This window comes from Rhodospirillales bacterium (assembly GCA_016699855.1).
In the GTDB taxonomy this organism is placed as follows: domain Bacteria; phylum Pseudomonadota; class Alphaproteobacteria; order Reyranellales; family Reyranellaceae.
Window position 1 is genome coordinate 1 of sequence record CP064988.1, and the last position, 114084, is coordinate 114084.

Genomic DNA, 114084 nt, shown 5'->3' on the forward strand with positions numbered 1-114084 from the left:
GGCGCCAAGCGCTGTGACATGGACAGGATCGACGAGCGCGACGACGCGCGCAAGCGGAACGACGGGCTGGCCGCGCTCGAGGGCGAGGTGCGCCGCGATCTCGAGCGGCTCAATCTCCCCGCCGCGGATTGGACGCGGCCGGGCGGGCCGGCGGTGGGCGATCCGACGTCCTCGTCGTCGGCGCCGGCATGTGCGGCCAGACCGCGGCGTTCGGGCTCCTCCGCGACGGCGTCCGAAAGCTGCGCCTCGTCGACCGCGCGCCGCCCGGCCTCGAGGGACCGTGGGGCACCTACGCGCGGATGGAGACGCTGCGCTCGCCGAAGCACCTCACCGGCCCCGACCTTGGCATCCCGTCGCTGACCTTCCGCGCTTGGTACGAGGCGCTGCACGGCGCCGACGGCTGGGCGTCGCTCTACAAGGTCTGGCGCCTGGACTGGCTTCGCTATCTTGTCTGGGTACGGCGAATGGTCGGCCTCACCGTCGAGAGCGGCGTCGAAATGCTGTCCCTGACCGTCGAGGGCGGCGCGCCGCGCGTCGAGCTTCGTACGCCCGCCGGCGTCGAGACGGTCCGGCCGCGGAAGGTCGTGCTCGCGCTCGGCCGCGACGGCAGCGGCGCCTCTCGCTGGCCGCGCTTCGCGTCGTTCGAGCCGGAATCGCCGCACGCGCGTGGACGCGTGTTCCATACGTCCGACGACATCGATTTCACGGCGTTGCGCGGCAAGCGGATCGGCGTGCTGGGCGCCGGCGCCTCCGCGTTCGACAACGCCGGCTGCGCCTTGGAAGCCGGCGCGGCTGAAGTAACGATGTTCGCGCGCCGGCCTGCCCTGCCGCAGGTCAACAAATCCAAAGCCGCCTCGTTCCCGGGCTTCCAGCGCGGCTACGCCGGCCTGCCGGACGACCTGCGCTGGCGCTTCACCACCTATTTGTTCGACGAGCAGTCGCCGCCGCCGCACGAATCGGTGCTCCGGTGCGATCGACACGACGGATTCTCCCTGCGGCTCGGCGAGACGTGGAGCGATCTTTCCATCGATCCCGACGGCGTGCGCGCGACCACGTCCGCCGGCGCGCGCCGTTTCGACGCGGTGATCATCGCGACCGGCTTCGACGTCGACGTGGCGGAGCGGCCCGAGCTGGAGTCGCTGCGCGAGCACGTCACGCTCTGGGCGCACCGTCGGCCGCCCGCCGAGGTCGCCGCCTATCCCGACGTGGCACGCTTCCCGTATCTCGGCCCGGCCTTCGAGTTCCTGCCGCGCGAACCCGGCGCCTGTCCCGGCCTGTCCGACATCCACGTGTTCAACTGGGGCAGCTACGTCAGCCTCGGCGCGCTGGCCGGCGACATCCCCGGCCTCGGTGTCGGCGCCACGCGGCTGGCCGACGCCATCGTCCGCGACCTGTTCGTCGCCGACGCGGAGGCCCATTGGCGCCGGTTGGTCGACCATGAGGATCCCGAGCTGGCCCCGACCCGCTACTTCGTGCCGCGCGAGCGGCGCTGACTGCGGCCCCCTGCGGTTGACAGCCGCCCCCGCGGCGCGGTCACCATGCGGCCGCGTTCCAACCAGCGTTCCGAGCCATGTCCACGCCGATCCCGTACTTCGACTGGGCCGCGCACCACGCCGGCCGGCGTCCCCACAGCCCGGCCATCCACGACCTGCACACCGGGCGGCGGCTGACCTACGCCCAGCTCGACCAGCGCGCCCGACGCCTCGCCGCGGCATTGCGGGCGATGGGCGCCGGCAGGGGCGAGCGGGTCGCGATCCTGTCGCCGAACGGGCCGGAGTTCTTCGAACTGCAGTTCGCCTGCGGCAAGAGCGGCGCGATCATGCTGCCGCTGAACTGGCGGCTGACGGTGCCCGAACTGGAGTACATCCTCGGCGATTCGTCGCCGAAGGTTCTGATCCACGATTCCGCCTTCGCGCCGCAGGCGCGCGAGCTGAAGGCGCGCTGCGGCATCGCGCATCTTCTGGAGGTCGACATCGACCGCGCCGACTCGACGTACGAGCGCGCGTTGCTGGCGGCCGAGGACCGGTCCGCGACCGCGGCGCTGTCCCACGACGACGTCGCGATGGTGATGTACACGTCGGGCACGACCGGCCATCCCAAGGGCGCGATCATCACGCACGGGATGAATTTCTGGAACTGCGTGAACCTCGGCATCCCCGCCTCGATCTCGCCCGCGACCCGGCAGCTCGTGATCCTGCCGCTGTTCCATACCGGCGGCCTGAACTGCTACGCCAACCCGGTGCTGCACGCCGGCGGCGCGATCCTGATCATGCGCGCGTTCGACCCCGGGCAGGCGCTGGACCATGTCTCCGATCCGGCGCTGGGCATCACGCACTTTTTCGGCGTGCCGGCGCCCTACCAGTTCATGATGCAGCACCCGAAATTCCAGGGCGCCGACCTGTCGCGGCTGCGGATCGCCGGCGTCGGCGGCGCACCCTGCGCGCTGGCCATCCTGGAGGGCTGGGCGGCGCGCGGCGTGCCGCTGGTCCAAGGCTGGGGCATGACCGAGACCAGCCCGGCCGGCACGATGCTCGACGCCGCGGACGCGGTGCGCAAGGTCGGCTCGGCCGGCAAGGCGCTGATGCATACCGCCATCCGCATCGTCGACGATCAGGGCGCCGACGTGCCCAAGGGCGCCATCGGCGAGCTGTGGACCAAAGGCCCGCACATCACGCCGGGCTACTGGAACAATCCCGACGCGACCGCCAAGGCGTTCGCCGACGGCTGGCTGCACACCGGCGACGCGGCGCGCGAGGACGAGGACGGCTTCATCTTCATCGTCGACCGCTGGAAGGACATGTACATCTCCGGCGGCGAGAACGTGTATCCGGCCGAGGTGGAGAACGTGCTGTTCCAGCTGCCGCAGGTGGCCGACGCCGCGATCATCGGCGTGCCCAACGAGCGCTGGGGCGAGGTCGGCAAGGCGGTGATCGTCGCGAAGGCCGGCGAGGCCTTGACCGAGGGCGAGGTGATCGCCCACTGCCTCGAGCGGCTGGCGAAGTTCAAGGTGCCGCAATCCGTGGAGTTCGTCGACGCCCTGCCGCGCAACGCCACCGGCAAGGTGCTCAAGCGCGAGCTGCGGCTGAGATACGTCGGCGCCGGCAAGCCCGCGATCAGCTGAGCGGCGCGCCCCGGCGGGCGCCGCCTCGGCCCGCTATCCGCCCGCCTTCCGGAACACCTCGACGCCGAGATAGGGCGTCAGCTCCTCGACCGTGTCGCGGCCGGCGGGCTGCAGGTCGATCCATAGCGCGGCATCGGCCAAGGCGCGCTCGTATGCGTCCGCCGGCACGTACCAGAACTCCGCCGACAGGCGTTCGACGAGATGATCGAACGCCTCACCATAGGCGACCCGGGTCGACCACCGCAGATCGGTGGCGTCGAACGGCACCGGCGCGCACCCGTTCCCGACGAAGCACGCGGCGATGTCGTGCCGATCCTGCGTTCCGAGAAACCGCCCTTTGAAGCCCATGGCGTCGAGCCTGTCGGCGAAACGGCGCCGGACGCGGTTGCCGAAGGCGCCACGCTCGCCGATGTGCACGACGCAGCCGCCCGGCCGCACCACGCGCACCAGCTCGGCGATCGCGAGCCGCCACTGGCGCACGTGCAGGAACAGTTTCGAGACGACGACCGCGTCGACGCTTCCGTCGACCTCGGCGAGCGCGGTGACATCGCCCACCCGGTAGGCCGCGCGCCATTCCGGGCGGCACTTCGCGCGCGCCACCTCCAGCATCGCGGCGGAGATGTCGACACCGCGCACGCGGTAGCCCATCGCGGCGAGCGGCACGGAGACCTGTCCCGTGCCACACCCGGCATCGAGCACGGTTCCGGAGTCCGGCAGCAGGCCCCGCTCGCGCAGCCGCCGGTAACACGCCACGAGACTCTCCTCCGGCAACCGCCGGGTCGCGTCGTAGCGCGCGGCCACGCGCGAGTAGTCCGTGCTCGCCGGCGCCGGTGATTCCATCATGTCCGGCATGTCAGGCCGCCATCACCAGCCGGTGGACCGACGGCGAGAAGCCGAAACCGACGTAGAAGCGCTGGGCGTCGCGGTTGAAGTCGTGCACCGCGACCTCGATGTGCGTGGCGCGGCGCGCGCGCGCCCATTCCACGGCGGCGGACAGCAGCCGACGTCCGACGCGGCGGTTCCGCAGCTCCCCTCGCACGACGATGTCGTCGATCTCGAACACGCGGCGCGGCGCGGCGCCGGCGAAATCCCAGGGCGCGCGCGACTTGACCACGACGAGACCGGCGAGGCCCTCCATCGTCTGGGCGACGAGGATGGTCGAGGCCGGATCGGAGATCAGCCCGTCGACCAGCTCGCGCGAGCGCGGCGGCCCGGTGAAGGGCTGGAAATGGTCCGGCCGCGCCTCGCGATGGAGCGCGTCGAGCTCGTCGAACAGCGCGCACATGGCGGCGTGGTCCCGCACCGTGGCGGCGCGGATGCGCAGCGCCACGGGATCGGTGCTGACCACAAGCCGGGGGCGGCCCTCGGGCGCGCCGGCGTCGCGCGGCGTCGGATCTTGCGTGGAAGTTGTCTGCATATCGTCCTCCATCGGGCCGTACCGGCGGCCGGAGGACGTTCAAAAACACGAAAGCCGCCGGACCGCGGCGGCTTCGTTCAGGTCATGACCCTACGCGCCGCCCTATGTGAGGGTGGTAAAATACCAATAGTTGCGGGCGCATCTGGCGATCATGGGCGCAATTTTATCGATCCGGTCGATCCACGTCAATGCCGTCGCCCTTGGAACCCCGAGACTTACTTATGCACGCCGCAGTGTATGGGAGGACGCCATGACGAGGATCGCGACACCGCAGCTCACCCACATGGCGCTCTACGCCCGCGACTGCCGCCGGCTCGCGACGTTCTACGCTGAAGTCGTCGGTCTGGTCGTGTCCGACGAAGGGTACAGCGAACGCGCACGCGCCGATTTCGTGTTCATGACGGCCGATCCGGAGAAACACCATCAGTTCGTCGTCGTGTCGGGCCGGGGGCCCGACGCCCCGACCACTGTCAACCAGGTCTCGTTCATCGTCGACTCGCTCGCCGCCGTGCGCGCCGTCCACGACCGCGCCAGGGACGCCGGCGCCAAGGGAATCCGGCCGGTCAGCCACGGCAATGCCCTGTCGGTCTACTTCGAGGATCCAGAGGGCAACACGGTCGAGATCTACTGCGATACCCCGTGGTACGTCCCGCAGCCGTTCGGCGTGCCGATCGACCTGTCCGAAACGGACCACGCGATCATGGCGCGGACGGAGGCGCTGTGCCGCGCGACCCCGGTTTCAAGACCCGCGCCGCGTGGATCGAGGAGTTGTCGGGACGCATCAAGGCCCGGCTCGCGGCGCGCTGATCCGCGGTCGTCAGCGGAACGCGAACTCGCGGTAGCCCTCGGCCGCCACCTTGTCGACGATCCGGCGGTACTGCACGGCGCCGCCGTAGTAGCCGAGCGTGCGGCGAACGTCCCGCCCCTCCACGTTGCGGTTGATGCCGGTCTGCCAGGAGTTGACGTGGCTGAACAGCAGTCCGGAGGCGGCGTCCTCCACTTGGCGGGCCCATTCCTCGACCGCCTCCGGTCGCGGCTCGACGCGCGTCAGACCGTGCGCGCGCATGTGCCGGATCAGGCCGGTCACCCAGTCGACGATCTCCTCGATGTTGCGGGGGATGTTGCCCCTGGCGGTATGCGGCCCCAGCACCATCAGCAGATTGGGAAACCCCTCCGGCTGCACGCCCAGAAGCGTGCGTGGCGTGCCGACCCAGTCGTCCTTCAAGCGCCGCCCGTTGGGGCCCCGGATGTCGATGCGGTCGTAGGGTCCGGTGACGCCGTCGAATCCGGTGGCGTAGATCAGCAGGTCGAACGCGAAGGATTCCGCGGAGGTCTTGATGCCCTCGGGAGTGATGCGCTCGATCGGTGTCTCGTTGATGTCGACGAGGCGGACGTTGTCCTGGTTGTAGACCTCGAAGTAATTGGTCTCGAGCGGCAGGCGCCGCGTGCCGAAGCCGTGGTTCTTGGGAATCAGCTTCTCGGCGACCGCCGGATCCTTCACGCGCTGGCGGATCTTCCGGGCCATGAAGGCGCTGGCGAGGTCGTTGGCCTTCGGATCGACCAGCACGTCCTGGAAATTGCCGACCCAGATGCCGAAACCCGGCTCCGAGTAAAGCTTCTCCCAGAACGCCTCCCGCTCCTCCGCCGACACCTCCAACGCCTTGCGCGGATCGGTGTTGTGGATGAAGCAGGTGCTGGTCTGGCGGCAACGCTCGAAGATCTCGTCGTAGCTGGCTTTGATCCGCTTCTGCTCCTCGTCCGTGATGCGCCTGTTGTGCAGCGGCGCCGCCCAGTTGGGCGTGCGCTGGAACACGGTCAGGTGCCCGACATCCTTCGCGATGGTCTGGATCGTCTGGATGGCCGTGGCGCCGGTGCCGATGATGCCGACGCGCTTGCCGCGGAGATCCACGCCGTCGTGCGGCCAGCGCGCGGTGTGGTAGGCCGGCCCGCGGAAGTCGTCGCGCCCGGGGATGTTCGGCAGCGTGTGCGCCGAGAGCGGACCGAGCGCGGTCACGAGCAGGCGGGATCGCGCCGTGCGGCCGTCCTCGAAGGTGATCGTCCACGTCGTCGTCGCGTCGTCGAAGCGCGCGGCCACCACGCGGCTGTTGAACGTGATGTCCCGGCGCAGGTCGAATTTGTCGGCGACGAAGTTCAGATAGCGCAGCGTGTCGGGTTGGGCCGAGAAATGCTCGGGCCAATCCCACTCCTGAAGCAGCTCCTTCGAGAAGGAGTAGCCGTAGGACCAGCTCTCGGAATCGAAGCGCGCGCCGGGGTAGCGGTTCCAGTACCAGGTGCCGCCCACGTCGGAGCCGGCCTCGTACACCTGGACCCGCATGCCCAGCTCGCGGAGCCGGTGGAGCTGGTACAGGCCGGCGACGCCGGCGCCGATGATGATGGCGTCGGGGTCGGTGGCTCGATCCTCCTTCAAGGCGCTCACGATCCCGCTCCCCGCCGCGTCCAACCGACCGTCCGTAGGGCCGGCGTCGCCCGGCGTCCCTACTCGGCCGCCTTCGCCATCGACTGCTTGAGGCCAGGCATCGTGAAGCCCAGCGCGTCGAGCTTGGCGACGACCGCCTTGCCGTCGGCGTCCGGCGTCTCGACCATCGGCGGCCGCACGGTGCGCCACGCCGGGTCGGCCCCGTAGTGGGCCGTGACGTACTTGAGCGCCGGGATCATCACGTAGGTCGCCATGACGCCGCGCACGTCGTTGATCTTCTTCTGCAGCGCGTCGGCCTCGGCGGTGCCGACCTTGGCGTAGGTCTCGGCGATCGGGCCCGGGTTGATGTTGGCGGTGGCGCTGATGCAGCCCGCGCCGCCCGATTTCACGTTGTCGACCAGCGGCTTCTCGTTGCCCGAGAACACGTCGAAACCGTCCTTGGCGAAGGCGTCGATCATGCTCTTGGTGTGCGGCCAGTCGTCGGAGCTGTCCTTCATGCCGGCGACCTGGTCCGGATATGCCTTCAGGAGCCGCTCGACCAGCTTGTGCGTGATCGGAACCTGGGCGACCGGCGGGATGTGGTAGAGGTAGATCCGCAGCTTGGCGTCGCCGACGCGCTGGATGACCTCCGAGAAGTGCCGGAACAGGCCCTCGTCGCTGACGCCCTTGTAGTAGAATGGCGGCAGCATCAGGACGCCGGAGACACCATGCCTGGTGGCGTGCGCGGTGACCTTCGCCGTCTCGGTGATCGAGCAGGCGCCGGTGCCGGGCATCATGCGGGCGGGATCGACGCCGCCGGCGACCAGCGCGTCGAGCAGCGCCATGCGCTCGTCGGCCGACATCGAGTTGGCCTCGCTATTGGTGCCGAACACCGCCAGCCCGCAATTCTGGCTGTTCAGCCATTTGCAGTGCGCCACGAAGCGCGGCACGTCCGGGCTGAGGTCGGCCTTGAACGGCGTGACGACGGGCGACAGGACGCCCTTGATGCGCGGCTGGGCCATGGAAGCTCCTAACGAAGGGTCGCAGGCTGGATTGCCACGCCGGACGGGCGCCGTCCAGAGCGCTTGCGGTCCGGACGGACAGGCGACACGATCCGACGCGAATCCGGTCGTTTCGAGCGCCGCCGCGCTCCCGAACGGTCGCCTTCCGCGGGCGCGTACCCCACCGCGGTGGAGCGTTGTCGCCATCGAAGGAGACGGCCGTGGCTCAGAAACTCAGCTTGTCCGGGCATCCGATCCTGCCGGACGACGGCGTCGCGGGCACGCTGGTCGGCCGGGTCTGGCGCCCGGCGCACGGTGCGACGCCGGCCGGGCCGAGCGTCGTGGCCATCCGTGCGGAGGGCGTCTTCGACATCTCCCGCGCCGTGCCGACGATCGCCGATCTGCTGGCGCATACCGATTCGGCCGGGCTCGTGGCCGGCGCCGCCGGCGAGCGCGTCGGCTCGCTCGACGAGATCGTCGCCAACACCACGGCGGACCGGCCCTCGCCCGCCCTGCCCACGCTGCTCGCGCCGGTCGACCTCCAAGCCGTGAAGGCGGCCGGCGTGACCTTCGCCGTCAGCCTGCTTGAGCGTCTGATCGAGGAGCAGGCCAAGGGCGACCCGGCGCGCGCGGCGGCCGTCCGCGCCGATCTGGGCACGGCGATCGGGGGCGATATCGCGCGCGTCAAACCGGGTTCGGCCGACGCGGAGAAGCTCAAGCAGGCGTTGATCGCCAAGGGCATGTGGTCGCAGTACCTCGAGGTCGGCATCGGTCCGCACGCCGAGATCTTCACCAAGGCGCCGCCGATGGCCTCCGTTGGCTACGGCGCCGAGGTCGGCCTGCGCGACGACGCGGAATGGACCAACCCCGAACCCGAGGTGGTGCTCGTTGTCGCGCCGGACGGCCGCATCGTCGGCGCAACGCTCGGCAACGACGTCAATCTGCGCGACATCGAAGGCCGTAGCGCCCTGCTCCTGGGCAAGGCGAAGGACAACAACGGATCCTCGGCCATCGGGCCTTTCATCCGCCTGTTCGACGCCACCTACTCGCTCGACGACGTGCGCCGGGCCGAGGTCTCGCTGGAGATCACCGGCACCGACCAGTTCCGCCTCACCGGACGCAGCGATCTCACCCAGATCAGTCGGGATCCCGCCGAACTGGTGGCGCAGACCATCGGCGCCAACCATCAGTACCCCGACGGCGTCGTGCTCTACACCGGCACGCTGTTCGCGCCGACCCAGCAGCGCGGGTCCGGCGGCAAGGGCTTCACACACGAGATCGGCGACATCGTGGTGATCCGCTCGCCCAAGCTCGGCGCGCTGGTCAACCGGGTGAACCTCTGCAAGGACATTCCGCCGTGGACGTTCGGCGCCCGCGACCTGATGCGCAACCTCGCGGCCCGTGGCCTGCTGTGACATGCATCCCGTAGCCGCGGCGCTCGAGCGCGAACCGCTGCGCAACATCGTGCTGTTGAAGCATCTCGAGGCGTTTCCCGACCACACCACGGCGCACCGCGTCGAACGCGACGGACGGGCCGCGACGCTGGTGCTGCTGGAGGTCGCGGCGAGCGCCTACGACCGGCGGACCTACCCGTCGGCGCGCCACGCCGCGCTCATCTCCAGCGACCACCCCGATCTCACGCGCGCCCTGCTGGGCGCGATCCCGCGGGGCGATGGCGTGGTGTTCAAGCTGACCAGCGATGCCGACCGCGCCGCCGTCGACGCGGAATTCTCCCCGCTCCGGCGCACCACCGCCGTCCTCTCCTTCACCGCGGCTTCCCCCTACGCGCCGGACGCCCGGGCGCGCGTGACCACGGAACCGACGGAGGCGATGTACGCCATCTTCGAATCGCAGAAGCACGACCGGGACTGGCTCGAACCCCTCCTCCGTTCCGGCCGCGCATTCACCTGCGCGATCGAACGGAACGGGCGGCCACTGGCCGCGTGCTTCGCCTTCGAGAACCACCGCACGGTCTGGGAGATCGGCGGCGTTTTCACGCCACCGGAGGGGCGTGGACGGGGATACGCCGCCGGCGTGGTCCGGACGGCGCTCGCCGAGCTGGGTGCCCGCGGTCTGATCCCGCGCTACCAGGTGCACGACGACAACCTGCCCTCGATCCGCCTCGCCGAGTCCATCGGCCTCGGACGGTTCCTTGAGATCACGCACTTCCAGCACACGCCCGAGGGAGGCGCCCGATGACGTCCGAACTCTGGCGGCTGCCAGCCGACGCCCTGCGCGGCATGATCGTGCGCAAGGAGGTCTCGCCGGTCGAGGTGACGGCGGCGGTTCTCGCCCGCGCCGATGTCGCGCAGGCGAAGCTGAACTGTTTCGTGACGCTGTGCCATGAGGAGGCGATGCGCGCGGCCCGCGCGGCCGAGGCGGCGGTCATGCGGGGCGGCGCGTTACCGCCGCTGCTCGGGGTGCCCTACCACGTCAAGGACCTGGTCAACACCGCCGGCGTGCGGACGACCTACGGATCGCTGCTGCACGAGCACAACGTGCCGGCCGAGGACGCCGTGGCGGCCGCGCGGATGAAGGCGGCCGGCGGCATCCTGATCGGCAAGACCACGACGCCGGAGTTCGGACACAAGTCGCTGACCGACGGCCCTGCGTTCGGCCGCACCGCCAACGCCTGGGACCGGACGCGCACCGCCGGCGGCTCCAGCGGCGGCGCGGCGGCCGCGATCGCCGCCGGTGCGGCGCCCATCGGCATCGCCACCGACGGCGGCGGCTCGACGCGCGTCCCGGCGGCGTGCAACGGGCTGGTCGGCCTCAAGCAGAGCAACGGCGTGATACCGCACAGCCAGGTCGCGGACGCCTTCGGCAACCACACCTACGTGACGCCCCTCAGCCGCACGGTCATGGATACCGCGCTGATGCTCCAGGCGATGGCCGGCGAGGACGCCAGCGACCCCTGGTCGATCGGCGTGCCGGTGCCGGACTTCGTCGCGGCCGCGCGGCCCGAAGGCGATCTGCGCGGCCGCCGCGTGCTGTGGTCGATGACGCTCGGCAACGAGGTCGTGGCGCGCGACGTCCGCGTGGCGGTCGAACGCTCATTGCGTGTCCTCGAATCGCTGGGCGCGACGCTGGAGGAACTGCGCGAAGCGCCGCCGTCGATGTACGAGGCATGGCAGGTCATCAACCACGGCACGTGGCGGGCGCGCTTCGCCGACATGGTGGCGCGCCATGGCAACGAGATGACGCCGTCGCTGGTGCGCCAGGTGCAGCAGGCGGCCGACTGGACGGCGGAGGACTACCAGAAGGCGATGTTCACCCGCGCCGCGCTGTTCCGCTGGTTCCAGGGCAAGCTCGCGGCGTTCGACCACATCGTCACCCCGACCCTGTCGCGCACCGCCCTGCCGATCGAGCAGGACCTGTTCGATCCGATCGAGATCGACGGAAGCGTCGTCGGCGAGCTGCGCACCAGCCTGTTCCCCTACACGATGCCCTTCAACATCACCGGCCATCCCGCGATCAGCCTGCCCTGCGGCTTCGCCACCGACGGATTGCCCATCGGGCTCCACGTCGTCGGCCGCTTCCGCGACGAGCCCTCCCTCCTGCGGACGGCCGCGTTGTACGAGCGCGCCGACAGCCATCTCGACCGCTGGCCCGATCTCTGACCCGATGATCCCCGATCTGGAGACGCCGCGCCTGCGGCTGCGCGCGCTGACGCTGGACGACGCCGCCGCGACGCAGCTTCTGTTTCCGCATTGGGAGGTCGTGCGCCATCTCAACGCCCGCGTGCCATGGCCCTATCCCGACGACGGCGCGCTGAACTTCTACCTCGACGTCGAGCTGCCGGCGATGGCGCGGGGCGAGCACTGGACGTGGGCCATCCGGCTCAAAGATGGAGCTGACCACCACATCGGCGTCATCGGGCTGATGGCCGGCGAGAACGACAACCGGGCCTTCTGGCTGGCGCTGCCGTGGCATGGACAGGGATTGATGACCGAGGCCTGCGGACCGGTCACCGAATTCTGGTTCGGCGCGCTGGGCTTCGAGCGGCTGCGCATCCCCAAAGCCGTCGCCAACACGGCGTCGCGCCGCGTCTCCGTGAAGCAGGGCATGCGCGTGGTCGCGACCGAGGACCGCGACTTCGTCGAAGGCCGTCTACCGGCCGAGATCTGGGAGCTGACGCGCGGCGATTGGAACGCCGGCCGACGGGCCTAGGCCGGACGGTCGCCGGCCAGCGTGATGCGGTGGAGGACGCGCTTGAAGCCGTGATAGTCGTTGATCGGATTGTGCATGGCGCAGCGGTTGTCCCAGAACGCCAGCGACCCGGGCCGCCAGACGAACCGGCAGGTGAATTCCGGCCTGATCTGGTGGTGAAACAGGAAATCGAGCAGACCGTGGCTCTCCCTCTCCGTCCACCCTTCGAAGCGGACGGTGTGGCCGACGTTGAGGAACAGCGCCTTTCGCCCGGTTTCGGGGTGCGTGCGCACGACGGGATGCGCGGCCTCGAGCGTCTTCTGCGTCTCGCCGGCCGCCTTCAGCCGGTCCTCGCGCGTTTTGGAGGCGTCGGCTTTGAGCGACGAACTGATGCCGACGAGGCCATCGAGCATCGCCCGCATGCCCTGGGAGAGCGTCTCGTAGGCGAGGTATTGGTTGGCGAACTCCGTGTCGCCGCCGTGCGGTGGAATCTCCCGGGCCAGCAGCATGCTCGCCATCGGCGGCCGCTCCAGATAGGTCGTGTCGGAGTGCCAGACGCCGCCGAAGTTCGTCCGCTCGTGTTCCAGTTTCACCACGGGCGTGATCACCGGGCATTCCGGCAGCCCCTTGAGCTGCGGATACTCGACCGGCTCGCCGAACCGCCGCGCGAACGCCAGCTGGCGTTGCGGCGTCATCTCCTGGTCGCGGAAGAACACCACGAGGTGGTCGAGCCAGGCCTGGCGCAGCTCCGCGACCACGTCGTCGGCCAGATCGGCCGCGAGGTCGACGCCGTGGATCTCGGCGCCGAGCGCTCCGGCGACCGGCCGCACGTCGATATGACGGTAATTGCGTCGGATCGACTGGCTCATGATCGCTCTCCGGAGGCGCCGTCGCGGGCCCAAGGCGGTAGTTTCTTGTCGAGGAACGCGCGCATGCCTTGATGTGTGTCAGGGCGCCGCAGCAGCGCGACCAGCTCGTGCGCGGCGGCGTCCAGCACCTCGGAATCGCCAGCGACGGCGCAGGCGCGCGCGATGCGCTTCACGGCGGCCACGGCGGGCGGGGAATTGCGGCGCAAGTCGTCGAGCACGCCGGCCAGCGCCGCCTCCGCCTCCATGGCGCTCGCGCATAGATGCCGCCCGATCCCCAGCCGGTATGCCTCGCGCGCGTCGACCACCCGCCCGGTCACGGCCAGATCGCGCAACGGGCCGGCGCCGATGCGGCGGGCGATGAACGGCAGCACCTGCGAGGGGATGAATCCGGCGCGCGGCTCCGGCACGCCGAACCGGGCGGTCTCGCGCAGGATCACGACGTCGGAGCAGCACGCCATGCCGAACCCGCCGCCGACCGCCGGACCATCGACGATGGAGATCACCGGCACCGCCAGCGCGTCCAACTCCATCAACGTGCGGCCGAAACCGCGGTAGGGCTCGTAGAGCGGATCCGGGTCACCCGCCGCCGGCGCCGCCGGCAGATCCCGCATCGCCCCGATGTCACCGCCGGCGCAGAACGCGCCGCCGCTTCCGCGCAGCACCAGCGCCCGCACCGCGCCCGACGTCCGCACGCGCCCGAGCGCATCGGCGATCTCGCCCATCATGGCGTGGGTCAGCGCGTTGCGACGTTCCGGCCTGTTGAACGTGATCGACGCCACGTCGCCGTCCAGCGAGAAAAGAATAGAGTCGTAGCGCGGCGCTCCGGACATGGGCAGAGTATATAGCCGAGACTTCGAATCACGGGTACCCGTCCGCCGCATGACCGCCATCGCCGCCGCCCCGCGTTTCCGCCGCGCCGTCGCGGTCCTCGGCCTGCTCGCCGTCTGCGGCGTGGTGCGACCGGCCGCCGCGCAGGCGCCGTCGACCCCCGCGGCCGGCCCCCAACGCATCCACGGCATCTACATGAACGGCTGCATCGCCGGTGCCCAGCCGCTGCCCCTGGAAGGGCCTGGCTACGAGGTCATCCGCGTCAGCCGCAACCGCTACTGGGGCCACGCGCGCGCGGTGGAGTTCGTGCGCGAATTCGGCCGCGCGATCGACCGGCTCGGCCTGTCGCACGTCTATATCGGCGACATCTCGCAGCCGCGCGGCGGACGCATGAGCTTCGGCCATGCCAGCCATCAGGTCGGCCTCGACATCGACATCTGGTTCGAACAGTCCAAGCGGCCCCGCATACCGGTGGCGAAGCGCGAGGAGCCCGTCCTGCGGTCCCTCGTGCTGAAGGGCGAGGCCGGTATCGACGACGCCGTCTGGCAGCCAGCCCACGCCATCCTGCTGCGGACCGCAGCGCAGGCGCCGGAAGTCGACCGGATATTCGTCAATAAGTGGATCAAGCACCGCCTGTGCGAGACCACGACAGGCGACCGCGCGTGGCTGCGCAAGATCGTGCCGTGGTACTACCACGACGCCCATTTCCACGTCCGTCTGCACTGCCCGCCGGGCGACCGCGGCTGCGTCGCGCAGGCGCCGGTGCCTTCCGGCGACGGCTGCGGCAAGGCGCTGGCGGACTGGTTCGCCCTGCCCGATCCGAGCACGCTGCCGCAGGGACCGGCCATTCGACCGCCGAAGCCGCCAGCGGCGTGCGAAACGGTCCTGGCGGGGCCTTAGTCGGACGCCCGCCGTCAGCCGACGATCGCCTGCGGCGCCCGAGCGCGGGTTCGATCGCGGCGCGCTGGGCCGCCGACGCCGGCGGAATCGGAGCGCGCGGAACCCCGGCGTCGATCCCTTGGAGCGACTGGGCGAAACGCGCGCACGCCGGCAGATTGTCGCCGACGGCGCCGTTCCACACCGGCAGCAGCGCGCGGTGCGACGCGCGCGCCCGGGCGTGGTCGCCGGCCCTCACGGCGTCCCACAAGCGCCACGCAGGCCCCGGGCGCGGCGGTGAGGATCGCCGCGACCGGCCCATGGGCACCGAGCGCGAACACCGAGTACAGCAGGTCGTCGACGGCGCTGAAGATCAGCCGGTCGGGCGGCGCGTCGATCATCAGGTCGGCGAAGAGCTTGAGGTCGCCGCCACTCTGCTTGACCCCGGCGACGCCGGGAACCTCGCGGAAGATGCGGCACCAGAGCGCCGGCGACAGGTATGTCCACGGCACGGCGTTGTCGATGATGATCGGCACGCCGGTGTCTCGGCCGCCACGACGGGGAAATGCTCGACCATCGCGTCGTCGGTCGGCCGGATCAGGTAGTGCACCGGAGTCACCTGGAGCGCCACCGCTTTCATGTCGCGCAGCGCCTCGCCGCGGATGACGCCGCGCGCGTGCTCTCGACGATGATGCCGCCGACCACCGGCACCCGCCCGGCCGCCTAGACCTTGGCCGCGATCAGGTCGCGGCACTCGGCACCCTCCGGCGCGTGACCGTCGCCGGCGGCTACCAGCCGATCGATCTGCGCCTTGACCTTCGACAACTCGATGTCGCCCGCCGTGGTGAACGGCGTCGTGGTTGGCGCGATGATCCCCCGCAGGGTCATCGCGCTTCCGTCCCTCGTTCCTGGATGCGGAGTCTAGAGCAGATTCCCGTTAATCGCAGCCGTAGCCTGCATGGGCGAAGAAGTTTTGACAGTCCTGCGGCTTGAAGCTCCGTAGAGCGTCCGCGGTGGCGGCCTCGAGGGTGTCGATGGTCCTGGCCGCGAGCTTGCGGACGTGCGCCTTGAGCTTGGCGAAGGCGTTCTCGATGGGGTTGAGATCCGGGGAGTAGGGCGGCAGGTAGAGCGGCGTCGCGCCGCTGGCCTCGATGGCCTGCCTGACGCCGGAGACCTTGTGGGCGGCGAGGTTGTCCATCACGACGATGTCGCCCGGGCGCAGGGCCGGGGCCAGCATCCGCTCGCACCATGCCCGGAAGGCGTCGCCGTCCATCGGCCCGTCGAGGACCATCGGGGCGAGGAAGCCGGCCAGCGTCAGCCCGCCGACGAAGGTCACGGTCTTCCAGTGTCCGTGGGGGATGGCGGCGCGGCAGCGCCGGCCTCTGGGCGCCCAGCCGCGCAGGCGCGCCATCTTGGTCGACAGCCCGCTCTCGTCGATGAACACCAGCTTCGCGGCGGCGAGGCCGGGCTGGCCTTCCAGCCACGCCCGCCGGGCCTCCTTCACGTCCGGACGCTCCCGCTCGCTGGCGTGCGCGGTCTTTTTATACGTCTGGCCGCGGCGGTCGAGGAACTTCCAGACCGCCGTCCGCACCACCCTCAACCCGCGCTCCGCCGCGAGCCGCTCGACCATCTCGTCGAGCGTCGTGTCGGGCTTCTCCTCCAGCGACCCCAGGATGAAGTCCGCGTGCGCGTCCAGCACCGAACCCTTCGGCTTGCCCTGCGCCGCCGGCCGCACGTCGCCCTGCGCGCGCTTCAGCCGGCCCCACGCGCCCGCCGTCGCCTTCCCGATCGAGAACCGGACCGCCGCCTCACCCGTCGACAGCCCGGCCTCCAACGCGGCGACCACCCGTTCCCGCAGATCCTGACTGTACGCCTTGCCCATCGGCCCCTCCGACATCCGTCGAGGAATCGAATCATCTCCACCTCGCCTTGGGAATCCCCCGCGACTCGCGTTTCAGGGAATTCGCTCTAGCCGGCGTCCCGACGGGCGGGAAGCCGGCTACTCGCCCTGCTGCAGCAGCGTGCCGTCGCGGCGCGAGAGGTGGAAACACCACAGGAAGATGCGGAACCCCAGCGCCAGATAGAGCAGGCTGAGGCCGAAGGCCGGCGCCAGCAGATCCCAGCGGGCGACCTGCTGCGTCAGGATCGAGCGCATGCCCTCGAACACGTAGGCGGTCGGCACGCACCACGCCACCACCTGGAGCCATCCGGGCAGCGCCGAGACGGGATAGTAGACGCCACTGATGGGCAGCAGGATGAAGATACCGGCCCAGGCGAAGGTCTCGGCGCTCAGACCCATGCGCATGATCAGGCCGGCCATGGACAATCCGACCGACCAGCCGAACATCTGCAGGATGAGGAAGAACGCCAGCAACGCCGGGCCGATCTGGTAGATCGAGAAGCCGAAGAACGCCCATGCCAGCAGCGACACCGGGATCATGCCCAGCAGCGTGCGCAGCAGCGACACGGTGACGATGCCGGCGGCCAGCTCGATCGGCCGCAGCGGGCTGACGAAGAGATGGCCGAGGTTGCGCGACCACATCTCCTCGAGGAAGGCGATCGACAGCGAGAGGTTGCCGCGGATCAGCACCTCCCACAGCAGCAGGCCCGAGAGCAGCACGCCGAAGGCCTGGGCCACGTAGTTGGTCTGGAGCGCCAGGAACTGGCTGAGGAAGCCCCACATCACCATCTGGACGGCGGGCCAGTAGATCGAGTCGAGGATGCGCAGCCACGAGCTGCGGAACAGGTAGAGGTGCCTCAGCACGACGGCGCCGATCCGGCGGAAGGAGATGCCCGCCACCATCACGCCGCCGGCCGCTTGAGGTCGTCGAGGCCGCGCTGGCGGCCGCGGGCCATGTCGAGGAACACCTCCTCCATGTCGCTGCGCCCGAACCGCTCGATCAGCGCCGCCGGCGATCCGCGCTCGAACACGCGGCCGTTCTGCATCATGACGACATCGTCGCACATGCGCTCGACCTCCGCCATGTTGTGCGACGCCAGCAGGATCGTGGCGCCGGTCTCGGCCTGGTAGTCCTTGAGCAGCGTGCGCACCCAGTCGGCGGTGTCGGGATCCAGCGACGCCGTCGGCTCGTCGAGCAGAAGCACGTCGGGCGTGTTGATCAGCGCCTTCGCGAGCGCCACCCGGGTCTTCTGTCCGGCCGAGAGCTTGCCGGCGGGACGCTCCATCAGATCGGCGACCTGCATCCGCTCCGTGATCTCCGCCAACCGTCCGCGCACGTCGGCGACGCCGTAGAGACGGGCGTAGAAGTCGAGGTTCTGCCGCACGGTCAGGCGGTGCGGCAGGTCGACGTAAGGCGACGAGAAGTTCATCCGCGGCAGCGCGCGGTGGCGTTGCCGCCGCATGTCGACGCCGAGCACGTGGACGTCGCCGGACGTCGGCACCAGCAGGCCTAGCAGCATCGAGATGGTCGTCGTCTTGCCGGCGCCGTTGCCACCGAGCAGGCCCAGCACGGCGCCGCGCGGGACGACGAACGACAGGTCGTCGACCGCAACGAGATCCTTGTAGACCTTGCGCAGATGCGCGACCTCGATGGCGGGCGCCGCGGTCAAATCCCGTCGCCTCAACTCGCCTTGATGCCCGCTTCGATGCGGTCCATCGCGCGGCTCAACCGCTCGGCGCCCGAGGCGAAGCACAGGCGGAAATTGCCCTCGCCGCCGGCGCCGAAGGCGACGCCCGGCGCGATGCCGACCTTGTGCTCGGTCACCAGCCGCTTGGCGAAGGGCAGGCTTTCCTCGATGCCGTCGACCGAGAAGAAGGCGTAGAACGCCGCCTCCGGCCGCGCCACCTTGACGCGCGGCAACGCCGAGAGCCGCTGGAACACCAGCTCGCCGCCGGCCCGGCAGCGGTCCACCATGGTCTTGAGGAATTCCTCGCCGTGCTCGACCGCCGCCAGCGCGCCCTTCTGCAGGAAGGCCGGCGAGCCGCTGAGGTTGAACTGGATCAGCTTGGCGATCTCCTCGCCGAGGACGTGCGGCGAGGTGATCCATCCCAGGCGCCAGCCGGTCATCGCCCACGGCTTGGAGAAGCTCTGGAGCACGATCACGGGGTCGTCGGGGCCGGCGTGCTCGAGGAACGACGGCGCGTGCGGCGCGTTGTAGACGATTCGCGCGTACACCTCGTCGGCCATGATCCAGACGCCGCGGGCGCGCGCGAACTCCAACAGCGCCTTCTGCTGCGCCGACGGCATCGTCCAGCCGGTCGGATTTCCCGGCGAGTTGATGAAGATCGCGCGGGTGCGCTCGTCGACCGCCGCGAACACCTCCTCGAGGTCGAGCGATCAGTTGATTCCGTCGCGGCGGCCCAGCCCGACCGGCGCGGCGACGCCCCGCATGATGCTCAGGGCCGAGGTGATGTTGGGCCACACCGGCGAGACCACGACGATGTTGTCGCCGGGATCGATCAGCGCCTGGCAGCTCATCATGATCGCCTGCATGCCCGATCCCGTCACGGTGATACGGTCGGCGCGGCAGTCGACGCCGTAGAGGCGGCTCGTGTAGGTCGCGAGCGCCTCGCGCAGCTCGGGTATGCCGCGCTGCCAGGTGTAGAACGTCTCGCCCGCGTGCATCGCCTTGGACGCCGCCTCGCAGATGAAATCGGGCGTCTGGAGATCGCCCTCGCCGAACCACAGCGGGATCACGTCGGGATCGCCGCGGCCGAGCGCGGCGACGTCGCCGATCTTCGAGGTCGGCAGGCCGGCCACATGGCCGCTGATCGGCGTCCGCAGGCCGGGTAGAATGGTGCGCAGGTCGTTCATGTCGTGACCGTCAAACGCGACGACGCGCCGGGTCGCGGCGCGCCGTTCGGAAATGGAGCCGCATAAGGCCGGAACGGCCGGCGGAAATCAACCGTCGCGGGCGCGGGCGCGCGCCGGTTCTGGTAAAGTCGCGTCCAATGAAGCGCGTCACCTCCCGTCCGTCCACGCCGACTCCGCCGACACCAGCCTCGGCGCCGGATCATCGGCTCCAATGGGCGTTGGTGGTCGCGACCGCCGTCGCGGTGCCTGTGCTTGTCGGAGGGCGAGACGGCATCGTCCTCGGGTTGCTGAGCGACACCGACGCCTACACCCGCGTCAACCGGATCATCGCCTCGGTTGAAGCCGGCCGCGTCCTCGACCACGTCCCGCGCGACAACAGCGGCGACGCGGTTCCGCTGCATTGGACGCATCTTCTGGACGCGCTGATCATGGCGATCGCCCTTCCACTGCGGGCCTTCATGGACTGGAGCGAGGCCACCCGCCTCGCCGGCGCGGCGATCGGCCCCCTCAGCACGCTCGCGGTCGCGCTCGCGGCGGTCGGCGCCCTGCGCGCCATCCTGCCGGGCGCCGGCGCGATCCTCGCGACCGGTGCGCTCGCGGCGCTCGGGCCCCATGTGCTGGACTACGGCGCGTTCGGCCGCGCCGACCACCACGTGCTGCACGGCGCCGTGGCTCTGGCGGCGCCCGCCCTGGCCTACGCGGCCACGCGATTCGACGCGGGCGCGAGGCTCGCGATCGCCGGCGGCGCGGTCGGCGGACTGGGCGTGTGGCTCAGCCCCGAGCCGTTGCCCTTCATCCTCTTCGGGTGGGCGCTGACCTTGTTGTCCGACACCCGTCCGGTTGACCGGACCCGCCTCCGCGCCCTGTCCTTCGCCGGCGGGTACCTCGGGGCGGTCGCGCTGGGCTGGGCCGTCGATCCACCGTCGGGCGGACGTTTCGCGACCGAGATCGACCGCTTGTCGTGGCCCTACGTGGAACTCGGTCTCCTGATGGTCGCGGCGTCCGCCGCGGCGCCGCGCGCCACCCGCCGCTTCGGCGGCGCGTGGCCGGCGGCGATCGTCGCTGGCGCGGTCGCCGCCGCCGCGCTGGCGCTGTGGCTCGCGCACTATCCCGCGGTGCTACGCGGAACCGAGGGAATATTCTCGCCGGCGGGCGTCGAGCGCTTCTGGCGGCATGTCGAGGAGATGCGGCCGGTCGATTCGGTCCACAAACTCGTGTTCTACCTGCTTCTGCCCGCGCTGACCCTCGCCGCGGCCGCGGGTTGGCTCGTGCACCGCCGGCGCGACCCGGTGGCCGTGCTGGTCGCTCTCGGCGTGGTCTTCGCCCTCGCGGTATCGGCGCGCCATCTCCGGTTCGGCATCTATGCCGCGCTCGCCGCGGCGGTCGCCGCCGGGGTGGCGCTCGAGCTGTTGGTTCTACGACGACCGGTCGCGATGAGACTGCTGACCGCGACGGCCGTGGTCCTCGGCTTCGTGTTCCTGCCCGTCGTCGCCGGCAAACTCGCCGGGGCCGATCCGGTCGCGCCTGCGCATGGCGCCTGCGACGTATCGCGGCTCCGGGGCGCGCTGGCGTCCCTGGCCGGCAAGGTGGTTCTGAGCGAGTCCAGCGCCACGCCCGCGCTCGTCTTCTTCACGCCGGTCACGGTGGTCGCGGGGCCGTACCATCGCGCCGAGGCGCATCTGCTGGCGCTGATCGACGCCAACGCGGAACGCGGGTTCCGGGCGGGCATCCCGGAGTCGTTCAAGCGCACCAAGGCCGTCGCCGCGCTAGCATGCCGCCGCAGCGAGGCCGCGGACGGTACCCTCGGCGCGGCGCTGCGCGACGGCGTACCGCCGGACTGGCTGGAGGAACGTCCCATCCCGCCGGATCCCGGCTTCAGGTTGTACGTCCTGAAATGACGGTCGGCGGCGCCAACGTGCGACGTTCGCGCCGCCTACTGGATCGTCACGGCGCCGTCGCGGTCCCGCCGACGCGTCCCGGCACGAGGCGTTCGCCGAAGCCGACAGCGCTGGCGGCGCCCGCCTCGTGGTACTCGGCGTCCTGGTTGACCTGCCACACGTCCCACTTGGCGTGCCCGGCGAGGATGTTCTCCGCCGTCAGCATCGCCGTCATCATGGCGTGGTCCTGGTTGTTGTACTTGTGCATGCCGTTGCGGCCGACGAGGTGGAGGCCCGGCGCTTCCGTCTCGACCCACTTGCGGAAGGTCTCGACGTTGGCCTGGTAGTGGTCGTCGTATACCGGGTACGCCTTGGGCTGGCGGATGACGTGACCGTCGACGACCTCGTCCTCGGCGGCGAGGCCGAGATGGACCAGTTCCCTCTTCGCCAGCGCGACGAGATCCTCGTCCCTCGACGTCCAGAGGTCGTCGCCCTCGAAGCAGAAATACTCCAGCCCGTAGCAGTTCAGCGACGGATCCGGCACCAGTCCGGCGACCACGACTTGAAGTTCTGGATTCGGCCGACCTTCACGCCGGGCTCGTGGATGTAGATCCAGTTGTCGTCGAAGCGCTCGCGGTCCTTCACGACCAGCGCCACGGTGATGAAATCGCGGTAGCGCAGCGCCTTGGCGGCCGCGACCACGGCCTCCGGAGGCCGCGGCTCGATGCAGTCCGCCAGCTCGGCGATCGCCGCCGACGAGATCACATGGTCGGCCTCGATCGTGCGTTCCTCGCCGTCGACGCCGCGCGCGGTCACCGACCACGACCCGTTGCCGGCGTCGCGCGCGAGCCGCACGACATCGACGCCGCGCACCACGCTGCCGCCCTGCCGTTCGACATGGGCCGCTGCCGATTCCCACATCTGGCCCGGACCGAGCCTCGGATAGCGGAAGCTGTCGATCAACGTCTTGATCGTCTGCTCCTTGGACCGCGGCTTTTTCGGCATCAGCGCGTTCCAGACGGCGGTGCCCAGCGACAACCCCTTGATGCGCTGCGCTGCCCAATCCGCCGAGATGTCCGAGCACTTCATGCCCCACACCTTCTCGGTGTAGGTCTTGAAGAAGATGCTGAACAGCCGGTGGCCGAACTGGTTGGTCACCCACTCCTGGAAGCTGCGCGGCTTCGCGATCGGCCGCAGCCGCGCCTTGCCATACGACGCCATGCACAGCAGCGATTCGAACACGCCGAGCTTGAACAGCGCGTCGAACGCCCGCAGCGGATAGTCGAACAGCTTGCGCTGGTAGAATATCCGCGACTTGCGCGGACGGTCGATGAACTGGTCGCCGAGGATTTCGCTCCATAGCGCCTCGACCTCGCGCGATTTGGAGAAAAAGCGGTGACCGCCGATGTCGAAGCGGAACCCCTTGTAGCTCTCCGTGCGCGAGATTCCGCCGACGTTGCGCGCGTCGCGCTCGAACACCGTCACGGGCGCGCCGGCCTTGGTGAGCTGGTACGCGGCGGTCAGTCCGGCCGGGCCGGCGCCGATGCACACGGTCGAGGGCTTGAGGGCGGTCATGGGGTCGGTCCTTTCAGCGCGCGAGCGCGCGGGCGACGGCGGAGCGCAGCCCGGCGTTGAACGAGAAGGCGCTATGCGCCGCGAACGAATAGAAAGTGACGAGGCCGGTGGCGACGACGTGGGCCGCGAAGGCCGGGTCCACCGGCACGCCGGCGATGTCGAGCGCGCGGTCGTAACCGAGGGCCGCGAAGGTCCCGCGCGCCGCCTGGGCGATCACCGCCGTCAGCGCGACGCCCCCGGCCGCCACGACGATGAACGTGCGCAACTGGGCGCCGGCTGTGCGGCCGCCATAGCGGAAATTATAGGCGTAGTTCAGCCCGAAATTGACCAGCAGCCCCGCGGCGGAGCCGATCCCGACCGCCAACCAGTACGGCAGCATGCCGGCGGCGCCGCCCGACGTGCCATAGAGCAGTCGGCCGACCGCGAGATTGACGACCGCGGCCAGGCCGCCGAACACGAGGAACGTCGCGAACCGCCTGGACAGGAAGAGCCGCGCCGCGCGCTTCAGGACGGTAGTGAATCCGTTCCCTCGCGCGCCTGCAACCGACGCACCGCGAACGGTCGCCTCGCGCGTCGAAAGTGCGTCAGCCGGCGAAAGAGGGAATTCCGCTTGGAGGCTCAACGAGTTAACCTTTTAGATTAAAAATTAAATCTTCCAATTAGTTCATGTCACTAGATATAGAATTTAATCTAAAATAGCAAGAACATTGGCAACCGCAGGAACCCTCGGCTGGTGCCAAGGCGACATCTTCGGCACCGTCGCGACGAACTTCCGCCTGAAATCGCGCCCCGTCGGTTTCCCCCGGACGGGTCAGCCTCGGTCGGCGACCACGAATCCGGCCGCTTCGATCGCGCGTCGCACGACCGTGGCGTCCACTCCGTCCGGCACCGCCACGATCCCGGACGCGAGGTCGACCGAGAGCGGTTTCACGCCCGCCCGCTCGAGCGACACCGTCAGGGACCTGACGCATCCTCCGCATGTCATGCCGCGAACCTGGACCGTTTGCATCGCTTCCTCGCTTCCCGCGCCCGCCGCGACTATAGCCGCCTCGCGGGCCGAGTCGACGCGGCATGGCGCCATCCGGTATAGGAGCCGCGACCGAACGGGCGAGGAGCGGCCGGCGTGAGCGGCGACATCGACGATTTCCGGGGGCTGCTGGCCAAGGTCGGCACCGGCGCAAGCCTGACCATGGACGAGGCCGAGCGCGCCTTCGATATCATGACGGCCGGCGACGCCACCCCCGCCCAGATGGGCGCCTTCCTGATGGCGCTGCGCGTGCGTGGCGAGACCGTCGACGAGCTCGCCGGCGGCGCCCGCGTGCTGCGCGCCAAGGTCCTCAAGGTCGACGCCCCGCCGGGCGCGATGGACATCGTCGGCACCGGCGGCGACCACCACGGCACCTACAACGTTTCGACCGCGACGGCGCTGGTCGTCGCCGGCGCCGGCGTGCCGGTCGCGAAGCACGGAAACCGGGCTTTCACGTCGAAGAGCGGCGCCGGCGACGTGCTGGGCGCGCTGGGCGTGGGCATGGAGGTCCCCGTCGAGACCTTGGAGCGATCCCTGCGCGAAGCCGGAATCTGCTTCCTGATGGCGCCCCGGCACCACGGCGCGATGCGCAACGTCGCCGGTCCGCGCGTAGAGCTGGCGCCGACGCGCACCATCTTCAACATGCTCGGACCGCTCTCCAACCCCGCCCTGGTGTCGCTCCAGCTGGTCGGCGTCTATGATCGCAAATGGGTCCGTCCCGTCGCAGAGGCGCTGGGGAAGCTCGGCCTCGCGAGGGTCCTGGTGGCGCACGGCGCCGACGGCATGGACGAGATCACCACCACGACGACGACCTACGCCGCCGAGATGATCCGCGGCCCCGACGGCGCCTTCTCCGTGCGGGAGTTCGAGATCGCACCGGAGGACGCCGGGATTCCGCGAGCCACGCTGGCGTCGCTCAAGGGCGGCGATCCGGCGCACAACGCCGACGCGATCCGGGCCGTGCTGGCTGGCGCGGCGGGCGCGTTCCGCGATATCGTCCTGCTCAACGCCGCCGCCGCGCTGATGGTGGCGGGGAAGGCCGCCGATCTGAAGGCGGGCGCGGCGCTGGCGGCCGAGTCGATCGCATCCGGACGCGCCCGCGTCTGCCTCGAACGCCTCATCGCCATCTGTGGCGCGCCAAAGACCTGACACGCCACGCACGGGAAGCCCGATGCCCGCAGACCCCTCCACGCTACGGCTGATCGCCGGCTTCGCGGCCACCGGAACGGCGCTCGACAAGATCTGCGCCGACAAGGCGGAGCTGGTCGCCCAACGGAAGCGGGAAACGCCGCTGGCGACGCTCGAGGCGCGAATCCGCTCGAACGCCGACGCGCCGCGGGGGTTCGCGCGCGCCCTGCGGGCGGCGCGCGCCGCCGGCCGGTACGGGCTGATCGCCGAGATCAAGAAGGCGTCGCCGTCGAAGGGTCTGATCCGCGCCGATTTCGACCCGCCTGCGCTGGCGCGTGCCTACGCCGCCGGTGGCGCGGACTGCCTGTCGGTCCTGACCGACGGACCCTACTTCCAAGGCGACGACGCGTTCCTCGCCGCCGCCCGGGCGAGTTGCGCGCTGCCGGCCCTGCGCAAGGACTTCATGATCGACCCCTACCAGATCACCGAGAGCCGGGCGCTGGGGGCGGATTGCGTTCTCCTGATCATGGCCTGTCTGGAGGACGCGCTCGCGGCCGATCTCTGCGGCCGCGCCAAGGCATTCGGGATGGATGTTCTCGTCGAAGTTCACGATCAGCCGGAGCTTGATCGCGCACTTAAGCTAAATTCTGAATTAATCGGTATAAACAACAGAAATCTAAAGACATTATCTGTTGATTTGGCGACCACGGTCCGACTCTCCAACCTCGTTCCACCCGACCGCCTCGCGATCTCCGAGAGCGGCCTCGACTCGCCGGCCGATCTCGCCCGGATGGCGCGCGCCGGTGTCTCCTGCTTCCTGATCGGTGAGAGCTTCATGCGCAAACCGGACGTCGAGGCGGCGGTGCGGGCGCTGCTCGCCGCCCCGGCCGCGGCGTGAGCCGAGCCTGCGGGAGATCGACCCCATGAGCGACCTCACCCATTTCGACGCCGCCGGCAACGCCCGCATGGTCGATGTCGGCGACAAGGCGGCGACCGAGCGAATGGCGGTCGCCCGGGCGTCGGTGCGGATGCTGCCGGAGACGCTCCAGCTCATCCAGGACAAGGGCATGCGCAAGGGCGACGTGCTCGCCGTCGCACAGCTCGCCGGCATCATGGCGGCGAAGCGGACGCCCGATCTGATCCCGCTGTGCCATCCGCTGGCGCTGACGTCCGTGGCGGTCACGCTGTCGTGCGACGCGGCGCGATCCTCCGTGGACATCGAGGCGACCTGCAAACTGTCGGGCCGGACCGGCGTCGAAATGGAGGCGCTGACGGCGGCGTCGGTGGCGGCGCTGACCGTCTACGACATGTGCAAGGCGGTCGACCGCGCGATGACGATCACCGAAATCCGGCTGGTCCATAAATCCGGCGGCAAATCGGGCGTCTTCGACGCGCCCTGAGCGCCGCCGTCGCGGTTCACCTCGGCTTCTCGAACAACAACATGAACCTGTCGGTGTTGCCGCTGACGCTGCGGCGCCCGACCTCGTAGCGCAGCTCGTCGTCGGCGCGCGCGAACGTGTCCGCGAACGCCACCAGCCTCAGTCCCCCGGCCTGCGCCTCGAGCACGACGCGCATCGGATCGACCCGACGGCGGTTCTCGGGTCCATCGACCTCCATGTGCCGGCGGGTGTGGTCTTTCACGCAGTACAGGCCACCGGGTTTGAGCGCGTCGAACACGGCCTTGTTGAAGGCGCGGCCGCCGGCGGGATCGAACGCGTGGTATTCGCGGAAGCTGATGACGAGATCCACGCCGGTCACGCCGAGGTCGACGCGCTCCAGGATGAAGCGGCCGCGCGCCGCGTCGTACTCCATCGCTAGCGGAACCTTGCGCACCCGCGCCATCGATTCCTGCGCCAGGAACCGCTCAAGACGCGCCAGCGCGGCGGGCCGCGCCGCGATATGCAGTTCGCCCTTCTCCCGCAGCAGCGGCGCCAGGATCTCGGTATACCAGCCGGCGCCGGGGCCGAATTCGACCACGCGCATGTCCTCGCGCATGCGGCAGAACCCCAGCGCCTTGACGGGCTCCCGCTCGGCGTCGCGCGCGCGGCTCTCCGGCGCCCGCTGAGGCAGCGCCAAAGTCTCGCGGACGCGCTCCTGGAACGGCGTCAAGGCGCCCTGCCCCGCCGCCGGCGTGGTGGCCGATAGCCCGAGCAAGAGCGCGAGCGCGGCGGCATGTCCGGTCGATCCACGGTGCATCACGGCCTCCATCCAGTGTCGAGCGGCCTCAGTAGAGCGCGCGCCCGACGCCGCTGTCGAGCCGCGCCAGCGCTCGCCGCGCGGTCGCGGGCCGGCTATGCTCCGGCCGCCGACGCGGCGCGTCGGCTGAACGCAACGAGGAACGCGCACGTCATGCTCTCGGTCGATGAAGCGCTGGATCGAATTGTCTCCAAGGTCGCGCCGCTGCCGGCCGAGACCGTGTCGATCGCCGACGCCGTCGGGCGCATCCTCGCCGAGCCGGTGGTCGCGCGCCTCGACCAACCCTCCGCCGACCTCTCGGCGATGGACGGCTACGCCGTCCGCGCCGAGGACTGCGCCAAGTTGCCGGTTCAGTTTCGTGTCGTCGGCCAGGCCCCGGCCGGCGGCGCCTACGCCGGCACGCTCGGGCACGGCGAGGCGGTGCGCATCTTCACCGGCGGTCCGCTCCCGGCGGGCGCGGACACTATCGTCATCCAAGAGAACACCGCGGCCGACGCCGCGGGCGCCGTCACGATCCTCGAAGGCGCCCAGAAGGGACGCCACATCCGGCGGCGCGGATTGGATTTCTCCGCCGGCGGGGTCGGCATCGCCGCGGGCAGGCGCCTGACTCCCCGCGACATCGCGCTCGCGGCGGCGATGAACGTGCCGTGGCTGACCGTGCACAAGGCGCCGCGGGTGGCGATCCTCGCCACCGGCGACGAGCTCGTGATGCCCGGCGAGCCAGTCGGCGCCAACCAGATCGTGTCGTCGTCGGGGCTGGCCGTGGCCGCGTTGGTGCGCGGGTGGGGCGGCGAGCCGACGCTGCTGGGCATCGCGCGTGACCGCGTCGAGGAGATCGGCGCACGCGTCGCGGCCGGCGCCGGTTTCGACGTTCTCGTCACGCTGGGTGGCGCGTCGGTCGGCGACCACGACCTCGTGCAGGGCGTCCTCTCCAGCCAGGGCTTCGCGCTGGACTTCTGGCGGATCGCGATGCGGCCGGGCAAGCCGTTGATGGTGGCCGAGCGTCCCGGCTGCCTGGCCCTTGGCCTCCCCGGCAATCCGGTGTCCACGATGGTCTGCGCGCTGTTGTTCCTGAGGCCGGCGATCGACCGGTTGGCGGGGGGCGCGGGCGGCGCCGTCGCCATGAGCCCGGCCATCCTCGGGGTCGACGTCGGCGCCAACGACAACCGTCAGGACTACGTCCGGGCGCGGCTCAAACGCCGTTCCGACGGCGTTCTGGTCGCCACGCCGGCCGCGGTTCAGGACAGCTCGATGCTGTCGACGCTGGCCGCCGCCGACGGGCTGATCGTCCGCCCGGCGCACGATCCCACGCGCGCGAAGGGCGCGCCGATCGACGTTATCGACTTCGAGACGCTTGGCGCCCCGTTCTGAACGCCGCACGGACCGCGACACCATCGATCTCGAATTTCACGCCAAGCATGTCCGACGTGCGCGGCGACTTTATACATGAACTAAAATAGAACCGTTGTGGATATTCCCGTTTCGTTCTATGATGCGTTCGTAGGCGACTGGAGAGGTTCCGAACGTGCTCACCCGCAAACAGTACGAGCTGCTGGTGTTCATCAACAAGCGTCTGAGCGAGGACGGCGTGTCGCCTTCGTTCGACGAGATGAAGGAAGCCCTGAAGCTCCAGTCCAAATCGGGCATCCATCGCCTGATCACGGGGCTGGAGGAGCGCGGGTTCCTGCGCCGCCTGCCGCATCGCGCGCGGGCGCTTCAAGTGATTCGACTGCCGGAGGCGGCCGCCGTGCCGCACCTGCCTGATCCGGCCTTCCTTCCCGCCCCGAGCCGCTCGGCCACGACCATCGGCATGCGCGAGCCCGCCGGCGCGGCGTTCGTCCCACAGGTGATCAAGGGCGATTTCCGCCACGCCATGCCCGGCGCTATGGTGCCGGCGAACGAGGCCGGCGCGTTGTCGCTGCCGCTCTACGGCAAGATCGCCGCCGGCACGCCGATCGAGGCGCTACGCGACAACACCACGACCATCGACGTGCCCGCCTCGATGCTCGGCACCGGCGCCCACTACTGCTTGGAGGTAGAGGGCGATTCGATGGTCGACGCCGGCATCAGCGACGGCGACATCGCGATCATCCGCAGCGGCGACACGGCCGAGAACGGCAGCATCGTCGTGGCACTTGTCGACGACGGCGAAGCGACGCTGAAGCGCCTGCGTCGTAAGGGCGCGTCGATCGCGCTGGAGCCTGCCAACCCCCGCTACGAGACGCGCATTTTCGGTCCCGACCGGGTCAAGGTGCAGGGACGGCTGGTGGGGCTGTACCGCCGCTTCTAGCCGGCGGCGGCGCTGTCTCGCGCCGGCCTTTGAACGGGGAGGCCGCGCCCTCGGTCGTAGCCCTGGGACGTTTCTCGGGTTGGGGCACCCACGGTCGCTCACCGCGCAAGCCGCGCGCCGTCTCTATCCTGAAGGCGCCCCCGGGATCGATCCATAGCGCGTGCGATCCATGGCGCCAGAGATCGAACCTGTCGACGACCGCCACCGCGCCCGGACACCGTCGTCGGACCGGCACCAGCGACACGATGGCGTCCACCGCGCCGCAATCGTCGGCCAGCGCCTCCGTGCGGTTGACGATGGCCACGCGCCGCCCGTCACGACTGTAGAGACAGCCCAGAGAATCGCATCGCAGGCGGCCGTCCGCGCTGAGGGTGCCGACCGGCCAGAGCCCCGGCCCGTCGGCGCCCGCGCGCCGCACCCATGTCTCGCCCGCGAAGCGCTGGATCCGGGGCGAGGACAGCATCATGCCGCCATCGGCCGAACGCACCCCGACCAGACGTGCGTCCTCGCTGACCAGCACGTCGGGCGGCCGCGACCAGAGCCCCAGCGCGAAGGCCGCGACGACGGGCGCGAGCCCGAACAGCCGCCACGTCTCCCGCCACAGGCACAGCCACAGGCCGCCGATGGTCAGGAGCCACAGCGACGCGCCGGGCAGCGCCGGCGCCACGGCGGCGGCGGCTGGCCACGCCGCCGTCTGCCGGCCGACCTCGATGATCGCGTCGATCCCCCAGCCCATGGCCGCGAGCGCCCAGCCTTCGAGTCCGAACGGCATCAACAGCATGGCCGCCAGGCCGAACGGCATGACCCAGATGCCGGTCAACGGCACGGCGATGAGGTTGGCGACGACGCCGAGCAGGCTCAGGCGGTTGAAATGGTAGATGGAGAATCCCGCCGTCGCGAGGCTCACCACGATGGTCGTGAACATCGACGCCGCGACGTGGGTGCCGAGGCGCGCCGCCACGGTGTCGCGCCCTCCGGCGGCCGCGCGCGCGCGCCATCGCGCGCGCAGCGGCCGCCACGTCTCCCACGCGGCGATCAGAGCGACGACGGCCGCGAACGACAGCTGGAAGCTGGCGCCGACAAGGCTTTCGGGCAGGATCACGAGGATCACCGCCGCCGCCCAGCATACCAGCCGCATCGTCAGCGCCGAGCGGTCGACCAGCACGGCGAGCAGCACGATGGACAGCATAAGGAACGACCGCTGCGCTGGAACCGGCGCGCCCGCCAGCAGCGTGTAGAACCCGGCGCCGGCGATGCCCGCGAGCGCCGCCCACTTCTTGATGGGGTGACGCAGCGCGACGCGCGGGATCAGCGCGAGACCGTAGCGCACCAGTCCCATCACGAGCACGGCCGCGAAGCTGATGTGCAACCCGGAGATCGACAGCAGATGGGCGAGGCCGGAATCGCGCAGCGCCTGCATCGTCTCGCGCGAGATGCCGCTCTGGTCGCCGACGATCAGCGCGGCGGCCATCGCGCCGGCGTCGCCCGGCAGGGCGGCCACGATCCGCGCCGACAACCGCCTCCGCAGCTCGTCGATCCGCATGATCACGCCGTCGGGCGCGCCGCGCTGGACGACCACGGGCTGGCCCATGGCGTAACCGACGGCGCCGAGCCGCTGGTACCAGGCGAAGCGCTGGAAGTCGAAGGCGCCGGGCGCGGCCGGTCCCGGCGGCGGCGAGAGATTGCCCACGATCGATATCCGGTCGCCGGTCGCGAACGTGCCGCCGGCGCGCGGCAGCGTGAGGCGGATCCGCGCGGGCGTCGCCTCGGCGCGCACGCCCCGCAACGCGACGCGGTCGAGCACGACCCGCCTGCCCTCCGGCAACAGCGTCACCTCGACGACGCGGCCCTCGATCGGCGCCGGGCCATACGCGCGCGGCAGCACCGGCGCGGCGACGTCGTGCGTGCGCCACGTCACGACACCGAGCCCGAGACCGAAGGCGACGATGGCGAAGGCCAGCGGTCGACCCGCCACCGCCGCGAAGGCGATCGCGACACCCAGGAGCGCGATCGCCGGACCGGCCCAGAGCGGAGGCTCGACCGGCAGTTCGAAGTAGCAGGCGATGCCGGCGCCCAGCGCCACCGGAATCCAGAGCGCCCAGCGGTCGCGCTCCGCCAGCAGGCGCCCCGCGACATATGCGCGAATCCGCGCCGGCGCGGCCGCGGTGGCCGCGGTGGCCGTTGGAGCGGTGGATCCGGCGAGGCTCATCGGATCCCGGACGCCTTAACGCGCGGGCGGCGAGGTCATGGCTTATGCTAGGCGGGCTTTTGTGACAAAAGCAGGGCCGCCGGGAACGCCGCGAGCTTCCCGCCCCAGCCGACAACCCGCACGCCCCGGACCCGTTCCCGTATGACTGTCGTCACCCGTTTCGCCCCCTCGCCCACCGGCTTCCTGCACATCGGCGGCGCCCGAACGGCGCTGTTCAACTGGCTCTACGCGCGACGGCACGGCGGCAAATACCTGCTGCGGATCGAGGACACCGACCGCCAGCGCTCGACCGACGAGGCGATCAAGGCGATCCAGGAGGGTCTCGCCTGGCTCGGTCTCGACTGGGACGGCGACATCGTCTTCCAGTTCAGCCGCGCCGCGCGGCACGCCGAGATCGCGCACCGCCTGCTGGCCGAGGGTCGCGCGTACCATTGCTACGCCTCGCCGCAGGAGCTCGACGAGATGCGGGAGCGCGCCCGCGCCGAGGGCCGGCCTATGCGCTACGACGGGCGCTGGCGCGACCGCGACCCCAAGGACGCGCCGGCCGGCGTCAAGCCCGTCGTCCGCCTGAAGGCGCCGCAGACCGGGGCGACGACGGTCGTCGACCGGGTGCTCGGTGCCGTCACGATCCAGAACGAGCAGCTCGACGACATGGTCCTGCTGCGCTCCGACGGCACGCCGGTCTACATGCTCTCGGTGGTGGTCGACGACCACGACATGGACATCACCCACGTCATCCGCGGCGCCGACCACCACACGAACACCTTCCGGCAGGTCCAGCTCTACAACGCGTTGGAATGGCGGATTCCGGAGTTCGCGCACATCCCGCTGATCCACGGGCCGGACGGCGCGAAGCTGTCCAAGCGGCACGGCGCCCTCGGCGTCGACGCCTACCGGGACATGGGCTTCCTGCCGGAGGCGCTGCGCAACTACCTGCTGCGGCTGGGCTGGAGCCATGGCGACGACGAGATCATCCCGACGGCCAAGGCGATCGAGTGGTTCGACCTCGAGCATGTCGGCCAGTCGCCGGCGCGGTTCGACTTCGCCAAGCTGACCAATCTGAATGCGCAGTATCTCCGTGAGACACCGGTCGAGATTCTGCTGCCGCTGGTCCGGCCGGCGCTTGAGGCGACCATCGGAGGACCGCTCGAAGTGGTGGCCGAGGACCGTGTCCGCCGCGGTTTCGACGGGGTGCGCCAGCGCTCACGCACCGTCCCGGAACTGGCCGCCGGCCTCGCCTTCTACGCCCGCGCCGGCGCCCCGCCGATCGCCGACGACAAGGCGCGCGCGCAAATGACGACCGAAGCCAAGGCGCTCACGGGCCGGGTCGCCGACGCCATCGCCGCGACCGGCGACTGGACGGAGGGCGCGCTGGAGGCGGCCGTCAAGGCCTATGCCGAGACCGCCGGCGTCAAGCTGGGCGCCGTCGCCCAGCCGCTGCGCGTCGCGCTGACGGGCTCGACGGTTTCGCCCGGCATCTTCGAGGTGCTCGCGATCCTGGGTCGCGACGAATCGCTGGCGCGGTTGCGCGCGGCGGCGGCATAACGCTGTTCCGGCAGGATTCCTGACGTAATTGCGCGACGCGGCGCCGCTTGTTAGGGTGGCGACGGACACCATGCCGCGCGAGCGCGGCTACGCGCGCGCGGCCGATGGGCGACGGATTGTTCGAACGAAGGGTGGAGCCATGAACAGCAACAAGACGATGACCCTCACCGACGACGTGACGGGCAAGAACTGGAAGTTCCCGGTCATGAAGGGCACGACCGGTCCCGACGTCGTCGACGTGCGCTCGCTCTACGGCCAGACCGGCATGTTCACCTACGACCCCGGCTTCACGTCGACCGGATCGTGCGAATCCAAGATCACGTACATCGACGGCGAGGCGGGCGTGCTGCTGCACCGCGGCTACAACATCGCCGAGCTGGCCGAGAAGAGCGACTTCATGGAGGTCGCCTACCTGCTGCTGAACGGCGAGCTGCCGAACGCCGACCAGAAGAAGGCGTTCAACAGCGGGATCATGCGCCACACCATGGTGCACGAGCAGATCACGCGCTTCTACCAGGGCTTCCGCCGCGACGCCCATCCGATGGCCGTCTGCTGCGGCGTCGTCGGCGCGCTGTCGGCGTTCTACCACGACTCGCTCGACATCAACGATCCGCACCAGCGCATGATCGCCCAGTACCGGCTGATCGCGAAGATGCCGACGATCGCGGCCATGGCCTACAAGTATTCGATCGGCCAGCCGTTCCTGTATCCCCAGAACAACCTCAGCTACCCCGGCAACTTCCTGCGCATGCTGTTCGGCGTGCCGGCCGAGGAGTACGAGGTCAATCCGGTCGTCGAGAAGGCGATGGACCGCATCCTGATGCTGCACGCCGACCACGAGCAGAACGCCTCGACGTCGACGGTCAGGCTCGCCGGCTCGTCGGGCGCCAACCCGTTCGCCTGCATCGCGGCCGGCATCGCGTCGCTGTGGGGTCCGAGCCACGGCGGCGCCAACGAGGCCGTGCTCAACATGCTCCAGCACATCGGCGGCAAAGCCAACATCGGCCCGTTCCTGTCCCGCGTGAAGGACAAGGAGGACCACACGCGGCTGATGGGCTTCGGCCACCGCGTCTACAAGAACTTCGACCCGCGCGCGACGGTGATGCGCAAGACCTGCCACGAGGTGCTGGCGGCGCTCGGGATCAAGGGCGATCCGCTGCTCGAGCTGGCCATGGAGATGGAGGAGTTCGCGCTCAAGGACGACTACTTCATCTCGAAGAAGCTCTATCCCAACGTCGATTTCTATTCCGGCATCATCTTCCGGGCGATCGGCATCCCGGTGTCGATGTTCACCGTGCTGTTCGCGGTGGCGCGCACGGTCGGCTGGATCTCGCAGTGGCGCGAGATGGTCGAGGATCCCCAGCAGAAGATCGGCCGGCCCCGCCAGCTCTACACGGGCAAGACCGAGCGCGCCTACGTCCCCATCCACGCCCGCGGCTGACGCGGGGCGGCGCCCGTGGCCGCCCGCGGCCGGCGTTCGCGCGAGACGGCGGAGGACCACGTCCTGCGCCGCGCCACCCGCGTCGTCCGCGTCGGACGGCCGGCCAACGACAACGTCTGGGCCGGCGCGCGCTACCTGAGGCTCGCCGCGCCGGTCGCGATCATCATCGCCGTGGTGGCGGCCGGCCTGGTCTTTGGAAGGTGAACGCGCGCGGTCAACCGCGCTGGATCAGCTCGATCTTGTAGCCGTCCGGGTCCTCGACGAACGCGATCACCGTCGTGCCGAACTTGACCGGACCCGGCGCCCGGGTGATGCGGGCGCCGTCGGCGGCGAGCCGCTCGCAGACCTTGTAGACGTCGGGCACGCCGATCGCGAGATGGCCGAAGGCGTTGCCCTGGTCGTAGGGTTTGTCCTGGCCCCAGTTGAAGGTCAGCTCGACGACCGAGCTGTCCTTTTCCGATCCGTAGCCGACGAAGGCGAGGCTGTACTTGCCGTCCGGCACGTCGCGCGCGCGCAGCAGCTTCATGCCCAGCAGACGGGTGTAGAAATCGACCGACTTCTCCAGATCCATGACGCGGATCATCGTGTGGAGCATGCTGTGCCCGGGGGCCGGTTCGGAGACGGTCCTGGCGTTGAGCGCCGCCGCCGGCGCGTAGCTTCCGTCCATCGCGTCCTCCGTCCGATGTTCCCGCGCGGCGCGGTCCGGCGCCGGCGTCAGTTGTCGCGGATCATCGCCGCGAAAGTGGCCTCGGCGACGACCTTGCCGTCGACCACGGCCTTGCCTTCGAATTTCCACACGCTCTGCCGGCTCTGGAGCTTGCGGACGTGCACTTCCATCCGGTCGCCCGGCGTGACCGGGCGGCGGAAACGGGCGCCGTCGATCGACATGAAGTAGACCAGCTTGCCCTCGGCCTCGGGGCCGAGCGTCTGGACCACGAGGACGGCGGCGGTCTGCGCCATCGACTCGACGATCAGCACGCCGGGCATCACCGGCGCGGCCGGGAAATGGCCCTGGAAGAACGGCTCGTTGATCGTGACGTTCTTGATGCCGACGCAGCTCTCGCCGTGGCGGATATCCACCACGCGGTCCACCAGAAGCATCGGATAGCGGTGCGGGATCATCCGCACGATCCGCAGGATGTCCAGCGAGTCCAGCCGCCCGGCCTCCTCGCCTGTCGGTTTGTCCCTCATGTCGGTCGATCCGGGGCGGTCCATGGCGGTCTAGAAACGCGTGCCGAAACTGAAGCGGAAATTCTCGACCTTGTCGAACTTCTCCCTCCGGATCGGCAGGGCGTAGTCGACGCGGATCGGCCCGAACGGGGACACCCACTGGACACCGACGCCCGCCGTCACGCGGATGGACTTGCTGTCCTGGGTCGTGGCGTCCTTCTCCTCGGGCGCCCACAGGCTGCCGGCGTCGATGAAAGCCTTGCCGAGGATGCCGATCTCGCGCGGCAAGCCGATCGGGAAGCTGAACTCGGCCGAGGCGACGTAGAAATACTTGCCACCAAGCGCGTCGCCGCCGTCGTGCGGCCCGACGCCACCGGTCGCGAAGCCGCGGAAATTGTCGCCCCCCAGAAAGAACCGGCTGTTGATACTGACATTGTCGCCGCCGAGGCCGACGATCACGCCAGCCTGGCCGATCAGAGAGAACACGACCTCGTCGAACACCGAGTAGTGACAGGCGGCGTCGACCTTGTTGCGGACGTAGTGCTCGGTGCCGCCGGCTCCGGCGATGTCCAGGGAGTAGCGGACCAGGGTCCCCTTGGTCGGCGCCTGCCGGTTGTCGCGGGTGTCCCACGCGATCGACGTGCCGAACTCCGACGTCACGGTCGTGCCCGCCTGTTGCTTGATGATCGCGGACGCGTTCTCGCCGACGTTGCTGATCTTGTCCTGGTGGAGCGTGTACTTGACGCTCTGCCGGGTGTTCTCGGACAGGCTCCAGCCCGCGCGCAGGGCGAATCCGATCGACTTCTCGTCGTACGAACTGCTCTTCTGATTGTCGCGGGTGATGCGGAACACGTCGAACCCGGCCGCGACGTTGCGGTCGAGGAAGAAGGGCTCGGTGAAGCTGAGGTCGACCTGGGTGCTCTTGGTGCCCAGCGACAGGCTCAAGCGCAGATCCTGGCCGCGTCCGAGCAGGTTGCGCTCGCGGACCGAGATGTCGGCCAGCGGGCCGGAGGAGGTCGAGAAGCCGGCGCCGAACGAGATCTCGCCGGTGCTCTGCTCGACGACGTTGACCTCGATGACGGTCCTGTCCGGGCTCGCGCCCGCCTGGTTGGAGATGTCCACCTTCTCGAAGAAGCCGAGGTTCTGCAGGCGCTGCTGCGAGCGGCGCAGCTTGGCGGTGTTGAAGGCGTCGCCCTCGGACAGGCGGAACTCGCGCCGGATCACCTTGTCGAGCGTGCGCGTGTTGCCGGAGATGTTGATGCGCTCGACATAGACCCGCGGGCCCTCCTGGATGTCGAAGGTGACGTCGACGGTCAACGTCTCCTTGTTGCGCTTGATGTTCGGCCGGACGTCGACGAAGGCGTAGCCGAGCGTGCCGACCGCCTCCGACACCGCCGTGATCGTCTGCTCGACGCGCTCGGCGTTGTACCAATCGCCCTCGCGCGCGGTCACCAGGGCCTTGATCGCGTCGACATCGAGGCCCTCGAAGCGCGACGTGACGTCGACCTTGCCGAACTTGTAGCGCTCGCCCTCGGAGATGGTGAACGTGACGTAGAAGCCCTCGCGGTCGGGCGCCAGCTCGGCCACCGCCGACAGCACGCGGAAATCGGCGTAGCCCTCCGACAGGTAGAACTTCCGCAGCAGCTCCTTGTCGAAGTTGATGCGGTCCGGATCGTAGCGGTCGTCCGACGTGAACAGCCGGTACCACGCCGACTCGGTCGTGCGGATCTTCTCCCGCAGCGTGCCGTCCTTGAACCGCTCGTTGCCGATGAACGTGATGCGCCGGATGCCGGTGGTGTCGCCCTCGGAGATCTCGAACACGAGGTCGACGCGGTTCTGCTCGAGCTTGATGACCTTGGGTTCGATCGAGGCGTTGAACTTGCCGGACCGGCGGTACACCTCGAGGAGGCGCTTGACGTCGGCCTGGACCTTGGCGCGCGTGAACACGGTGCGCGGCTTGGTCTGGATCTCCTGCTTGAGCTGGTCGTCGTCGAGCTTCTTGTTACCTTCGAACGCGATGCGGTTGATGATCGGATTCTCGACCACCTTGACGATCAGCGTCCCGCCGTCGCGCTGGAACGTCACGTCGGAGAACAGGCCCGTCGCGAACAGCGCCTTCAGCGAACGGTCGGCCGCCTCCGGATCGAACGGCTGGCCTTCCTTCAGCGAGATGTAGGAGCGGATGGTCTCCAGCTCGACCCGGCTGGAGCCCTGGACGACGATGCTGGTGACCACGCCTCCGGGCGCCGCAGGCCCGCGCTGCGCCTGCGCCGCCGGGATTCCCGCGGCGACACCTGCGAAGATCAGGGCGCAAACCGCCAAAAAGCGCGTGAACCGATTCAAAAGGCCCCCAGCCCCGAAGGGTCTTCGCAGTCGTGACCGGTTTTTTACCCGAGCGCGGTCGCTTTATCCAAGCCCTTTATGGCGCCAGGAACCAGCGCTGGGCCAGATCCGTGATGTCGTTCCAGGTGGCGAACGCCATGAGGCTCACGACGGCCGCGAATCCGATCCGGAAACCCATGTCCTGGGCCCGGGCGGAGAGCGGCTCCCCGCGCAGCCATTCGATGGCGTACAGCAGCAGATGGCCGCCATCGAGCATCGGCATCGGGACGAGGTTGAAGACCCCGAGGGTGACCGACAGGCCGACCACGAACATGATGATCGCGGGCCAGCCGAGCTGCGCCACCTCCCCCGTCGTCTTGGCGATCCGGATCGGTCCGCCGATCTCCGACGCCGGCCGCAGCCCGAGGACGATCTGCTTGATGACGGTGTAGATCGTGCCGGACATGTACCAGACCTGCGCCACCGCGCTGGTCGTCGAGTCGACGGGGCCGAGGCGGCGCACGATCGAGACGGCGCCGTTGGTGAAGCCGAGCCGTCCCTCGACCTTGGGTTTGCCGTCGGCGTCGGTCGATTCGATCCGCCCCGGTGTGGCCACGATATCGATCATCCGCCCGTCCCGCTCGAGCCGGATCGGCGTCGGCATGTCGGGCCGGGTGCGGATGATCAGCGGGATATGGCCGAAATGCTCGATCGCCTGTCCGGCGATCTCGATGACCCGATCGCCCGGGCGGATGCCGGCGCGCTCGGCGGCGCTGTCCGGCGCGACACGGCCCACGACCGGGAGCGCGTTGACGCTGGCGACACCGAGGTCGCCGAGGCGATGCGTGTTCTTGAATCGGTCGACGTAGTCGCGCGCCACCGGCGTGACCGTTCCCGAGATCGTCTTGCCGTCGCGCGCGACGGTGTAGGTCAGCGGCACGCCGGGATTGAGCTGCGCGACGGTGATGATGTCCTCGAAACTGTCGACCGAGCGCCCGCCGATGGACAGGATGGTGTCGCCAGTCCTCATCCCGAACCGGGCGGCGGCGCCGTCGGCCTCGATCACGACGACCTGCGGCTGCGTGTAGGGCTGGCCGTGGACCAGGTTCATGATCGCCAGCACGATGACGGCAAAGATCAGGTTGGCCGCTGGGTCGGCCGCGACGACCGCCTCGCGCGCCGCGAGCGGCTGCGTATGGAAGGCCCGCTTTCGCTCCTCCGCCGACAATTTGTCGTCCGGCGCGCCGGCACCGCTGGCGTTCGCGTCGCCAAGGAATTTCACGTATCCACCCAGCGGCAGGATCGACAACCGCCAGCGCGTTCCGGTCTTGGGGCTGGTCCAACCCCAGATCTCCCGTCCGAACCCGATGGAGAAGACCTCGGCCTTGATGCCGCACTTCACGCCGACCCAGTAATGGCCGTACTCGTGCACGAACACGAGCAACGAGATGATCAGCACGAACAGGATGAAGTTGTCGCGGATCAGCGGGATGAAACTCATATGATGCGCACTCTTCTTTCGCTATCCGACCGCGATGCCACGGCAGATCGCCGTCGCCGCGACGCGCGCCCGCGCGTCGACGTCGCGAAGATCCGCCACCGTGTCCGCCGCCCCCCGGGACGCGCCACCGGCTCCGAATCGCTCAAGCGTCGCCTCGACGACCTCAGCGATATCGGTAAACCGGATGTGCAATGACAAGAAAGCTTCCACCGCTATCTCGTTGGCCGCATTGAGGATTGTGGGCCCAAACCCGCCAGTTTGCAAGGCCTCCCGGGCGAGCCGCAAGGCCGGAAACCGCACCGGATCGGGCGGCTCGAAGGTAAGCGCTCCCAAGGCGGCGAAATCGAGGCGGTTGGCGGGCGTCGCCATCCGGGCGGGCCATGCCAGCGCGTGGGCGATCGGAATGCGCATGTCGGCCGATCCGAGCTGCGCCAGCACCGAGCCGTCGGCGTAGGCGACCATCGAGTGGATCACGGATTGCGGGTGGATCACGATCTCGATCCGGTCGGCCGCCATGTCGAAGAGATGGTGGGCCTCGATCAGCTCGAGGCCCTTGTTCATCATGGTCGCGGAATCGATGGATATCTTGTCGCCCATATCCCAATTGGGATGCGCCAGCGCCTGCGCCGGCGTGGCCGCCGACATCTCGGCCAGCGTCCGGGTCCGGAACGGCCCGCCGGACGCCGTCAGGATCAACCGCTCGACGTGCCGGCGGTTGGCGGTCTCGAGGCTCTGGAAAATGGCGTTGTGCTCGCTATCGACCGGGAGCAACCGGCCACCGCCCTTGCGCACCGCGTCGAGCAACAGGCCGCCGGCGCAGACCAGCGCCTCCTTGTTGGCCAGGGCGATCGTCGCGCCGCGGGCCGCCGCCGCCAAGGTCGGCATCAATCCCGCGAAGCCGACGATGGCGGCCATCACCCACTCGGCGGGGCGGGACGCCGCCTCCTCCAGCGCCGCCGGTCCGGCGGCGGCCTCGACCTCCGAACCGGCGAGCGCGTCCTTCAGCGCCGCGTAGCGCGCCGGATCGGCGATCACCGCCAGCCGCGCGCCCAGACGCCGCGCCTGCGCCGCGAGCGAATCGACGTCACGGTGCGCCGTCAGCGCCTCGACGGCGAAGGCCTCCGGCTGGCGTCCGATCAGATCGAGCGTGCTGACGCCCACGGAACCCGTCGATCCGAGGATGGTGACGGAGCGCGGCGCGGCGTCCACGGCCGCTACCACGGGACGCTCCCGCCGCCGAGGAGCCGGGCGATCGCGACGAGCAGGAGCGCCGCGACGAGCCCGTCGACCCTGTCGAGAATGCCCCCGTGGCCGGGGATCAGCGTGCCCGAATCCTTGACCCCGAACCGCCGCTTGGCCGCCGATTCGAGCAGATCGCCGGCCTGGGCCACGACCGCGGTCGCGGCGCCCCAGAAACACAGCGACGACAGCGGGGCCGCGCTCCAGACCGAGAACACGGCCGAGGCCGCCGCCGCCGCGGCCATGCCGCCGGCCAGACCGGACCATGTCTTTCCGGGGCTGATCCTCGGCGCCAGCTTCGGCCCGCCGATCGCCCGGCCGGCGAAGAACGCGAAGATGTCGGTCGCCCATACGACGGCCAGGACCCAGAGGATCGTCAGCTGTCCCATTCGGGCGTCGTGGCGCAGCCACAACGCCGCGACCACGGCGGCGACGAGATAGAACGAGCCCGACGCCAGCCAGACCGGATGGGTGAACCCGCCGGCCATCCGTCGCCACTCCGACAGCATGGCGACGGCCGCCAGCGCCACCATCAGGTCGTACCAGGGGAACCCGAACCACACCGCCGCCAGCGCGAGCGGCGCCAGGACCGCGGCCGACACCGCCCTGATCGTGAGATCGCGAAACCGGCCGCCCGACGCGGCCTCAGCTCGAGACGGTGCCATAACGGCGTTCCCGGCCGCGGAACTCGGCGATGGCGGCCTCGAGGTCGGCCTTGCCGAAATCGGGCCAGAGCGTATCCGTGAACACGAGCTCGGCGTAGGCAGACTGCCACAGCAGGAAGTTGCTGATGCGCTGCTCCCCGCTGGTCCGGATCAGGATGTCCGGATCGGGGATCCCGTTGGTCAAGAGCCGCGCCGACAGGGCGGTCTCGTCGATCGCGGCCGGGTCGATCTCGCCCCGCCGGGCCATCTCGGCCAGCGCCCGGGCCGCCTGCGCGATATCGGCGCGGCCACCGTAGTTGAGCGCGATGGTGACGTTGATGCGGACGTTGCCGCGCGTGCGCTCCTCGGCCGTGGCGATCAGATCGACGATGTCTGTCGCGAGGCCGGCGCGGTCGCCGACGACGCGCAGCCGGGCGCCCTCCCCGGCCAGCGAGTCGAGCTCGTTGCGCAGATAGTGGCGCAGCAATCCCATCAGATAGCCGACCTCGTCGGCCGGGCGCTTCCAGTTCTCGGTCGAGAAGCCGAACAGCGTCAGGTAGGCGATGCCCAGCTCGCCGGCGGCACGCACGGTGTCGCGCACTGTCTCGACGCCGCGCCGGTGACCGGCGGTGCGCGGCAGGCCGCGCGCCTTCGCCCAGCGGCCGTTCCCGTCCATGATGATCGCGACATGCTTCGGCACCGCCGCCTGGTCGGCGGCTTGCGGCGCGGTGGCGGCTGCGAGCGACATGCCGGGCGACGATCCGACGGCCGTCAGACCGTCATGATCTCCTTCTCCTTCGCGGCGAGCGACTCGTCGACCATCTTGATGTGGCGGTCGGTGCGCTTCTGGACGTCGTCCTGCTGCTTGCGGATGTCGTCCTGCGAGATGTGTCCGTCCTTCTCGGCCTTCTTCAACGCCTCCATCGCGTCGCGGCGCACGTTGCGCACCGCGACCCGCGCCTGCTCCGCGTATTTGTGCGCGATCTTCGTGATCTCCTTGCGGCGCTCCTCGTTGAGCGGCGGGATCGGCACGCGCACCAGCGTGCCGTCGGCGGCGGGGTTGAGGCCCAGACCGGCCTCGCGGATCGCCTTCTGGACCGCGACCACGAGGCCCTTGTCCCAGACCTGGATCGACAGCATGCGCGGCTCGGGCGCGCTGACGGTGCCGCACTGGTTCAGCGGCATGCGCTGGCCGTAGGCGTCGACCATCACCGGCTCGAGCAGGCTCGGTGAGGCGCGCCCCGTGCGCAGCCCGGTGAACTCCTTCTTGAGCGCGTCGAGCGCGCCGTCCATGCGCTTGTCGAACTCCGCGAGATTGGGGGCGGCCATCTGGTCACTCCTCGTCCGTGATGATCGTGAAGGTGCCCTCGCCGCGCATGACCTCGGCGAAGCCGCCGGTCTTGTGCAGGTCGAAGACGATGATCGGGATGCGGTTCTCGCGCGCCAGCGAGATCGCCGACGCGTCCATCACCTGGAGGTCGCGCGACAGCACCTCGAGGTAGGTGAGCCGGTCGTAGCGGCGCGCCGTCGGATCCTTCCGGGGATCGGCGGAGTAGACGCCGTCGACCTGCGTCGCCTTCAGCATCGCGCCGACGCCCATCTCGGCGGCACGGAGCGCGGCGGCGGTGTCGGTGGTGAAGAACGGGTTGCCGGTGCCCGCGGCGAAGATCACCACGCGGCCCTTCTCCATGTGGCGTACCGCGCGGCGGCGGATGTACGGCTCGCACACCGTCGTCATGGGGATCGCCGACAGGACCCGCGTGCTGATACCGATCTTCTCGAGCGCGTTCTGCAACGCCAGCGAATTGATGACCGTCGCGAGCATGCCCATGTAGTCGGCGCTGGCCCGTTCCATGCCCGACGCCGCGCCGGCGACGCCGCGGAAGATGTTGCCGCCGCCGATCACGAGGCAGACCTGGACGCCCATCTCGTGCACGCGGCGGATCTCGGCGGCGATGCTGCCGAGCATCTTCGGGTCGAGACCGTACTCCCGCTCGCCCATGAGCCCTTCGCCCGAGAGCTTGAGCAGCACGCGGCGATACGCGGGTACAGCGGACATCTTCGGCCTCTGCCGGTTACCGGGCGTTGGCCCGGCGACGGCGGCGACGGGCGGCGAATATTACACCAGACGCCGGGGTGCGCACGGTATTTTGGGGCTCCGTGCGCGCCTACCAGCCAGATGCGGTAAACCCGGGCCGCGAGGCCCGGGCCGGACGTCAGACCTTCGCCTGCGCCATCACCTCGGCGGCGAAGTCGCTTTCCTTCTTTTCGATGCCCTCGCCGAGCTGGAAGCGGGCGAAGCCGGCGATCTTGATGGCGCCGCCGGCGTCCTTGCCGGCCGCCTCGACCGCCTTGGCGACCTTGCTCTCGCCGTCGATCACGTAGGTCTGCTCGCCCAGTACGACGTCCTGGTAGAACTTGCGCAGACGACCCTCGACCATCTTGGCGACGATCTCCGGCGGCTTGCCGGACTGGGCGGCGAGATCCGTCTGGACCTGGCGCTCGCGCTCGACGGCGGCGGGGTCGAGATCGGCGACCGACACGGACTGCGGATTGGCGGCGGCGATGTGCATCGCGAGCTGGCGCCCGAACGCCATCAGCTTCGCCTTGTCGCCCGTCGACTCCAGCGCGACCAGGACGCCGATCTTGCCGAGGTTCGGCGTCACGGCGGTATGGATGTACGACGCGACCACGCCCTGCCCGACCGACAGCTTGCGCGCGCGGCGCAGCGACATGTTCTCGCCGACCGTCGCGATCAGGTTGGTGAGCTCGCCCTGGACGTCGCGGCCCGCGCCCGGATACGGGGCGGCGGCGATCTTCGCCACGTCGCCGCCGGCGGCCAGCGCGATGCGGGCGACCTCGCCCACGAAGGCCTGGAACTTGTCGTTGCGGCCGACGAAATCCGTCTCCGAGTTGACCTCGACGACGGCGCCGGAGGCGCAGTCGGAGGCGACGCCGACCAGACCCTCGGCGGCGACGCGGCCGGCCTTCTTGGCGGCGGCCGACAGGCCCTTCTTGCGCAGCCAGTCGACGGCGGCCTCGATGTCGCCCGCGGTCTCGGCCAGCGCCTTCTTGCAGTCCATCATGCCTGCGCCGGTCTTCTCGCGCAGTTCCTTCACGAGGGCGGCTGTGATCTCGGCCATGTCCGTCTCTCCACGATTTCGGGGCGCGCCCGCGCGCCCGGTCTTCCGAATGGCGCCGCGTCCGGCGCGTCTGGATACGAGTCGGCCGGTCTCGCGACCGGCCGACCGACTGGGACTAGAGGGTCGACCGGCTCATTCGGCCGGCGCGGCCGTGGCCTCCGGGGCCGCGGCGGTGATGTCCGGGAGCTCCTCCGGCAGCGGCTCGGCGACCGCGCCGACATCGCCGCCCGAGGCCTTGATCTCCTCGCGGATGCCGTCCAGCACCGAACCGGCGATCAGGTCGCAGTAGAGCGACACCGCGCGGATGGCGTCGTCGTTGCCCGGCACCGGGTAGGTGATGCCATCCGGATCCGAGTTGCTGTCGAGGATGGCGATGATCGGAATGCCGCGCTTGCGCGCCTCGAGCACCGCGATCGCCTCCTTGTTGGTGTCGATCACGACCAGCAGGTCGGGCAGGCCGCCCATCTCCTTGATGCCGCCCAGCGCGCGCTCGAGCTTGTCGCGCTCGCGCGTCATGTTGAGCTGCTCCTTCTTGGTCAGGCCGACGATGTCGCCGGCCAGCTTGGCGTCGAGCTCGCGCAGGCGCTTGATCGAGGCCGAGATCGTCTGCCAGTTCGTCATCATGCCGCCGAGCCAGCGGTGGTTGACGTAGTACTGGCCGCAGCGCTTGGCGGCGTCGGCGACGCGCTCGGCGGCGGCGGGCTTGGTGCCGACGAACAGCACGCGGCCGCCGGCGGCGACGGTGTCGCGCACCACCTTCATCGCCTGCTCGAGCAGGGGCACGGTCTGCGTGAGATCGATGATGTGGACCCCGTTGCGCACCCCGAACAGGTACGGCTTCATCTTGGGGTTCCAACGGCGCGTGTGGTGGCCGAAATGGACGCCAGCCTCGAGGAGCTGACGCATCGTGAACGACGGAATCGCCATGTCCAATTTCTCCGGTTATGCCTCCGCGGGGGTCGTCCTTGCGGACACCGGAGCGGTCGTCGGGATGTCTCCCCTTCGACCGCGTCCCCGCGTGCGAGATGGGAGCGGCTTCTAACGGCGTATCAAGGGTTTGGCAAGCGCCTTTGGCCGGCGTTCCGGCCGCTCAGGCGGCCGGAACGCCGCCGATCAGCCCGATCATCGCCATGTAGAGCCGGTACAGCGACAGCGGCGCGCTGCCCTCGGCCTTGTTGTTGACGATGATCCAGACGGGATGGCCGGCGCGGAACGCGTCCGCCGCCAGCCGGGCGAGCGCGTTCCGGGTCGTCGGATCGTCGTCGACGATGCGGTCGAACGGGAAATAGCGGCTCTTGGCCTGCTCGTATTTGAAGCCGGAGTGCAAACTCCAGCGCACGACCACGGGGCCGGGCGCCATGCGCTCCAAGGCGGCGGCCTGTCGTTCCAAGGCGGGCATCCGGGCGTGCAAGCCCACGACGTAGCGCACGCCCTGCTCGTCCAGCGTCCGCACTAGCCGCGGCGTCACCAATTCGGCGTTCCGCAGCTCGACGGCATAGAGCGGCCGGCGGCCGCCGACGACGCGCGGCAGCGCGCCTAGAAACGTGGCCAACCGACCGACCCATTCCGCCGGTTCGGCGAGGATCTCCCGCGGCGCCGGCGGAAACTGGAACACCAAGGGCCCCGCCTTGTCGCCCAGCCCGGCCATCGCCGGTTCGACGAACCGCGCGATCGCGAACGCCGCGTCGAGATAGCGAGGGTTGGGGCCGCTCGATCGCCCGCCTTCGAGGCGGATCACCGCGTCCGTCACCGCCTGCGGCGCCTTCACCAGGAAGCGGAACCCGTCCCGCACCTGGCGGGCATAGGCTCCGAACGCCTCGTCGGACAGTGGCGCGTAGAACGTCCGGTCGATTCCGACCGTCTGGAACAGCCCCAGCGCGGCATAGGCGGGCAATCCGGCGCGGGCCAATGTATCGGCCGTGTAGTCGCCATCCCACACCAGCCCCTGCCAGCCCGGAAACGACCACGAAGACGTGCCGAGGAACACGTCTGGTGGCGGCGTCACGCGCAACGGCGAGCCGGCCGCCGGCGCCGGCAGCGCGCCGGCGCCGCGACGGGTGGCGGGCGTCGGACCGAGAAGCGGCAGTTCCTCGCTCACCGGCGCCTCCGCCCGGCGGACATCAGACCTCCTCGACCTGTGTGACCCCCGGCAGGTTCCAGAGGCTGTCGCGGATCCCCGGCGCGATGGCGTAGCCGCCGGGCAACGCGAGTTCCGCCTCGGTTTCGTCGCCCAGCGGCATCAGCAGACGCACCTGACCGCGCCCCTTCGGCGGGCCGATCACCTCTCGCAGACGCGCAAGGGTCGCAGGATCGGTCACCGTGATGCGCAGGCCGGCCGCCGCGTGCAGCACCGCGTCGTCGAGTTTCTCTATGCTCTGAGTCGTCAGTTTGATCTGCTCGCCGTCGAGCCTGCCGTCGCACGAGACCAGCAGCGCCATGCCGGGCTGCAGCAGATCGCGTTTGGCGCCGAGCAACTCGCTGAAGATCGTGATCTCGTAGCCGCCGCTGGCGTCGGACATCGACACGAAGGCGAAGCGGTTGCCGCGCGCCGAGGTGCGCTCCGCCTTGTCGACCACCGTGCCGGCCAGTTTGATCCGGCCGCCCCCGCCGCCCGCCAGCCGCGCCGCCAGATCGGCCGCCCGCACGACGCCGAGCCGTTCCAGGCTCTTGCCGTAGGCGTTCAGCGGATGCGACGAGAAATAGAACCCGATCGACGTCATCTCGTGCTGGAGCCGCTCCATGGCCGACCAGTCGGCGACCTTGGGCAGCGCGGGCCGGCGCGCCGCGGTGTCGTCGCCGAACAGGCTGTTCTGGTCGCTGCCGCGCGCCTCGTGGACCGCCGCCGAGTGCTTCACCAGGCTCTCGAGCGCCTGCAGCGTCTGATGCCGGTTGGGGTTGAGCGAGTCCAGCGCGCCGGCGCGGACGAGTCCTTCCAGCATGCGCTTGTTGAGCGCGCGGCCGTCGAGCCGTTCGGCGAAATCCCAGAGGTCCTTGAAGGGGCCGTTGGCGAGACGCTCCTCGACCAGCCGCTCCATCGCGTCGCGGCCGACGCCTTTGACGGCGGCCAGCGCGTAGCGCACCGCCTTGCGGCCGTCGTCGCCGGTCTCGACGATGAACTCGCCGGTCGAGCGGTTCACGTCGGGTGGCAGCAGGCCGATCCGCATGCGGTCGAGTTCGCGGCGGAAGCCGCCGAGCTTGTCGGTGTTGCCCATGTCGAGCGTCATCGACGCGGCGATGAACTCGACGGGGTAGTTCGTCTTGAGGAAGGCCGTCTGGTACGAGACCAGCGCGTAGGCCGCCGCGTGGCTCTTGTTGAAGCCGTAGCCCGCGAACTTGTCGACCTGGTCGAAGATCGACGCGGCGCGGTCGGCGGAGACGCCGTTGCGCAGCGCGCCGTCGACGAAATCCTTGCGCTGCGCCGCCATCTCCGACGCGATCTTCTTGCCCATGGCGCGGCGCAGCAGGTCGGCGCCGCCGAGCGAGTAGCCCGACAGCACCTGTGCGATCTGCATCACCTGCTCCTGGTAGATGATGATGCCGTAGGTCTCCTTGAGGATGCCCTCCAGCATCGGGTGCAGATGGTCGACCGGCTCCTCGCCCTGCTTGCGCTTGATGTAGCTGGGAATGTTCTCCATCGGGCCCGGCCGGTAGAGCGCCACCACCGCGATGATGTCCTCGAAGCGGTCGGGCTTGAGGCGCCGGAGCACGTCGCGCATGCCGCTGCCTTCGAGCTGGAACACCCCCGAGGCGTCGCCGCGCGCGAGCATGCGGTACGTCGCCTCGTCGTCAAGCGGCAGCTTCGCCAGGTCGACCGCGCCGCGGCCGATCAGCTCGATCGCCTTCTCCAGCACGGTCAGCGTCTTCAGGCCGAGGAAGTCGAACTTCACCAGCCCCGCCGTCTCGACCCACTTCATGTTGAACTGCGTCGCCGGCAGCTGCTCGGGATCGTCGGAATCGCGGTAGAGCGGCACGAGCTCGTCCAGCGGACGGTCGCCGATCACGACGCCGGCGGCGTGGGTCGAGGCGTTGCGGTAGAGGCCCTCCAGGCGTAGCGCCAGGTCGACCAACCGCTTGATGTCGGGGTCCTCGTACTGCTCCTTCAGCAGCGGCTCGCTCTGCAGCGCCTGGGCGAGCGTCACGGGTTTCGCCGGGTTGTTCGGCACCAGCTTGCAGATGCGGTCGACCTGGCCGTAGGGCATGCCGAGCACGCGGCCGACGTCGCGCAGCACGGCGCGCGCCTGCAGCTTGCCGAACGTGATGATCTGCGCGACGCGGTCGGCGCCGTACTCGTCGCGCACATACTTGATCACGCGGCCGCGCTTGTCCTGGCAGAAATCGATGTCGAAATCGGGCATCGACACGCGCTCGGGGTTCAGGAACCGCTCGAACAGCAATCCCCAGCGCAGCGGGTCGAGATCGGTGATCTTCAGCGCCCAGGCCACCAGCGAGCCGGCGCCCGAGCCGCGGCCCGGCCCGATCGGCACGTCGTGGTCCTTGCCCCACTGGATGAAGTCCGCGACGATCAGGAAGTAGCCGGAGAAACCCATGCGGTCGATCATCTCGACCTCGTAGGCGAGGCGCTTCTCGTACTCCTCGTAGGCGATCCCCGCCGCCAGGCGGCCGGCGTCGCGCAGCGCCTCCAGGCCCGCCCGCGCCATGTCGCGGATCACCTCGCCGTTGGTGCGTCCGCCGAGCTTGGTGTAGCTCGGCAGGATCGGCTTGCGCGGCTCCGGCATGTAGGCGCAGCGCCGCGCCACGACCAGCGTGTTGTCGCAGGCCTCCGGCAGGTCCGCGAACAGCCGGCGCATCGCGTCGGCCGGTTTGAACCAGTGCTCCGGCGTCAGGCGGCGGCGGTTCTGGTCCTCGATCACCGTGCCCTGCGCGATGCACATCAGCACGTCGTGCGCCTCGTACATGTCCGGCGTCGCGAAATGCGCGTCGTTGGTCGCGACCAGCGGCAGATCCTCGGCGTAGGCCAGATCGATCAGCGCCGGCTCGATCCGCCGCTGCGTCGCCTCGCCGTGTCGTTGCACCTCGACGTATAGCCTGTCGGGGAACAGCCCCTTCAGCCTTCCGAGAAGGTGCCGCGCTGCTGCGTCCTGCCCGTCGGCCAGCAGCCGGCCCAGCGCGCCGGTCGCGCCGCCAGTGAGGCAGATCAGTCCCTCTGTCCGGCCTTCGAGCTCCGACATCGGCAGAGCGGCGACCGCGCCGGTCTTGAAGCGCAGATGCGCCGCGCTGACGAGACGCAGCAAATTGAGGTAGCCCGCCTCGTTCTGCGCCAGCAGCAGCAGCCAGTCGGCGGCGACCGCGAGCCGCCCGCCCGCCGGCGCGGCCTCGTCGTCGCGGCGGATCGCCACGTCGCAGCCGATGATCGGCTGCACACCCTCCTTGGTGGCGTACTGGGCGAACTCGAGCGCGCCGAACAGATTGTCGCGGTCGGTCGCCGCGACCGCCGGCATCCCTCCGGCTTTCGCCAAGGCCACGAGCTGGTCGGGCTTGATGGCGCCCTCGGCCAGCGAATAGGCCGTGCGGGCGCGGAGATGGACGAACGCGGCGTGGGTCACTTAGGGGGTGTCCGGGCAGGCTTGTGGTTGGCGGCAGTATCCTCCCCGCCGCTGTGGATAGTCCGCGGCGATCGCGGGCCGTCGTCCGCACATCTGTGACATCCCGCGCGGGCGGCGCCATACTTGGCCGGCGATGCCCGATCCAGCCACCTCGACCGCCCTTTCGCCACGCAAGTATCCGCCGGCCGTCACGCTGATCCGGCGCTCGACCGCCGGACCGGCATCGGCGCCGGAGCGGTGCGACAGCGACGCCATCGAGGCGTGGCTGCTCGGCCCCGCGGCGCGGGAGGACGACCTGCTGGCGTTGTTCGAGTCGCTGATGTGGCGGCTCGTCGCCGCCGGACTCGCGCTCGACCGGGCGAGCCTGCATGTCGGCACGCTCCACCCGCAGGTCTTCGGCTTCGCGTGGAACTGGAACCGCGCCGATGGCGGCTGCGACGAGGTCCGCGTCGGCGAGGCGGCGCTGGCCAGCGACGCCTACCGGCGCAATCCGCTGTTCGGCGTGATCGAGAACGGCCTTGCGTTCCGCGCGCGCACGGACGATCCCCCCGTCGCGGCGCGGTATCCGCTGATGGCCGAGCTCGCGACGCAGGGGATCACCGAGTACGTGGCGGAGCCGCTCGGCGCCGGCGGCGCGGCCTACCACAACGCCGCCACCATCGCGACGAGACGGGCGGGGGGATTCACCGACGCCGAGGTCGCGGCGATCAGGCGCCTGTTCCGCGTCTTCGCGCTGCATGTCGAGCGCCATATCGCGCTGCGCATCGCCGGCAACGTGCTCGACACCTACCTCGGCGCGGCGGCCGGCCGGAAGGTCCTCGCCGGCGCCATACGGCGCGGTTCAGGCGAATCCATCCGCGCCGTGGTCTGGGCCTCCGACCTGCGCGGCTTCACCGACCTGGCCGACCGGTTGTCGCCACCCGACATGATCGCGGTGCTCAACGCCTATTTCGAGCGGATGGCGGGCGCGGTGATCGCCCGCGACGGCGAGGTGCTGAAATTCATCGGCGACGGCCTGCTGGCGGTCTTCCCGCTGGGACCGGACGGCGATGTCGCCGGGCCGGCCGCGGCGGCGTTGGCCGCCGCCGAGGACGCGCTGGCGGCTGTCGAACGGCTGAACGCCGATCCTCCCGCCGCCCTCGCCGCGGTCGACGGCTGGGCCCCGCTGCGGTCCGGCATCGCCCTGCACGAGGGCGAGGTCTTCTTCGGCAACGTCGGAGCGCCGGGACGGCTCGATTTCACCGTCATCGGGCGCGCGGTGAACACCGCCAGCCGCGTCGAGGCGCTGAGCAAGACGCTCGGCCGGCCGATCCTCCTCACCGCCGCCGTCGCCCGGCATATCGACCGGCCGATGGACCATCTCGGCGAGCACGCGCTCCGGGGCGTGTCCGGGCCGATCGCGATCCTCAGTCCGCGCCGTTGAGCGGCGGCGCGGTTCAGCCCGGTTCGAGGATGCCGTCGCGCAGGCGGACCGTCCGGTCCATCCGCGCCGCCAGTTCGGGGTTGTGCGTCGCGATCAGCGCCGCGAGGCCGGAGCCGCGCACCAGAACCATCAACTGACGGAACACGCCGTCGGAGGTGGCGTGGTCGAGATTGCCGGTGGGCTCGTCGGCGAGCAGCACACGCGGCGCGTTGGCGACGGCGCGCGCGATCGCCACGCGCTGCTGCTCGCCGCCGGAGAGGCGCGCCGGGCGGTGGCTGGCGCGCTCCGTCAGCCCGACCATCGCCAGCAGCTCCGCGGCACGCTTCCCCGCCTCGCGCTTCGACATCCCCGCCAGAAGCTGCGGCATCATCACGTTCTCCAGCGCGGAGAACTCCGGCAGCAGGTGGTGGTACTGGTAGACGAAGCCGAGGTAGCGGCCGCGCAGGGCGGTCCGCTCCGCGTCCGAGGCGGCCCCGACCGATTTGCCGTCGAGGACCACCTCGCCGGAATCCGGCCGCTCGAGGAGTCCTGCGACGTGCAGCAGCGTCGACTTTCCCGCGCCCGACGGTCCGACCAGGGCGACGATCTCGCCCGGCCGCAGGTCGAGGTCGGCGCCGCGCAGCACCTCCAGCGCCCGGTCACCCTGGCGGAAAGTGCGCCGCACGTCGCGCAGGGACAGCGCCGGTTCACTCATGGCGCAGGGCCTCCACCGGGTCGAGACGGGCGGCGCGACGCGCCGGATACACCGCCGCTGCCAGCGACAGGGCGAGCGACAGACCGAGGATCGCCGCGACCTCGCCCGGTTCCACGCGCACGGGAAGGGCGGCGATGAAATCGACCTCGCCGCTGACCAGCGGGCCGCCGGTCACCGCCGTCAGCGCCGCGCCGACAGACTTCATGTTGGCGCAGACCACGAGGCCGAGCGCCGCGCCGAGCGCGGTGCCGACCACACCGACGCTGGCGCTCGCGAGGAAAAACACGCGGACAACGGCACCGCGCGTCGCGCCCATCGTGCGCAGGATGGCGATCCCCCGCCCCTTGGTCCGCACCAGCATGGTGAAGCTGGCGACGACGTTCATCGACGCGACCAGCACGATCATGCCGAGGATGATGAACATCATCACGCGTTCCAGCTCCAGGGCGCCGACCAGCCGGGCGTTGCGCTGCCGCCAATCCTGGACGCGCAGCCCGAGGCCCGCCGTCGCGCCGCGCACCGCCCCGGCGACCGATGTCGCGGCGCGCGGATCATCGACCGTGAGCTCGAGCGCCGTGACGCCGTTGCCGAGGCTGAAATCCTCCTGGAACAGGTCGAGCGGGATGATCCCCATCGCGTTGTCGAACTCGAATCGCTTGGTGTGGAAACCTGCGACCACGACGTAGGTCACGTCGCGCGTCGCCACGTTCCCCTTGTCGTCGCGCAGATAGGCGATGACCGTCAGCTCCTGGCCGTACTGCAGCGCCAGCGCGGTCCGCAGCCGGTCGCCGAGGACGATCGGATTCGGCCGGGTCGTGAACTCCGACAGCGTGCCCCCGACGATACCCCCGGAGATCGCGCGGCGGGCCATCAGATCCTCGGTCCTCAGGCCGCGCAGCGTGATCGCCCGCGTGCCGCCGGCCGCCGCCGTCGCGGTGGTCTGCCGCTCGGCCACCGGGGTCACGCCGGTCACGCCGGGCAGCGCGGCGAGGCGCTTCGACAACGCCTCCCATCCGTTCAACGTGCCCTTCTCCGCCGCGACCTGGATGTGCCCGTTCACGCCGAGGATGCGGTCGTACAGCTCGCCGCGGAACCCGTTCATGACGCTGAGCACGACGATCAGCGTGGCCACGCCCAGCGCGACGCCGATCAGCGAGAAGACGGCGATGAAGGAGATGAACCCCTCCTGCTCGCGGGTGCGCAGGTAGCGCGACGCGATCATCCGCTCGGCGGCCGAGGGCCAGAACGCGCCGATCATGCCCGGCCCCTAGCCACGACGCAGACCCTCCAAGGGATCGAGACGGGTCGCCGCCCATGCCGGATACAAGGTGGCCGCGAACGCGAAGACGAGCGCCATGGCCGCGATCGCCCCGACCTCGCCGCCGGAGATCCGGGCCGGCAGCTCCGACAGCATGTAGAGCTGCGGATCGAACAGCGTCAGGCCGAAGCTTTTCTGCAGCGCCTGGCGGATGGATTCGATGTTGCGCGCGAACAGCAGACCGAGCGCGACGCCGAGACCCGTGCCGACCAGCCCGATCCCCATGCCGTCCATCAGGAACACGCGCAGGATCTGGCCGCGCGACGCGCCCATCGTGCGCAGGATCGCGATGTCCGGCCCCTTGGTCCGCACCAGCATCATCAGGCTCGAGACGATGTTGAACGCCGCCACGATGATGATCAGCGTCAACACCAGGAACATGACGTTGGTCTGGATGCGCACGGTGGCGAAGAACTGCGCGTTGGCCTCCAGCCAGTCGAAGGCGTAGGCCTTCCATTCCAAGGCCTCGGAGATCCGCCGCGCCAGCGGGCGGTAGTTTCCGGGATCGACGGCGAAGACCTCGATCAACGAGACGCGTCCCTCCTGGTCGAAGAACGCCTGCGCCCGCTCCATGGTCGTGTAGATGAAGTTCGAATCGTAGTCGAACATGCCGATGTCGAAGATCGCGGCGACCGTGAACCGCGCCGCCGCCGGCCGGTTGCCGAACGGCGTCTCGATCTTGCGGTAGGGCGAGACCAGCGTGATGTCGTCGCCGACCGCGACGCCCAGCGTCTCCGCCAGCCGCGCGCCGATCGCTACCGAGCGTCCGTCCGCCAGCGCGTCGAGCCCGCCGCGCTTCACGCCCGGCGGCGGTGCCTCGATCGAGCGCGCGATCGGACCCCGGCTCTTGAGGTCCTCGAGGCGCATGCCGCGGACCATGACGCCGCGCACGCCGTCGCCGGTGACGACCACGGCCTGGCCCTCGACCACCGGCGCCGCGCTGGCGACGCCCGGCACCACGCGCACCTTGTCGAGGACCGTCTGGTATTCCGTGATCGGACCGCGGCCGGTGACGACGCCGAGATGGCCATTGACGGAGGTGATCTGCTGCAGCAGCGCGATCTGGAAACCGTTCATCACGGCCATGACGACGATCAGGGTGCCGACGCCCAGCGCGATCCCGACCAGCGAGAACCACGCGATGATCGAGATGAACCCCTCCTCGCGCCGCGCCCGGAGGTAGCGGACGGCGATCAGCCGCTCGGCGACGGAGAACATGGGGTTCCGGGCCGCGACCGGCCCCTAGCCGGTCAGCCGCGCCAGCGCCGCTTCCGGCGCCAGCTCCTCACGCTGGCCGGTGCGGCGGTTCTTGAGCTCGATCTTGCCGGCGGCCACGCCTTTGGGGCCGACGATGAGCTGCCACGGCACCCCGATCAGGTCCATGTCCGCGAATTTCGCGCCGGGCCGCAGGTCGCGGTCGTCGTAGAGCGCCTCGACGCCGGCGGCGCCCAGCCGCGCGTAGAGATCGGCGCAGGTCTTCGACACCGCGCCGTCGTCCGCCTTGAGGCTGATCAATCCGACCTTGAACGGCGCCACCGATTCCGGCCACACGATGCCGGCATCGTCGTGGCTGGCCTCGATGATGGCGCCGACCAGGCGCGAGACGCCGATGCCGTAGGAGCCCATCTCGACGGTGATCTGCTCGCCGCCGGGGCCGGCGACGACGGCGTTCATCGGCGCCGAGTACTTGGTGCCGAAATAGAAGATGTGGCCGACCTCGATGCCGCGGGCGGACAGCCGCTGGTCCACCGGCACCTCGGCCTCGAACTTCGCCGCGTCGTGCTTCTCGTCGGTGGCGGCGTAGAGCGACAGCCATTCGTCGACCAGCGGCTGGAGCTCGCCGGTGTAGTCCACGCTCCGGCCGAGGATGTCCTTGTCGACCAGCCCCTTGTGGCAGAACACAGCGCTCTCGCCGGTGTCGGCGAGGATGATGAACTCGTGGCTGAGGTCGCCGCCGATCGGCCCGGTGTCGGCCCGCATCGGGATCGCCTTCAACCCCATGCGCGCGAAGGTGCGCAGATAGGCCACGAACATCCTGTTGTACGAGCGGATGGCGCCGGCCTTGTCGAGGTCGAAGGAGTAGGCGTCCTTCATCAGGAACTCGCGGCCGCGCATGACGCCGAAGCGCGGGCGCACCTCGTCGCGGAACTTCCACTGGATGTTGTAGAGGTTCTTCGGCAGGTCGCGGTAGCTCCTCACGCCCTCGCGGAAGATCGTCGTGATCATTTCCTCGTTGGTCGGTCCGAACAGCAGCTCGCGCTCGTGCCGGTCCTTGAAGCGCAGCATCTCCGGCCCGTAGGCGTCGTAGCGCCCGCTTTCGCGCCAGAGATCGGCCGACTGGATGGTCGGCATCAGCACCTCCTGGGCGCCGGACGCATCCTGCTCCTCGCGGACGATGCGCTCGATGTTGCGCAGCACGCGCAGACCCAGCGGCAGCCACGCGTAGATGCCGGCGGCCTGCTGGCGGACCAGCCCGGCGCGGAGCATCAGACGGTGGGAGACGATCTGCGCCTCGGCGGGATTCTCGCGGAGCGTGGGCAGGAAATACTGGCTGAGGCGCATGGGTTCTCTTGATTCTCGAGGCGCGCGCGACGCTGGGCCGCGATTGCGGGTGAATTTAGGCGCCGCCGCGGGTGAACGCAAACGACGGGCCCGTGCCGCCGCCAGGCCGGTCTTTTCCCCAGGAATCGGCTCTCCGCCCGCTGGCCGGCGGCGCCGCGGGCGACCGAATATCGCGGGCGGCTTGCCGACGATCCCCGCCGTACGGGGGCGCGCGGCCGAACGGGGGACACCATGCTCGAACGAGTCTTCAAGCTGGCCGAGAACCGCACGACGGTCCGGACCGAGGTCATCGCCGGCCTCACGACGTTTCTGACGATGGCCTACATCATCTTCGTGAACCCCGACATCCTGTCGAAGGCCGGCATGCCGCGCGACGCGGTGTTCGTCGCCACCTGCCTCGCCGCGGCGATCGGCACCGCGCTGATGGCGTTCCTCGCGAACTACCCGATCGCGCTGGCGCCGGGCATGGGCCTCAACGCCTACTTCGCGTTCGGGGTCGTTCTGGGCATGAAGATCAGCTGGCAGGTCGCGCTGGGCTGCGTGTTCCTGTCCGGGCTGATCTTCCTGTTGATCAGCGTCCTGCCGATCAGGGAATGGATCGTCAACGCGATCCCGAGGTCGTTGAAGATGGCGATCGCCGCCGGAATCGGGTTGTTCCTGGCGTTGATCGCGTTGAAGGAAGCCGGGATCGTCGTCGCCCACCCGGCCACGCTGGTCGGCCACGGCAAGCTCACCTCGCTGCCCGTGCTGCTCGCGGCCGCCGGTTTCGTGCTGATCATCGCGCTCGACCACTACAAGACACCCGGCGCCATCATCATCGGCATCCTCGCGATCTCCGCCGTGTCGTGGATGCTGCCCGCCAGCGGCGCGAAGTTCGCCGGCGTCATGTCGATGCCGCCGAGCGTCGCGCCGGTGTTCCTCCAGATGGATATCGCCGGCGCGCTCGGCATCGGCCTCGTCACCGTCGTGTTCACCTTCCTGCTGGTCGACATGTTCGACAATTCCGGCACGCTGATCGGTCTGGTGCACCGCGCCGGCATGCTGAGCAAGGACGGCACCGTGCCGCGGCTCGACCGCGCCCTGGTCGCCGACTCGTCGGCCGCGGCGATCGGCGCGGCGATCGGCACGTCGACCACGACCAGCTACATCGAGAGCGCCTCGGGCATCAACGCGGGCGGCCGCACCGGACTGACGGCGCTGGTCGTGGCCATCCTGTTCCTGCTGGCGTTGTTCTTCGCGCCGCTGGCGGGCTCGATCCCGCCCTTCGCGACCGCGCCGGCGCTGCTCTACGTCGCCTGCCTGATGACCAAGGCGCTGGTCGACGTCGACTGGGAGGACATCACCGAATCGGCGCCGGCCGTCGTCACGGCGCTCGCGATGCCGTTCACCTTCTCCATCGCCGAGGGCATCGGATTCGGCTTCATCGTCTACGCCGCGATCAAGATCGCGACCGGACGGATCCTCGATCTGCATCCGGCGGTTGGAATCATCGCGGTCCTGTTCGCGATACGCTTCGCGCTATGAAGTTGGGCGCCACCCGCTCAATCGGCGGGCACCGGAAATCGTATGTCTACATACGGGTCCAAAACCACGCGGCGATTTCAAAAAAAAGCGCCCGCTCGCAAGAAAACTGCTAGGCAGCGCCCGGGGGTTGCTTTAGGAGTGCCCCGTCGGTCGGCGATGGCGCAAGCCTCGCGCCCGAGTTTGAGGGAGGACAAGCCCGGCAACGGGCGCCGCGCCAAAGAGCGCGCAAGTTTGAACGACAACGACGAGCCCGGCCGGCTCGTCGTTTTCGTTTGCGGGGGCGTCTACCAGCCGTCGCGCAGCCCGAAGACGTCGCGCGCCCAAAGGACGTACCAGACCACCCACAACGCCGCGCTGATGGCCGTCGTGATCAGCGCCTTGCGCGCCAACTCGGGCCGTTCCGGCGCGCCGCGCTCGATGCCTTTGGTCGCGGAGTCGACCCGCCGTACGCCAATCGGCAGGACGGCGAACACCACCGTCCACCAGATCACGACGAAGACGAGAATGCCCGTCGCCCAGCTCATGGGCCTGCTCCACGCGCGGGGCGGGACGATGCGCAGGCTTCAGGTCGACCGTTCATGGGCTGGCTCCGGAAGCGGCGATCAGCTTCCGCCCGCTAGATGCGGACGACGTGCACTTCCGTCAACGGCTTCTTGTCGAAGCGCGTCTTGAACACGCGCCGCACCGCGCGGCGGGCCGCCTCGGCGACGGCGGCGTCGTCGCGCGACTCCGCCCGGGTCAGGTCGGCGACGGCGGCGCGCAGCGCGTCGTTGGCGGCGGTCATCGCCTCCATGGCGGCCGCGTCGTCCTGAGCGAGTCCATGGACCGTGAGCCTGGGGGGCGCCGCGAGCTTGCCCTCGCCCGTGACCACGAGCGTGGCGACGGCGGAGCCGTGCCACAGCATCTTGCGGCGGTCGCGCAGGCCGCTGTCGCCGACATGGATGAGGCGCGTGCCGTCGCGCGCCAACCGGCCGCTGGCCACGGTGTCGACCACCGCGGCCGGCCCCGGCGCCAGGCGCACCACGCTGCCGTTGGGCGCGACCAGCGCGGTCGGGACCTGGCATTGCCGGGCCAGCGCGGCGTGCTCGACCATGTGGCGCCGCTCGCCATGCACCGGCACGGCGATCCGCGGCCGGACCCACTGGTACAGGCGGGCCAGCTCGTCGCGCGCGGGATGGCCGGAGACGTGGATGTTCGAGCCGCGGTCGGCGATCACCTCGATGCCCAGCGACGCGAGCTGGTTCTGCAGGCGTCCGATCGACTTCTCGTTGCCCGGGATGACGCGCGAGGAGAACACGACGGTGTCCCCGGCCTGGAGCCCGATGTCGCGGTTGCCGCCCGAGGCCAGCGTCGACAGCGCGGCGCGCGGCTCGCCCTGGCTGCCGGTGCAGATGAGGCACACCTTCTCGCGCGGCAGCCAGCCGGCGTCGCGCGCCGAGACCGTGTCGGGGAAGTCGAGCAGGTAGCCGTTCTCCTGCGCCGCCTCGACCATGCGGTGCAACGCCCGGCCGATCAGCACGGGGTGGCGGTCGGCGGCGATCGCGGCGCGCGCCGCGCTGTCGACCCGCGCCAGGTTCGAGGCGAAGCAGGTGATCGCCACCAGCCCCGGCCGGTCGCGGATCGTCTCCGCCAGCCGGTCGCGGACGCCCGCCTCCGACCCCGACTCGCCCTCGACGAAGACGTTGGTCGAATCGCAGACCATGGCGAGCACGCCGTCGGCGCCGAGCCGGCGCAGCGCCGCCTCGTCCGTGATCCCGCCGATCAGCGGCTCGGGGTCGATCTTCCAGTCGCCGGTGTGCAGCACCACGCCGTGCGGCGTGCGGATCGCGACCGCGTTCGGCTCGGGGATGGAATGCGTCATCGTGACGAACTCCAGCTCGAACGGCGGCAGCGACAGCCGGCCGCCGAGCGGCACGATCGTCACCGGCACCTCGTCCTCGAGGCCGGCCTCGGTCAGCTTGCGCTTCAGGACCGACGCGGCGAACGGCGTGGCGTAGACCGGGCAGCGCAAGCGCGGCCACAGGTCGGGGACGGCACCGAGATGGTCCTCGTGCGCGTGGGTCAGCACGATCGCCAGCAGGTCGGCGCGGCGCTCCTCGATGAACGCCGGATCGGGCATGAGCACGTCGAGACCGGGCGTCGAATCATCGCCGAACGTGACGCCGAGATCGAGCATCAACCACTTTCCGCGGCAGCCGTAGAGATTGAGATTCATCCCGATCTCGCCGGCCCCGCCCAGCGGCAGGAACAGCAGCTCGTCGCCTGGAACCGTCATCTCAGCGCTCTCCCCGAGCGCCCCGCGCCCCCGCAGCCATCGGCACCGTTCACGCCGCCCGCGACGGGCGGTTCCGACGCCAGATCTCGATCAGCCCATGCGACATCAGGTCGGGCTCGATCGCGTCGAACAGGCCCACTTCGTCCTTGAACACCGCCGCGAGCCCGCCGGTGGCGACCACCTTCATCGGCTCGCCGTACTCCGCGCGGATGCGGCGGATCAGGCTCTCGATCAGGCCGACATAGCCCCAGAAGATGCCTGATTGCATCGCCGGGATGGTCGCCTTGCCGATCACCTTCGCGGGCTTCTCGACGCGGATGCGCGGCAGGCGCGCGGTCATCAGGTAGAACGCCTCGATCGTGAACTCGACGCCCGGCGCCAGCACGCCGCCGGCGAAATTCCCGTCCGCGTCCGAGATGTCGAAGGTCGTGGCGCTGCCGAAATCGACCGTGATCAATGGCCCGCCGTGGCGCTTGTAGCCGGCGATGACGCCGACCAGTCGGTCCGGCCCGGCGTCCTGCGGCCGGTCGATCAGCACCTTGATTCCGAGCTCGCAGTCCGGCTCGCCGACGACCAGCAGCTTGGTGTTGAAATAGGTCTCGCACAGGCGCCGGATGTTGGGGTTCACCGCCGGCGCGGTGCTGGCGAGGATGGCGCCCTCGACCGCCTGCGGATCGACGCCCTTCAGGCGCATGAGCTGCGTTATCCACGCCGCGTACTCGTCGGCGGTGCGCTTGGCCTCGGTGCGCAGGCGCCACTGCGCGACGATGGCGTCGCCGTCGCACAGCGCGAACTTGCTGTTGGTGTTCCCGACGTCGATGGCCAGCAGCATGGTATCCTCCCGATCTCAGGCCGACGGCCGGAACACTTCGCCGGCCACGATCCGCCGCGCCGCGCCGAGCGGGGGTTGCAGCAGCAGCGCCCCGTCGTCGTCAAGCCCGGCGAAGCGGCCGCTGAGCCGCTCGGTCCCGACCGTGACCTCGACGGTGTCGCCGAGCCACGCCGCCCGCGCCAGCCAATCCGCCCGGGTACCGGCGAATCCGGCGCGCCATTGCGCCACCCGCGCGGCCAGCGCCGCGATATAGGCGCCGAGCAGCTCGGCCACCGTCCGTCCGTCGCCGAGCGCGCGCAGGGCGGCGGCCGGGTATCCACCGGCCGTCACGGCGGGCCCCGCCTCGACGTTGATTCCCACGCCGACGACGACGTGCGCCACGTTTCCATCGGCGCCCATCTCCGACTCCAGCAGGATTCCCGCGACTTTCGCGCCGTCGATCAGCACGTCGTTCGGCCATTTCAGGCGGATTTCCCGCGTCGTTGGCAAGCCGGCGACGGCGGTGTCCGCGACGGCGAGCGCCACCGCGAAGCCCAGCTGGGCGGCCCGGTCGGGCCGGCAGGCGGGGCGCAGGATCGTCGAGCTATAGGCATTGCCCTCGGGCGACTCCCAGCGCCGCCCGCGGCGCCCGCGTCCGTCCTCCTGCCGCCGCGCCGTGACGACGGTGCCTTCCGGCGCGCCGGCCAGCGCGCGCGCGGCCGCCTCGTCGTTGGTGCTGCCGATGGTGTCGAACGCGGCGACGGTCCATCCCGCGGGAAGGACCGGCGCGGTCATTGCGCGAAGAACGTCAACGCCGCCTTCTGCGCGCCCTTCAGGATCGGTTCCTGGAACAGCGGGAAGACCGGGAACAGGAACAGCGCGGAGACGCCCATCACCACGCCCATTTCGCGGTCCACCGGCCGGTCGAAGGCCGCAGCGGCGTCGTCGAAGTACATCACCTTGACGATGCGCAGGTAGTAGTAGGCGCCGACGACGGAGGCCAGCACCGCGATCGCCGCCGGGATGTAGAGGCGCGCCTCGATCGCCGCCAGGAACACGTTCAGCTTGCCGAAGAAGCCGGCGAGCGGCGGGATTCCCGCCATCGAGAACATGCAGAACATCAGCGCCAGCGCCATCATCGGCTGGCGCCGGCCGAGGCCGGCGAGGTCGGAGATGGTCTCGACCATCGCGCCGCGCCGGCGCATCGAGAGGATGCACGCGAAGGTGCCGACGCTCATCACCAGGTAGATCGCCATGTAGACGATCACGGAGCGGACACCCTCCTCCGATCCGGCCGCGAGGCCCAGCAGCACGTAGCCCATGTTGCCGATCGAGGAGTAGGCCATCAGGCGCTTGATGTTCTCCTGCCGGATCGCCGCCACGGCGCCCCACACCGACGACAGCACCGCGACCGCGACGATGACCTGCTGCCACTGCGCGAACAGCGGACGGAACGGGCCCATGACGACGGAGACCAGCAGCGACAACGCAGCGATCTTCGGCGCCACCGAGAACAGCGCCGTCACCGGGGTCGGCGCGCCCTCGTACACGTCCGGCGTCCACATGTGGAACGGCGCGGCGGAGACCTTGAACACCAGGCCCGACAGCACGAACACCAGGCCGATGACGACGCCGACCGGCGGCGTGCCGCCCTGGAACGCGGCTTTCAATCCGTAGAAGTTGGTCGTGCCGGCGAAGCCGTACACCAGCGAGGCGCCGTATAGGATCATGCACGAGGCGACCGCGCCGAGGACGAAGTACTTCACGCCCGCCTCGGTCGAGCGCGCGTCGTCGCGCTGGAAAGCCGCCACGACGTAGAGCGCCAGCGACTGCAGCTCGAGGCCGAGATAGAGCGTCATGAGGTCGTTCGACGAGATCATGACCGACATGCCGAGCGTCGCCAGCAGGACGAGCACGGGGTACTCGAAGCGCCACACGCCGGCGCGGATGAAGAACGCCCGCGACATGACGATGGCGAGCGCCGCGCCGAGGAACGCCAGCAGCTTCATCGACTTGGTGAAGGCGTCGACGAGGAAGAGGCCGTTGAACGCCGTGCCGTGCCCGCGGGCGGTGAAATCGATCTCGCGGTAGACCAGGATCATCGCCACGCCGAGGGACGCGACCGAGAGGGCCGAGACGAGGTCGGCGCCCTTGTCGCCCCGGAACACGCCGAGGATCAGCAGCGCCATCGCGGCCACCGCCAGGAAGATCTCCGGCGAGGCCAGCGCCCAGTTGTCGAGTCCGTTCATCGGCATCTTCTCACCGGCCCAGCATCGCGGTCGCCTTGGCCGCCTTCAACGCCGCGTTGTAGTCGGCGATCAGCTTGCCGACCGAGGCGTCCATAACGTCGAGGAAGGAGGACGGATAGACGCCCATCCAGATCGTCACGAGGACCAGCGGCGCGAACACCGCGATCTCGCGCGGCCCCATGTCGGTCATCGCCCGCACGTCGGCGCGGGTGATCGTGCCGAACACGACGCGGCGGTAGAGCCACAGCGCGTAGGCCGCGCCGAGGATCACGCCGAGCGCGGCCACGCTCGCCACCCAGGTGTTCGCCTTGAAGGCGCCGAGCAGCACGAGGAACTCGCCGACGAAGCCCGACAGGCCGGGGAGGCCGACGCTGGCCATGGTGAAGAACATGAACACCAGCGCGTATTTCGGCATGTTCGCCGCGATGCCGCCGTAGCGCTCGATGTCGCGGGTGTGCAGCCGGTCGTAGACCACGCCGACGCAGAGGAACAGGGCGCCCGAGACGATGCCATGGCTCAGCATCTGGAAGATCGCGCCCTCGACCGCCTGGGTGTTCATCGCGAAGATGCCGATGGTCACGAAGCCCATGTGGGCGACCGACGAATAGGCGATCAGCTTCTTCATGTCCTCCTGCACCAGCGCCACCAGCGAGGTGTAGACCACCGCGACGCAGGACAGGACGAAGACGAACGGCGTGAAGTACTCCGAGGCCAGCGGCAGCATCGGCACGGAGAAGCGCAGGAAGCCGTAGGCCCCCATCTTCAGCAGCACGCCGGCCAGGATCACCGAGCCCGCGGTCGGCGCCTGCACGTGGGCGTCCGGCAGCCAGGTGTGGACCGGCCACATCGGCACCTTCACGGCGAACGACGCGAAGAACGCCAGCCACAGCCAGAACTGCCATTCGAACGGCAGCTTGGAGCCGGCCGCCATGATCGCCTGGATGTCGGTGGTCCCGCCGGCCTTGTAGTGGAGCGCGATGATCGCCAGCAGCATCAGGACCGAGCCGGCCAGCGTGTAGAGGAAGAACTTGAAGGCCGCGTAGATCTTGTCCTTGCCGCCCCAGATGCCGATGATCAGGAACATCGGGATCAGCACGGCCTCGAAGAAGATGTAGAAGACCATGAGGTCGAGCGCGCAGAACATGCCGACCATCAGCGTCTCGAGGACGAGGAAGGCGATCATGTACTCGCGCACCCGGGTCTCGATCGCGGTCCAGCTCGCGAGGATGCAGAGCGGCGTCAGGAAGGTCGACAGGATGACGAAGAACACCGAGATGCCGTCGACGCCCATGTGGTAGGCGATGCCGTAGGCCGGGATCCACTCCATCTTCTCGACGAACTGGAAGCCGGGGTTCTTGTTGTCGAACGCGGCCCAGAGCGACAGCGACACGACGAACGTCACGACCGAGGTCGACAGCGCCGCCCAGCGCGCGTTGCGGGCCACCACCTTCTCGTCGCCGCGCACCAGCAGGCAGAAGAGCGCGCCCGCCAGCGGCAGGAACGTCACCAGCGACGGGGACGCCAGATCGCGGATCATGGCGTGGCCCCCCGCGACAGCATGTACCAGGTCACGAGCAGCGCCACGCCGATCAGCATCGAGAAGGCGTAGTGGTAGAGATAGCCGCTCTGGACCCGGCCGAGCGCGCCCGAGAGCCGGCGCGTGCCGTCTGCCAGTCCGTTCGGGCCGATGCCGTCGATGATGCCGACGTCGCCCTTCTTCCAGAACTGGCTTCCGATCCAGAACGACGGCCGCACGAACAGCTTGTCGTAGAGCTCGTCGAAGAACCACTTGTTGTAGAACAGGCGGTGGATCGCCGGGAACGCGTCGACCATCATCTTCGGCAGGTTCGCCTTCGACACGACGTAGAACCAGTAGGACAGCGCGATTCCGACGACGCCGCAGACCAGCGGCGCGACCTTCACCCAGGCCGGCGCGTTGTGCGCGTCGTGCAGGGCGTGGTGCTCCGTGAGGATCAGGATCGAATTGCCCCAGAACTTCTCGAAGCCGTCGCCGACGAACGCCGTGTAGGCGACGCCGCCCGAGATCAGCGCGCCCAGCGCCAGCACGTAGAGCGGGATCAGCATGGTCGGCGGCGATTCATGGATCGCGTGGGCGCCGTGCCCGTGGGCGTCGTGCCCATGCGCGTCATGGCCGTGCGCGTGGTCGGCGTGGCCGTGTCCGTGTGCCGCCGCGCCGCGCATCTCGCCGAAGAACGTCATGAAGATCAGGCGGGCGGAGTAGAACGCCGTCATGAACGCGCCGGCGAGACCCAGCCAGAAGGCGATGAAGCCGACCGTCGAATGGGCGCTGTAGGCCGATTCGAGAATGACGTCCTTGGAGTAGAAACCGGCGAAGCCGATGCCGTGGCCGCCGACGAACGGGATGCCGATGCCCGCCAGCGCCAGGGTGCCGACCCACATCAGCCAGTAGGTCTGCGGGATCTTGTCCTTGAGCCCGCCCATGTGGCGCATGTCCTGCTCGTGGTGCATCGCGTGGATCACCGAGCCGGCCCCGAGGAACAGCAGCGCCTTGAAGAAGGCATGCGTCATCAGGTGGAACATCGCCGCCGGGTAGGCCGAGACGCCGAGCGCGAAGAACATGTAGCCGAGCTGGCTGCAGGTCGAGTAGGCGACGACGCGCTTGATGTCGAACTGTGTCAGCCCGATCGTGGCGGCGAAGAAGGCTGTCGCGGCGCCGACCAGCGTGACGACGTCGAGCGCGACCTGGCTGTGCTCGAACAGCGGCGAGCAGCGCGCCACCATGAAGACGCCGGCGGTGACCATGGTCGCGGCGTGGATCAGGGCCGAGACCGGGGTCGGGCCCTCCATGGCGTCGGGCAGCCAGGTGTGCAGGCCGAGCTGCGCCGACTTGCCCATGGCGCCCACGAAGAGCAGCAGGCACGCCGTGGTCAGCGCCGGCACCTCGCAGCCGAGGAACGGAAAGGTCAGCTTGGCCAGCTCCGGGGCCGCCTTGAACACCGCGTCGAACTGCACCGACCCCGTCAGCAGGAACAGCGCGAAGATGCCCAGCGCGAAGCCGAAATCGCCGACCCGGTTGACCACGAACGCCTTGATCGCGGCGGCGTTGGCCGACGGCCGCTCGTACCAGAAGCCGATCAGCAGGTACGACGCCAGTCCGACGCCCTCCCAGCCGAAGAAGAGCTGCACGAGGTTGTCGGCCGTCACCAGCATCAGCATGGCGAAGGTGAACAGGCTGAGATAGGCCATGAAGCGCGGGATCGACGGATCCTCGGCCATGTAGCCGATCGAATAGAGGTGGACCATCGACGACACGGTGGTCACGACGATCAGCATGACCGCCGTCAGCGTGTCGATCCGCAGCGCCCACGCCACGTCGAACGTGTCCGAGGTCATCCAGGTGGCGATGCGGTAGGTGCCGCCGGCGCCGCCGAAGCCGACCTTGAAGAACACGTACCACGACATGGCGGCGGCCGCGCCGACCGCGAGCGTGGTCACCCATTGCGCGCCGCGGTCGCCGATCGCCCGGCCCGAGAACCCGGCGATCAACGCCGCGAGCAGCGGCAGGAAGACGATGGCTTTGACGAGGAATTCCATTGCGTCCGTCCGTCGGCGGGCCCCGGGGAGCCGCCTCAGCCCTTCATCAGGTTGATGTCTTCGACGGCGATCGTGCCGCGGATGCGGAAGTAGACCACGAGGATCGCCAGCCCGATCGCCGCCTCGGCGGCGGCCACGGTCAGGACGAACATCGCGAAGATCTGGCCGACCAGGTCGCCGTGGTGGACCGAGAAGGCCACGAGGTTGATGTTGACGGCCAGCAGCATCAGCTCGACCGACATCAGGATGACGATGACGTTCTTGCGGTTCAGGAAGATGCCGAAGATCCCGAGCGTGAACAGGATCGCCGCGACCGTCAGGTAGTGGGCCAGACCGATCTCCATGTCAGACCCCTCCCCCGGTCGGCACCTTGACGACGCTGACCACGTCCTCGCGGCGGCGCGCGATCTGGTCGGCGATCTTCTGGCGCCGCACGCCCGGCCGCGACCGCAAGGTCAGCACGATGGCGCCGATCATCGCCACCAGCAGCACCATGCCGGAGGCCTGGAACAGGAACGCGTAGTCCGTGTAGACCAGCTTGCCGAGCGCCTCGGTGTTGCCGCCCTTGGGCGTGCGGGCGCGCAGCGCCTCGGCCGCGCCCGGCGACACCGACCACGCGCCCATCGCCAGCACCAGCTCGGCGAACAGCGCCAGCCCGACGGCGCCGCCGATCGGCAGGTACTTCAGGAAGCCCTGCCGCAGCTCGGCGACGTTGATGTCGAGCATCATGACGACGAACAGGAACAGGACGGCCACCGCGCCGACGTAGACGATCACCAGGATCATCGCGATGAACTCGGCGCCCAGCAGCAGGAACAGCGCCGCCGAGTTGAAGAAGGCGAGGATCAGGTAGAGGACGGAGTGCACGGGGTTGCGCGCCGCGATCACCATGAACGCGGACGTCACGGTGACGGCGGCGAACAGGTAGAACGCCAGGGTCTGGAGCAGCGCCGGGGTCATCGCTCGTCGTCTCCGCGCTCGCGCCGGGTCAACGGTAGGGCGCGTCGGCGGCGAGGTTGGCCGCGATCTCGGCCTCCCAGCGGTCGCCGTTGGCGAGCAGTTTCGCCTTGTCGTACATCAGCTCCTCGCGCGTCTCGGTCGAGAACTCGAAGTTCGGCCCGAGCACGATCGCGTCCACCGGGCACGCCTCCTGGCAGTAGCCGCAGTAGATGCACTTGGTCATGTCGATGTCGTAGCGCGTCGTGCGCCGGCTGTCGTCCTCGCGCGGCTCGGCCTCGATGGTGATCGCCAGCGCCGGGCACACCGCCTCGCACAGCTTGCACGCGATGCAGCGCTCCTCGCCGTTGGCGTAGCGGCGCAGCGCGTGCTCGCCGCGGAAGCGCGGGCTGATCGGCCCCTTCTCGAAGGGGTAGTTCACCGTCACCTTCGGCTTGAACATGTACTTGAACGTCAGCGCGAAGCCCGAGATCAGCTCGGTCAGCAGGAACGCGCGCGCGGTGCGGTCGAGGAAGGCCATCGTTCCCGCTCCCCTACTTCGGACCCCAGCCGAACGCCACGATGGCGCCGGCCGTGAGGACCACCCACAGCAACGAGAACGGCAGGAAGATCTTCCAGCCCAGACGCATGAGCTGGTCGTAGCGGTAGCGCGGCACGGTCCCCTTGGTCCACGAGAACACGAACAGCAGCGCCGCGATCTTGAGCGCGAACCACACGACGCCGGGGATCCACGTGAACGGCGCGAACGGCAGCGGCGCGTCCCAGCCGCCGAGGAACAGCACCGCGCCCATCGCCGACAGCAGGATCATGTTGGCGTACTCGCCGAGGAAGAACAGGCCGAACGTCATCGACGAGTACTCGGTGTGGAAGCCCGCGACGAGCTCGGCCTCCGACATCGGCAGGTCGAACGGCGTGCGGTTGGTCTCGGCCAGCGACGAGATGAAGAAGATCACGAACATCGGCAGCAGCGGCAGGAAGTACCAGTGCCAGAAGCCGCCGGACTGCTGGCGGACGATCTCGCTGAGGTTCAGCGAGCCGGCGCACAGAAGGACGGTGATCAGCACGAAGCCGATCGAGACCTCGTAGGACACCATCTGCGCCGCCGAGCGCAGCGCGCCGAGGAAGGCGTATTTCGAATTCGACGCCCAGCCGGCGATGATGACGCCGTAGACGCCGAGCGAGGAGATCGCGAACAGGTAGAGGATGCCGACGTTGATGTCGGCGATCACCCAGCCGTCGTCGAACGGCACCACCGCCCACGCGATCAGCGCGGTGACGAAGGTGATCATCGGCGCGATGACGAACAGCACCTTGTTGGCGCCGCTGGGGACGATGGTCTCCTTCAGCAGCAGCTTCAGCCCGTCGGCGAACGGTTGCAGCAGGCCGAACGGCCCGACCACGTTGGGGCCGCGGCGCAGCTGGATCGCGGCCCAGATCTTGCGGTCGGCGTAGGTCATGTACGCCACGGAGACGAGCAGCGGCACCGTCACGGCCAGGCACTGGACCACGATCTTGATCGTGATCCCCAGCCAGTGGGTGTTGAAGAACTCGAGCAGGGTCATCGCCTACTCCGCCGCCACGGACGCCGGCGCCCGGCGCGCCGCCACGCACGCGGCCATCGTCGGCGAGGCGCGGCTGATCGGGCAGGTCATGTGGAAATTCCCGATCGGCGAGACGAACGGCGCGTCGGTCATGCTTCCCGCGCGGCCGAACGCGCCCCAGGCGCCGGGCGCCTGCGCGTCGATGGCGCCGAACACGGGGTTGGCCGCGACCAGCCGGCGGCGGAGTTCGTCCAGGGTGTCGAAGGGCAGCGGCTTGCCGCACGCCGCCGACAGCGCCCGCAGGACGGCCCAGTCCTCGCGCGCCTCGCCCGGCGGTTGCGCGGCGCGCTTGGCGAGCTGCGCGCGGCCCTCGGTGTTGACGTAGATGCCCGGCTTCTCGGTGTAGGCGGCGCCCGGCAGGATCACGTCGGCGCGGTGCGCGCCGGCGTCGCCGTGGTGGCCCTGGTAGACCACGAACGCCTTGCCCAGCCGCTTGGTGTCGATCTCGTCGGCGGCCTGCAGATAGACGAACTCGACGTCGCCGCCGGCGCAGCCCGCGAGGATCGCCTCGACGCCGCCCTCGGTCGTCAGCCCGAGATCGAGGCCGCCGACCCGCGCCGCGGCGGTGTGCAGCACGCAGAACCCGTTCCAGTCGTCGCGCACGGCGCCGACCGATCCGGCGAGCGTCCGGATCTCGGCCAGCACGGCGGCGCCGTCGGGACGCCGCAAGGCGCCCTGCCCGACGATGATCATCGGGTTCTTGGCGTCCTTCAGCGTCGCGAGGAACGAGTGGCCGCCGGCCGCCAGCTCCGACAGCGTGGCGGCGCCGTGGCCGAGCCGCTCGACCGGGTAGGTCAGGTCGCCCGCGACATCGCCGATCAGCCCGATCTTGGCGCGGCCGGCGAGGTGGCGCTTGCGGATGCGCGCGTTCAGCACCGGCGCCTCGAGGCGCGGATTGCTCCCCACGATCAGGATCGCGTCGGCCTTGTCGATGCCGCCGATGCCGGCGTTGAACAGGTAGGCGCCGCGCGTGGCGGCATCGAGCGCCGCGCCGTCCTGGCGGCACTCCACCCGGGTCGAGCCCAGCGACGCCATCAGCTCGCGCAGCGCGAACATCGACTCCGCGTCGCACTGGTCGCCGACGACGGCCGCGATCCTCGACCCGTCCAGCCCCTTGAGCCGGGCGGCGACGGCGTCGAACGCCTCGCTCCACGACGCCGGCCGCAGTTTGCCGCCCTGGCGCACGTAGGGCCGGTCGAGCCGCTGGCGCTTCAGGCCGTCGATGGCGTGGCGCGTCTTGTCGGAGATCCACTCCTCGTTGACGTCCTCGTTGACGCGCGGCAGCACGCGCATCACCTCGGCGCCGCGGGTGTCGACCCGGATCGCGCTGCCCAGCGCGTCGAGCGCGTCGATGGTCTCGGTCTTGCGCAGCTCCCACGGGCGGGCGTTGAAGGCGTATGGCTTCGACGTCAGCGCGCCGACCGGGCACAGGTCGACGATGTTGCCCGACAGCTCCGACGACAACGTGCGGCGCACGTAGGTCGTGATCTCCATCTGCTCGCCGCGGCCGGTCGCGCCCAGCTCCTCGACGCCGGCGACCTCGCTGGCGAAGCGGACGCAGCGCGTGCACTGGATGCAGCGGTTCATCGACGTCTTGACCAGCGGTCCGAGGTCCTTGTCGGGCACGGCGCGCTTGTTCTCGAGGAACCGGCTGCGGTCGTGGCCGTAGGCCATCGCCTGGTCCTGCAGGTCGCACTCGCCGCCCTGGTCGCAGATCGGACAGTCGAGCGGATGGTTGATCAGCAGGAACTCCATCACGCCTTCGCGCGCCTTCTTGACGAGCGGCGTGTCGGTCTTGATCACCATGCCTTCCATGACCGGCATGGCGCACGACGCGATCGGCTTGGGCGCCTTCTCCTGCTCGACCAGGCACATGCGGCAGTTGCCGGCGATCGACAGGCGCTCGTGGTAGCAGAACCGCGGCACCTCGACGCCGGCCAGCTCGCAGGCCTGCAGCACCGTGATGCCGGCCGGCACCTCGATGTCGATCCCGTCGATCCTCATCTTGGGCATGTCGACGCTCCCGCGCTCACTCGGCCGCCAGCGCCGGCGCCTTCGCCGACGCCGCGCGCGCCGCGATGCGGCGCTCCATCTCCGGCCGGAAATGCCGGATCAGGCCCTGGATCGGCCACGCCGCGGCGTCGCCCAGCGCGCAGATCGTGTGGCCCTCGACCTGCTTGGAGACGTCGTACAGCGCGTCGATCTCCTCGATCTCGGCCTCGCCCTTCACCATGCGCTCCATCACCCGCCACATCCAGCCGGTGCCCTCGCGGCAGGGCGTGCACTGGCCGCAGCTCTCGTGCTTGTAGAAATAGCTCAACCGCGCGATCGCCTTCACGATGTCGGTCGACTTGTCCATCACGATGACGGCGGCCGTGCCGAGGCCGGACGTGACCGCGCGCAGCGAGTCGAAATCCATCAGGATGTCGTCGCAGATCGACTTCGGCAGAAGCGGCACCGAGGCGCCGCCGGGGATCACCGCCAGCAGGTTGTCCCAGCCGCCGCGCACGCCGCCGGCGTGGCGCTCGATCAGCTCGCGCAGCGGGATGCCCATCTCCTCTTCGACGTTGCACGGCTTGTTGACGTGGCCGGAGATGCAGAACACCTTGGTGCCGACGTTGTTCGGGCGGCCGATGCCGGCGAACCACGCCGCGCCCCGGCGCAGGATGGTCGGCGCCACCGCGATCGACTCGACGTTGTTGACGGTCGAGGGGCAGCCGTAGAGGCCGGAGCCGGCCGGGAACGGCGGCTTCAGCCGCGGCATGCCCTTCTTGCCCTCGAGGCTCTCCAGCAGCGCCGTCTCCTCGCCGCAGATGTAGGCGCCCGCGCCGCGGTGGACGAACACGTCCATCGCCCAGCCCGAGCCGCAGGCGTCCGGCCCGAGCAGGCCGGCGTCGTAGGCCTGCCGCACGGCCGCCTTGAGCCGCATGGCCTCGTCGTAGAACTCGCCGCGGACGTAGATGTAGGCGGCGTGCGCCTGCATCGCGAAGCCGGCGATCAGGCAGCCCTCGATCAGCGTGTGCGGGTCGTGGCGCAGGATGTCGCGGTCCTTGCAGGTGCCGGGCTCGGACTCGTCGGCGTTGACGACGAGGTAGTGCGGCCGCGCGCCGACTTCCTTGGGCATGAATGACCATTTCAGCCCGGTCGGGAAGCCCGCACCGCCACGGCCGCGCAAGCCCGACTTCTTCATCTCGTCGACGATCCAGTCGCTTGCCCTTGGCGAGGATCGCGGCCGTGCCGTCCCAGGCGCCGCGCCGGCGCGCGCCGTCGAGGCCCCAGTCGTGGAGCCCGTAGAGGTTCGTGAAGATCCGGTCCTCGTCGCGCAGCATCGCCCTACTCCACCGCGCCCGTCACGATCCGGACGGCGCGGCGCCGCCCGGAATCGTCGTCAACGTCGTCGGCCCGCCGACCGGCGCCGAGGTCTGCCGGTCGATCTGCGGACCGGGCTTCGGCGTCTCGCCGCGCTTGAAGGCTTCCAGCACCTTCCTCGTCGAGGCCTCGTCGAGGTCCTCGTAGAAGGTGTCGTTGATCTGGATCATCGGCGCGTTCACGCAGGCGCCGAGGCACTCGACTTCCATGGTGCTGAACAGCCCGTCGGCGCTGACCTCGCCCGGGCCGACGCCGGTGACCTCGCGGCAGGCCTTCATCACCGCGTCGGAGCCGCGCAGCCAGCACGGCGTCGTCGTGCACACCTGCAGCAGGTACTTGCCGCGCGGCTTGAGGCTGAACATCGTGTAGAAAGTCGCGACCTCGTAGACGCGGATCGGCGCCATGTCGAGGAGACCGGCGACGTGGTCCATCGCCACCCGCGGCAGCCAGCCGCCGCTCTGGCGCTGCGCGAGATCGAGACAGGCGATCACGGCGCTGGCCTGGCGGCCGGCCGGATACTGGGCGATCAGCTCCCGCGCCGCCGCGAGGTTCTCCGGCGTGAACGCGAACTCGGCGACGGCGGGCACGTCGGTCGGATCGGCGGTGATCATGGCCATGACGCGGGTCCTAGCGGTCGATCTCGCCGAACACGATGTCGAGCGAGCCGATGTTCGCCGAGAGATCGGCGAGCATGTGGCCCTTGCTCATCGCGTGCAGCGCCTGCAGGTGCGGAAATCCCGGCGCGCGGATGTGGCACCGGTACGGTTTGTTGCCGCCGTCGGACACGAGGTAGACGCCGAACTCGCCCTTCGGCGCCTCGACGGCGGCGTAGGCCTCTCCGGCCGGCACCTTGTAGCCCTCGGTGTGCAGCTTGAAATGGTGGATGAGGGCCTCCATCGAGGTCTTCATCTCGCCGCGGCGGGGCGGCGCCACCTTTCGGTCGTCGACCCGCACCGGCCCGCCGACCGTGCGCAGCGCGTCCACGCACTGGCGCATGATGCGCAGGCTCTGGCGCATCTCCTCCATGCGCACGAGGTAGCGCGCGTAGCAGTCGCCGGTCTTGCCGACGGGAACGTCGAAATCGACCTTGTCGTAGACCTCGTAGGGCTGCGACTTGCGCAGGTCCCACGCCAGGCCGGAGGCGCGCATCATCGGTCCGGAGAAGCCCCACTCGACCGCCTGCTCGGCGGTGACCACGCCGATGTCGACGGTGCGCTGCTTGAAGATGCGGTTCTCGGTCACCAGCCGCTCGAGGTCGTCGAGGAACTCCGGGAACTGGTCGCACCACTTGGCGATGGCGTCGAGCATGCCGCCGGGAAGGTCCTGGTGCACCCCGCCGGGCCGGAAATAGGCCGCGTGCATGCGCGAGCCCGAGACGCCCTCGTAGAACTCCATCAGCAGCTCGCGCTGCTCGAACCCCCACAGCGTCGGCGTCAGCGCGCCCACGTCCATCGCGAACGTCGTGACGTTCAGGATGTGGTTGAGGATGCGCGTGATCTCGGAGAACAGCACGCGGATCCACTGGCCGCGCTCCGGGACCTGGATGCCGAGCAGCTTCTCGACCGCCAGCGCGTAGGCGTGCTCCTGGCACATCGGCGAGACGTAGTCGAGGCGGTCGAAATACGGCACCGCCTGCAGGTAGGTCTTGTACTCGATCAGCTTCTCGGTGCCGCGATGGAGCAGGCCGATGTGCGGATCGGCGCGCTCGACCATCTCGCCGTCCATCTCGAGCACCAGGCGCAGCACGCCGTGGGCCGCGGGATGCTGCGGCCCGAAGTTCAGCGTCAGGTTCTTGATCTCGACGTCGGCCATTCGGCGATCGCGGCTCCGGCCTAGGCCTTGGTCGCCTTCTCGTCGCCCGGCAGGACCGGCGTCGCGCCCTCCCACGGGCTGAGGAAGTCGAAGCGGCGGAACTCCTGCGTGAGCTTCACCGGCTCGTAGACGACGCGCTTCTGCTCGTCGTCGTAGCGCACCTCGACGTAGCCGGTCAGCGGGAAGTCCTTGCGCAGCGGATGGCCCTCGAAGCCGTAGTCGGTGAGGATGCGCCGCAGGTCGGGGTGGTCGGAGAACCACACGCCGTACATGTCCCAGGTCTCGCGCTCGAACCACGGCGCCGATTCGTACACCGGAGCCGCGGACGGCACCGGCGTGTCCTCGTCGGTGGCCAGCTTCACGCGCACGCGCTGGTTCAGCCTCAGCGACAGCAGGTGGTAGACGACCTCGAAGCGCCGCGGCCGCGCCGGGTAGTCGGCGCCGCAGATCGTCACCAGCTGCGCGAAGCGGCAGCGGTCGTCCTTCTTCAGGAAGCCCAGCAGATCCAGCAGGCGCTCGGGCGTCGTCTCCAGCGTCAGCTCGCCCAGACGCACCGCGGCGCCGGTCACGGCGCCGCCGGTCGACGCGCCGACATGCGCGGCCAGTTGGTTGAGAGCTTCGCCGCGTTGGTCCGGGTCGCGCCGCTCCTCGACCGCCCGCGGATCAGCGTCCCCGTGCGCCGGATCTTCTTCTGCAGCTGCAGCACGCCGTAGAGCAGCGCCTCCGCCGTCGGCGGGCACCCCGGCACGTAGACGTCGACCGGCACGATGCGGTCGCAGCCGCGCACCACGGAGTAGCTGTAGTGGTAGTAGCCGCCGCCGTTGGCGCAGGATCCCATCGAGATCACGTAGCGCGGCTCGGCCATCTGGTCGTAGACCTTGCGCAGCGCCGGCGCCATCTTGTTGGTCAGCGTGCCGGCGACGATCATGATGTCGGCCGAGCGCGGACTCGGCATCGGCGCGACGCCGAAGCGGTCGAGGTCGTAGCGGCTCATCCAGGTGTGGATCATCTCGACGCCGCAGCAGGCGAGGCCGAACGTCAGGCCCCACAGCGAGCCCGACCGCGCCCAGGACACCAGCTTGTCGACCTGCGCGACGACGAAGCCCTTGTCGGCGAGCTCGTTCTCGAGCGCGCGCGTGAGCGCGGCGTTGCCGGCGCCGACGGCCGCGGCGGAGGTCGCGGAGGTCACTCCCATTCCAGCGCCCCCTTCTTCCACTCGTAGACGAAGCCGACGGTCAGCACGCCGAGGAAGACCATCATCGACCAGAATCCGAAGACGCCGATGTCCTTGAGCGCGACCGCCCAGGGGAACAGGAACGCGACCTCGAGATCGAAGATGATGAACAGGATGGCGACGAGATAGAAGCGCACGTCGAACTTGCCGCGGGCGTCGTCGAACGGCGCGAAACCGCATTCGAAGGGCGAGAGCTTCTCGGAATCCGGGTTCTGGCGGGCGATCAGCCAGGAGCCGCCGACCATCGCGACGACGACGCCGAGCGCTATGCCGATGAAGATGAGGATCGGCAGGTACTCGAACAACAGCGCGTTCATCGTCCTCCCCCTCGCCGCCGGCGCGGCCGCCACGGCCCGCGTCGCCGCCTCGTCGGCTCACCGATCGCGCGTCGCCGCATTCGACATGCGTGGTCGCGTACGCGGGAACGGGGCGACGTGGGAGACGAAGACGTCCCGCCCGAACATCCAACCAAGACCAGACCAATCCCCCCTTCCCCGAGGGGAAGGTGGCGCGAGCGACGGGACTCGAACCCGCGACCTCCGGCGTGACAGGCCGGCATTCTAACCAACTGAACTACGCCCGCGTGGCCTTGTTGGCGGACGGACGTTTAGACGCTCAGGGCCCGGCGTGTCAACGAAAACGGCCACAACATGTTGGGGCAAATTCGCACGGCGCGTACGCGCGGCGGCGGGAACTTGGTGGCTCGGCCGCGGCGGCGTGGTGGGCGATGACGGGCTCGAACCGCCGACCCTCTCGGTGTAAACGAGATGCTCTACCAACTGAGCTAATCGCCCGCGCCGCGCGCCGGCCGTCGATACCATGGATGGCGCGCCGGACGCCATCGGCCGGGCGTCGCCTCCGGCCTAGTTGAGCGCGTCCTTGAGGGACTGCCCCGCCTTGAATTTGGCCTGCACCGACGCGGCGATCTTGATGGCCTCGCCGGTCCGCGGATTGCGCCCCGTGGACGCCTTGCGCTTGCTGGTCGAGAACGTGCCGAAGCCCACGATCAGGACCTTTTCCTTGCGTTTGAGCGATTTGACGATGGTCTCGAACACCGCTTCGACGGCCCGCGCGGCGTCGGCTTTGGACAGATTGGCGCCGTTGGCGACGGTGACGATCAAATCGTTCTTGTTCATTGCCGGGCAACCCTCGAGCAACGTTTCCGGGCGCGACCGCGAGCGCGATCGACGGCCGGAAATCTAGGGCGCGACACGCCGCAGCGTCAACGCCGGATCACCACATCTGGTATTCAATTGCCGCATTTGACCATAAATACGCCGTTGACACCCGCGACGACCGGCTGAAACGTCGACGGCGGCGCCCCGTGAGGAGCGCCGCCGTCGATTCCCGATCCTTCTCGACGCTGATCAGTGCGTCATGATGCCTTCGACGGGCGTGCCCGGCGGCTTGGCCGGCACCTCGGCCTCGGACTCGTCCTTCCACTCGATCGGCACCAGCGGCTGCACCAGCGCCTTGGCCAGAACGTCGTCCACCGTCGTGACGGGGATGATCTTGAGCCCCTTCTTGACGTTGTCCGGGATCTCCGCGAGGTCCTTCTCGTTGTCCTTCGGGATCAGCACGGTCTTCAATCCGCCGCGCAGCGCCGCCAGCAGCTTCTCCTTGAGGCCGCCGATCGGCAGGACCCGCCCGCGCAGGCTGATCTCGCCGGTCATTGCGACGTCCTTGCGCACCGGGATGCCGGTGAGCACGGACACGATCGAGGTGCACATCGCGGCGCCGGCCGACGGGCCGTCCTTGGGCGTCGCGCCCTCCGGCACGTGGATGTGGATGTCCTTGCGCTCGAAGATCGTCGGCTTGATGCCGAACGACACCGCCCGCGAGCGGACGTAGGATTTCGCCGCCTGGATCGACTCCTGCATCACGTCGCCGAGCTTGCCGGTGAAGGTGGTCTTGCCCTTGCCCGGCACGGCCACCGCCTCGATCGACAGCAGCTCGCCGCCGACCTCGGTCCACGCCAGGCCGGTCGTGACGCCGACCAGGTTCTCGGCCTCGGCCTCGCCGTACCGGAACTTCCGGATGCCGGCGTACTTGTCGAGGTTCTTGGCGGTCACCTTCACCTTGGTGACCCCGTCCATCAGGATCTCCTTGACCGCCTTGCGGGCGAGGTTCGCCAGCTCGCGCTCGAGGTTCCGGACGCCGGCCTCGCGCGTGTAGTAGCGGATCAGGTCGCGGATCGCGTCGTCCTTGATCTGGATCTCGCCTTCCTTGAGGCCCGCCGCCTCGACCTGCTTCACCACGAGGTGCTTCTTGGCGATCTCGACCTTCTCGTCCTCGGTGTAGCCGGCCAGGCGGATGATCTCCATCCGGTCGAGCAGCGGCTGCGGCATGTTGAGGCTGTTGGCGGTCGTGATGAACATCACGTCCGACAGGTCGTAGTCGACCTCGAGGTAGTGGTCGTTGAACGTGCTGTTCTGCTCGGGGTCCAGCACCTCCAGCAGCGCCGCGCTGGGGTCGCCGCGGAAGTCGGCGCCCAGCTTGTCGATCTCGTCGAGCAGGATGAGCGGGTTCGACGTCTTGGCCTTCTTCATCGACTGGATGATCTTGCCGGGCATCGAGCCGATGTAGGTGCGCCGGTGGCCGCGGACCTCGGCCTCGTCGCGCACGCCGCCCAGCGACATGCGCACGAAGTTGCGGCCGGTGGCCTTCGCCACCGATTTGCCGAGCGACGTCTTGCCGACGCCGGGCGGGCCGACGAGGCACAGGATCGGGCCCTTCATCTTCTCGGTGCGCTGCTGCACCGCGAGGTACTCGAGGATGCGCTCCTTGACCTTCTCCAGGCCGTGGTGGTCGGCGTCGAGGATCGCCTGGGCGCCCTTGAGGTCCTTCTTGACCTTGGTGCGCTTCTTCCACGGCACGCTCAGCATCCAGTCGAGGTAGTTGCGCACCACCGTCGCCTCGGCCGACATCGGGCTCATGGTGCGCAGCTTCTTGACCTCGGCCATCGCCTTGTCGCGGGCCTCCTTCGAGAAGCGCGTCTTCTTGATGCGCTTCTCCAGCTCCGAGATCTCGTCCTTGCCGTCCTCGCCCTCGCCGAGCTCCTTCTGGATCGCCTTGAGCTGCTCGTTGAGATAGTACTCGCGCTGGGTCTTCTCCATCTGCCGCTTCACGCGGTTGCGGATCTTCTTCTCGACCTGCAGCACGCCGATCTCGCCCTCCATGACGGCGTAGATCTTCTCCAGCCGCGCCGGCACGGCGACGATCTCGAGCAGCGCCTGCTTCTCGGGGATCTTCAGCGCGAGGTGGGCGGCGATGGTGTCGGCCAGCTTGGCGGGGTCGTCGATCTTGTTGATCGACACCACGACCTCGGGCGGCACCTTCTTGTTGAGCTTGACGTACTGCTCGAACTCGCCCGACACGGTGCGCGCCAGCGCCTCGACCTCGGGACCGTCGGCCTTGTCGTCGTCCAGCGTCTCGGCGTAGGCCTCGAAGAACTCCTGGCGGTCGGTGAAGCCGGTGATGCGCGCGCGCCGGCCGCCCTCGACCAGCACCTTCACGGTGCCGTCGGGCAGCTTCAGGAGCTGCAGCACGGTGCCGATGGTGCCGACGCGGTGGATGTCCTCGGCGCCGGGATCGTCCTGGCCGGCGTTCTTCTGCGCGACCAGCAGGATCTGCTTGTCGTCGCCCATCACCTCCTCGAGCGCCTTGACGGACTTCTCGCGTCCGACGAACAGCGGCACGATCATGTGCGGGAAGACCACGATGTCGCGCAGCGGCAGCACCGGGAAAAGGGTACCTCGGGGAGTGGAACTCATAACGCCTCGCTTGTCCGTCACCGGACGTTGGTGGCCCGCCCGCCCCGTCCGCGCCGGCGCCCCTGGGGGCCGCCGACGCGCCGGCTGAACGAGCGTCCATGTGCACAAATGGCGACGCCGGCGCCGACGTCAGGCGCGGCCGTCGCGCGGCCCTTCCGCCCATGCAAAGGGCCCGGTCGGCGCCGCCTCGCTGGGCGGGCCCCCATCGACCGGTCAGGCGCCGGCCGGCGCCTCGAGCTCCTTGCGCTCGCTGTAGGTGTAGAGCGGCTGCGCCCGGCCCTCGACGACCTCGCGGCTGACGACGCACTCGTCGACGTCCTGGAGGCCGGGAAGGTCGTACATTGTGTTCAGCAGGATCGCCTCCATGATCGAGCGCAGGCCGCGGGCGCCCGGTCTTGCGCGCGATCGCCTTGCCGGCGATCGCCTTCAGCGCGTCCTCGTGGATCTCCAGGCGCACGTCTTCCATCTCGAACAGGCGCTGGAACTGCTTCACCAGCGCGTTCTTCGGCTTGGTCAGGATCTCGACCAGCGCCGCCTCGTCGAGGTCGTCCAGCGTGGCGATCACCGGCAGGCGGCCGACGAACTCCGGGATCAGGCCGAACTTCAGCAGGTCCTCGGGCTCCACGTCGGCCAGGATCTGGCCGGTGGTGCGCTCGTCGGGCGCGCGCACCTCGGCGCCGAAGCCGATCGACGTGCCCTTGCCGCGCGAGCGAGATGATCTTCTCCAGGCCGGCGAAGGCGCCGCCGCAGATGAACAGGATGTTGGTCGTGTCGACCTGCAGGAACTCCTGCTGCGGATGCTTGCGCCCGCCCTGCGGCGGCACCGAGGCGACGGTGCCCTCCATGATCTTCAGCAGCGCCTGCTGCACGCCCTCGCCCGACACGTCGCGGGTGATCGACGGGTTGTCGGACTTGCGGCTGATCTTGTCGACCTCGTCGATGTAGACGATGCCGCGCTGCGCCCGCTCGACGTTGTAGTCGGAGGCCTGCAGCAGCTTCAGGATGATGTTCTCGACGTCCTCGCCGACGTAGCCGGCCTCGGTCAGCGTCGTCGCGTCGGCCATGGTGAACGGCACGTCGAGCATGCGCGCCAGGGTCTGCGCCAGCAGCGTCTTGCCCGAGCCGGTCGGCCCGATCAGCAGGATGTTCGACTTGGCGAGCTCGACGTCGTTGTTCTTGGCGCCGTGGTTGAGCCGCTTGTAGTGGTTGTGCACCGCGACCGAGAGCACCTTCTTGGCGTAGTCCTGGCCGATCACGTAGTCGTCCAGGATCTGCCGGATCTCGCGCGGAGTCGGCACGCCGTCCTTGGATTTGACCAGCGTCGTCTTGTTCTCCTCACGGATGATATCCATGCAGAGTTCGACGCACTCGTCGCAGATGAACACCGTGGGCCCGGCGATCAGCTTGCGAACTTCATGCTGGCTCTTGCCGCAGAACGAGCAATACAGGGTGTTCCGCGAGTCCCCGCCGGCCTTCGTGGTCGCCATGGGCCCAAAATCCTCCGCGAACGCGCGACGCAACGCACGCTATAGCTATGTTACGCCCCAGTGTCGGGCGCGTACAACATCAAAATCTTGTGTTCCGATGTCGCAGCGGCCATGCGCGATCCGGCGGGGTCGCGCCCGCCGGAGCCGCCGGCCCGCCGCGGCCGCCCGGTCAGGGCCTTGGCGTCGCTCGGCGGACCGGCGCGTTTCGACGACCTCGTCGATCAGCCCGAAGTCCTTGGCCTCCTCGGGGCGAAGAACTTGTCGCGCTCCATCGAGCGCTCGATCACCTCGATCGGCTGGCCGGTGTGCTCGACGTACATCTGGTTCAGCTTGGCCCGGGTGGCCAGGATCTCCCTGGCCTGGATCTCGATGTCCGTGGCCTGGCCCTGGGCGCCGCCGGAGGGCTGGTGGATCATGACCCGGGCGTTCGGCAGCGCGTAGCGCTTGCCCTTGTCGCCCGCCATCAGCAGCAGCGAGCCGGCCGACGCGGCCTGGCCGAACACCAGGGTCGAGATCGACGGCCGGATGTAGCGCATGGTGTCGTAGATCGCGAGGCCCGACGTCACCACGCCGCCCGGCGAGTTGATGTAGAACGCGATATCCTTGGTCGGGTTCTCGGACTCGAGGTAGAGCAGCTGGGCGCACAGCAGGGTCGCCATCTGGTCCTCGATCGGACCCGACAGGAACACGATCCGCTCCTTCAGCAGGCGCGACCAGATGTCGTAGCCGCGCTCGCCGCGCGCCGACTGCTCGACCACCATGGGCACGAAATAATTGTTGTGGATGTCGATCGGATCGCGGTCGCGGATCATCTCTCTCGGTCCTTCGATGTCTGGCGCCGGAGGGGGCCGGCGGTCTCGGTGCGTATCTGGGCCGCGCGCGCGGCCGAAATCAAGCGTCGCCGGCGGGAAATGGCGCGCGGCCCCGGGCGGCGCAAGCCTCGGGCGTGAAAAAGGGGATCGGACGCCGGTCGCGATCCCCTGTTTCCGTGTCCGGACGGAACGGCGCCTAGGCGGCGGCCTTGTCGTCCTCGCCCTCGCGCGCCGCCTTCAGCAGGTCGTCCGGCGGCACGAACTTGTCGGCGACCTTGGCCAGCTCGAGCACGAAGTCGATCGTCTTGTCCTCGAAGATCGGCGCCCGCAGCCGGTCGCGCATCTCGGCGTTCTTCTGGTAGAACTCGAGCACCGCGCGCTCCTGGCCGGGATAGCGCTGCGCCTCGCGCATCACCGCCTGGTTGATCTCGGCGGCCGAGACCTCGATGTTGTTCTTGCGGCCGACCTCGGCCAGCAGCAGCCCCAGGCGCACACGGCGGTCGGCGATGCCGCGGTACTCCTCCTTGAGCTTGTCCTCGTCGCCCTCGACCTTCTGGCCCGACTTCTTCGCTTCCTCCACCTGGTTCCAGATCGCCTCGAACTCCATGTCGACGAGGCCTTGCGGCACGCCGAACTTGTTCTTCTCCGCCAGCTGGTCGAGCAGCTTGCGCTTGACCAGCGCGCGCGACACCTGGGCGTAGTCCTGCTCGATGCGCTCGCGCACCGCCGTCCGCATCTTCTCCAGCGACTCGAAGCCCGACGCCTTGGCGAGCTCCTCGTCGACCGGCTTGGCCACCGCCTCGAGGATCTCCTTGACCGCGACCTTGAACACCGCGTCCTTGCCGGCCAGCTCGGCGGCGCCGTACTCGGCCGGGAACGTCACCTTGACCTCGCGCTCCTCGCCGGCCGAGGCGCCGACCACCTGGTCCTCGAAGCCGGGGATCAGGCTGCCCGAGCCGAGCTCGATCGAGTAGTCGGTGGCGCTGCCGTTGGGGAACGCCACGCCGTCGACGTAGCCGGTGAAATCCATCTTCACGACGTCGCCCTTGGCCGCCGGCCGCGGCGTCGCCAGCGGCTTCTGGTCCTTGTTGGCGTCGGCGATGCGCTTCAGCGCGTCCTCGACGGCCTGGTCCTCGACCCTGGCCTTCAGGCGCTCCAGCTCGATGGCGCCGAAATCGACGTCGCCGATCTCCGGCATGATCTCGACCGTGACGTCGAACTCGAGGTCCTTGCCCTCGCCGATCTGCTTGACCTCGACCCTGGGCTGCAGCGCCGGGCGCAGGCCCTTCTCCTCGACGGTCTTGCCGACGCTCTCGTTGACCGACTTCTCGACCACGTCGGCGAACAGCGCCTGGCCGTACTGACGGCGCAGCAGGCTGACCGGCACCTTGCCGGGACGGAAGCCGGCCATCGACGCCGTCTTCGACATCTCGACGAGCTGGCTGTCGACCTTGCCGGACAGGTCGCCCGACGGCACGACGATCTTGAATGCGCGCTTCAGGCCTTCGGTGGCGATGTCGGTGACTTGCATGTTGGGAAAATCCGCTCGATCCGTTCAGACTGGTGGACGCGTGGGCGGCCGGACGATGGTGCGGGCGGAGGGACTTGAACCCCCATGCCGGTAAAGGCGCGAGAACCTAAATCTCGTGTGTCTGCCAATTCCACCACGCCCGCGACGCGCCGCGCGCCCGGCCGACCGGGACCCGGCGGCCAAGGGGCGCCTTCTAACGCGCGTCCCGCGACCGGTCAAAGGGTTATCCGGCGCCCCGCCCGCTCGGTCCGGCCGCGCTCAGGCGTCGGCCGGGCCGGGCTCCACGGGCCGCGACAGCGCCGCGATCACCGCCGGCACGCGCGGCGGCAGATCCTCGGCGATCAGGCCGGGGCCGGCCAGATTGGCCGCCTCGCCGTGGATCCAGACCGCCGCCGCCGCCGCCGCGAACGGCGTCATGCCCTGCGCGATCAGACCGGTCGCGATCCCGGCCAGCACGTCGCCCGAGCCCGCCGTCGCCAGGGTCGGGGGCGCGTTGTCGTTGATCACGGCCCGGCCATCGGGGGCCGCGACCACGGTGTCGGCGCCCTTGAGCAGCACCACCGCGCCGCAACGCCTGGCGGCGCGGCGCGCGCGCTCCAGCTTGCCCAGTTCCGGACCGAGCTCGGGGAACAGGCGGTTGAACTCGCCCTCGTGCGGCGTCAGCAGCGTGGGGAAGCGGATCTTCTCGAACAGGAACGCCGCGTCGCCGGCGAAACAGGTCAGCGCGTCGGCGTCGAGCACCGTGGCGCGTCCGGTGCCGAGCGCGTCGACCGCCAGCCGCCGCGTGGCGACGGTCGCGCCCGCGCCTGGCCCGACCAGGAACACGTTCTTGCGCGGATCGGCGGCCAGACGCTGGAACGCCGCGGCCGAGTCCAGCGGGACCACGAGGTTTCCCGGTTCGGCGAGCTGGTACACCAGCATCGCCCCCGGCGGCGCCGCGATCGTCACCAGGCCGGCGCCGACTCGGCGCGCCGCCAGCGCCGCCAGCCGCGCCGCGCCGGTCATCAGCTCGCCGCCGACGACGACCGCGTGGCCGCGGACGTACTTGTGGTCGGTCGCCCGGGGCGGGCGCAGCGCCGCGCGCCACAACGCCGGACCATTGCGCCACTGCCGCGGCGCGACCTCCCGCAAGGCGCCGCGGGCGACGCCGATCTCGGCGACGCGCAGCTCGCCGCACAGCGCGCGCCCTTCGATCGACAAGTGCCCGGGCTTCGGCCGGAAGAACGTGACCGTCATCTGGCAGACCGGCGCCGGGCCGAGGGCCACGCCGGTATCGCCGTTCAGCCCGCTCGGCAGATCGACCGCCACGCAGGAAAGGCGCCGCGCGTTGATCGTCTCGATGACCGCCCGCGCCTCGCCGTCGATCGCCCGCTTCAACCCGGCGCCGAACATCGCGTCGACGACCAGCGGTCGCTCCTCCAGCAACGCCGGCGACAGCGGATCGACCGCGCCGTCCCACAGGATCGCGGCCCACATCGCGTCGCCGCGCAGATCCTCGCGCCGCCCGATCAGCCCGACGCGGACCGGCCAGCCCGCCGCCGACAGGTGCCGCGCGACGACGAAGCCGTCGCCGCCGTTGTTGCCGGGCCCGCACAGCACGACGGTCGGCTGCGGCATATGCCGCTCGACGACGGCGGCGGCGACCGCGGCGCCGGCGGCCTCCATCAGTTCGGACCCGGACACGGCGGCGAAGCGCGCGCCGTCCGGGCCGGTCGCGCCGCGCATCGCGATCTTCTCGGCGGCAGCCATCTCGGCGCAGGTCAGCAGCGCCAGATCGTCGTCGCCCACGAGATCGCGCCCTTCGGCGGTGGCCGGCCCCGGCCCGCCGGAGGTCATTCGCGCGGGCTTTCCATCACGCCGAACGCCGCCGGCGGCGGCGAAGCGCGGCGAAGCGGCGCGCGATCCACCCCGATTTCGGCATCATCGAGCGCACCCACGCCTTGGCGTCGGCCACGCCGCGCTTCGCCGCCTGCCACGCCGGCAGCGAGCGGACGTAGCCGTAGAGCCTGTCGCGCAGCGCGAACACCCAGGCCTCGGCCCGCGCGAACCACGGTAGCGTCACCAGCGTCGGCCGCAGGATCTTGTAGATGCGCGCGCTGAACGCCGTGCCGACGATCTTGCCGGCGACGATCACCGCGCCGCCGAGCACGACGTGGCCCTGCGCCACCGCCCAGAGGGCGCCCAGTTTCACGGGCATCAGTATGGCGCCGGGAAGCAGGAACAGCAGCATCGCCGGGTATGGCGGCAGCCGGGCCGCGCGCGCCTCCAACGCCGCGATCCAGCGCAGCCGCGCGAACCGCGCCATCACCCATTGCAACGCGTCGATCAGCGTTTCCTCGACCACCATCACGATGGCGGCGAGCACCACGAGCGGCGGCGTCAGGAATCGCTTCAGAAAGGCCCGCATCCACGTTCTCCCCGCCCCGGCCGTCGGCGTCGGGGGCCGGTCGCATCGTCGCGCAGAATACGGCGCCGGCGCGGCGCGGCCAAGCGACGCCCGCGCGATGGTGCCGATGGAGGGGGATTGGGGCGGCCGACCGGATTTGAACCGGCGACATCTAGAATCACAATCTAGCGCTCTAACCAACTGAGCTACGGCCGCCACACGCCGGACGCTGTCCGCATCCTAAAACGCGGCCGGCTAGGTACTCCGCGCCTTCCCGAGCGTCAAGCGCCGCGCGGACGATCGCGGCGCCGCAGGCTACGGCATCGTCGCGAACACGATGGGATAGTTCGTGTCGCCGCGGTCGAAAACCACCACGACCTTGGAACCCACCCGGATCGACCGGGCCGAGCCGAAGGTCAGGAAGGCGCACATCGGCGCCCATCCGAGCGGATTCTCGGAGATCGCCGGCACGCTGATGTTCACCCGGCTCTGCCCCATCGGATCGTCGGAATCGAGGACCATGCCGGGATAGAGCTGGAGGCCGGAGAGCGGCTGGTCGTTGCGGGTGAGCGGAAACGCCATCGGATACTGCTGGTTGCCGCCTTCGAAGGTGACGTGGACACGGCCGTCGGCCACCAGAGGACCGTCGGGATGCGGCGGCTCCGCCGGCGGCGTGTACGGCTTCGCCCAGGCGCTGATTTCGTTGCCGAGCACCTGCGGAACCTGAAGCCGCATCCGTCCTTGGCGCGTCGGATCGTTCACGTCGACCACGCTCGCCCGGAACACCGCCACCCTCGTTCTCGCCATCGCTCTCTCCCCCCGAAAAAACGTCCGGCGATCCGCCGGTCCGCGTCATACCATACGCAAAAGCGAGCGCCCACATCCCCGATGTCGTAAGGCACATTTTGCATCGATACGTCGACAACGCCAAACGCCGAACGATGGCGCGCGACACCGTCGTCGACTAAACGGGTCGTCACGCGTTCAAGACGGAAAGGGTCGAGCATGTCGCGCACGCCAATGTTCCGGGCCCTTCGTCGCCATTGGCGCAACGCCGCCGCGGCGCCCTCGCCCGGCGTGACCCGGCGCGGGTTCCTGGCCGGTTCGAGCCGGCTGGCGGCGACCGCGGCGCTGGCGCCCGCCACGCTCGCAGCCTGCGCCGCGCCGATGACCGGCGGCGCCTCGACGGCGGAGCCGGTCGCCATCATCGGCGCCGGCCTCGCGGGATTGTCGGCGGCCCATGCGCTGGCGAAGGCCGGCCGCCCGTTCACCATCTACGAGGCGTCCGGCCGTGTCGGCGGACGCGTCTGGACATATGACGGCTTCAACGCCGGCGGGCAGTTCGTCGAGCTCGGCGCCGAGCTGATCGACACCGGACACGAGGACCTGCGCCGCCTCTGCGCCGAGTTGCGCGTGCCCCTGCGGAAGTTCAGCGACCCGCCGGCGGGCGTGGAACTGGAGCTGATCCACGTCGGTGGACGCGTCTACACCGGCCGGCAGTTCGAGGACGGGCTAAAGCCGCTGATCGCGGCCGTGGCGCGGGCGCGGCGCGAGATCGCCGGCGGCGCCAAGGACGTCTCGGTCACGTTCGACGCGCCGATGAACGCGGCCGCGTTCGACCGCATGACCCTGGCGGAGTTCCTCGACCAGCAGCGCGACGTCGAGCCGTGGGTGCGCACAGCCGTGCGCGTCGCCTATGTCGGCGAGATGGGGCGCGAGGCCGACGAGCAGACGTCGTTGAACCTGATCCTGCTGATGGATCCCGCGCAGCACGGACTCTACGGCGAGAGCGACGAGGCCTGGCGCATCGAAGGCGGCAACTCGCGTCTGGTGGACGCGTTGCGGCGCGCGGTTGCCGCCCGGGTCGACGGCGGTGAGGACCGCGCGATCCAGCTGCGCCACGACCTCGTCGCGATCCGCGACGACGGCCGGCGCCTCCACCTGTCGTTCGACAATGCCGGCCGCCGCGTCGAAGTCTCCGCCCGACAGGTGCTGATGACGATCCCGTTCTCGGTGCTGCGCGACGTCGACGGCGTGCGCGCGCTGGATCTCCAGCCCGCGAAGAAGCGCAGCATCGCGGAGTACGGCTACGGCACCAACACCAAGGCGATGACCGACTACCGCTCGCGCTTCTGGCGCGCGCCCGGCGCGCTGCCGCCCTTCGCCGGTTTCCTGACCACCGATTCAGGGCATCAGAATTTCTGGGAGACCAGCCGCGACCAGGCCGGCGCCAACGGCGTGCTGACGAACTTCCTCGGCGGCCGCGCCGGAGCCGCGTTCACCGCCGACGCGCACGCCGCGACCCTCAGGTTCCTCGGATCGCTCGACCCGCGCGCCGGCGCCGAGGCCACCGGCGTGCGCATGTTCATGAACTGGAGCCGTTACCGACACGCGCGCGGTTCCTACTCCTCGCCGCTGGCCGGCCAGTACACGGCGTTCTTCGGCGTCGAGGGCCGGCCCGAGTTGGGCGGCCGTCTTCTGTTCGCCGGGGAGCACGCCAGCGTCGAGCACAGCGGCTTCATGAACGGCGCCATCGAGACCGGCCTGAAGGCCGCCCGCGCCGTCCAGTCCACCGCCGCGGTGGCGTGACGGACGGCGGCGCCGTGGACTGCGACGTCCTCGTCGTCGGCCTGGGACCGGTCGGGGCGACGCTCGCGGCGCTGCTGGCGCGCGAGGGCCTGCGCGTGATCGCGATCGACCGCGACACCGCCGTCTATCCGCTGCCCCGCGCCGCGCATTTCGACCACGAGATCATGCGCGTGTTCCAGCGGCTGGGCATCGCCGACTCCGTCCTGCCGCACGTCCGCGCGTCCGACGGCTACGAGTTCCGGACCGCGCGCGGCGAGATCCTGCTGCGTTTCGACCGCACGTCGGCGCGCAGCGTCTCGGGCTGGCGCGGCAACTACATGATGCACCAGCCGGCGATCGAGACGGCGCTGCGCGCGCGCCTCGCGGCGGCGCCGCAGGTCGAGACGCGTCTCGGCACGCGGCTCGTCGGACTGGATCAAACCGCCGGCGGCGCGCGCGCCCGCGTCGTGGACGATGCCGGCGAGCGCATCGTCACGGCGCGTTTCGTGGTCGGTTGCGACGGCGCCGCGAGCGCCGTGCGCAAGGCCTGCGTGATCGAGCTCGACGACTATGGATTCGACGAGCCTTGGCTGGTGATCGACGTCCGCACCGGGCCCGGCGCGCGCCTCCCCGGCGTCAACGTCCAGTTCTGCGATCCGGCGCGGCCGACGACCTGCGTGCTGATGGGACCCGGCTGCCACCGGTGGGAGTTCATGCTCAAGCCCGGCGAGACGCCGGAGGAAGCGCTCGACGAGACGCGGATCTGGTCGTGGCTGGCGCCATGGGGCGACCGGCGGAGCCTCGAGATCGAGCGCAAGGCGGTCTACCGCTTCCATGGCCTGGTCGCGCGGCGCTGGCGCGACGGCAGCGTATTGCTCGCCGGCGACGCCGCGCACCAGATGCCGCCGTTCGCCGGCCAGGGCATGTGCTCCGGCGTCCGTGACGCCGCCAACTTGTCGTGGAAGCTGGCGCGCGTGGTGCGCGGCGAATCGACCGCGTCGCTGCTCGACACCTTTCAGCCGGAGCGCGAGCGCCAGGTCCGTGCCATCGTCGAGACCGCGATCGCCATGGGCCGCGTGGTCTGCACGCTCGATCCCGCCGCCGCCGCGGCGCGCGACGCCGACATGCTGGCGCGCCGCGCCGCCGGCCTTCCAGGTCCCGCCCTGACGTTTCCGCCGATCACCGAGGGCGTCGTGCTGACGGGCACGCCCGGCGCCGGCGGCCTGTTCCCGCAGCCGTGGAACGGCGACGACGCGGCCCCGGTCCGCTTCGACGATGTCGCCGGCGATGGATTCTGGCTGATCGCCGAGGACGCCCGTGGACCGGAAGTCGCGGGATTGCGCCGAGTCTCGCTGACCGACCCCGTGTTCGGCGCGTTCGCGGCGCCGTTGCGCGACTGGCTCGGTTCGCGCGGCGTCGAAGCGGTGCTGGTGCGGCCGGACCGCTACGTGTTCGGATCGGGAAACGCCGTGGATCTGGTCGAGAAGCTCGCCAACCTCTTAAGGTGATATCTCACCTTCTCTTAAAGTGATCTCTCAGCCGGTCGAGCGCCGCGTCGATCGTCGAGTCGTTCTTGCAGAAGCAGAACCGCGCGAAATACTTCGGCGAACCGGCGCTTTGGTAGAACGCGCTGATCGGCACCGCGGTCACGCCGGCGGCCTCGGTGATATGGCGGCAGAAATCCTCGTCGGTGCCGTTGAAGCCGAGCGGCCGGAAATCGGTGGTGATGAAGTAGGTTCCCTGCGCGTCCATGACGTCGAAGCCGATGTCGCGCAGCCCCGCGGCGAGGCGATCGCGTTTGACCTGAAGCCCCTGCGCGAGGCCGTTGAAATAGGCGTCTTCCTTGCGCAGACCGTGGGCGGTCCCCCACTGCAGGTTGGGCGGGGTCGTGAAGGTGACGAACTGGTGCGCCTTGAGGATCGGCCGCAGCACCTCCGGCGCCGCCGTGAGGTAGCCCACCTTCCAGCCGGTGACGCTGAACGTCTTACCGGACGAGCCGATCCGGACGCTACGACCGCGCATCCCCGGGAAGGTCATCAGCGGGATGTGGCGGCGGCCGTCGAAGGCGATGTGCTCGTAGACCTCGTCGCACACCGCGTAGCAGTCGTGCCTTACGCAGAGGTCGGCGATGAACGCCAGCTCGTCGGCGTCGAACACCTTCGACGCCGGGTTCATCGGCGAATTGAGCAGCAAAAGCTTGGTCCTCGGACCGAACGCCGCCGCCAGCTTGTCGCGCGGCAATTCCCAGCGTGGCGGCTCGAGCCGCACGAAGACCGGCACGCCACCGGCGCGGCGGATGATCGGCACGTAGGAATCGTAGAGCGGCTCGAGCACGACGACCTCGTCGCCCGGCTCGATCAGCCCGAACAGGCAGTCGGCCAGCGCCTCGGTCGCGCCCGAGGTCACCATGGTCTCGGTCTGCCAGTCGACGTCGATGCCGTAGAACCGCTTGTTGTGCGCGGCGACGGCCTGGCGCAGCTCCGGGATCCCCATCATCGGCGGATACTGGTTGTGGCCGGTCATCAGGTAGTCGGCGGCGGCACGACGCACGTCCTCCGGCCCCGGATCGTCGGGAAAGCCCTGTCCAAGGTTGACGGATTGATGCTTGCGCGCCAGCGCCGACATCGTCTCGAAGACGGTGTCGGCGAAACCGCCGAGAACGCTGTTGCCCTGCTTCATCGCCCCGCGTCCGCTCCGTTGCTTACCACATCCTACGGGTCACCGGCCGCTATCTACCCCGGAACCCGGGATGCCCGCCACCAGATGCGGCTCTGCCCTCGCGTTAGGCAGAGAATGATCAATGAGCAGGCGAATTTTCGCCTCGCATTCGGGCATTTAGCCCGATTATTAGTCGTTCACCGGCGGATCAAACCCGGCTCTAGCGCCTCGCCCTAAGCGCGGCGCGCCGCCGGCCCGAATGGGAGGCTGGCACGAATCGTGCTGCGGTGGCGGGTGGCCGAGGGGCAAGGCGGAGCGATGAAGAAGATCGAGGCGATCATCAAGCCGTTCAAGCTCGACGAGGTCAAGGAGGCGCTCAACGACATCGGGCTCAAGGGCATCACCGTGATCGAGGCCAAGGGGTTCGGCCGGCAGAAGGGCCACACCGAGCTCTACCGCGGCGCCGAGTACGTGGTCGACTTCCTGCCCAAGGTGAAGCTCGAGCTCGTGATCGAGGATTCGATGGTCGAGAAGGCGGTGGACGCGATCCGCGCCGCCGCCCAGACCGGACGCATCGGCGACGGCAAGATCTTCGTGTCGTCGATCGAGGACGCGGTGCGCATCCGCACCGGAGAACGCGGCGACGAGGCGGTCTGAACGAAGCCGTGGACGAGGCCGCGCGCGCCATGGGGGCGGGCCGCGGCGGGACCTGGAACGACGCGACGGCGTCGGACAACGCGAGAAAGAAAGGACAAGAGGACATGGCCGACGCCAAATCCGTTCTGCAGATGATGAAGGACAAGGACGTCAAGTTCGTCTCCTTCCGCTTCACCGACCCGCGCGGCAAGTGGCAGCACACCGCCTACACCGCGAAGTTCGTCAACGAGGGCACCTTCGTCGACGGCGTGATGTTCGACGGCTCCTCGATCGCCGGCTGGAAGGCGATCAACGAGTCCGACATGATCCTGATGCCCGACCCGGCCACCGCCGTGCTCGACCCGTTCGCGGCGCAGACCACGCTGGTGCTGTTCTGCGACGTCATCGAGCCGTCGACCATGCAGGGCTACAGCCGCTGCCCGCGCGCCACCTCGAAGCGCGCCGAGGCCTACCTCAAGCAGACCGGCATCGGCGACACCGCCTATTTCGGCCCCGAGCTCGAGTTCTTCGTGTTCGACGACGTGCGCTACGACGTGCAGATGCGCGGCTCGTTCTACAAGCTCGACTCGATCGAGGCGCCGCACAACACCGGCACCGAGTTCGACGGCGGCAACATGGGCCACCGTCCCGGCGTCAAGGGCGGCTACTTCCCGGTCCCGCCGGTCGACTCGATGTCGGACCTGCGCGCCGAGATCTGCACCGTGCTCGACGAGCTCGGCCTGGTCATGCAGCTGCACCACCACGAGGTGGCGCCCAGCCAGATGGAGCTGGGCTTCAACTTCGACACCCTGGTCGCGACCGCCGACAACGTGCAGAAGTACAAGTACGGCGTGCACAACGTCTCGGCCCAGTGGGGCAAGACGGCGACCTTCATGCCGAAGCCGCTCTACGGCGACAACGGCTCGGGCATGCACACCCACCAGTCGATCTGGAACGGCGGCAAGCCGCTGTTCGCCGGCAACGGCTACGCCGACCTGTCGGAGACCGCGCTGTACTACATCGGCGGCATCATCAAGCACGCCAAGGCGCTGAACGCGTTCTGCAACGCCAGCACCAACAGCTACAAGCGCGTCATCCCCGGCTTCGAGGCGCCCGTGCTGCTCGCCTACTCGGCGCGCAACCGCTCGGCCTCGTGCCGCATCCCCTACGCCGCCAGCCCGAAGGGCAAGCGCGTCGAGGTCCGCTTCCCCGACCCGACCGCGAACCCCTACCTCGCCTTCTCGGCGATGCTGATGGCCGGCCTCGACGGCATCCAGAACAAGACCCATCCCGGCGACGCGATGGACAAGAACCTCTACGAGCTGCCGCCTGAGGAGCTCAAGAAGGTGCCGACCGTTGCCGGCTCGCTGCGCGAGGCGCTCAACTGCCTCGACGCCGACCGCTCGTTCCTGACGAAGGGCGGCGTCTTCACCGACGACCAGATCGACGCCTACATCGAACTGAAGTGGGAAGAGGTCTACAACTGGGAACACCAGCCGGCGCCGATCGAGTACAAGATGTACTACTCGGTCTGAGCCCCGCGCTCCCGACCACCGACGCGAAGGGGCCGCCCGCCGGGCGGCCCCTTTTTCGTGCCTGGAACGCGCCGCGGAGGGCCGTCGATGGTGCTCGAATCGGGACGTGATCCGGCGCGTGTTGGACGGATTTGGACGCGTTTTGGCAGAGTTTGGCAGCCGCTAAGTGGCTCAAATGGATACAAGTTATGGAAAATAATCTCATGGCCGATAGTTGATCGAGGCAAGCATCGGCGGTATTCGCACCGGCCATAGCTGCCGGGCGCTCACGGCCAATCCGCCCGAAACATGCCCATTTTTAAGGCAAATTGGACGCAACAAAAAACCACTCGTGGATAAGCTTGTGGAGAAGACCGGGAACTCCGGTGGATAGGCGGCGGCATTGGCGGTCGCCACCCGAGCGCGACCACCCGCCGCCGGTCGAGCGACCGGCCACCGACTTGTCACAGTCCCTCCATCCTCCCCTCCCCCTCGGCAGGAAACGGGATTGACAGCCAGGACGTCCTCTACACGCGCGACTATTTTGAACGCGGCATCTGTGAGGAGCCCGAATTGACGGCCTCGATCGAGGCGCGGATCGCAGTCTGATCGCCACTCCCCTTCAGTTGATCGTCACCTCGGCAGTCCGCGCTCGTCGTAGAGCGCGTCGCCATGATCGATCTTGGCATAGGGCGCCTTGAGCCGGCGCGCGCAGTCGCGGCCGATCGCCAGCAGCTCCTCGACGCTCACAGCCGGTGTCTCGACGCGGGACAGGCGCTCGCGCAGCGCGACGGTCACGGCGTCGGTCAGAGTCTCGCCGGTCAGCGCGGCGAGGCGCCGCGCCAGTTGCTTCGCCTCGCGATTTTTGATGCTCAACGCCATCGGTGCGTCCCTTCGTCGGAGCCCGACTCCATGCCGCAATTCGTTCGTGGGCGTAAGTCGCGTTGGACCGCTCGCGACCGTCGGCAACCTTCGACGCCCCGTAAACGTTACCCGTCCCACGACAGCGGAAAGGCGTCGCATGCCCACGTCGCTCGAGCGGGATCTCCTGGCGATCGAGGAACGGCTGTGGACCGGCGGGCCGGAGGCCTACCGGCGCCATGTCGATTCGCGCTGCCTCGTGGCGTTCGCAGGCAAGGCCGGGGTGATGTCGCGCACGGCGATCGCGCGGTCGGCGAAGAAGGGCCGCTGGCGGAACGTCTCGTTCCAGCCGCGCGGCTTCATCCGGCCGTCGGGCGACACCGCGATGGTGACCTACGAATGCCGCGCCACCGGCGCCGACGGCGGGCCCTACCACGCCTTCGTCAGCAGCGGCTACGTCGAGCGCGAGGCCGGCTGGAAGCTGGCGTTCCACCAGCAGACCGCGATCCCGCCGGCGGGCGCGCAATAGCGGCGGGCGTGGCTCGGCGGCGCGCGGCTCCCCGTCACGCGTCGAGATGCGGGCGCCCCCTCACCTAACCTCTCCCCCTCCGGGGGAGAGGAACATGAGGGTGGCGACGCTGCTTGCGGACGTCGCCAGCGCTTTCATTGCCCGCTCCGCCATGGCGGCGAGGAGGTCGGGTCTCATGTTCCCGCGGGGAACGAGTCCGGATCATGTTCCTCTTCCCCGGAGGGGGAGAGGTTAGGTGAGGGGGTCGTCGCGCGCGGTTGCGTCAATCATAAAGTGAGTGTATGGTCACTTATCTTTATGCCTCATGGAGGGTGCGATGTCCTCGCTGACGATGAGCAATCCCGGCCTGCTCCTGGGGCGCGTCTATTCCGTCGGCGGCGGCGCCACCGCGCCGAACGTGCAGATCGCGATCACCAGCGTCTGGGGCCAGGGCGACGTCGGCATCGCCTACGCCGGCGGCGGCGGCGAGCGCAAGTACATCTGGGGAAAGACCGATTCGAAGGGCGAGTTCGCGATCCCCTTCGCCTGGAGCCCGACCTCGGTGGCGGACAACCTCACGCATGGATGGATCGACGTCGTTGGGCTCAACGAGGTGTCGTCGCGCGGCCACGACGGCGTCTCGTGGTCGACCACCACGCAGACCACGTCGAGGGCGTCGGGCCGGGCGCGCTCGGTGATCATCAAGGACGTCGCGAACCTGCTGCGGACCGCCGGCTCGACCTTCAACAGCGCGCCGGAGATCGCCGACGCCGGGCTCGACCTGTGGGGCGGGATCCGCAAGGTGAAGATGTACCCGGTGTGGAAGGCCGGCGCCCTGCTGACCACGGGGTCGTGGATGATCGTCGCCGGCATCGAGCTGACGCTGGCCTAGCGCCGCGGGGGATGGGACTTCCGTCCGTCGGCGGCGCCCGCGTCGCCAGCGTCGCGGAGTCGAGGTCCTTCGCCGCGCCCGGAGTCCGCGCGCTGGATCCGCCCGATCTGGCGGCATGGGCCTATCGCGGCGCACGGAACCGTATCGCCCGGGCGCCGCGACGGGATCCGAGCGAAATCGACGAGTCGATCGCCGCACTGACTAGGAAGGGTTGTCCGGGTTCACGCCGCGCCGGACGAAATGACCAAACCGCACGCGCTCGGGATGACGATGGGGCGCCTCGCGACGACGCTCGGAACCACCCGCGGCCCCGACGTCGTCGACCTCAGCCCTTCGGCCCCTCCGCCGCCGGGAACAGCATGCGGTCGTCGGTGCGGCAGTAGCGGTCGGCGAACATGCGGCCGACGGGATGGTACTTGTCCATGTGGACGCGCATCGCCTTGGGGTCCCACAGCTCGTCGCGGATGTGGAAGCGCACGCCCTCCCCGAGCACGAGCTGGCGGTCGTCCTTGACGTTGAGCACCTGGTAGACCTTGCACTCCATCGACCACGGCGCCTGCGCCAGCCTGGGTGGCGCCACGTCGACCGACGGCGCCAGACTCAGTCCCAGGTAGTTCGGCTCGCCGATCTCCGGCGGGAAGTCGCCGCTGGACTGGTGCATCCTCTCGGCCAGCGGCTCGTCGGTGAGGTTGACCACGAACTCGCCGGTGCGCTCGACGTTGATCCACGTGTCCTTCAGCCGCCCGTCCGGACGCTTGTTGACCGCGAACATGATCAGCGGCGGATCCTCCGCGAAGGCGTTGAAGAAGCTGAACGGCGCGGCGTTCACGATCCCCGTCGGCCCGAGCGTGGTCACCCACGCGATCGGCCGCGGCAGGATGAAGGAGACGAGCACCTTGTAGCGGTCGTGCGCGCTGAGCTCGCTGGCGGCGTATTGCATGCGGAGATTCCCTCGGCGTTGGACAGGTCGGCGCGGCGACTATAGCGGGCCCGTCCGCCGCGCGTGAGCCCATCGGCGCCACGACGTCGCGCGGCCCGGCCGGCGTCGTCGGCTTGCTCCGGACGGCGACTCAAACTAGCGTCGCGACCGCGCCGCGTTCGCAGGGCGCCGATCTCTATGACCACCATGCGCGTAGGGTTTTCAGGGAGGGCGTCACGCCGGTTCCCGAGCGGGAGACCGGAGGGAATGGACAGCGATGCCGGACCATAGCCACGCCGCTCCCGACTACGCCGCCATGCTCGCCGCGTCGCCACGCGCTTGCCTCGTGCTCGCGCCGGATCTGACCGCGTTGGCCGCCAGCGACGCCTATCTGCGGGCCGCCGGCGCCACGCGCGCGGCGATCGTCGGGCGGCCGGCGCGCGAGGCGTTCCGAAGCGTGCTGCGCGGCGACGAAGACCAGGTCTCGACCCTGGTGGACGCCCTGCGCGAGGCCGCCGCCAGCGGCGCCGAGGGCCGCCTCTCGCTGACGGCGCGGCTCGGCGGCGACGCCGCGGCAGCCCGGTCGTTCGACGTCGTGAACACGCCCGTCCGCGACGCCGGAGGCGCCGTCGCGTGGGTGATCCACGACATCGAGGACACCTCGGCGCGTCGCGCCATGGAGCGGGCGCTACGCGAGCGCGAGGCCCGCCTGCGGTCGATCCTCGAGACCGTGCCCGACGCCATGATCGTCATCGACGCGCGCGGGCGCATCGAATCGTTCAGCACGGCCGCCCAGCGGCTGTTCGCGTACACGGTCGAGGAAGTGGCGGGACAGAACGTCAAGATGCTGATGCCGGCGCCGTACCGCGAGCAGCACGACGGGTTCCTCCGGCGCTACCGCGAGACCGGGGAGCGCCGGATCATCGGCATCGGCCGCGTCGTCGTCGGCCAGCGGAAGGACGGCTCGACCTTCCCGATGGAGCTGTCGGTCGGCGAGGTCGTGTCCGACGGCGGCCATTTCTTCACGGGTTTCATCCGCGACCTGACGGAGCGGCAGCACACCGACGCCCGGCTGCAGGAGCTGCAGTCCGAGCTGTTCCACGTCTCGCGCTTCACGGCGCTGGGCGGGATGGCCTCGACGCTGGCGCACGAGCTCAACCAGCCGCTGACGGCCATCGCCAACTACCTCAAGGGCTGCCGGCGCCTGCTCGCGAGCGCGCATGACGGCACCAGCGCCATGGTGCGCGACGCCGTGAACAACGCGGCCGACCAGGCGCTGCGCGCCGGCCAGATCATCCGCCGCCTCCGCGAGTTCGTGGCCCGCGGCGAGAGCGAACGGCGGATCGAGAACCTGCCCAAGCTGGTCGAGGAGGCGAGCGCGCTCGCGCTGGTCGGCGCCAAGGAGAAGGGCGTGCGCGTCTCGTTCGATTTCGACCCGGCCGCCGCGGCGGTGCTCGCCGACCGCATCCAGATCCAGCAGGTGCTCCTGAACCTGATCCGCAACGGCATGGACGCCATGCATGACGCGCCCCGCCGCGAGCTGGTCGTGGCCACCGCGGCGCTCGCCGACGGCATGGTCGAGGTCGCCGTGCGCGACACCGGCGCCGGCGTCGCGCCGGAGGTGGCCGCGCAGCTCTTCCAGCCGTTCGTCACGACCAAGCGGACGGGCATGGGCGTCGGACTCTCGATCTGCCGCACCATCGTCGAGTCGCATGGCGGCAAGATCTGGGTCGATCCCGCCGGCGACGGCGGCACCACCTTCCGCTTCACGCTGCCCGGCGCCGCCGGCCCGGAGACCGCGCCATGACCGGCGACCGTATCGTGCACGTGGTCGACGACGACCTGGCCGTCCGCCAGTCGCTGGCGTTCCTGCTCAGCACGGCCGGCATCGCCGTCCGGGTCCATGAGTCGGCGCGCTCGTTCCTCGGCGCTCCCGACATCGCGAACGCCGGCTGCGTCATCACCGACATCCGGATGCCGGAGATGGACGGCATCGAGCTGCAACGCGAGCTCAACGCGCGCCCGCAGAAGGTGCCGGTGATCGTGATCACGGGCCACGGCGACGTCGCGCTCGCGGTCCAGGCCATGAAGGCCGGCGCCGTCGACTTCATCGAGAAGCCGTTCGACGACGACGCTTTGATCGGCGCCGTGCTCGCCGCGCTCGACCGCCGCGCGCGCGAGGCGGAGCGCGACGCCGCCGCCGCGGAGGCGGCCGCCCGGCTCGGGGCGCTGTCCGAGCGCGAACGCCAGGTCCTCGACGGGCTGCTGGCCGGCCAGCCGAACAAGGTCATCGCCCACGAGCTCGGCATCAGTCCGCGCACGGTCGAGATCCACCGCGCCAACCTGATGACGAAGATGCGGGCCGCGAGCCTGTCTGACCTCGTCCGGCTCGCGCTGATGGGCGGAGCGACCGGGGACGGCTGACCGGTCGCCACAATCCCGCGCCGCGACGGCGCCTTGCGGCAGATCAAGTCTCCGCCGACCGGGCCACCGTATGCTGGCCCGGCAATGCCCTCCGTCACCAACCAGGCGTCCGGTCGCGCGCGCCGGGCGCTCGTGCACATCGTCGACGACGACGCGGCGGTGCGCGACGCCCTCACCTTCGCCCTCCGGCTCGAGGGACTCGACGCGCGCGCCTACGACGGCGCGGCGGCCCTCCTGGAGGCGGGCGATCCGCCGCCCGGGGGCTGCCTGGTGGTGGATTTCGCGATGCCGGTCACGACCGGGCTCGAGCTGGTCGAGGCGCTGCGGCGTCGCGGAATCGAGCTTCCGGTGATCCTGATCGCCGGTTACGTCGACGCCGATTTGCGTCATCGCGCCGCGCTCGTCGGCGTCGCGCACGTGCTCGAGAAGCCGCTGGCCGACAGCTCGCTCGTGGAGCTCATCCGCGCCTCGCTCGCCGCCGGCGAATAGCGCGGCCGCAGGGGCGCCGCGCGCCCTACGTGGAATCCCTTAGGACTCGACCGGAATGGTGGCGGCGCGGAGGGCGCGGTACCCACGGGCCGCTCGACCCCTCTTGAACCGGAGAGTCCCATGCAGACCGCCACCGCGATCAACGTCCAGGTCCCCGCCGTCCCCGCGGCGTTCCTCGCGCGCGGCGCGCGCGACTCGGCGCGGCCGGCGGAGCGCGCCCCGGACAGGGACGCCGGCGCCCCCCGCCACCTGTCCCGGGACCAGGAGATCTACGCCGAGGGCGACGACGCGACGTGCTTCTACAAGGTGCTCAGCGGCGGCGTCCGCACCTGCAAGCTGCTCGACGACGGCCGGCGCCAGATCGACGCCTTCCACCTCGCCGGCGACATCTTCGGGCTCGAGGCCGGCGCGACGCACCGCTTCTCGGCCGAGGCCGTCGGGGACGCCGTCGTCGTCGCCGTCCGGCGCGACGCGGCGTCCGGCGACCCGGCGCTCGCCGCCGAGGTCCTGGCCTCGGCCATGCGCAGCCTCGCGCGGGCACGTGACCACATGCTGCTGCTCGGCCGCAAGAGCGCCCGCGAGAAGGTCGCCAGCTTCCTGCTGGGCATCACCGCGCGCGCATCGACCGACGACCACGTCGACCTGCCGATGTCGCGCGTCGACATCGCCGACCATCTCGGCATGACGGTCGAGACCGTGTCGCGCACGCTGACCCGGTTCGAGCGCGACGGCGTCATCGAACTGCCGTGCGACCGCCGCACCGTCGTGCTGCGCGACAAGCGCGTCCTGCGCCGCCTCGACACCTAGCCGCGGCGCCGCTACCCCTTCCGCGTCGGCGGCGGCGGCTCGGCACCGACGCGCTCGGTGATCAGCCTGTAGTGCTCCGGACGGCGGTGCTTGGCGAAGTTGAACACGTTCTGGCGGATCGACTCGCCCATCGCGAGGTCGCAGTCGTACATGATGACCTCGTCCTCCTCGCTCATCGCCTGGGCCGCGATCTCGCCGGTCGGCGCCACGATCACCGAGGCGCCGTACATGCCGAACCCGTCCTCCTTGCCGGCCTTGGCGGTGGCCACGATCCAGGTGCCGTTCTGGTAGGCGTTGGCCTGCACCGACAGCAGATGGTGGAACACGCGGCGGTAGGGCGGCTCCTCGAAGTAGATGTTGTCGGTCGGCGTGTTGTAGCCCAGCGCCACCATCTCGACGCCCTGCAGCCCCATCACCCGGAACGTCTCCGGCCAGCGCCGGTCGTTGCAGATGCACTGGCCCATGACGACGTCCTCGTCGAACATGCGCCAGACGTTGAAGCCGAGGTTCCCGACGTCGAAATAGCGCTTCTCCAGATGCTGGAACGGCGCCGCCGGGATGTGGTCGACATGGCCCGGCAGATGCACCTTGCGGTACTTGCCGACGATCCGCCCGTCGGGCGCCACGAGGATCGAGGTGTTGAAACGGCGGACCTTGCCGCCCTCCTCCGTCAGCTCGGCGTAACCGAGGTAGAACCCCACCCGCCTCTCGCGCGCCAGCTCGAACAGCGGCAGCGTCTCGGGGCTGGGCATCTGGGCCTCGAAATACGCGTCGATCTCGGCCTGGTCGGTCATCCACCAGCGCGGGAAGAACGTGGTCAGCGCCAGTTCGGGGAACACCACGAATTTGCAGCCCGAATCGGCGGCCTGCCGCAGCATCGCCGTCAGGCGTTTGACCGCCGAGGCCTTGCTGTCGGCGCGGTGGATCGGGCCGAGCTGGGCGGCGGCGACTTTCAGACGGCGGGTCATGCGGGCTCCTCGCGATCGACGGACGATCATGGCTTAGCGCCCGCCCCCGCCGCCATCAACGCCGGCGTGCGTCCGGGCCGTTCCCGGGAACCTTGCGCGCCGCCGCGCACGCCCCCATGTTGCCCGCGCAAACCACGGAGATCTCCATGAGCGGCAGCGAGGAATACGTCCCCCCCAAGGTCTGGACCTGGAACAAGGGCGGCGGCGGCCGGTTCGCCAACATCAACCGGCCGGTCGCCGGGCCCACGCACGACAAGGAGCTGCCGGTCGGGCGCCACCCGCTCCAGCTCTACTCGCTGGGCACGCCGAACGGCCAGAAGGTGACGATCCTGCTGGAGGAGCTGCTGGCGCTGGGCCATTCCGGCGCCGAGTACGACGCGTGGCTGATCAAGATCGGCGAGGGCCAGCAGTTCGGCAGCGGCTTCGTCGCCGTCAACCCCAACTCGAAGATCCCCGCGATGGTGGACCGCAGCGGTCCGACGCCGATCCGCGTGTTCGAGAGCGGCGCCATGCTGCTGCACCTCGCCGAGAAGTTCGGCGCCTTCATCCCGAAGGACGCCGCCGGCCGCGCCGAGTGCCTGTCGTGGCTGTTCTGGCAGATGGGCAGCGCGCCCTATCTCGGCGGCGGCTTCGGGCATTTCTACGCCTACGCGCCCACCAAGATCGAGTACGCCATCGACCGCTACGCGATGGAGACCAAACGGCAGCTCGACGTGCTCGACCGCCGGCTGGCCGAGGTCCCGTACCTCGCCGGACAGGACTACACCATCGCCGACATGGCGGTGTGGCCGTGGTACGGCGGCCTCGCCAAGGGCCTGCTCTACGGCGGCGGCGAGTTCCTGGCGGTGCATGAGTACAAGAACGTCCAGCGCTGGGCCGACGCGATCGGCGAGCGTCCGGCGGTCAAGCGCGGCCGCATCGTCAACCGGCTGGCCGGCGCGCCCTCGGCGCAGCTGCACGAGCGCCACGACGCCGGCGATTTCGACACCAGGACGCAGGACAAGATCGCGCCGGCGGCGGACTAGAGACCGCGTCGCCGCCGCCACGCGGCAGTGCGCCGCGTCGACCATCACAGCCGGGTGCAGCTGGCATCGCCACCGCATGCCGCGCGATGCCGGCCGCGCGGCGCGATCACATTTCCGGTTCCCTGTCGGCGACGCTGCCGGGTTTAACGTTCAAGCCGACGGCGCACCGCTCGCCGCTCGACAGGACGAGATCGCATGAGAACGGCCAAGCCGGGGACGAGAAGTTCGGATCGGAAAGACCCGAGCGCGGCGGATTTACGCGGCATTGAACCTCGCCGCCGATATGCGCCGTCCACGATGTCAGCCAGACGTATCGATTCTGCGGCTCGCGGACGTTCGGCCCGGTCTGCACCAACAGAAACCTAGCGTCACGAGGCATCGAAACGAAGCGACCAGCCGGCCACCCGCGCTCTATCGCCGCCAGGATGACAGATTCCACTCTCTCGACAGCCGTGGCTGGACGTTCCGCCGTGTCGATGTGCGCGGTAACGACCATGTGCACCGGACAGCCGCGCAGGAGTTCGCGACGGTAGGCCGCGATGAAGTTGTCGAGCACCATGTGGGATGTCCGCGTCAAGGCCGCGCTCTCAAATTCGAAGAACAGCAGATAGTCGCTGCGGGCCGCAGCGGCACCCGCCCATAGGTAGATCGCACCGACAGCGACTCTTGGTAACGCCGGCCTCCGACTCCTCATCAGCGCGCCTTCCTCGCTCCTCGAACTCAGAGACGGGCATCAATCATCGTGCCCGCTTCCGACGCCGCACGAAACCGCCGTCCCGGTTCAAAACAACGGCCGCGCGCCGAAGGCGGCCATCTTCGCCATCTCCGGCGCCGGGCGGCCGAGCGGGCGCGAGGAGTCCGGAGACTCGCAGCGCAGGAACTGGCCGCTGCCCCGCGCGGCGTCGAGCTTGCCGTCGTCGACGACCACGCGGCCGCGGCTGATGACGGTGACCGGCCAGCCGGTCAACCGCCGGCCCTCGTAGGGCGTGTAGCCGACGTTGTCGTGCAGGTCGGTCCAGCGCACCGTGACGTCCTTCTTGTCGTCCCAGATCGCGAGGTCGGCGTCGGAGCCGACGGCGATGGTGCCCTTGCGCGGATAGAGGCCGTAGAGCTTGGCGGCGTTGGTTGCCGACAGCGCCACGAACTGGTGCAGGTCGATGCGGCCCTTCTGCACGCCCTCGCTGAACAGCAGCGGCAGGCGCAGCTCGAGGCCGGGCACGCCGTTGGCCATCTCCTTGAACGTGGTCTTCAGCCCCTTCGGGATCTTGCCGCCCTCGTTGAACTGGTAGGGCGCGTGGTCGGAGGAGAACACGTCGAACGTGCCGTCCTTCAGCGCCGCCCACACCGCCTCCTGCGCGGCGGCGTCGCGCGGCGGCGGGCTGCAGCACCACATCGCGCCCTGCACGTCGGGCTTGTCCATGTCGTCGGCCGTCAGGGCGATGTACTGCGGGCAGGTCTCGGCGAAGATCTTCAGACCCTTGGCGCGCGCCTGGCGCACGGTCTCGATCGCCTCGATCTCCGACATGTGCACGATCAGCATCGGCGCGTCGACCAGCCGCGCCAGCGACACCGCCCGGTTGGTGGCCTCGGCCTCGGCGACGCGGGCGTGGGCGATGGCGTGGAATTTCGGCGCGCCGTGGCCCTGCTCGACCAGATGGTGCGCCAGCCACTGGATCATGTCGTGGTTCTCGGCGTGCACCATGACCAGGGCGCCGTCCCGCCGGGCCAGCGCCAGGATGTCGAGCATCTGGTAGTCGCTGACCTTCATCGCGTCGTAGGTCATGTAGATCTTGAACGACGTGTAGCCGTCCCTGATCAGCGCCGGCAGCTCCTGCCCCAACGCCTGCGGCGTCGGGTCGGTCACGATCAGATGGAAGGCGTAGTCGATCACCGCCTTCGGCGTGGCGGCGGCGTGGTACTCCTCGACCGCCTTGCGCAGCGACATGCCGCGGTGCTGGGCGGCGAACGGGATGATCGTGGTGGTGCCGCCGAAAGCCGCCGACACCGTGCCGCTGTGGAAATCGTCGGCGCACATGATGCCCATGCCGGATTTCTGCTCGACATGCACGTGGCTGTCGACGCCGCCGGGCAGCACGAACTTGCCGCCGGCGTCGATCTCGCGCGCGCCGGCGCCGTCGACGTTGCCCAGCGCGGCGATGAGCCCGTCCTTGACGGCGATGTCGCCGTCGAGCCGGCTGTCGGCGGTGACGATGCGGGCGTTGCGGATGACGAGGTCGTAGGCGGTCATGGGACTCACTCTCCGGGATAGGTCGTGGGCGCGGGACGGCTGCGTCACTCCGCCGCCAGCGGCAGGGCGTGGCCGGCGGCGGCGAGGCGGCGCTCCATACGGGCGATCAACTGGTCGAGCTCGGCGCGGTCGGCGGCGGTCAGCGCACCGGCCGGCGCGCGCTGGGCGGCGGAGCGGATGGCGCCGCGGCGGCGCAGCACCTCCTTGCGCAGCGCCAGGCCGATGCCGGGCTGCACCTCGTGCCGCACCAGCGGCAGGTAGATGTCGAACAGGTCCTCCGCCTCCTCCACCTTGCCGGCGGCGTGCAGGGCGTGGACCCGCACCAGCATCTCGGGGTAGGCGAAGCCCGTCATGGCGCCGTCGACGCCGCGGCGCAGCTCCTGCGGATAGTGCAGCCCGCCGTTGCCGACGAGGATCGAGACGCGGCGCTGGCCGGCGGCCTCGTCGGCGCGTATGCGCGTGATCTTGTTGAGCGCGGCGGCGTCCTCGTGCTTGAGCATGACGAGCTGCGGGAAATCCTTCACCAGCCGGCCGAACAGCGGCACAGGCAGGAACACCGACGTGGTCTGCGGATAGTCCTGGTAGACCACCGGCACGTCGGGGCCGAGCGCGGCGAAGACCTGCGCGAAGTAGCCATAGAGCCCGTCGTCGCCCTTCAACCCCGGCGTCGGCGCCACCATCACGCCGGCGGCGCCCGCCGACATGACCTCGTGCGCCAGCCGGCGGACGTTCTCGATGCCGGCGTGGCTGACGCCGACCACGATCTTGCGGCCGCCGGCGCGCGCCACGACGCGCCTCACGACGGCCAGCGACTCGTCGGGCGCCAGCTTGTGCGCCTCGCCCATCATGCCCAGCAGGGTGAAGCCGTGGACGCCGCAGCGGACGTAGAAATCCGTCAGCGAGTCGACGCTGGCGAGGTCGACGGCGCCCGAATCGGTGAACGGCGTCGCGGCGATGATGAAAACGCCCTTGGCGGTCTCGTCGAGGCGGGTGGTGGACATGCGGCGCTCCTTGCTGGCCGGCCGATCATGCCACCCCGGCGCCGGCCGGAGAAGGCGCCGCGCTGGCGCCGGCCGGCGGCCGCCCGCTAGGATCGCGGCGCCGAACACCGCACCGAGGGACGCCATGACCGCCCGCACCACGCTGATCCGCGATCTCGACCTGGTCGTCGCCTGGGACGAGGCGGACCGGCGCCACGTCTACCTCGAGCGCGCCGATCTGGCCTTCCGCGGCAACGAGATCGTCCATGTCGGGCCGGGCTACGCCGGCGACGCCGACGCGACCGTTCCGGGCCGCGGCCTCATGGCGATGCCCGGCCTGGTCAACATCCACAGCCACCCCTTCTCCGAGCCCGGCAACAAGGGCATCACCGAGGAGTTCGCCAGCGACAAGCTGGGGCAGAGCTCGCTCTACGAGTACCTGCCGGTGTTCGGCATGGAGGCCGAGGACGCCGGCGCCTCCTCGCGCGTCGCCATCTCCGAGCTGCTCAAGAGCGGCGTGACCACGATCACCGATCTGTCGATCAACCGCCCCGGCTGGATCGACGACATGGCGTCGACCGGCATCCGCGCCGTGCTGGCGCCGATGTACCGCTCCGGCCACTGGTTCACGAGGAACGGCCACGCCGTCGACTACGCCTGGGACGAGAAGACCGGCGAAAGGAACTTCGCCGACGCGCTGGCGACCATCGACGCCGCCGCCAGGCACCCCTCCGGCCGACTCTCCGGCATGGTCTGCCCGGCCCAGATCGACACCTGCACCGAAGGCCTGTTCAAGGACAGCCTGGCGGAGGCGCGCCGCCGCGGCCTGCCGGTGCAGACCCACGCCGCCCAGGCCGTCGTCGAGTTCAACGAGATGGTGCGCCGCCACGGCATGACGCCGGTCGAATGGCTGGAGCGGATCGGCGTGCTCGGCCCCGATCTGGTGATCGGCCACGGCATCTTCCTCAACGACCATCCGCAGATCCACTGGCCGCATGCCGACGATTTCGCGCGGCTGCGCGCGTCCGGGGCGGCGGTGGCGCATTGCCCGACGGTGTTCGCCCGCCGCGGCATCGCGCTCAACACCATCGGCCGCTACATGGACGCGGGCATCCCGGTCGGGCTGGGCACCGACACCTTCCCGCACAACATGATCGACGAGATGCGGCTGGCCTGCTACGCCGCGCGCCTCGTCAGCGGCAACTACAAGGCCGGCACCACGCGGCACGCCTTCGAGGCCGCCACGGTCGGCGGCGCCGCGATCCTGCGGCGGCCCGACCTCGGCCGGATCGTCGCCGGCGCCAAGGCGGATTTCTCGCTGGTCGACCTCGAGCACCCCTACATGCAGCCGGCGCAGGAGCCGCTGCGCAGCCTCGTCTACTCGGCCGGCGAGCGGCCGATCCGCGACGTCTACGTGGATGGCGCGCAGGTCGTGCGCGACGGCGCCGTGCTGACGATCGACGTCGCCGCCGAGAGCGCGCGGCTACGCGAGGGCCAGATGCGGCGGATCTCGACGGCCGCGCGGCGCGACTGGGCCGGCCGCGGCGTCGAGCAGCTCGCGCCGTCGGTCTTCACGCGCCGCGACCGGCTGCCGCAGAGCCGTCCGGTGGTCTGAGGCGCGCGTCTCAGCCCGGCGGCGCGACCGACAGGCCGACGACCTTGTGGCGGGCGATCAGGCCGGCGACGAGGCCGGACGCCTTGGCGCCTTCGACGAACTCGCGCAGGAACGCCGCGCCCGCCGCGTTGGCGCGGGCGGTGCCGACGGCCTGCTGCACGGCGGTGAACTGGCCGTCGAGGATGCGCGCGCCGGGCAGCTTCTCGACGTCGGTCAGAAGGCGCGGTTTGAGACCGGCGAGCGCGTCGAGCTTCTCGGCGACGAACTGCTCGTAGGCGCCGTCGAGGCTGGTCGAGCGCACCAGCGTGGCGTGTTTGATGTTGCGGTCGAGCCACAGGTCGTAGGCGCTGCGCGCCGTGACGGCGATGCGCACGCCGGGGCGGTCGACATCGGCGATGGACGTCAGCTTCGAGCCGGCCGGCACCAGATACGTCGCCTCGATCTCGACATAGGCGGCGGTGAACGCGATCTTCTCCGCCCGGGCGGGTTCGGCGCCGATCAAACCGATATCCCATGCGCCGGTGCCGGCGGCGTCGGCCAGCTCGCCCGGCGTCTTGTAGGGCACGTACCGCACCGGCACGCCCAGCTTGGCGGCGATCTCGGCCGCCAGATCGGGCGCCACGCCGGCGGGATCGTTCGAGGCGGTGCGCCCGGTGACCAGCAGGAAGTTGCCGAGGTTGATGGCGGCGCGCAGCGCGCCGGTCGGCGCGAGCTGGGAGACGATTTCCGATGTTGTCATGGTGTACCGATCCGGGGAACGAGGGCGCCGCCGCATCGTAGGGCCGATGGCGGCCGCGCGGCAATCGCGGCCGTCAGGCCGCGCGTCGCCGGAACAGCAGGGCCGCGCATGCCACCCCGATCACGATGGCCGCGACGGCGAGGTAGATCGCGGTGCCGTCGACGCCCGCCGCCACGGTCTCCGCGAAATGCGCCCGCGTCGGCTCCGCCGGATCGTAGACGATGCGCGTCACCTGGCCGACCTTGATCTGATCGAGGTCGAGCCGCTGCGCGAGCGGCGCCTCGACCGCCGCCCCGGCCGCGGTCTTGAACCTGACCACCGGGAAGTAGTGGACGTACTGGGCGCCGCCGACGCCCCGGCCGCTGCCGCGCACCTCCTTGTGGCCGGTGACCACCGCCTCCGCGACGACGCCGACGGCCGACATGTGGCGCCGCTCGGCCTCCCGCATCCACGCGCCGTAGGCGAAGCCGATGGCGAGCGCGAGCCCGATGGCGCAGGCGAGCCGGATCGCCCAGACGCGCGCGCGCGGGACCGGTGCTGAAGGCGGTGCGCCTGACGTGGCCATGAGGCGATCTTCGCCGGGAACCGGGGCCTCGAACAGTGCTTCGCGCGCCTCTTTCGTTGGCGCCGGCCCTCGATTCCTCCCGCCGGCCGGGACGACGGATGTCGCGCGGGCGGCTAGGAGCGCAGCTTCCCGACCACGCGCCCCAGACGCTCGATCGTCCGCATCGTCGTGGCCTGGTCGAGGCCGGGCCACTGCACGCGCAGCAGCATGTGGTCGGTGCCGGTGGTCTCCTCGTAGCGCGCGATCTTTTCGACGACCTCCTCCTCCGACCCGATGATGAAGCGGTCGGCGGCGAACTGGTCGAAATCCTGCCGGATCCTGTCGGCCGGCACGAAGCCGCTGGCGCCGCCCCAGCCGGCGTAGGCCTCGTACTTGAAGGACAGGGGCCCGCGCACCTCGTCGAACGCCCGCCCCGCGCCGGCGCCGACATGGCATTCGCGGATGACCGGGAACTCGGTGGCCGGCGGCAGGCCGGCGGCGGCGCGGGTCTCGCGGAACAGCGCGCCGAGCCGGGCGATCGACGACTGGCTGACCAGCGGGGACGGCATCCACGCGTCGGCCAGCCGCGCGGCGCTTCACGGAATCTCGACGTCGCCCGCCATCCAGATCGGCGGTCCGCCCGGCCGCTTCGGCTTCAGGCTGGCGCTGACGCCGCTGACGGTGTGGAACCGGCCGCGGTGCTCGACGACGTCGTCGCGCCACATCCTGCGGATCACCTCCACCCCCTCGACGAACCGGGGCACGCGCTCGTTGAACGGCACGCCGATGGCGTCGAATTCCTCCTTGCGGTAGCCCAGCCCCAGTCCGATGACGGCGTTACCGCCGGTCAGCCAGTCCAGGGTCGCGGTCTCCTCCGCCACCACGACGGGGTTCAGGAGCGGCAGGAGCAACAATCCCGGACCGAGCATCATGCCGTCGGCCTCGGCGGCGAGACGCGCCAGCAGCGGCATCGCCTGGAACATCTGCAGCGGCCGCGACACGAAATGCTGCCCCACCATGAGCGAGGCGAGCCCGCTGGCCTTGGCCGCCCGCGTCTGCGCGATCAGGTTGGCAAGTTCGGGGCCGAGATCGGCGCCCTCGCGCCACTGCGTCGCCATGTAGAGACCCAGTTTCATCGCGCGTCCTCCGGCGGTCCGCCGCCTCCCGACAATGTGCCGGTCCCGCCCCCGCCGCGGCAAGGCGGGCGCCCGCGGCGGACGCCCCGCGCCGAGCGCAGACGCGCCATCCGCGGATGGCGGTGCAGGACCGGCCGTCGGCGCTTGAAGCGGGCTTGAAAACCGGCGTCAATGCGCACCGTCAGCGGTTCGACATCGACCAAAACGAGAAACCGACGGGAGTGAAACGATGAAGCGTCTTCTGCTTGGATCCATGCTCTTCGGCGCCGCCGCGTGGGCGGGAAGCGCCGCCGCGCAGCTCACCGACAACGTCGTCAAGATCGGCGTGGCCACCGACATGTCGAGCCTGTACGCCGACATCAACGGACCCGGCGCGGTCCTCGCCGTGCAGATGGCGATCGACGATTTCGGCGGCGTGGTTCTCGGCCAGAAGATCGAGATGGTCTCGGCCGACATCCAGAACAAGGCGGACGTCGCCGCCACGATCGCCGGCCGCTGGTACGACAACGAGAAGGTCGACGTCATCCTCGGCGCCGGCGCGTCGTCGTCGTCGATCGCGACCTCCCGCGTCGCCGCCGACAAGCGGAAGGTCTACCTCGCCACCGACCCCGCCTCGTCGGACCTCACCGGCAAGCTCTGCAACGCCTACACCGTGCACTGGACCTACGACACCGCCGCGCTCGCCAACGGCACCGGCGCCGCCGTCGTCAAGGCCGGCGGCAAGAGCTGGTTCTTCCTCACCGCCGACTACGCCTTCGGCTACGCGCTGGAGCGCGACGTCACCGCCGTGGTGACGAGGTCCGGCGGCACCGTGCTCGGGAACGTCAAGCATCCCATCAACACCGCCGATTTCTCGTCGTTCGTTCTGCAGGCCCAGGCGTCCAAGGCGCAGATCATCGGCCTCGCCAACGCCGGCGGCGACACCATCAACGCCATCAAGCAGGCGGCGGAGTTCGGCCTGGTGAAGCGCGGCCATAAGCTCGCCGGGCTCCTGGTGTTCCTGTCCGACGTCCACTCGCTCGGCCTCGACCGCGCCCAGGGCCTCAGCCTGACGGAGGCGTTCTACTGGGACCTCAACGACAAGACCCGCGCCTTCAGCAAGCGCTTCGCGGCCAAGAACAACGGCAAGATGCCGACCTCCGTCCAGGCGGGCTTCTACTCGGCGACGCTGCAGTACCTCAACGCGGTGAAGGCCGCGGGCACCGACGGCAGCGACGCCGTGATGGCGAAGCTCAAGGAGCTGAAGTGGGACGATCCCGTGTTCGGCCCCAGCTACATCCGCCCCGACGGCCGCAAGATGCACAGCATGTACCTGTTCGAGGTGAAAGCGCCGTCGGAGTCCAAGGGCCCGTACGACTACTACAAGCTGATCGCCACGATCCCGGGCGAGGAGGCGTTCCGGCCGATGGAGCTGGGCGACTGCCCGCTGGTCGCCAAGAAGAACTGACCTGAGGGCGCGTCCGCGCGCCAGACATCCGGCTTGGCGCCATTCCGCGCGCCAGGCCGGATGCGCCACAGGAGGACGCCGCCAGCGCGCCTTCCGCCGCCGGCAACCGCTCCGACGCCGGCGCCCCGTCCCACGCCCCATCAGAACGTCGGCGGCCTGCCGCCGGCACGGAGAAGTCCATGCGCCGCCGCCTGTTGCTCGCCACCCCCGCTCTGTCGCTCACCGTCGCCTTCGCCGCGCACGACGCCGCGGCGCAGGCCCTGCCCGAAGGCACGGTGCGGATCCTGTGGGGCTATCCACCCGGCGGCGCCGGCGATTTCATCGCCCGGCTGGTGGCGGAGCATGCCAGCGCGCGGCTTGGCCGCCAGATCGTGGTGATCAACCAGCCCGGCGCCACGGGCCTGATCGCGATCGACGCCCTGCGCAACGCCAGACCCGACGGCGCGACGATCGGCATGATGGCGATGACCAACGCCGTGCTGATGCCCATGGTCAACAACCGCGCCAAGTTCGATTTCACCACCGACTTCGAGTCGATCGCGCACGGCGTCAGCTATTCCCTCGGTTTCGCCGTCAGCGCCAAGGCCGAGTTCGACTCGTGGCCCGGATTCCTCGCCTGGGCCAAGGCGAATCCATCGAAGGTCCTGTTCGGAGGCTCCGGGCTGGGCAGCATCTCGCATCTGTTCGGCGCGATGATGAAGCGCAAGCTCGGCGTCAATCTCGAGTACGTGCCGTTCCGCGGCGGCGCCGACCTCAACAACGCGCTGATCGCCGGCCAGATGCCGCTCGCGATCGGCGTCACGTCTGATTTCGCCGCCCACCACAAGGCCGGCAAGATGAAGGTGCTGGCGGTCTCGACCGCGCGCCGGGACGTCTCGGCGCCGGACGTGCCGACCTTCATCGAGCTCGGCCATGCCGATCTCGAGAGCGAGCCATGGTTCTCGTTCTTCGCGCCGCCGCGGACGCCGGCGCCGTTGCTGGCGCAGTGGAACGAGGCCATCAACCACGCGCTGGCGCTGCCGGCGGTGCGCGAGCGGATCGCGCAGGCCGGGTTCACGGTCGGCGGCGGCACGCCGGCGGCGTTGCGCGCGCGCATGGAGGCCGACAAGGCGCGCTGGCTGCCGGAGGTGCAGGCCTCCGGCATCCGCATGGAGGAGTGACGCCGCGCGATCGACCGCGCGCGCTGGCGCGGTCGGCGCTACCCGAGGACGACGCGGACCTTGTGGGTGCCGCCGCCCCGGCCGAGCGGAACGCCGGCGCCCGGATCGTCGAGCGCCACGCCGTCGACCTCGATCCGCGCCACGCCGCGGCTCACGCCGGCGGGATTCTCCACGGTGATCTCGTAGGTGCCGCCGTGGCGCTTCAGGACCACCCCGAAGCCCGGCCAGCCGCGCGGAATCACCGGGTCGATCCGGAGGATGTCGCCGTGGACGCGCACGCCGAGGATCGACTCAAGTCCGGCGCGATGGAGCCAGCCGGCCGAGCCCGTGTACCAGGTCCAGCCGCCGCGGCCGGCATGCGGCGCCACCGAATAGACGTCGGCGGCGGCGACGTAGGGCTCGACCTTGTAGCGGTTGGCGCCGGCGCGCGTGGCGGCGTGGTTGATCGGGTTGACCAGCGCGAACAGCTCGGCGGCCTTGTCGCCGTCGCCCAGCGCGGCGAAACCCATGATCGCCCAGGCCGCGGCGTGCGTGTACTGGCCGCCGTTCTCGCGGATGCCGGGCGGATACCCCTTGATGTAGCCCGGGTCGAGCGCGGTGCGGTCGAACGGCGGCGTGAACAGCAACGACAACCGCTCCTCGCGCCGCGTCAGATGCTCGTCGAGCGCCCCCATCGCCCGCGCCGCGCGCTCCGGATCGGCGGCGCCGGAGATCGCGGCCCAGGACTGCGCGATGGAATCGATCCGGCATTCCTCGCTCGTCGACGACCCCAGCGGCGTGCCGTCGTCGTAGTAGCCGCGCCGGTACCACCCGCCATCCCATCCCGCGGCGTCGAGCGCCGTGGCGAGCGCCACCATGTGCGCCGTCCACGCGTCGGCGCGCCCCGTCTCGCCGCGGGCCTTCGCCACCGGCGCGAAAGCCGCCAACGTCGTGTGCAGGAACCAGCCCAGCCAGACGCTCTCGCCCCTGCCATGGTCGCCGACCCGGTTCATGCCGTCGTTCCAGTCGCCGGTGCCGATCAATGGCAGGCCGTGCGGGCCGACCGGCAGCGCCAGGTCCAGGCCGCGCGCGCAGTGCTCGAACAGCGACGCCGACTCGTCGGCGATGGCGGGCGTGAAATACGAGTCATGGTCTCCCGGCCGCAGCGCCGGCCCCTCGACGAACGGCACGCGTTCGTCGAGGATCGACCTGTCGCCGGTCACCGCGATGTAGTGCGCGGTGGCGTGGGCCAGCCACACGCGGTCGTCGGAGATGCGCGTACGCACGCCCTGCCCGGCCGGCGGAAACCACCAATGCTGGACGTCGCCCTCGATGAACTGACGCGCGGCGGCGCGCAATATGTGCTCGCGCATGAGGCCCGGGCGCGCCAGCGCCAGCGACATCGTGTCCTGCAGCTGGTCGCGGAAGCCGTAGGCGCCGCTCGCCTGGTAGAACGCCGACCGCGCCCAGTAGCGGCAGGCCAGCGTCTGGTAGAGCAGCCAGCCGTTCAGCATGATGTCCATCGAGGGGTCTGGCGTCGTCACCTGCGTGACGCCCAGGATCTCGTCCCAGCGCTCGATCACCGAAAGGTAGACCGCCGCCAGGTCGGCGGCGCGGTAGCGTCGCACCAGCGCGCGCGCCTCGCCCGCGTCGGCCGCCTCGCCAAGCAGGAAGACGATCTCGGTGACGCCACCAGGCGCCAGCTCGATGACCGCCTGGAGCGCCGCGCAAGGATCGACACCGGCGCCGGCCCGACGCGACAGCGGGGCGCCGCCCGCCAGCGCGGCCGGATTGTCGGCGCTGCCGTTGCGGCCCAGGAACTCGCACCGGTCGGCGGTCCAGCCGGTCTGGCGGCCTCCGAGATCCGCGAACGCCACGCGCGCGCCGTGCTGCGGGTTCCAAGGATTGCGCGCGAGGATCGCGCCCGTCGCCTCGTCCAGCTCGGTCACGATGTGGGGCGCCGACGCGCCGCGCGAGAGACCGAGGGTCCATTCGGCGAAGGCGGTGACCGACAGTTTGCGCGAGCGGCGGTCGAGGTTGCGGATGGTGAGGCGCGAGATCTTGACCGGATCCTCGAGCGGCACGAACTGCGTCAATTCGAGCGCGATGCCGTTCGAGAAGTGCTCGAACTTCGAGTATCCGCGGCCATGGCGCGCGATGTAGTTCGCGGCGGGCCGGCGGATCGGCGCCGCCGTCGGCCCCCACAGTTCGCCGCTCTCCTCGTCGCGGATGTAGAGGCATTCGCCGGGG

The 114084-nt window shown here is 69.8% G+C and carries 96 protein-coding genes, 4 tRNA genes and 8 pseudogenes (1 of these 108 only partly in view); 33 read left to right on the forward strand and 75 right to left on the reverse strand.

Features of this window, described 5'->3' with window-relative positions; translation table 11 throughout:
• Positions 1-188 precede the first annotated feature (188 nt).
• Together IPK81_00005 and IPK81_00010 are read left to right on the forward strand one after the other, a co-directional pair.
• Positions 189-1493 (forward strand): NAD(P)/FAD-dependent oxidoreductase, encoded by a 1305-nt coding sequence (locus tag IPK81_00005; GenBank protein QQS12737.1) that lies wholly within the window; start codon positions 189-191, stop codon positions 1491-1493.
• Between the two features lie 77 nt (positions 1494-1570).
• Complete coding sequence (locus tag IPK81_00010; GenBank protein ID QQS12738.1) at positions 1571-3121, forward strand: long-chain fatty acid--CoA ligase; 1551 nt, start codon at positions 1571-1573, stop codon at positions 3119-3121.
• Between the two features lie 33 nt (positions 3122-3154).
• Here the strand turns inward: IPK81_00010 and IPK81_00015 are convergent, their stop codons facing one another.
• Both IPK81_00015 and IPK81_00020 read right to left on the reverse strand, forming a co-directional pair.
• Positions 3155-3973 carry a methyltransferase domain-containing protein gene (locus IPK81_00015; GenBank protein ID QQS12739.1) on the reverse strand — a complete coding sequence of 273 codons (819 nt, stop codon included), beginning with the start codon at positions 3971-3973 and terminating at the stop codon, positions 3155-3157.
• A gap of 1 nt (position 3974) precedes the next feature.
• Positions 3975-4538, reverse strand: a complete 564-nt coding sequence (locus IPK81_00020; GenBank protein ID QQS12740.1) for a GNAT family N-acetyltransferase — start codon at positions 4536-4538, stop codon at positions 3975-3977.
• Positions 4539-4689: 151 nt separating this feature from the next.
• Here IPK81_00020 and IPK81_00025 point away from each other — a divergent pair.
• Positions 4690-5163: pseudogene (locus IPK81_00025) on the forward strand (VOC family protein).
• 192 nt (positions 5164-5355) lie between these two features.
• On the opposite strand, the gene IPK81_00030 reads toward IPK81_00025, so the two are convergent.
• Entirely contained in the window at positions 5356-6966 is a 1611-nt protein-coding gene (locus IPK81_00030; GenBank protein ID QQS14900.1) for an NAD(P)/FAD-dependent oxidoreductase, read from the reverse strand.
• A 68-nt stretch (positions 6967-7034) separates the two neighbouring features.
• Positions 7035-7976 (reverse strand): dihydrodipicolinate synthase family protein, encoded by a 942-nt coding sequence (locus tag IPK81_00035; GenBank protein ID QQS12741.1) that lies wholly within the window; start codon positions 7974-7976, stop codon positions 7035-7037.
• Positions 7977-8176: 200 nt separating this feature from the next.
• Between IPK81_00035 and IPK81_00040 the strand changes: the two genes are divergently transcribed.
• The 4 genes from IPK81_00040 to IPK81_00055 are packed head-to-tail and all read left to right on the forward strand — an operon-like array spanning position 8177 to position 12125.
• On the forward strand, positions 8177-9370 hold the full coding sequence (locus tag IPK81_00040) for a fumarylacetoacetate hydrolase family protein (GenBank protein QQS12742.1): 1194 nt from the start codon (positions 8177-8179) through the stop codon (positions 9368-9370).
• Position 9371: 1 nt separating this feature from the next.
• A complete protein-coding gene (locus tag IPK81_00045; protein QQS12743.1) occupies positions 9372-10154 on the forward strand; it encodes a GNAT family N-acetyltransferase in 783 nt (260 codons plus the stop codon).
• Complete coding sequence (locus IPK81_00050) at positions 10151-11575, forward strand: amidase (protein QQS12744.1); 1425 nt, start codon at positions 10151-10153, stop codon at positions 11573-11575. Before IPK81_00045 ends, IPK81_00050 begins: the two co-directional genes overlap by 4 nt.
• Before the next feature lie 4 nt (positions 11576-11579).
• Positions 11580-12125, forward strand: coding sequence for a GNAT family N-acetyltransferase (locus IPK81_00055; protein QQS12745.1), 546 nt, complete (start codon positions 11580-11582; stop codon positions 12123-12125).
• On the opposite strand, the gene IPK81_00060 is transcribed toward IPK81_00055, so the two are convergent.
• Both IPK81_00060 and IPK81_00065 read right to left on the reverse strand, forming a co-directional pair.
• Positions 12122-12973: a TauD/TfdA family dioxygenase gene (locus tag IPK81_00060; GenBank protein QQS12746.1), complete on the reverse strand. Its 852-nt coding sequence runs from the start codon at positions 12971-12973 to the stop codon at positions 12122-12124. The genes IPK81_00055 and IPK81_00060 overlap by 4 nt on opposite strands.
• Entirely contained in the window at positions 12970-13803 is an 834-nt protein-coding gene (locus IPK81_00065) for an enoyl-CoA hydratase/isomerase family protein (protein ID QQS12747.1), read from the reverse strand. Before IPK81_00065 ends, IPK81_00060 begins: the two co-directional genes overlap by 4 nt.
• A gap of 49 nt (positions 13804-13852) precedes the next feature.
• Here IPK81_00065 and mepA point away from each other — a divergent pair, with 49 nt between their 5' ends.
• On the forward strand, positions 13853-14701 hold the full coding sequence (gene mepA / locus IPK81_00070; GenBank protein ID QQS12748.1) for a penicillin-insensitive murein endopeptidase: 849 nt from the start codon (positions 13853-13855) through the stop codon (positions 14699-14701).
• Positions 14702-14741: 40 nt separating this feature from the next.
• Here the strand turns inward: mepA and IPK81_00075 are convergent.
• The 5 genes and pseudogenes from IPK81_00075 to IPK81_00095 all read right to left on the reverse strand — a co-directional run bounded on the left by IPK81_00075 (position 14742) and on the right by IPK81_00095 (position 19452).
• Positions 14742-15565 (reverse strand): annotated as a pseudogene (locus tag IPK81_00075) (dihydrodipicolinate synthase family protein).
• Between the two features lie 49 nt (positions 15566-15614).
• Complete coding sequence (locus IPK81_00080; GenBank protein ID QQS12749.1) at positions 15615-16559, reverse strand: IS630 family transposase; 945 nt, start codon at positions 16557-16559, stop codon at positions 15615-15617.
• A gap of 117 nt (positions 16560-16676) precedes the next feature.
• Positions 16677-17480: an ABC transporter permease gene (locus tag IPK81_00085; GenBank protein QQS12750.1), complete on the reverse strand. Its 804-nt coding sequence runs from the start codon at positions 17478-17480 to the stop codon at positions 16677-16679.
• Complete coding sequence (locus tag IPK81_00090; protein ID QQS12751.1) at positions 17480-18247, reverse strand: ABC transporter ATP-binding protein; 768 nt, start codon at positions 18245-18247, stop codon at positions 17480-17482. The genes IPK81_00085 and IPK81_00090 overlap by 1 nt, the downstream gene beginning before the upstream one ends.
• A gap of 11 nt (positions 18248-18258) precedes the next feature.
• Positions 18259-19452 (reverse strand): annotated as a pseudogene (locus IPK81_00095) (pyridoxal phosphate-dependent aminotransferase).
• Positions 19453-19673: 221 nt separating this feature from the next.
• On the opposite strand from IPK81_00095, the gene IPK81_00100 reads away from it, so the two are divergent.
• The gene (locus IPK81_00100; GenBank protein QQS12752.1) at positions 19674-21350 is read left to right on the forward strand and encodes a hypothetical protein; all 1677 of its coding nucleotides are present in this window, start codon (positions 19674-19676) and stop codon (positions 21348-21350) included.
• Between the two features lie 46 nt (positions 21351-21396).
• On the opposite strand, the pseudogene IPK81_00105 reads toward IPK81_00100, so the two are convergent.
• From IPK81_00105 to IPK81_00115, 3 genes and pseudogenes are all read right to left on the reverse strand, one after another.
• Positions 21397-22904 (reverse strand): annotated as a pseudogene (locus IPK81_00105) (NAD(P)/FAD-dependent oxidoreductase).
• A 13-nt stretch (positions 22905-22917) separates the two neighbouring features.
• A complete protein-coding gene (locus tag IPK81_00110) occupies positions 22918-23526 on the reverse strand; it encodes a GtrA family protein (GenBank protein ID QQS12753.1) in 609 nt (202 codons plus the stop codon).
• 189 nt (positions 23527-23715) lie between these two features.
• Positions 23716-23913 carry a heavy-metal-associated domain-containing protein gene (locus tag IPK81_00115; protein ID QQS12754.1) on the reverse strand — a complete coding sequence of 66 codons (198 nt, stop codon included), beginning with the start codon at positions 23911-23913 and terminating at the stop codon, positions 23716-23718.
• A gap of 126 nt (positions 23914-24039) precedes the next feature.
• On the opposite strand from IPK81_00115, the gene trpD reads away from it, so the two are divergent.
• Genes trpD through moaC form a run of 3 tightly spaced genes read left to right on the forward strand, consistent with a single transcriptional unit; the run spans position 24040 to position 26459 of the window.
• A complete protein-coding gene (gene trpD, locus IPK81_00120; protein QQS14901.1) occupies positions 24040-25080 on the forward strand; it encodes an anthranilate phosphoribosyltransferase in 1041 nt (346 codons plus the stop codon).
• A 22-nt stretch (positions 25081-25102) separates the two neighbouring features.
• A complete protein-coding gene (gene trpC / locus IPK81_00125) occupies positions 25103-25957 on the forward strand; it encodes an indole-3-glycerol phosphate synthase TrpC (GenBank protein QQS12755.1) in 855 nt (284 codons plus the stop codon).
• A 25-nt stretch (positions 25958-25982) separates the two neighbouring features.
• Positions 25983-26459: a cyclic pyranopterin monophosphate synthase MoaC gene (gene moaC, locus IPK81_00130; GenBank protein ID QQS12756.1), complete on the forward strand. Its 477-nt coding sequence runs from the start codon at positions 25983-25985 to the stop codon at positions 26457-26459.
• 16 nt (positions 26460-26475) lie between these two features.
• Here the strand turns inward: moaC and IPK81_00135 are convergent, their stop codons facing one another.
• Positions 26476-27255 carry a methyltransferase gene (locus IPK81_00135; GenBank protein QQS12757.1) on the reverse strand — a complete coding sequence of 260 codons (780 nt, stop codon included), beginning with the start codon at positions 27253-27255 and terminating at the stop codon, positions 26476-26478.
• Positions 27256-27408: 153 nt separating this feature from the next.
• Between IPK81_00135 and IPK81_00140 the strand changes: the two genes are divergently transcribed.
• On the forward strand, positions 27409-28626 hold the full coding sequence (locus IPK81_00140) for a molybdopterin molybdotransferase MoeA (GenBank protein QQS12758.1): 1218 nt from the start codon (positions 27409-27411) through the stop codon (positions 28624-28626).
• A gap of 154 nt (positions 28627-28780) precedes the next feature.
• On the forward strand, positions 28781-29545 hold the full coding sequence (gene lexA, locus IPK81_00145; GenBank protein QQS12759.1) for a transcriptional repressor LexA: 765 nt from the start codon (positions 28781-28783) through the stop codon (positions 29543-29545).
• Here lexA and IPK81_00150 read toward each other — a convergent pair.
• The gene (locus tag IPK81_00150; protein QQS12760.1) at positions 29502-31754 is read right to left on the reverse strand and encodes a ComEC/Rec2 family competence protein; all 2253 of its coding nucleotides are present in this window, start codon (positions 31752-31754) and stop codon (positions 29502-29504) included. The genes lexA and IPK81_00150 overlap by 44 nt on opposite strands.
• 141 nt (positions 31755-31895) lie before the next feature.
• Between IPK81_00150 and IPK81_00155 the strand changes: the two genes are divergently transcribed.
• The 3 genes from IPK81_00155 to IPK81_00165 all read left to right on the forward strand — a co-directional run bounded on the left by IPK81_00155 (position 31896) and on the right by IPK81_00165 (position 34944).
• Positions 31896-33299: a glutamate--tRNA ligase gene (locus tag IPK81_00155; GenBank protein ID QQS12761.1), complete on the forward strand. Its 1404-nt coding sequence runs from the start codon at positions 31896-31898 to the stop codon at positions 33297-33299.
• 139 nt (positions 33300-33438) lie between these two features.
• Entirely contained in the window at positions 33439-34740 is a 1302-nt protein-coding gene (gene gltA, locus IPK81_00160; GenBank protein QQS12762.1) for a citrate (Si)-synthase, read from the forward strand.
• Positions 34741-34755: 15 nt separating this feature from the next.
• The gene (locus IPK81_00165) at positions 34756-34944 is read left to right on the forward strand and encodes a hypothetical protein (GenBank protein QQS12763.1); all 189 of its coding nucleotides are present in this window, start codon (positions 34756-34758) and stop codon (positions 34942-34944) included.
• Positions 34945-34954: 10 nt separating this feature from the next.
• Here the strand turns inward: IPK81_00165 and gloA are convergent, their stop codons facing one another.
• From gloA to dnaE, 13 genes are all read right to left on the reverse strand, one after another.
• On the reverse strand, positions 34955-35335 hold the full coding sequence (gene gloA, locus IPK81_00170) for a lactoylglutathione lyase (GenBank protein QQS14902.1): 381 nt from the start codon (positions 35333-35335) through the stop codon (positions 34955-34957).
• Positions 35336-35454: 119 nt separating this feature from the next.
• Positions 35455-35931 carry a 3-hydroxyacyl-ACP dehydratase FabZ gene (fabZ, locus tag IPK81_00175; GenBank protein QQS12764.1) on the reverse strand — a complete coding sequence of 159 codons (477 nt, stop codon included), beginning with the start codon at positions 35929-35931 and terminating at the stop codon, positions 35455-35457.
• A gap of 30 nt (positions 35932-35961) precedes the next feature.
• Positions 35962-38253 (reverse strand): outer membrane protein assembly factor BamA, encoded by a 2292-nt coding sequence (gene bamA, locus IPK81_00180; protein QQS12765.1) that lies wholly within the window; start codon positions 38251-38253, stop codon positions 35962-35964.
• A 76-nt stretch (positions 38254-38329) separates the two neighbouring features.
• On the reverse strand, positions 38330-39733 hold the full coding sequence (rseP, locus tag IPK81_00185) for an RIP metalloprotease RseP (protein QQS12766.1): 1404 nt from the start codon (positions 39731-39733) through the stop codon (positions 38330-38332).
• A gap of 21 nt (positions 39734-39754) precedes the next feature.
• Positions 39755-40954, reverse strand: coding sequence for a 1-deoxy-D-xylulose-5-phosphate reductoisomerase (locus IPK81_00190; GenBank protein ID QQS12767.1), 1200 nt, complete (start codon positions 40952-40954; stop codon positions 39755-39757).
• The gene (locus IPK81_00195) at positions 40948-41637 is read right to left on the reverse strand and encodes a phosphatidate cytidylyltransferase (GenBank protein QQS12768.1); all 690 of its coding nucleotides are present in this window, start codon (positions 41635-41637) and stop codon (positions 40948-40950) included. Before IPK81_00195 ends, IPK81_00190 begins: the two co-directional genes overlap by 7 nt.
• Complete coding sequence (locus tag IPK81_00200; GenBank protein QQS12769.1) at positions 41618-42364, reverse strand: isoprenyl transferase; 747 nt, start codon at positions 42362-42364, stop codon at positions 41618-41620. The genes IPK81_00195 and IPK81_00200 overlap by 20 nt, the downstream gene beginning before the upstream one ends.
• Before the next feature lie 23 nt (positions 42365-42387).
• Positions 42388-42945, reverse strand: coding sequence for a ribosome recycling factor (frr, locus tag IPK81_00205; GenBank protein QQS12770.1), 558 nt, complete (start codon positions 42943-42945; stop codon positions 42388-42390).
• Between the two features lie 4 nt (positions 42946-42949).
• Entirely contained in the window at positions 42950-43675 is a 726-nt protein-coding gene (locus tag IPK81_00210) for a UMP kinase (GenBank protein QQS12771.1), read from the reverse strand.
• A gap of 157 nt (positions 43676-43832) precedes the next feature.
• Positions 43833-44759, reverse strand: coding sequence for an elongation factor Ts (locus IPK81_00215; protein QQS12772.1), 927 nt, complete (start codon positions 44757-44759; stop codon positions 43833-43835).
• Positions 44760-44891: 132 nt separating this feature from the next.
• Complete coding sequence (gene rpsB, locus IPK81_00220) at positions 44892-45686, reverse strand: 30S ribosomal protein S2 (GenBank protein QQS12773.1); 795 nt, start codon at positions 45684-45686, stop codon at positions 44892-44894.
• A gap of 163 nt (positions 45687-45849) precedes the next feature.
• Positions 45850-46857, reverse strand: a complete 1008-nt coding sequence (locus IPK81_00225) for a DUF72 domain-containing protein (GenBank protein QQS12774.1) — start codon at positions 46855-46857, stop codon at positions 45850-45852.
• Positions 46858-46879: 22 nt separating this feature from the next.
• Complete coding sequence (dnaE, locus tag IPK81_00230; protein QQS12775.1) at positions 46880-50323, reverse strand: DNA polymerase III subunit alpha; 3444 nt, start codon at positions 50321-50323, stop codon at positions 46880-46882.
• A 133-nt stretch (positions 50324-50456) separates the two neighbouring features.
• Here dnaE and IPK81_00235 point away from each other — a divergent pair, with 133 nt between their 5' ends.
• Positions 50457-51746 carry an adenylate/guanylate cyclase domain-containing protein gene (locus IPK81_00235; protein QQS12776.1) on the forward strand — a complete coding sequence of 430 codons (1290 nt, stop codon included), beginning with the start codon at positions 50457-50459 and terminating at the stop codon, positions 51744-51746.
• 13 nt (positions 51747-51759) lie between these two features.
• Here the strand turns inward: IPK81_00235 and IPK81_00240 are convergent, their stop codons facing one another.
• The 4 genes from IPK81_00240 to IPK81_00255 are packed head-to-tail and all read right to left on the reverse strand — an operon-like array spanning position 51760 to position 56320.
• Positions 51760-52440, reverse strand: coding sequence for an ABC transporter ATP-binding protein (locus IPK81_00240; GenBank protein ID QQS12777.1), 681 nt, complete (start codon positions 52438-52440; stop codon positions 51760-51762).
• Positions 52433-53698, reverse strand: coding sequence for a lipoprotein-releasing ABC transporter permease subunit (locus IPK81_00245; GenBank protein ID QQS12778.1), 1266 nt, complete (start codon positions 53696-53698; stop codon positions 52433-52435). The genes IPK81_00240 and IPK81_00245 overlap by 8 nt, the downstream gene beginning before the upstream one ends.
• A 9-nt stretch (positions 53699-53707) precedes the next feature.
• Positions 53708-54976 carry a lipoprotein-releasing ABC transporter permease subunit gene (locus IPK81_00250; GenBank protein ID QQS12779.1) on the reverse strand — a complete coding sequence of 423 codons (1269 nt, stop codon included), beginning with the start codon at positions 54974-54976 and terminating at the stop codon, positions 53708-53710.
• Between the two features lie 24 nt (positions 54977-55000).
• Positions 55001-56320 (reverse strand): proline--tRNA ligase, encoded by a 1320-nt coding sequence (locus IPK81_00255; GenBank protein ID QQS12780.1) that lies wholly within the window; start codon positions 56318-56320, stop codon positions 55001-55003.
• Between the two features lie 231 nt (positions 56321-56551).
• Between IPK81_00255 and IPK81_00260 the strand changes: the two genes are divergently transcribed.
• A complete protein-coding gene (locus IPK81_00260) occupies positions 56552-57844 on the forward strand; it encodes an NCS2 family permease (GenBank protein ID QQS12781.1) in 1293 nt (430 codons plus the stop codon).
• 284 nt (positions 57845-58128) lie between these two features.
• On the opposite strand, the gene IPK81_00265 is transcribed toward IPK81_00260, so the two are convergent.
• The 30 genes and pseudogenes from IPK81_00265 to IPK81_00410 all read right to left on the reverse strand — a co-directional run bounded on the left by IPK81_00265 (position 58129) and on the right by IPK81_00410 (position 86524).
• Positions 58129-58368, reverse strand: a complete 240-nt coding sequence (locus IPK81_00265) for a DUF1467 family protein (GenBank protein QQS12782.1) — start codon at positions 58366-58368, stop codon at positions 58129-58131.
• A gap of 92 nt (positions 58369-58460) precedes the next feature.
• Positions 58461-60119: a ribonuclease J gene (locus IPK81_00270; protein ID QQS12783.1), complete on the reverse strand. Its 1659-nt coding sequence runs from the start codon at positions 60117-60119 to the stop codon at positions 58461-58463.
• A gap of 49 nt (positions 60120-60168) precedes the next feature.
• Entirely contained in the window at positions 60169-60951 is a 783-nt protein-coding gene (locus tag IPK81_00275) for a type III pantothenate kinase (protein ID QQS12784.1), read from the reverse strand.
• A 15-nt stretch (positions 60952-60966) separates the two neighbouring features.
• Positions 60967-61725, reverse strand: coding sequence for a biotin--[acetyl-CoA-carboxylase] ligase (locus tag IPK81_00280; GenBank protein ID QQS12785.1), 759 nt, complete (start codon positions 61723-61725; stop codon positions 60967-60969).
• Positions 61722-63179: an NADH-quinone oxidoreductase subunit NuoN gene (nuoN, locus tag IPK81_00285; GenBank protein ID QQS12786.1), complete on the reverse strand. Its 1458-nt coding sequence runs from the start codon at positions 63177-63179 to the stop codon at positions 61722-61724. Before nuoN ends, IPK81_00280 begins: the two co-directional genes overlap by 4 nt.
• A 10-nt stretch (positions 63180-63189) precedes the next feature.
• A complete protein-coding gene (locus IPK81_00290) occupies positions 63190-64716 on the reverse strand; it encodes an NADH-quinone oxidoreductase subunit M (GenBank protein QQS12787.1) in 1527 nt (508 codons plus the stop codon).
• Complete coding sequence (nuoL, locus tag IPK81_00295; protein QQS12788.1) at positions 64713-66755, reverse strand: NADH-quinone oxidoreductase subunit L; 2043 nt, start codon at positions 66753-66755, stop codon at positions 64713-64715. The genes IPK81_00290 and nuoL overlap by 4 nt, the downstream gene beginning before the upstream one ends.
• A gap of 35 nt (positions 66756-66790) precedes the next feature.
• The gene (gene nuoK / locus IPK81_00300; protein QQS12789.1) at positions 66791-67099 is read right to left on the reverse strand and encodes an NADH-quinone oxidoreductase subunit NuoK; all 309 of its coding nucleotides are present in this window, start codon (positions 67097-67099) and stop codon (positions 66791-66793) included.
• Position 67100: 1 nt separating this feature from the next.
• On the reverse strand, positions 67101-67715 hold the full coding sequence (locus IPK81_00305; GenBank protein ID QQS12790.1) for an NADH-quinone oxidoreductase subunit J: 615 nt from the start codon (positions 67713-67715) through the stop codon (positions 67101-67103).
• A 28-nt stretch (positions 67716-67743) separates the two neighbouring features.
• Entirely contained in the window at positions 67744-68232 is a 489-nt protein-coding gene (gene nuoI / locus IPK81_00310) for an NADH-quinone oxidoreductase subunit NuoI (GenBank protein ID QQS12791.1), read from the reverse strand.
• A gap of 13 nt (positions 68233-68245) precedes the next feature.
• Entirely contained in the window at positions 68246-69274 is a 1029-nt protein-coding gene (gene nuoH, locus IPK81_00315; GenBank protein ID QQS12792.1) for an NADH-quinone oxidoreductase subunit NuoH, read from the reverse strand.
• A gap of 3 nt (positions 69275-69277) precedes the next feature.
• Positions 69278-71326: an NADH-quinone oxidoreductase subunit G gene (locus IPK81_00320; protein QQS12793.1), complete on the reverse strand. Its 2049-nt coding sequence runs from the start codon at positions 71324-71326 to the stop codon at positions 69278-69280.
• A 16-nt stretch (positions 71327-71342) separates the two neighbouring features.
• Positions 71343-72642 (reverse strand): annotated as a pseudogene (nuoF, locus tag IPK81_00325) (NADH-quinone oxidoreductase subunit NuoF).
• Positions 72643-72663: 21 nt separating this feature from the next.
• Complete coding sequence (gene nuoE, locus IPK81_00330) at positions 72664-73293, reverse strand: NADH-quinone oxidoreductase subunit NuoE (GenBank protein QQS14903.1); 630 nt, start codon at positions 73291-73293, stop codon at positions 72664-72666.
• 16 nt (positions 73294-73309) lie between these two features.
• Complete coding sequence (locus IPK81_00335) at positions 73310-74494, reverse strand: NADH-quinone oxidoreductase subunit D (protein QQS12794.1); 1185 nt, start codon at positions 74492-74494, stop codon at positions 73310-73312.
• Positions 74495-74514: 20 nt separating this feature from the next.
• Entirely contained in the window at positions 74515-75099 is a 585-nt protein-coding gene (locus IPK81_00340) for an NADH-quinone oxidoreductase subunit C (GenBank protein ID QQS14904.1), read from the reverse strand.
• Positions 75060-75683 (reverse strand): NADH-quinone oxidoreductase subunit B, encoded by a 624-nt coding sequence (locus IPK81_00345; GenBank protein QQS12795.1) that lies wholly within the window; start codon positions 75681-75683, stop codon positions 75060-75062. The genes IPK81_00340 and IPK81_00345 overlap by 40 nt, the downstream gene beginning before the upstream one ends.
• A complete protein-coding gene (locus IPK81_00350) occupies positions 75680-76045 on the reverse strand; it encodes an NADH-quinone oxidoreductase subunit A (GenBank protein QQS12796.1) in 366 nt (121 codons plus the stop codon). The genes IPK81_00345 and IPK81_00350 overlap by 4 nt, the downstream gene beginning before the upstream one ends.
• A 189-nt stretch (positions 76046-76234) precedes the next feature.
• Positions 76235-76311 (reverse strand) — tRNA-Asp (locus tag IPK81_00355).
• Positions 76312-76446: 135 nt separating this feature from the next.
• Positions 76447-76522: transfer RNA gene (locus IPK81_00360), tRNA-Val, on the reverse strand.
• Between the two features lie 69 nt (positions 76523-76591).
• Positions 76592-76864 carry an HU family DNA-binding protein gene (locus IPK81_00365; GenBank protein QQS12797.1) on the reverse strand — a complete coding sequence of 91 codons (273 nt, stop codon included), beginning with the start codon at positions 76862-76864 and terminating at the stop codon, positions 76592-76594.
• A 231-nt stretch (positions 76865-77095) separates the two neighbouring features.
• Positions 77096-79501 (reverse strand): endopeptidase La, encoded by a 2406-nt coding sequence (gene lon, locus IPK81_00370; GenBank protein ID QQS12798.1) that lies wholly within the window; start codon positions 79499-79501, stop codon positions 77096-77098.
• 213 nt (positions 79502-79714) lie between these two features.
• Positions 79715-80988: pseudogene (clpX, locus tag IPK81_00375) on the reverse strand (ATP-dependent Clp protease ATP-binding subunit ClpX).
• Positions 80989-81033: 45 nt separating this feature from the next.
• Positions 81034-81797 (reverse strand): annotated as a pseudogene (locus IPK81_00380) (ATP-dependent Clp protease proteolytic subunit).
• A gap of 199 nt (positions 81798-81996) precedes the next feature.
• Positions 81997-83331 (reverse strand): trigger factor, encoded by a 1335-nt coding sequence (locus tag IPK81_00385; GenBank protein ID QQS12799.1) that lies wholly within the window; start codon positions 83329-83331, stop codon positions 81997-81999.
• Between the two features lie 56 nt (positions 83332-83387).
• Positions 83388-83474: transfer RNA gene (locus IPK81_00390), tRNA-Leu, on the reverse strand.
• A 115-nt stretch (positions 83475-83589) separates the two neighbouring features.
• Positions 83590-85167 (reverse strand): NAD(P)H-hydrate dehydratase, encoded by a 1578-nt coding sequence (locus IPK81_00395; protein ID QQS12800.1) that lies wholly within the window; start codon positions 85165-85167, stop codon positions 83590-83592.
• A gap of 16 nt (positions 85168-85183) precedes the next feature.
• Positions 85184-85738, reverse strand: coding sequence for a hypothetical protein (locus tag IPK81_00400; protein ID QQS12801.1), 555 nt, complete (start codon positions 85736-85738; stop codon positions 85184-85186).
• A 118-nt stretch (positions 85739-85856) separates the two neighbouring features.
• Positions 85857-85933, reverse strand: a tRNA-His gene (locus IPK81_00405).
• 99 nt (positions 85934-86032) lie between these two features.
• On the reverse strand, positions 86033-86524 hold the full coding sequence (locus tag IPK81_00410) for a hypothetical protein (GenBank protein ID QQS12802.1): 492 nt from the start codon (positions 86522-86524) through the stop codon (positions 86033-86035).
• Between the two features lie 198 nt (positions 86525-86722).
• Here IPK81_00410 and IPK81_00415 point away from each other — a divergent pair, with 198 nt between their 5' ends.
• Both IPK81_00415 and IPK81_00420 read left to right on the forward strand, forming a co-directional pair.
• Entirely contained in the window at positions 86723-88306 is a 1584-nt protein-coding gene (locus tag IPK81_00415) for an FAD-dependent oxidoreductase (GenBank protein QQS12803.1), read from the forward strand.
• 14 nt (positions 88307-88320) lie between these two features.
• Positions 88321-89793 carry a bifunctional 3-(3-hydroxy-phenyl)propionate/3-hydroxycinnamic acid hydroxylase gene (locus IPK81_00420; GenBank protein ID QQS12804.1) on the forward strand — a complete coding sequence of 491 codons (1473 nt, stop codon included), beginning with the start codon at positions 88321-88323 and terminating at the stop codon, positions 89791-89793.
• A 4-nt stretch (positions 89794-89797) separates the two neighbouring features.
• Here IPK81_00420 and IPK81_00425 read toward each other — a convergent pair whose 3' ends face one another.
• Positions 89798-90964: an aminotransferase gene (locus IPK81_00425; protein ID QQS12805.1), complete on the reverse strand. Its 1167-nt coding sequence runs from the start codon at positions 90962-90964 to the stop codon at positions 89798-89800.
• 297 nt (positions 90965-91261) lie between these two features.
• On the opposite strand from IPK81_00425, the gene IPK81_00430 reads away from it, so the two are divergent.
• A complete protein-coding gene (locus IPK81_00430; GenBank protein ID QQS12806.1) occupies positions 91262-91600 on the forward strand; it encodes a P-II family nitrogen regulator in 339 nt (112 codons plus the stop codon).
• A 104-nt stretch (positions 91601-91704) separates the two neighbouring features.
• Positions 91705-93114: a type I glutamate--ammonia ligase gene (gene glnA / locus IPK81_00435; GenBank protein QQS12807.1), complete on the forward strand. Its 1410-nt coding sequence runs from the start codon at positions 91705-91707 to the stop codon at positions 93112-93114.
• A 612-nt stretch (positions 93115-93726) separates the two neighbouring features.
• Here glnA and IPK81_00440 read toward each other — a convergent pair.
• A complete protein-coding gene (locus IPK81_00440) occupies positions 93727-93975 on the reverse strand; it encodes a type II toxin-antitoxin system VapB family antitoxin (GenBank protein ID QQS12808.1) in 249 nt (82 codons plus the stop codon).
• 139 nt (positions 93976-94114) lie between these two features.
• Between IPK81_00440 and IPK81_00445 the strand changes: the two genes are divergently transcribed.
• The gene (locus tag IPK81_00445; protein ID QQS12809.1) at positions 94115-94483 is read left to right on the forward strand and encodes a nuclear transport factor 2 family protein; all 369 of its coding nucleotides are present in this window, start codon (positions 94115-94117) and stop codon (positions 94481-94483) included.
• Positions 94484-94799: 316 nt separating this feature from the next.
• Positions 94800-95354: a hypothetical protein gene (locus IPK81_00450; protein QQS12810.1), complete on the forward strand. Its 555-nt coding sequence runs from the start codon at positions 94800-94802 to the stop codon at positions 95352-95354.
• A 325-nt stretch (positions 95355-95679) separates the two neighbouring features.
• Here the strand turns inward: IPK81_00450 and IPK81_00455 are convergent, their stop codons facing one another.
• Positions 95680-96294 (reverse strand): flavin reductase family protein, encoded by a 615-nt coding sequence (locus tag IPK81_00455; GenBank protein QQS12811.1) that lies wholly within the window; start codon positions 96292-96294, stop codon positions 95680-95682.
• 295 nt (positions 96295-96589) lie between these two features.
• On the opposite strand from IPK81_00455, the gene IPK81_00460 reads away from it, so the two are divergent.
• From IPK81_00460 to IPK81_00475, 4 genes are all read left to right on the forward strand, one after another.
• Positions 96590-98080: a PAS domain S-box protein gene (locus IPK81_00460; protein ID QQS14905.1), complete on the forward strand. Its 1491-nt coding sequence runs from the start codon at positions 96590-96592 to the stop codon at positions 98078-98080.
• Positions 98077-98697, forward strand: coding sequence for a response regulator (locus IPK81_00465; protein ID QQS12812.1), 621 nt, complete (start codon positions 98077-98079; stop codon positions 98695-98697). The genes IPK81_00460 and IPK81_00465 overlap by 4 nt, the downstream gene beginning before the upstream one ends.
• An 84-nt stretch (positions 98698-98781) precedes the next feature.
• Positions 98782-99186 carry a response regulator gene (locus IPK81_00470; protein ID QQS14906.1) on the forward strand — a complete coding sequence of 135 codons (405 nt, stop codon included), beginning with the start codon at positions 98782-98784 and terminating at the stop codon, positions 99184-99186.
• A gap of 120 nt (positions 99187-99306) precedes the next feature.
• Positions 99307-99993 carry a helix-turn-helix domain-containing protein gene (locus IPK81_00475; GenBank protein QQS12813.1) on the forward strand — a complete coding sequence of 229 codons (687 nt, stop codon included), beginning with the start codon at positions 99307-99309 and terminating at the stop codon, positions 99991-99993.
• Between the two features lie 11 nt (positions 99994-100004).
• On the opposite strand, the gene IPK81_00480 is transcribed toward IPK81_00475, so the two are convergent.
• Positions 100005-100961: an N-carbamoyl-D-amino-acid hydrolase gene (locus tag IPK81_00480; protein QQS12814.1), complete on the reverse strand. Its 957-nt coding sequence runs from the start codon at positions 100959-100961 to the stop codon at positions 100005-100007.
• Positions 100962-101107: 146 nt separating this feature from the next.
• On the opposite strand from IPK81_00480, the gene yghU reads away from it, so the two are divergent.
• On the forward strand, positions 101108-101986 hold the full coding sequence (yghU, locus tag IPK81_00485) for a glutathione-dependent disulfide-bond oxidoreductase (protein QQS12815.1): 879 nt from the start codon (positions 101108-101110) through the stop codon (positions 101984-101986).
• A gap of 106 nt (positions 101987-102092) precedes the next feature.
• On the opposite strand, the gene IPK81_00490 is transcribed toward yghU, so the two are convergent.
• The 3 genes from IPK81_00490 to IPK81_00500 form a co-directional block, all read right to left on the reverse strand.
• Positions 102093-102545: a hypothetical protein gene (locus IPK81_00490; GenBank protein QQS12816.1), complete on the reverse strand. Its 453-nt coding sequence runs from the start codon at positions 102543-102545 to the stop codon at positions 102093-102095.
• A 222-nt stretch (positions 102546-102767) separates the two neighbouring features.
• Positions 102768-104234, reverse strand: a complete 1467-nt coding sequence (gene hydA / locus IPK81_00495; GenBank protein ID QQS12817.1) for a dihydropyrimidinase — start codon at positions 104232-104234, stop codon at positions 102768-102770.
• A 44-nt stretch (positions 104235-104278) separates the two neighbouring features.
• Entirely contained in the window at positions 104279-105235 is a 957-nt protein-coding gene (locus tag IPK81_00500; protein QQS12818.1) for a dihydrodipicolinate synthase family protein, read from the reverse strand.
• A 124-nt stretch (positions 105236-105359) separates the two neighbouring features.
• Between IPK81_00500 and IPK81_00505 the strand changes: the two genes are divergently transcribed.
• Positions 105360-106829 carry an amidohydrolase family protein gene (locus tag IPK81_00505; GenBank protein ID QQS12819.1) on the forward strand — a complete coding sequence of 490 codons (1470 nt, stop codon included), beginning with the start codon at positions 105360-105362 and terminating at the stop codon, positions 106827-106829.
• Between the two features lie 10 nt (positions 106830-106839).
• Here IPK81_00505 and IPK81_00510 read toward each other — a convergent pair whose 3' ends face one another.
• The 4 genes from IPK81_00510 to IPK81_00525 form a co-directional block, all read right to left on the reverse strand.
• Positions 106840-107568 carry a transporter substrate-binding domain-containing protein gene (locus IPK81_00510; protein QQS12820.1) on the reverse strand — a complete coding sequence of 243 codons (729 nt, stop codon included), beginning with the start codon at positions 107566-107568 and terminating at the stop codon, positions 106840-106842.
• A 73-nt stretch (positions 107569-107641) separates the two neighbouring features.
• The gene (locus tag IPK81_00515; GenBank protein QQS12821.1) at positions 107642-108133 is read right to left on the reverse strand and encodes a hypothetical protein; all 492 of its coding nucleotides are present in this window, start codon (positions 108131-108133) and stop codon (positions 107642-107644) included.
• Positions 108134-108246: 113 nt separating this feature from the next.
• Complete coding sequence (locus IPK81_00520) at positions 108247-108681, reverse strand: hypothetical protein (protein QQS12822.1); 435 nt, start codon at positions 108679-108681, stop codon at positions 108247-108249.
• A gap of 27 nt (positions 108682-108708) precedes the next feature.
• Positions 108709-109248: an LLM class flavin-dependent oxidoreductase gene (locus tag IPK81_00525; protein QQS12823.1), complete on the reverse strand. Its 540-nt coding sequence runs from the start codon at positions 109246-109248 to the stop codon at positions 108709-108711.
• A 229-nt stretch (positions 109249-109477) separates the two neighbouring features.
• Here IPK81_00525 and IPK81_00530 point away from each other — a divergent pair, with 229 nt between their 5' ends.
• Complete coding sequence (locus IPK81_00530; GenBank protein ID QQS12824.1) at positions 109478-110695, forward strand: ABC transporter substrate-binding protein; 1218 nt, start codon at positions 109478-109480, stop codon at positions 110693-110695.
• A gap of 179 nt (positions 110696-110874) precedes the next feature.
• Positions 110875-111855, forward strand: a complete 981-nt coding sequence (locus IPK81_00535) for a tripartite tricarboxylate transporter substrate binding protein (GenBank protein QQS12825.1) — start codon at positions 110875-110877, stop codon at positions 111853-111855.
• A 38-nt stretch (positions 111856-111893) separates the two neighbouring features.
• On the opposite strand, the pseudogene IPK81_00540 reads toward IPK81_00535, so the two are convergent.
• Positions 111894-114084: pseudogene (locus IPK81_00540) on the reverse strand (glycosyl transferase) (it continues 6507 nt past the right edge of the window).

What these genes read in the sequence shown, in the direction of transcription:
- IPK81_00290 (QQS12787.1), bottom strand. Translation starts at nt 64,716, where the DNA reads ATGATCCGCGATCTGGCGTCCCCGTCGCTGGTGACGTTCCTGCCGCTG.
- gltA (QQS12762.1), top strand. Translation starts at nt 33,439, where the DNA reads ATGAACAGCAACAAGACGATGACCCTCACCGACGACGTGACGGGCAAG.
- IPK81_00195 (QQS12768.1), bottom strand. Translation starts at nt 41,637, where the DNA reads ATGGCACCGTCTCGAGCTGAGGCCGCGTCGGGCGGCCGGTTTCGCGAT.
- IPK81_00200 (QQS12769.1), bottom strand. Translation starts at nt 42,364, where the DNA reads ATGTCGCTCGCAGCCGCCACCGCGCCGCAAGCCGCCGACCAGGCGGCG.
- IPK81_00260 (QQS12781.1), top strand. Translation starts at nt 56,552, where the DNA reads ATGCTCGAACGAGTCTTCAAGCTGGCCGAGAACCGCACGACGGTCCGG.
- trpC (QQS12755.1), top strand. Translation starts at nt 25,103, where the DNA reads ATGCCCGCAGACCCCTCCACGCTACGGCTGATCGCCGGCTTCGCGGCC.
- IPK81_00480 (QQS12814.1), bottom strand. Translation starts at nt 100,961, where the DNA reads ATGACCCGCCGTCTGAAAGTCGCCGCCGCCCAGCTCGGCCCGATCCAC.
- nuoL (QQS12788.1), bottom strand. Translation starts at nt 66,755, where the DNA reads ATGGAATTCCTCGTCAAAGCCATCGTCTTCCTGCCGCTGCTCGCGGCG.
- IPK81_00085 (QQS12750.1), bottom strand. Translation starts at nt 17,480, where the DNA reads ATGGTGGCGGGCATCTCCTTCCGCCGGATCGGCGCCGTCGTGCTGAGG.
- IPK81_00400 (QQS12801.1), bottom strand. Translation starts at nt 85,738, where the DNA reads ATGCGGGCCTTTCTGAAGCGATTCCTGACGCCGCCGCTCGTGGTGCTC.
- IPK81_00490 (QQS12816.1), bottom strand. Translation starts at nt 102,545, where the DNA reads ATGGTGCTCGACAACTTCATCGCGGCCTACCGTCGCGAACTCCTGCGC.
- rseP (QQS12766.1), bottom strand. Translation starts at nt 39,733, where the DNA reads ATGAGTTTCATCCCGCTGATCCGCGACAACTTCATCCTGTTCGTGCTG.
- IPK81_00535 (QQS12825.1), top strand. Translation starts at nt 110,875, where the DNA reads ATGCGCCGCCGCCTGTTGCTCGCCACCCCCGCTCTGTCGCTCACCGTC.
- IPK81_00140 (QQS12758.1), top strand. Translation starts at nt 27,409, where the DNA reads ATGCTCTCGGTCGATGAAGCGCTGGATCGAATTGTCTCCAAGGTCGCG.
- IPK81_00265 (QQS12782.1), bottom strand. Translation starts at nt 58,368, where the DNA reads ATGAGCTGGGCGACGGGCATTCTCGTCTTCGTCGTGATCTGGTGGACG.
- IPK81_00385 (QQS12799.1), bottom strand. Translation starts at nt 83,331, where the DNA reads ATGCAAGTCACCGACATCGCCACCGAAGGCCTGAAGCGCGCATTCAAG.
- IPK81_00270 (QQS12783.1), bottom strand. Translation starts at nt 60,119, where the DNA reads ATGACGGTTCCAGGCGACGAGCTGCTGTTCCTGCCGCTGGGCGGGGCC.
- IPK81_00510 (QQS12820.1), bottom strand. Translation starts at nt 107,568, where the DNA reads ATGACAACATCGGAAATCGTCTCCCAGCTCGCGCCGACCGGCGCGCTG.
- IPK81_00465 (QQS12812.1), top strand. Translation starts at nt 98,077, where the DNA reads ATGACCGGCGACCGTATCGTGCACGTGGTCGACGACGACCTGGCCGTC.
- IPK81_00240 (QQS12777.1), bottom strand. Translation starts at nt 52,440, where the DNA reads ATGAGTGAACCGGCGCTGTCCCTGCGCGACGTGCGGCGCACTTTCCGC.
- rpsB (QQS12773.1), bottom strand. Translation starts at nt 45,686, where the DNA reads ATGGCGATTCCGTCGTTCACGATGCGTCAGCTCCTCGAGGCTGGCGTC.
- IPK81_00350 (QQS12796.1), bottom strand. Translation starts at nt 76,045, where the DNA reads ATGAACGCGCTGTTGTTCGAGTACCTGCCGATCCTCATCTTCATCGGC.
- nuoE (QQS14903.1), bottom strand. Translation starts at nt 73,293, where the DNA reads ATGATCACCGCCGATCCGACCGACGTGCCCGCCGTCGCCGAGTTCGCG.
- IPK81_00320 (QQS12793.1), bottom strand. Translation starts at nt 71,326, where the DNA reads ATGCCCAAGATGAGGATCGACGGGATCGACATCGAGGTGCCGGCCGGC.
- IPK81_00280 (QQS12785.1), bottom strand. Translation starts at nt 61,725, where the DNA reads ATGACCGCGCCGGTCCTTCCCGCGGGATGGACCGTCGCCGCGTTCGAC.
- IPK81_00255 (QQS12780.1), bottom strand. Translation starts at nt 56,320, where the DNA reads ATGCGCCTCAGCCAGTATTTCCTGCCCACGCTCCGCGAGAATCCCGCC.
- IPK81_00005 (QQS12737.1), top strand. Translation starts at nt 189, where the DNA reads ATGTGCGGCCAGACCGCGGCGTTCGGGCTCCTCCGCGACGGCGTCCGA.
- IPK81_00245 (QQS12778.1), bottom strand. Translation starts at nt 53,698, where the DNA reads ATGATCGGCGCGTTCTGGCCCTCGGCCGCCGAGCGGATGATCGCGTCG.
- IPK81_00235 (QQS12776.1), top strand. Translation starts at nt 50,457, where the DNA reads ATGCCCGATCCAGCCACCTCGACCGCCCTTTCGCCACGCAAGTATCCG.
- IPK81_00010 (QQS12738.1), top strand. Translation starts at nt 1,571, where the DNA reads ATGTCCACGCCGATCCCGTACTTCGACTGGGCCGCGCACCACGCCGGC.
- IPK81_00410 (QQS12802.1), bottom strand. Translation starts at nt 86,524, where the DNA reads ATGGCGAGAACGAGGGTGGCGGTGTTCCGGGCGAGCGTGGTCGACGTG.
- IPK81_00060 (QQS12746.1), bottom strand. Translation starts at nt 12,973, where the DNA reads ATGAGCCAGTCGATCCGACGCAATTACCGTCATATCGACGTGCGGCCG.
- IPK81_00425 (QQS12805.1), bottom strand. Translation starts at nt 90,964, where the DNA reads ATGAAGCAGGGCAACAGCGTTCTCGGCGGTTTCGCCGACACCGTCTTC.
- IPK81_00050 (QQS12744.1), top strand. Translation starts at nt 10,151, where the DNA reads ATGACGTCCGAACTCTGGCGGCTGCCAGCCGACGCCCTGCGCGGCATG.
- IPK81_00250 (QQS12779.1), bottom strand. Translation starts at nt 54,976, where the DNA reads ATGTTCTCCGTCGCCGAGCGGCTGATCGCCGTCCGCTACCTCCGGGCG.
- nuoH (QQS12792.1), bottom strand. Translation starts at nt 69,274, where the DNA reads ATGACCCTGCTCGAGTTCTTCAACACCCACTGGCTGGGGATCACGATC.
- yghU (QQS12815.1), top strand. Translation starts at nt 101,108, where the DNA reads ATGAGCGGCAGCGAGGAATACGTCCCCCCCAAGGTCTGGACCTGGAAC.
- IPK81_00365 (QQS12797.1), bottom strand. Translation starts at nt 76,864, where the DNA reads ATGAACAAGAACGATTTGATCGTCACCGTCGCCAACGGCGCCAATCTG.
- frr (QQS12770.1), bottom strand. Translation starts at nt 42,945, where the DNA reads ATGGCCGCCCCCAATCTCGCGGAGTTCGACAAGCGCATGGACGGCGCG.
- gloA (QQS14902.1), bottom strand. Translation starts at nt 35,335, where the DNA reads ATGCTCCACACGATGATCCGCGTCATGGATCTGGAGAAGTCGGTCGAT.
- IPK81_00470 (QQS14906.1), top strand. Translation starts at nt 98,782, where the DNA reads ATGCCCTCCGTCACCAACCAGGCGTCCGGTCGCGCGCGCCGGGCGCTC.
- IPK81_00305 (QQS12790.1), bottom strand. Translation starts at nt 67,715, where the DNA reads ATGACCCCGGCGCTGCTCCAGACCCTGGCGTTCTACCTGTTCGCCGCC.
- IPK81_00450 (QQS12810.1), top strand. Translation starts at nt 94,800, where the DNA reads ATGTCCTCGCTGACGATGAGCAATCCCGGCCTGCTCCTGGGGCGCGTC.
- IPK81_00065 (QQS12747.1), bottom strand. Translation starts at nt 13,803, where the DNA reads ATGTCCGGAGCGCCGCGCTACGACTCTATTCTTTTCTCGCTGGACGGC.
- IPK81_00080 (QQS12749.1), bottom strand. Translation starts at nt 16,559, where the DNA reads ATGGGCAAGGCGTACAGTCAGGATCTGCGGGAACGGGTGGTCGCCGCG.
- IPK81_00155 (QQS12761.1), top strand. Translation starts at nt 31,896, where the DNA reads ATGACTGTCGTCACCCGTTTCGCCCCCTCGCCCACCGGCTTCCTGCAC.
- fabZ (QQS12764.1), bottom strand. Translation starts at nt 35,931, where the DNA reads ATGAGGGACAAACCGACAGGCGAGGAGGCCGGGCGGCTGGACTCGCTG.
- glnA (QQS12807.1), top strand. Translation starts at nt 91,705, where the DNA reads ATGGCCGACGCCAAATCCGTTCTGCAGATGATGAAGGACAAGGACGTC.
- moaC (QQS12756.1), top strand. Translation starts at nt 25,983, where the DNA reads ATGAGCGACCTCACCCATTTCGACGCCGCCGGCAACGCCCGCATGGTC.
- IPK81_00135 (QQS12757.1), bottom strand. Translation starts at nt 27,255, where the DNA reads ATGCACCGTGGATCGACCGGACATGCCGCCGCGCTCGCGCTCTTGCTC.
- IPK81_00415 (QQS12803.1), top strand. Translation starts at nt 86,723, where the DNA reads ATGTCGCGCACGCCAATGTTCCGGGCCCTTCGTCGCCATTGGCGCAAC.
- IPK81_00455 (QQS12811.1), bottom strand. Translation starts at nt 96,294, where the DNA reads ATGCAATACGCCGCCAGCGAGCTCAGCGCGCACGACCGCTACAAGGTG.
- IPK81_00150 (QQS12760.1), bottom strand. Translation starts at nt 31,754, where the DNA reads ATGAGCCTCGCCGGATCCACCGCTCCAACGGCCACCGCGGCCACCGCG.
- IPK81_00020 (QQS12740.1), bottom strand. Translation starts at nt 4,538, where the DNA reads ATGCAGACAACTTCCACGCAAGATCCGACGCCGCGCGACGCCGGCGCG.
- IPK81_00115 (QQS12754.1), bottom strand. Translation starts at nt 23,913, where the DNA reads ATGCAAACGGTCCAGGTTCGCGGCATGACATGCGGAGGATGCGTCAGG.
- IPK81_00515 (QQS12821.1), bottom strand. Translation starts at nt 108,133, where the DNA reads ATGGCCACGTCAGGCGCACCGCCTTCAGCACCGGTCCCGCGCGCGCGC.
- IPK81_00215 (QQS12772.1), bottom strand. Translation starts at nt 44,759, where the DNA reads ATGGCCGAGATCACAGCCGCCCTCGTGAAGGAACTGCGCGAGAAGACC.
- IPK81_00500 (QQS12818.1), bottom strand. Translation starts at nt 105,235, where the DNA reads ATGTCCACCACCCGCCTCGACGAGACCGCCAAGGGCGTTTTCATCATC.
- nuoK (QQS12789.1), bottom strand. Translation starts at nt 67,099, where the DNA reads ATGGAGATCGGTCTGGCCCACTACCTGACGGTCGCGGCGATCCTGTTC.
- IPK81_00055 (QQS12745.1), top strand. Translation starts at nt 11,580, where the DNA reads ATGATCCCCGATCTGGAGACGCCGCGCCTGCGGCTGCGCGCGCTGACG.
- IPK81_00335 (QQS12794.1), bottom strand. Translation starts at nt 74,494, where the DNA reads ATGGCCGACGTCGAGATCAAGAACCTGACGCTGAACTTCGGGCCGCAG.
- IPK81_00045 (QQS12743.1), top strand. Translation starts at nt 9,372, where the DNA reads ATGCATCCCGTAGCCGCGGCGCTCGAGCGCGAACCGCTGCGCAACATC.
- IPK81_00505 (QQS12819.1), top strand. Translation starts at nt 105,360, where the DNA reads ATGACCGCCCGCACCACGCTGATCCGCGATCTCGACCTGGTCGTCGCC.
- IPK81_00210 (QQS12771.1), bottom strand. Translation starts at nt 43,675, where the DNA reads ATGTCCGCTGTACCCGCGTATCGCCGCGTGCTGCTCAAGCTCTCGGGC.
- IPK81_00475 (QQS12813.1), top strand. Translation starts at nt 99,307, where the DNA reads ATGCAGACCGCCACCGCGATCAACGTCCAGGTCCCCGCCGTCCCCGCG.
- mepA (QQS12748.1), top strand. Translation starts at nt 13,853, where the DNA reads ATGACCGCCATCGCCGCCGCCCCGCGTTTCCGCCGCGCCGTCGCGGTC.
- IPK81_00035 (QQS12741.1), bottom strand. Translation starts at nt 7,976, where the DNA reads ATGGCCCAGCCGCGCATCAAGGGCGTCCTGTCGCCCGTCGTCACGCCG.
- IPK81_00530 (QQS12824.1), top strand. Translation starts at nt 109,478, where the DNA reads ATGAAGCGTCTTCTGCTTGGATCCATGCTCTTCGGCGCCGCCGCGTGG.
- IPK81_00015 (QQS12739.1), bottom strand. Translation starts at nt 3,973, where the DNA reads ATGCCGGACATGATGGAATCACCGGCGCCGGCGAGCACGGACTACTCG.
- IPK81_00430 (QQS12806.1), top strand. Translation starts at nt 91,262, where the DNA reads ATGAAGAAGATCGAGGCGATCATCAAGCCGTTCAAGCTCGACGAGGTC.
- IPK81_00395 (QQS12800.1), bottom strand. Translation starts at nt 85,167, where the DNA reads ATGACCTCCGGCGGGCCGGGGCCGGCCACCGCCGAAGGGCGCGATCTC.
- IPK81_00445 (QQS12809.1), top strand. Translation starts at nt 94,115, where the DNA reads ATGCCCACGTCGCTCGAGCGGGATCTCCTGGCGATCGAGGAACGGCTG.
- nuoI (QQS12791.1), bottom strand. Translation starts at nt 68,232, where the DNA reads ATGGCCTTCCTCGACCGCACCGCGCGCGCGTTCCTGCTGACCGAGCTG.
- IPK81_00440 (QQS12808.1), bottom strand. Translation starts at nt 93,975, where the DNA reads ATGGCGTTGAGCATCAAAAATCGCGAGGCGAAGCAACTGGCGCGGCGC.
- hydA (QQS12817.1), bottom strand. Translation starts at nt 104,234, where the DNA reads ATGACCGCCTACGACCTCGTCATCCGCAACGCCCGCATCGTCACCGCC.
- IPK81_00525 (QQS12823.1), bottom strand. Translation starts at nt 109,248, where the DNA reads ATGAAACTGGGTCTCTACATGGCGACGCAGTGGCGCGAGGGCGCCGAT.
- IPK81_00275 (QQS12784.1), bottom strand. Translation starts at nt 60,951, where the DNA reads ATGCTGCTGGCCATCGACGTCGGGAACACCAACAGCAAGTTCGCGCTG.
- IPK81_00460 (QQS14905.1), top strand. Translation starts at nt 96,590, where the DNA reads ATGCTCGCCGCGTCGCCACGCGCTTGCCTCGTGCTCGCGCCGGATCTG.
- IPK81_00520 (QQS12822.1), bottom strand. Translation starts at nt 108,681, where the DNA reads ATGCCGTCCCCGCTGGTCAGCCAGTCGTCGATCGCCCGGCTCGGCGCG.
- nuoN (QQS12786.1), bottom strand. Translation starts at nt 63,179, where the DNA reads ATGAACGGACTCGACAACTGGGCGCTGGCCTCGCCGGAGATCTTCCTG.
- lon (QQS12798.1), bottom strand. Translation starts at nt 79,501, where the DNA reads ATGAGTTCCACTCCCCGAGGTACCCTTTTCCCGGTGCTGCCGCTGCGC.